Raw genomic sequence first — 85,835 nt, forward strand, 5'->3', positions numbered from 1 at the left:
TTTCGGATGTATAAAACCTAATGTATGGGCGTGGAGACATTGCCCTTCAGTTTTAAACGGATTATTTTTGTCTCCTTTCCCATACAATGGATCTCCCGCCAATGGATGACCAATTTTTTCCATGTGCACCCGAATTTGGTGTGTTCGCCCGGTTTCCAGTTCAAAACGGAGAAGGGTGTACTGGGCATAGCGTTTTATCACTTCAAAATGAGTAATCGCATTCTTCGAATTTTTTTCCACTACCGCCATTTTTATGCGAAGTTGCTCATGTCTGCCTATGGGCATATCCACCGTTCCTCGATCAGGTTTGACATTTCCTTTAACCAGACCATAATATCGTCTGAGAATAGTATGCTCCTTGAGTTGTTCAGATAAATTTCGATGTGTCTCATTATTTTTCGCAATCATCAATAGCCCAGATGTATCTTTGTCAATCCGGTGAACGATTCCCGGACGCATCACCCCGTTAATCTTTGATAAATTTTCAGTATGAAATAACAATCCATTTACTAGCGTACCGCTACTATTGCCAGGGGCTGGGTGAACAACCATCCCCTGGGGCTTATTTACTACCAATACATCCTCATCTTCATAGATAATGGCAAGCGGAATATCTTCTGCTTGCATATGACAGCCAACTGGCTCGGGAATCATCAAGGTGATGATCTCACCTGCTTTAACATGATAGCTGGCTTTCTTTTTTTGCCCATTGACCAAAACATCCCCTGCCGTAATCAATCGTTTAATATATTCTCTTGAATAATCACTGGACAACGTACAACAAAAATAATCCAGTCGCTGATCGGTTTCTTCTGGCACAATATACTCATTATGTTCTTTTGTCATAATACCCTCCACAATTTATATATATCGATCCACTTCTAAACGGATATTACCTTTTTTTGTCCGCTCATCCATACTGATGATTTTAGCCTTTCCTTTACCTCTTAGCGACAGAACATCACCAGATTTTAGCCGAAAATCATTTTTATAGATCTCCACGTAGTTCACACGCAGCTTACCCTGTTTGATTAAAACAAGACTATTCTGTCTGGAAAAACCCCATATTTTATTAATAATCCCATCCATTCGGTTCGATGCAACCACCACAGATATGCGTTTGTAGTTCTTTTCAAAGCTTTCGATTTGCTCACCAGTCTTTATTTTCGTTCGTATCTTACGTCCTTTAATCTGATTGAAATTGATCCACATGAACTCCTGTAGTCGCTGATGCAAAATAATTTGTGTTTTTTTCTCACCAACATCAATATCACCAATACTTTCCCTGGTTATTCCCAAATGCATGAGTTCCCCCAAGACATTGCGGTGATCAATTGGTATCACTTCTTCGAATTCAATGGCGAAGATAGGCCATTCCAGATCCTCTGAAGATAGATAATCCGGATAAATGCATAACATTTTGCGCTCAGCATCCGGGTGTCCTCCAAAAAATAGATAAGGGACACCATTATGCTTAATGGTGTCCGCTATTTTTTGTTGAAACACTTCATCATAAAAATCAAAGAATCGGGGTTCGAAATTTTTACAACACGCATCAGCAATACGTGATAATAAAAAACTTTCTTTTTTTTCTGTCATTAGACGTCCCCTTAACCTTATTACCTGAATATAACTCTAGAATATTAACATGACAATCATTTTATAAAGTGGAAACAATACTATCTGCATTAATAGTATTGCCGCAAAAGCAGATAAATCCAGTGGTCCAATGATTGTAAATCGACGCAATGGTGATAAAATGGGCTCTGTTAAACCATAAATCGTCTTTACAAAAATATTATCTGGATTGGGTCTCACCCAACTAAATATAATGTTGATAAAAATTAATAGTGTGATCAATTCAAATAATAGATTACCGGCTTGAATGAGAATTCCCTGGATCATAACGATCTATTCCATGTCCTCATCCCACTCTAAAATCGGCGCATTGAAATCCAAATCATCATGCTGTGGATTAGTCAACACCGCCACTGCTTTTGGAGCTAAAATAAATACATTGTCTGCAATTTTGTTAATAGAACCATCGAGTGCAAATAATGCACCACTTAAAAAATCAAAAATCTTACGACCATTTTCATAATCAGTGTTTTTTAAATTCAATACTACTGTTTTGTTATTTCTTATTTTATTACAGATACTTGGTGCATCTTTAAAAACTTCAGGTTCCAACACTAAGACTTCTGGACCGTCATCAAGGGATAGTTCACTTCGTCTTGACGTTGTTGTTTTTTTTGCTTTAGGCGCTGAAAAGGCACTTTTTGTATCTTCAACGTCGTCATCATATACATCTTCCTCGTAAATTTCGTCGTAACCATCCTCATTATCTACTTCCATACCAAAAACCTTAATAATTTTATCCTTAAATTTTTCTGCTGCCATTGTATCTCTCCTAACTAAATATTTTGCGTCCAACTCTAATCATATTGGAGCCCTCTTCTATTGCAATGGTATAATCATCAGTCATACCCATGGAAAGATAATTCATTTGAACAACCTCACCCACAGATTCCTCTTTTATTCTATCATAAATTTTTTTTAAATCCACAAAAATCTCACGTATTTTGTCATTATTTTGGGTTAACGGACCAATCGCCATCAAACCTTTAACCCGTACAAACTGATATCCGGCCAACTCATTCATTACCGTTTTCAGATCTTCTTCAAGAATTCCAGATTTACTGTCTTCTCGCGCTAAATTTAACTGGAGTAAAACATCGGTAACTACTCCCTGTTTTTTTCCTTCCTTTTCAATAACGTCCATCAACTCGATTGAATCGACTGAATGAATCAGAAAGGTTTTACCAATTAAGTATTTTACCTTATTCTTTTGTAAATGTCCGATAAAATGCCACCGAGGCTGATCACCCAGAACCTCGTATTTCTTAAGAAAATCCTGAACCTTACTTTCGCCAAGGTCAAAAACGCCAGCTTCTAAGACCGCTTGTGTTGCTTCCAGACTTTGATATTTTGTCACCGCAACAAGCGTAACATCTTCAGGTATTTCTGATTTGATTCGTTTTATATTTTCTGAAATCACTTTGCTTCACATCCTTAAGGATAAATACTAATCCGCATACCACTGCTTAAATTCGGGTTCTCATCTGCTTTTAAAACAGCATCGCCATTATTATATTTTTCCACAACAACCGGAAACGAATCACTAAAATAACCTTTTGTTACGGTGTCGATCAAAGTCTCATCTCCAATTGTGTATACTGCACTTTTAGGTATTTCATAGGCACTGTAGTCCTGAATATAAATGTCAGATTTACCAATAACAACTTTTGCAAAATCATTGACGTAATCTTTGAGCATCAGTACAACTATCTTCTGGCTGCCTTCATCAATTACATCAACAAAATAACCAGAATATACCTGATCATCAAATTTAAATCGCAATTTGGGAAAATAATAAAGCTGATCGACTCGCTTGATTAAAAACTCATAATAATCCTGATTAATCCCACTATCTGCAGTCCCCATTAATTCAGTCTTTAATGCCTCAACCTCAGTTTCGCCCATAATGGCCATGTCACTCGGCAAGGAAAATGCGACATAGATGTGATCATTGTTAACAACCTTTAAAAGCCCTTCGGATTGTTGATCAACTTTACTGGCGGTCTTTAAAAAAGTGGTGTTAATATAGGGAAGCATACTTTCACTCAAAGCTTTTTCAACTGGTTGTATCGATGTATATACATAGCCACTTGAAAGCAGTCCAAGCTCATTTAAGGCAATGTTTCTCGGCTGACCACCAAGCAGGCCAACCAGTGTTTGTCGTTTTTGTTGAAGGGCTGCTAAATCTAGCCCCATGTATTGCACTGATTCAATCAAAAACTTTTTTCGTTCCCGCTCTGTTTCCCCGATCTGGTTGGTAATGCTTGAAATACCTTGATAATTCGTAACCATATCACCCACAATTCGGTTCCAGTTGTTATAATACTCTTCTTTAATGATCGTGTCAATCACAGCAATTTGTTGATTTAAATATTCAGTATTTATAACCTTCGGTGTATTTGTCAACGGTTTGTAACCATTGGCTTTTTCCCCTTCCATCAGCGATAAATCACTGGCCTGGAAATCATCGATCACTCGATAATCAATGTCTTTGAAAAAGTACATTTCAGTTTTATACGATTCAGTATACTCTTTTTTTTCGAGCAGCATGCTCATATTACCCCGGTAACTGGAAATAATAATAATTGCTACAATAAAAAAAAAACGATGCCAACAACAATTTTTCTTAAAGAATTGACTCGTCTATTATTTTTTCTTTTAATTTGACCCATATTTTCACCTTAATAAAAAATGGTCTGAGTGAGAGGATTTGAACCTCCGGCCTCTTGACCCCCAGTCAAGCGCGCTACCAAGCTGCGCTACACCCAGACAGTAAATACATTATAATGAATCACAAGGGATTAATCAAGCTTTTTTTAATTTAATTTGTTTAAACCAACAAAAATCCATCATAATTTAAGGTATCTGCGTTAAAAAACACAGATACCTCATAATAATTAATTGCCCATTCGCTTTTCCATTGGTGTTGATATTTTCTCATCATTATCGACAACCGCAACGATTATCGGTTGATATTTACTGTTGAATCGGCCTCGTCGATCAACGTGACGTATCACCAAATAGGAAATAGCCGTTAAACAGACTCCAACAAAAAACGAAGACAACACCTGATCCCATCCCAATTTTAAGCTACCGATCAAATAATACGTCATACTGCTTCCTAAGATAAAAGCAACGAGAGGTATCCCATACATGATAAATGCAGCAACAAAGACATTCGCAAATTGCATTTCAACTTCTACCGTTTCACCGATTTTGGCTTTGATTGAATTCTTGGCAGTCGTTAGCATTACTGACTGATCTTTGCTGATGTGACAGGCACCACAGTCACCACAAGCTGAATTCCGTTTTATTTCAACTTCTGCATTATTTCCCCGAAGTGATCTAATTGTTCCTATTTCTTTCATTACAATTCATCCACAGAGATACCCAAATCGATGAGTTGATCGAGACTCGCACTTGCTGGTGCATCCATCATCAAACAACCATGATTTTGAGTTTTTGGGAAAGCAATAACATCACGGATATTATCATTGTCAGTCAATAGCATGACCAGACGATCTAAACCAAAGGCCAGCCCGCCATGTGGTGGTGTTCCATATTTAAGGGCTTCCAGCAGAAAGCCAAATTGCTCCCATGCTGATTCCTGAGTAAAGCCCAACGCCGTGAATACTTTTTCCTGAATATCCTGGTTATGAATACGAATGCTACCACCACCTAATTCGACACCGTTAACCACCATATCATAAGCATCTGCTCGAACTTTCGACAGATCTGTTTCCAGATATTGCAAATCCTCTTCTAAAGGCATGGTAAATGGATGGTGTTTTGCTGAATAACGTCCGGCTTCGGTATCATATTCAAGTAATGGAAAATCTGTTACCCACAGAAAATTGTACTGATCCTTTAAATCATATTCTAATTTACGGGCCAACTCCAATCGCAATTGACCTAAAGCATTATACACTATTTCATCACTATCGGCGATAATGAAAACTAAATCACCTGGTTCCGCATCGGTTTTTTTAAAGATCGCTTCTCTTTCTTCTTTTGAAATAAATTTCAGGATTGGCGATTTCATTTCATTTTCTGAAACATCAATCCAGGCAAGCCCCTTCGCTTTGTAAATTTTCGCAAAGTTTTCCAACCCTTTAATCGCTTTTTTGCTTAATTTGTCCTGTGCACCTTTGGCATTAATAGCACGTACACTACCACCTTTTTTAACAGCGCCAGAAAAGACCTTAAATTCTGAGTTTTCGACAATATCAGATAAATCAATCAGTTTCAAATCAAATCGGGTATCTGGTTTGTCCGAACCATATTGATCCATCGCTTCCTGATAGGTCATTCGAACCATTGGTGTTTTTACATCAACACCTTTGACTTCCTTCATGATTTTAGCAATCATGTTTTCATTAATTTTGATGATGTCATCTTTATCAATAAACGACATCTCCATATCGATTTGAGTAAACTCTGGTTGACGATCCTGTCTTAAATCTTCATCTCTGAAACATTTTGCGACTTGATAATAGCGATCAACTCCTGAAATCATTAAAATCTGTTTATACAACTGCGGTGACTGGGGCAGACCAAAAAACTTACCTTTTTGAACCCGGGATGGTACCAGAAAATCTCTGGCACCTTCTGGCGTTGGTTTTGCCAGCATTGGAGTCTCAACTTCCAGAAATCCTTGCTCATTTAAAAAGTTTCTGGCAATAGCCGCCGTTTGATGTCGAATTCTTAAGATCCTTTGATATTTCGGTTTTCTTAAATCCAGATAACGGTATTTTAAGCGCACCGCTTCATTAGTTTGGTCATTATCCTCAATATAAATCGGTGGTGTTTCAGATGAATCCAGAATTTTTAGTTCATCGATCTCAACTTCAATTTCACCGGTGGGAATGTTCGGATTCACATTTTCCAGGCTTCTTAAGACAACTGTTCCTTTAATCGACAAAACATATTCATTTCTCACTTTTTCGGCAATTTCAAATGCTTCCGGGCGTTCTTCATTAACCACAAGTTGGATCTTGCCTGAACGATCTCTTAAATCAATAAAAAGAACTCCGCCAAGGTTTCTCCGATTATCGACCCAGCCTGCCAGTTCAACAACCTGCCCGTCATTTTTTGCTGTCAGTTCCCCACACATGGTATTTCTATAAAAAGTATTCATTCTACCTCCAATGTATCTAGTGATTATTTATCTTCTTAACCTTTATATTATAATGAAGAAGTTGTGAAGATGTCAAGAATTATCATAAAGAGTCTAAACTAACATTTCCACCTAATCTCCAGATTGATATACTATCCTCACCACTTGCATTAATTACGTCAATCCACCCTTTGAGTGTGGTGGCATCAGCAAACCAAATTTGATGTTGAACCTTGTTTAGATCCTCATAACTAAAATATAAACTGCCACTCTTTTCATCACGTTCTGCACTTTTCCCTGATTCTACAAGTAAGGTTAGTGCCTGTTTTTCTGTTAATGCGGTAACTTCATCATCTGAACGCCAATCAAACCCACCGGTAGCCAGTGCATAACTCTTTTTACCGGGTACGTCTTCCATTTTCTTAATTAACTGCTCAAGAAATTGATAATCTGCCTTCGGACCCGGTTCACTATGAGATCCATATAAATTGTAACACATCATTACATATTCCGGACCTTCAGGAAACGCAATTTTTTCAAAGGGTGTTGATGGTTCCAAGACAATTCTCAGTTTGATTTCTTCAACTTCACAAACAGCCCATAGTTCTTCAGTAAAAGTCAAAAACAAATTCCACAACTCATCATTTGATCTAATCCGTTCATAGTCAATTTCTAAACCTTCGTACCCATTAGATTTTGCCAAACTGATCAACTCATCAATATGTTTTTTCCTGACTATCTCGTTTTGAAATAAGGCTTCCAGTAATTCCTGGTCCTTTAATGAAGAACTGCCATTTGAAAATACTTTATCATTGACAATTGTAAGATATTCGGTACGCTCACCATAATTCGCATCTGAAAGCATCTGCTTGTGCAACTCTTCAATTTTCGATGGCATGATGATTTGATTTTCTTCATTAAAGTACGCTGCAAAAAAAGATACTTCATTTAGCTTTTCGATGTTTAACAGTTCTTCCCGTCCACCTTCAGTGTCCCAATACACAGTCCATGCCAATAAAGTGTTATTATTCTGATTATTTTCATTTTCTGTCGTTAACTCTTTCTGTGCTTTAACCGGATTAATTTCCGCCTTATTACACGCTAAAATGAGTATCGGCATTAAAATAATTGTTCCCATTAAGATATAAAATCGACTATTCACTAGTAGCTCCTGTATTTAAAGTGTTTTGATGAACCAGTTTAATGTGTTTTTCCAAATCTCTTTGATCCTGAAAAAAAATAGTTCTCTGCCATGTAGGCAATTATCATAGATGACGGTTCCACTTTCTTCGCTAAAAACCGAATTGTTTTCGGTGATAACAATTTTTTCAAACACACCGTCATAAACATCATCTGTCAAATTTCTCTGGCTGTAACCATATCCTCCCCATGCCGACTCCAGGAATACTGCTCCTTCAGCAGTATTCTTTACCGTTAATCGATCAACGATCAGTTTGTTGTCAACCCTGATAGACAGGCTGTCTTCATATAAAGAAATCTCTAGAAAGCGATTCCCACTTTCACGGATGTCAATCGTAGGTGCATAAAGCTGCGAACCGTCATCAATCGATTTAGCATCTTCCTGAAGCTTTTGGTTTAAGCTATTTGTCAGCATCGAGGCTTCCTCAATACTCTTAGCATATTGAATATTGGTTTTAAGTTCTGCAATTTCGGCATTCTTTTTATCCTGATCAATTGACTTGACTTCGAATCCATCGACTGAGTTGAGATCTGTAACGGATAATACGACCTCAACTCCATTTTCTTTTTCTTTTACGATCACTTGATTATTCGCAACTTCTACAGATAAATTGTTACTCATGTCTGCAGCTGACCTTAGCAAAGCCTTTTGAACACCGTATTTATTCCCTTTCAAGCTCATTGAAAGATCAAAGTTTTTCAAAGATACATGATCTTTTAACTGAACTAAGCCGGTTCCTTCTGGTAAAGAAGTGAGAATAATCTGCTCACCTTTGAATTCACTCTCCCCCGTTATTGTCTCCCATTTAGATTTCTGCTTAGTATTACCTGAAACAAATTTGACGTTCTGGTTGGTATCGGCCTGAATTTTCATCAAAAGATGATTGGCTGACCAGTAAGATTGCGGTTGGAGTCGAGACAGGTCATAGACGGTTGAATTATGATTATTTTCCGCATTACCCTCTCGATTAAAATTAATTTCGAATAAATCTTTAATCCGCTGTTCATTGATTTCACTGACCTTATTATTGGTTGCAAACTGACCAGTATTTGAGTGCATCAGGATATAAAGTTTTGGTAGCTTATTTATTTCTTCTGAATAAATAGCTTTCATTAAATCGTAATCTTCATTAATTCGCACGGTCATCTCGTCGTATGATTCAGTCGGGATTCCGTATTCATCACGAATATAGTCCATCAAATAATGGTTATAGTCTCTGCCAAGATAGCTCGCAACTCCTGCAAATTTCAGTGTATCAATGTGCCCAAGAAAATTCTTATAGCGATCAAAAACATTGATATATTCGAGTCGATAACCGTTTGTTCCCAGTTCCCAAAAGGTGCTCTTTTCTAACTGGATTAAATCTTCCGGTGATAGAAATTTAGGATCGTTTTTATCAAATTTGTCCGCATATGTGAGCATTGTTGCCTTAAAATTATAGCGCTCCATGATTTCCTGTGCAAATATTGCCGTGTCCCGCCGACCATCTTCAAAAATTAGAAACAGCGATTTATCCGGCAAATCTTTAACACCAGCGTAATAATCGACAATGTCCTGTTGCGTAATAGTAACATAACCCGATTCATAAAGAGATCTAAGCTGTTCATTTAGTCGTTCCGTTCCAATTAAGGTATCGTCACCGGTCTGATCGACTCCAAAATATGAAATGGCAATAAAGCCATTATCAACATTTGTTTGTTTGGCCAGATTTTGATTGTATTTTTTTAAATTAAAAGTCGCGTTAACAATCAGTAATAACACAGAGATTAGTACGATTATCTGTACAATACTTCGCAGAATTTTTTTACGATCCTTATTTTGCAAAAATTTATCATTTTTCATTTTGATCCTGACCAATCTTCTTTAAGTTTAACTAATTATCAGAAAATTCTTCTGTAAATTTTTTTGCTTCCCGTTTTTCTCTTTGTTCATCTTTTTTTCGCTGTTCTTCAATATCTTGAGGAGTCATTCGTGTTCCCCAAGTCGATTTCCAGAATGTAACCCAGGCAATTGGCATCTGCCAAAGTAACACAACTTCATAATACAGGCAGAATAACAGGCCAAATATCCACGTCGTACTTTTTCTCATAAACAACTGCATCAGACTCATAAGCATAGCCATCATCAATAGCCCCACAAAAAATGTTGTCGGAAATACCCGTAAGACGATGGGTATATATATCAGGTTATAAATAACAACGATAGGTGCCGCAATGGGTACTATCAGACCCATGTAAAAGAATACCGACATAAACGGCTCTTTTTTCCAGATAAAAGATCCCGCAATCAGTGACTCTCGTAACCACGACCGTTTCCAACGCATCTGTTGTTTGAGAAAAACATTATACTGATTCGGAACAATCGTAGAACAAACAGCACTGTCCTGATAACCAGTCCGATGATGCTGTAATACAAAATTTGTCATGCTTCGGTCATCTCCAAAAGTCGCTTTCTGCCCAAAGAAAGTCTGATTAAGCCATTCATCTTTATTATCTAGGACGATCTTTTTTCGATAACAGGATAAAGGACCCGACAAACATGTAACCGCATCAAAATACGCTTCTGCTGCTTTCATAATTCTGAAAGAAATATAATATCGTACTGCCTGCATTTTTGTCAGCTCATTGGTAAAAGTATTGGCAACATCGGTTCTCCCTGCGACACCACCCATCTTGGGATCTTGAAAGGGCTGTACGATATTCCGTATTGCAAACGGCTCAAGAAAGCTATCTGAATCAACAAAAACCAGCAATTCATGTTGAGCTAGTTCAGCGCCTAAGGCCAACGCATCTCTTTTACCCTTATTCTCTTTTTGTACAACATACTGTAAACGTTCTTTCGTTTTGTAACGATTTGCTTCCTGATATAAAAGTTCAACAATTTCATGTATTTTTTCGACTGATCGATCATTCGAGCAATCATCAACAATAATTACTTCAAGTTTATCAGCTGGATAATCTTGATTAATACAACTCAATATACATCTCTGAATCCACTTCTCTTCATTGAAACAAGGCACAATTATGGTGACTCCGGGTGTAAAATCAGGACTTATAGGGACTTGCTTGTATAATATCCCAAAAAAATATCGACTTAGCAAAAAAACGGCTGCGATGATGCTATAAAGATACAGTGATTTATTAAATTTAAAATAGATCACACTCTCCGCACGCATCAATACAATAATAAGAGTCACGGTCAACAACAATGCACTTGCAACGACTAATGAATAACGATCTTTCTTTTTACTGGCATATTCGGCAAGGGTAATTTCAAATTCCATCCCGCATAGAACAGCATTCTCTTGATCAAGCACACGCTTTCTAACAGTTTTCGCCTTGATATTTACTTTCATTTCGTAGCCTTCGGGCATTGACCCAGGCAAAATCTCAAACTTTAAAGAATAATACTCAGCCTCCTTTATGAGTTTACTCTCTTCTGTTGAAAGTAACACCGACAAGCCTGTTGTTGAAATGTCTTTTACCTGACAGTGAATAGTTTTTTTGAGGTTATTTTTAACGCAAATCAACACCGCTTTAAAATCCACCTGGTAACGAGTACCACCTTTTTTCCCTTCATAAAGCAATTGAATATCCTTGCCGTCGCCAAATATTTTTTCTCCTCGACGATCAACGTTGTTTCGAACTGCTTCAACATCAGGTACATTTGATAGTAATCGTCTATCGCCGTTTTCATGGGTCAAGATATCAACATAGTTACGTTTTTTCTTCTGGTCTTTTTTTTGAAAAATCATTTAAACAATCTCATTTCTGATTATTTTCTAACGCACTTCCGTAAAACATACACCTATTTATTACTCAGGTAATCACTCAATTTAGCAAATGTGTACCGTTCATTCTCAGGCTTCTGTTCATTTTCCGTCAAAAACAAGTCAAGTCCTTCTGCCGTAAAACCACTCTGATCATTTATATGAAGCACCGCAATGCTTCCAGCTTCGATATTATAGGTTCCATTCCCATATACCAGCGTATTATATACTTCTTCAGGACTAGTACAATCATAGTCGTGAACCGAGAAATCGCCGCTAATACTCTTTTGAAAGCCACATTCAAATACTGTTTGCAACCCCGCTTTGGAAACGGCTAGGGTAGGCGGTCTAAAGAATAAATCATCCTTGGTAACATCACCGACTATTCTGGATAAAGCCTGATTACTTTTAACTAACTCCGTCTGAAGCGCTTCCTTTTCGTTGCTATCATCATCAATATCGATCTCCATGTGGAAATAATTGTGGCTGCCAATATCATGTCCACGAAGCGCCATTTCGCGAAGTAGATTGGGATTGGGACTTATTTGTTCATCCTCTGGTAATTGTTCCTGATCAACATCAACATTTTTGGCAATAATAAAGAACGAAGCCTCAACCTGATGTTTTTCCAGGACATCCAGAATGGACATCACCACTGGATCGCCTCCCCAGTCATCAAATGTCAGGAATACAACATTTTTTCCATCGGTATCAACTTTGCCACTGATATCAATGCCAGTTGTATCGGTGAATCCCTTGAGATTTGAACCAGACACACTTGGGTTTCCAATGTAATCAGAATAAATCATTTTTGTTGCAATTTCTTGACTGACCTTGTCTGTTTCAACTTCGTCACTCGGTTCCTGAATCGCATACAAACCAAGTTGTCCGGAGTCAGCATTTTCATATGTATTGATCATCTGCGTTAATGGCAAAATCTTAAAGTCCAGCGGAATCTGAATTGTTTCATAAATTGACTCATCTTCAGTACTTTCGATACAAACCGCAACGTACCCATTAAAGACATATTTTGCTGCAAGCTGATCAACCAGCTGAGGAATCATATCATCATTTTCACCAAAAACGGTTGAATCCATACGAAAATAGGCAATATCACCACGTTTTAGTGATTTATAGACATGAACAGGCAAACATGACTCAAGGATTTCCTGTGAGTTCATTCCCGCAAATGAGTTTCTCACCATCGATACAGAATAAGTAATCAAGTTAAATTCTTTATCACCTTCATTGATCGCGGAAACAGCTTCTCTGATATTACCTTCAGAGTAGCCATAGCCCGGCATATAGTTATTCGTCTCGATACCTATTCTTTTTAATAGTAAGTCACATTTATAAATTTCTTTACATATTTCTTCCGTCGTCAGACTCTGTAAACGTGAATCCTGAGTAACTCCGCCATTGCCGACATCGTGCCCTCTTTCTATTATTTTGCTGACTCGTTCCGGATATTTCTCAATTTCATCAGCAGTAACGAAGAAGGTTGCCTTAACATCGCCCATCATATCTAACTGATCCAGCACTTTTTCTAGCACCAGATCATTACTCAATCCTCTAAAAGTAAAAACAACCCCTCTTTCTGAAGTATACAAGTGATCGACCACGTCGGCCTTTTTTCCATCATTAGCTTCAATCATGGTTTGAAAATCAGGATAATCAATGGGTTCTGTTTCTATTTTACTGCCATTGTCCGAAATGAGAGTGCTTGAACTTTTTACAATTGCTGTTCCGATAAAAGCTGACGCCTGAGTCGTCGAAAATTGATTCTGGGGTTGTCCATTAGCCATAGAAGCCAATCCGAGTTCGTCAACATAGATTGTTTTTACCTTATTCTCGTTTAAAGCTTTTAAAACCCACCCAATGACCTGAAGCAATTTTTGTTCTTCAATTAAAACTTCAGATTGAATGCCAGTATCGGTTGACGTTTTATCGATAGCTGGAGGTTGCGGTTGACTTGCTTCTGAGTATTCATTTTCATCCAATACACCGTCCAGTTTAATGGTCACGATGCTACCTTTTTTAAGGTTCTTTATGTAATTATTTGTCATTTCATATGACGTAAAACTCTGATAATTAAGATATTCATTTGCAGCTACCACCTGATTAAGATTACTGGCATATGCTGATTCTAAAATTGTATCATTATAGTTTGTAGTATTACATTTTAATAGAGTCGGTTTTATTCCCAAAATGGTTTTTAAAATAACATTTGTTCTACACAAATCTTCAATTTGCTCTTCATGACTATCACTAAGAATTTCTTTAGAAGCAGATAAAGTATAGTTGCCAAATTTCTGATGATTTTCAGTAATCAATTTTACGGTATCACTGTCTTCTGCCGCTTCAATACCCGGTACAAAAAAAGTTGCCTTTGAACTACTGTCATTCATTAATTTGAAAATCTCTTTCATTGTCTCGCGATCAGTGAGTCCGTCAAATGTTAATGCGATGATATTTTCATTTGTTTCTACCCCCGAAATAATAGTGGCTTTTTTCTTTTCAGTATTCAATTTGATCAATGCTTCATCAATTTCTTTCGAAGCATTATACTGAATTTTGTTAACAATCATTTCTTCAATCAAATTATTTGAGTTTCTAAACAGTAAATAAAAAATTGTTGTAAACAAAATAATCAATAAAAGCGCTAATCCTACAATTTTGATGCCATTACCCGCAATTCTTAATTTTTTCAAGCCCGATACTCCTATTTTAGAGATTCCAGTACTGAAAACCAAGGTATTCAGCCTCATTTTTATTAAACAAACTTTTTATATCAATAATTACTTTCGGCTTCATTTTAACATGTTGATACATTTTCCCGACATCAACTAACGAGAGCTTTTTAAACTGATCATGGGCGACTGCAAAAATAATACAATCAGCTTCGTGAACTTTTTCAATTTCAACCATTTGCTGATTGAAAGTTTTGTACACTTCTGCTGCATCTGCAATCGGATCACAGATTTGTGGTTTAATGTTATAATCGTTTAATTGATTGACGATATCCATTACTTTTGAATTTCTTAAATCTTTACAATTTTCTTTAAAAGTAATTCCCATAATATAAACACTTGCTGTCTTGATGTTTATATCCGCCCTGATTAATTGTTTTATAATTATATCGACCAGAAATTTACTCATATCATCATTTATCTTACGACCTGCAGATATAATTTGAGAGCTATATCCCAATTTCTCAGCTTCATAAATAAAATAATACGGATCTACTCCGATGCAATGACCGCCTACGAGGCCTGGGTGAAAATTCAATGCATTCCACTTTGTATTCATTGCATTTATGACTTCCTTCGTATTTATGTTCATATGATCAAATATCATTGCCAACTCGTTCATAAAAGCGATGTTAATGTCTCTTTGCGCATTTTCCGCTATCTTCGCTGCTTCTGCAACCTTAATCGAATCTGCCTCAAAAATATCTGCTTCAATGACCAACTTGTATACTTTCGCTATTTCTTGACACGTATATGCATCGATTCCAGAAACAATTTTAGGAATATTTTTGACGCGGTGGGCTTTATCTCCAGGATTAATCCGTTCTGGCGAATAGCCAACAAAAAAATCCTTTCCAATTGTCAGTCCCGATTCCTGGCATAAAATCGGAATGCAAATATCTTCAGTCACGCCTGGATAAACCGTTGATTCGTATACAACTATAGATCCCTTTTTAATGTGTCTGCCTACCATTTTACTTGCTTCAATGACGGGATTCAAATCTGGTCTTTTGTCAAGATAGATGGGCGTAGGAACGGTAATTATGATAAAACTTGCCTCTTCAATGGATTTTTCATCATCGGTAAATATGAGGCTTGTTTTACTTATCGCTTCATTACCAACTTCATCAGTTGAATCAATCCCCCGCTTGTATAATTCAATTTTATTTTTATCAATGTCAAAACCGATTGTCGTTATCTTTTGTGCGAATTCGATTGCTAGTGGTATTCCAACATAACCGAGTCCGATAACGAGCACTTTCTCTTTTTTGCTACACAGATCTTCATATAAGCTCATTTTAAACCTCACTTTGAAATTAGAACATTTTTGGAATAATATATAGTACAAAAAAAAGCTACCAAAACTCTGGTAGCTAGACGATCATAGTATACACAAAAATATGCTTACCTTAGACTCTGTGCTTTGCGTCTCTAACTTTCGTCAAATTTGCCTTTAGTGTCTATATTTAGATGTCTCAAATACATTCAAACTTTAACACAGTTGTATCAGTTTTGTCAACATTATTGTTGCATTTTACGTTGAATTTTATCTTTCTATAGTCATAATCATCGGAAGATTTCAATCTAGTAAAATAGACACATATAATTTTTGTATTCTGAGAGTTTTTTCTCCACAATCTCCTCAAACCGTTCATTATAAGTTTTCACGTCTTTTACCGTGAAAACCTTTGTGATATTATCGGTCACTGGATCATAAAGGTTCCCTGTTGCTCCGGCCCCAATACCTAGCGTAGACTGACATTCAGCCATCATCAGAATGTTATAGATTCCTTCATGTCCCGGCTTGGCATAGCCGATGTTTTCGCTGTTGTCACGGGTATATTTTAGGCGATACAAATAATAGGGATCGAACCCTGTCATAGCTAGGCGTTTTTTTACTGCCTGATAAAAGTCTTCGCCATATCCTTCGTTAACAACAATCCCATTTTTATCTTTTAATCGGGAACCTTTCTTAATCGACAGGCTGTGAATTGTAATGTTTTGAGGATCAAGAGCGATTACGGCTTCCAGGGATTGTAAAAAATCATCTGGTGTTTCGTTTCCCAATCCGACAATCAAGTCCATGTTCAAGGTTTTAAACTCAAGCGACTTAATTAATTTCACCTGTTGTTCAAGAAGTCCCTCTTCCCATGGTCTTCCAATACTAAAAAGTGTTTGCGGGTTCATCGACTGCGGATTTAGACAAATCCGTTCTACTCCATGCGCGCGTGCAACTTCCAACTTTTCCCGATTAATCGTTTCGGGTCGCCCTGCTTCCAGGGTATATTCGCGAAGCTGTGATAAATCAAAACTATCCTCAAGCACTGACATCAGCCGTTCCAATTGATTGGCACTCAGCACAGTTGGCGTACCACCACCAATATACAAGGTGTCAATTCGCAAATTGGAATCCTTTAAAACTTCTCCAGTTTTCTGAATCTCAATAAGTAAATGATCAAAATAGCGCTGTAAATTTTCACCTTTTTTGTCAACAATCGTGGACACAAAGGAACAATAGTCACATTTAGAGGGACAGAGAGGAATTCCTACATATATGCTTATACGACGATTCGCCTCATTAACCTGTTCGCTGTGAATGAAGCTGTCTTGCGTTTTTGCAATCTGAAGCAAAAGATCGGTGCGATCATTGCTGACACGATAATAGTCCCTGAATCTATTTCTAATTTGGGTTGATGTCCAACCCTGTTTGTAATATTTCTGCACCATTTTAACTGGTTTAATGCCGGTTAATGTTCCCCACTGCAGCGTTTTTTCAAAGTATTCAGATAGAAAATCATAAAGAAACCCCTTATAAACGCTATTTTCAAGGGGTTCGACACTGTTATTTAATTGATAGGTTCGAGTTAATGATTTACCACCTTCCCATGTCAAAGTTAGCACGACTTGCATTCCAATGGTTTTCTCAACGAGTACACCATCTGCTTTTCCTGTCAAGACATTTTTCACTCCCGGATCGAAAGCCTGATATAATTCATGAAAATAATATTCTAATTCTGGCCGTTCCAGATCAAAGCGAAGTACTCTCATTGAACCCTCCTAGAAACGCCCCTTTAAAAAAGGATTGTTCATTTTTTCGTACCCAATGGTTGTATTCCCGCCATGTCCTGGTAGAACAATGGTTGCATCGTCAAGGATAAACAGTTTCGTCACAATCATATTGAGTAACTCACTTAAGTCGCCGTCTGCAAAATCAGTTCGCCCGATCGAGGCATAAAAAAGAGTATCTCCGGCAATGAGTTGACCATCTGCAAAAAAACAGACCCCACCCTTTGAGTGACCTGGTGTATGGATTACACGGATAGCAATATCACCCAATGTGATTGTCTGATTTTCTGATAAGTACCCATCGGCTGGAGGCAACACCATGGCCATGCCTGCTAATACAGAGAGGTTTCGTTTTGGATCAAGGAGACAGTCAGCATCATTTTCGTGAATCAGAACCTTTGCTCCAGTTAATTGCTTAATCTGATTAACGCCACCAAGATGATCGAAATGACCATGGGTCAGCAGAATATATCTTACCTTGAGCTTATTGTCATGAATGATATCACCAATCTGTTGATCCTCAAATCCAGGATCAACCACCGCAGCTTCTAGCGTGTTCTCATCCCAAATCACGTAACAATTTGTGCCCATTTGTCCCAAGGATTTTTTGATTATTTCCATATTTGTTTCCTTATCTTTATTAGTCTATTAAAAATTTTTTTCACTATCTAACAACAAAGTAACCGGACCATCGTTGACAATCAATACTTCCATTTCCGCCTGAAAAATACCCGTTTCAATTTTTTTAATTGGCTGACATTTTAATTTATCGACAAAAATGGCATATTTTTTTTCAGCAGCATCCACAGGCCCACTTCGCGTAAAGCCTGGCCTTCTGCCCTTACGACAATCACCGTAAAGGGTAAACTGTGAGATTAATAATAATTCTCCTTCAACATCGAGAATGGAGCGATTCATTTTTCCATCTTCATCTTCAAAAATTCTCAAGTTAACCAATTTATTGATGATATAGTCCATATCAGCTTCGTTGTCGTCATCTTTAATGCCCAGAAGCACATTAAGTCCATGGGCAATTTTCGCCACTGTTTCATTGTTTATCCGCACTTCTGAAGCGGTCACCCGCTGTATTACTGCCCGCATAGCTTCTCCTTATACTCGGTATATATGTGTTATTTCCTTAATTTTATTGAGATTTTTTATCAGCAGATTTAATTCCCGACGGCTTTTAACCTCGAGTGTAGCCGAAAAAAAGTCATATTCATTTTTTTCGTTTTTCGCATTCAGAGCTGTCACTGGAATACCCATATCCAGAAAAGTTTTCGAAATTTGAATAATCGTTCCCGGTGATTCTTTGGCTTTTATGTGTATTTCTGCCGTAAATGATCCAGTACTGTATTTATTCCATTCGACTTCTACAATGCGGTTGGGATCCGTGAGATTAAGAACATTGGAACAATCTGCCCGATGGACTGAGATTCCCCGGCCTTTTGTAATATATCCAACGATTTTGTCACCAGGCACCGGATTGCAGCATTTAGCAAAATGAACATCAATTTCGTTATGGCCGGCAACAATCACTGTGCTACTGGATTTCTTGGGATCCTTGGTCGGTTTCTTTAAGACAATTTCTTCAACTTCTTCGGGAAACTCTTTAGGAAACAGTAGCTTCATTTTTTGAAAAACAGTTCCAATTTTTATCCCATTATAACCAATGGCCGCATAAAAATCGTTGAGGCTCTTATAACTGCACTTTTCCGCCAAAATCTCCAGGTTGTTCAAATTTAACAAATTCGAATGCTGCAAACCCTCACGTTTGATTTCACGCTCCAAAATACTTCGGCCTTTTTGAATGTTTTCATCTTTTTCTTCTTTTTTGAAGTATTGCTTTATTTTGTTGCGTGCATGTGGGCTCTTAACAAAAGTCAGCCAGTCTCTGCTGGGGCCATTCGAATTCTTGGAAGTCATGACTTCCACGATGTCTCCACTCTTTAAGGGACTATTGAGTGGGACAATTTTGTTATTTACCCGAGCCCCGACACAGCTATTTCCGATATCACTATGAATTCGGTAAGCAAAATCCAGGGGACATGATCCTGCCGGTAGCGGAACTACGGCACCTTTTGGAGAAAAAACGTAGACCTCTTCATTAAGAAGATCAACTTTAATGGTTTCCACCAATTCTCCGGCATCTTCAGAATCCCGCTGGAGTTCAAGCATTTGACGAAGCCAGGACATCTGAACCTCATACTTATTGTCCTTGGCATCCATTCGCCCTTCTTTGTATTTCCAGTGGGCAGCAATACCATATTCTGCAGTTTCATGCATTTCTCTGGTACGAATTTGAATTTCGAAGGGCTCGCCTTTGGGTCCCATCACCGTAGTATGAATGGACTGATAGAGATTTGGTTTCGGCATGGCAATATAGTCTTTAAAGCGACCTGGAATGGGTGTCCATTGTGAATGAACGACACCCAATACCCCATAGCAATCTTTCAATGAATCGACAATAACCCGTACGGCAATCAAATCGTAGATTTCGTCAAAGCTGCGATTCTGGCTCTTCATTTTTCGGTAGATACTGTAGAAATGTTTAGAGCGCCCATAAATCTCAGCGTGGGTACCGACCTTTTCGATTTCCTTGGATAACACTTCAATTACATCGGCAATGTAGGCTTCCCGGGCGCTTTTCTTAATTTTTATTTTTTGAACTAAATCGTAGTAACCTTCCGGATCCAAATATTTTAGTGCCAAATCTTCCAATTCCCACTTGATAGTCGAAATTCCCAGTCGATTTGCCAAAGGTGCATAGATATCCAACGTTTCTTTGGCTTTCTCAATCTGTTTAGCTTCCCGCATGTATTCCAATGTACGCATATTGTGAAGTCGGTCAACCAGCTTGATCAAAATGACCCGAATATCTTTGGACATGGCTAAAATCATTTTGCGGAGGTTTTCTGCCTGACTTTCTTCTTTGGACTGAAAACCAATCCGCCCAATTTTTGTAACACCCTCCACCAGATCAGCAATATTCTGATTGAATTCTTCTTTTATATAGTCATATGAATAGATTGTATCTTCAATAACATCGTGCAAAATAGCGGCCACTATCGTTTCCGTATCCATTTGCATTTCAGCCAAAATATAAGCAACAGAAACCGGATGAATTACATAGTCTTCTCCAGAAAGTCGTTTCTGATCTTTATGGGCTTCTCTGGCCAAGTCATAAGCCTTATAGATCATCTCCGTTTGAGCATCTGGATTGTTTGCTTTAACCAGGTTTATTACATTGTCAATTTTTCCTTTTACTGCGTCATTATCCATATCGTTTCTGCCTCTTATTTATGAGTAGTCTTTAGTAGGGGTAGGTCACAATCGAGTGTACAAAATAATTCTTAAGAAGCTCACGCCCCCCCAATTCGGTGAGTTCAATCAAAGTGATAATGCCCGAAATTTCCCCGCCAAGATTTTCGATCAACTTAGTAGCAGCCATCATTGTTCCCCCAGTAGCCAGTAAATCATCCACGATAATAACCCGATCTCCCGGCTTGATGGCGTTTTTTTGGATTTCGACGACATTTGATCCATATTCAAGATCATAAGCTTCAGATGAAACCTCCCCTGGTAATTTTCCAGGCTTTCGAACAGGCACCAAACCAGCGCCAATTAAGTATGCCAATGGCGTACCAAAAATATAACCTCTGGCTTCAGGAATTACGATTATATTTGCATCAAGAGCTTTTGCCACCTTCGTCATTTCGTCAATAACATGCGCAAAAGCCTTTGGGTTTAAAATCAGACTGTTTATATCTTTAAAACTAATACCTTCCTTGGGAAAATCTTCGTAAATACCAATGTTTTCTTTTAAATCCATCTTAATCTCCCTTTTCAATCACAAATCATTTTTTCTAATTTTATCATTAGTTGCGTGTTTTGAATATCCTTTTTTTCCTGTGTTTCTATAATTTTCGAAAAAACCAGCCCGTCCTTTAATCGATATGCAATCAATCCGGCTTCTCGAAGTATTTCGCATGCCATTAAGAAATGAAATGGTGATAAATTTTGGTTATTTGCGATTTGAACGGATACCCCAACTTCACCCGATTTTTTCAACGCCAGATATACGATTTTAACGGTCTCCCGCTGCAAACGCAATTCATCCGGGTCAATTCCATAGGACTGCAACCTGATTTCTTCTTTAGGATTCACTGATTGAACAATGGATTTCACCAAAAACATCGCCATGTTATAATCCCAGATGGGATTTCTCCGGATGTCTTTTAATACCAATTGTAAGGTTTTATTCCCGCGATACTCATTAACATCCAGCCGACAAATAATCTCCACTCCTCGGAAAGCATTTTCTCTTAATTCGGGGTGATTGGTCAAAAACTCGCCAAATCCAAAACCTACACCACCAACATCATTACTCAAACTCAGACTCAAATGATTGTGTTCTTTTCCCATGGTTCTCATTGAAACAATATCCGGACGGTTTAGGACAAATTGCACTCCGGGATTCCCAAGACCACATGGTTCAAAGTGTAAACAGTCATTAAAAAGATTCCAGGTGATTTCCGTTTCTTCAATAATCGCATCGTAGGGAATTTTTTTGATCAAGTGTTTTTGTATTTCTGCAACGTGTCCGTATTCAATAATTTTTTTGGTCATCAGTGCGAGGTTTTCAACTTTGATACTAAAACCGGCTGCCTGATCGTGGCCACCATAACTGCTAAATAACTCACTGCAGGATTGCAAGGCTTCAAAAATATTAAACCCTTCAACACTGCGACAGGATGCTTTCCCCATACCATCAGCCACACTAATGACAATCACAGGATTATAATACTTTTCCTGAATCCGGCTGGCGACAATTCCAATCACTCCCGAGTGCCAGTTTTCCCCAATGACGATTATGATATCATTTTTATATAGCTCCTGAGATTCAACCTGAGCAAGTGCTGCATCCAGAATGGTTGATTCAAGATTCTGACGTTTCCGGTTTTCATCACTTAAAAACCTAGCCAGTTCCATCAGTCTGGCTGGTTCACATCCGCTGAGTAAGTCAACAATGTGATGCGCTTCACCTAATCGCCCTGCTGCATTAATCTTAGGACCCAGCACAAAACCGAAATGCCAAGCTTTCACCTGGATCAACTCACTCACTTCAATCATGGCCTGAATGCCTGGATTTTTAGGGTTTGTGTTAAGATAACGTAGTCCCATAGCAACTAGAATTCGATTCTCATTCTGTAGCGGAACCAGATCGGCTACTGTGGCGACTGCAACGCATTCGATCGCATTTTGCAAATCAAAATCTAATCCAAGCCTCGAACTGATCGCTTGAACAAGTTTAAAAGCTACTCCAGCGCCACATAATTCTTTAAATGGGTAGTTGTCACCAGGAACCTTAGGGTTAATAATTCCAAATGCCGCTGGAAGCGTCCCATGACATTCATGATGATCCGTCACAATTACATCCAGATTGTGCTGGTTGCAAAAATCAATCTGATCATTGGCGGAAATCCCATTATCGACAGTAATCAGAAGCCCCACCGCTTCATCAATTATTTTTTGTAACGGATCAATATGTAGTCCATAACCAGTAATCAGTCGATTAGGAATAAAGTAGGAGACATTGAATTCATGGCGTTTTAAAAAACTGTACAGGATAGATACCCCAATAGTACCGTCTGCATCATAGTCGCCATACAAACATATTTTTTCATTTGCAGCTTTTGCTTTAGCAATTCGATTGACTACTTTTTCCATTTCGTTAAAAAGAAACGGATCATGAAGATCAGCTAGCGAAGGATTAAGATAACGCCGGGTTTCCTCAATTGATCTGATCCCCCGACTAATTAGTATTTCAGCTATTCGTCTTGTTAATTTGAAATCCTTCATGATTTGATTTATTAAACCTTCATTTTCGGACATACTTAAATAACTGTACTTATTCCTTCTTTGTATCCATTGCGTTCTTACTGACATTTCCACCTCAAGATTTAATTACATAATTTACATTAGTCTGTACTTAATGATCGGACACCTAAAACGAAAGCGTCAGGGAGTTATCTCCATGACGCTAAACGCTTTATTACTTGTTCGATTACATATTTACGTTACTAACTTTTGACAACCGCTCTCTTGCTAGCCTGAAATTCTTTAATTTTACACCAGAGAGCACTGGCGACAAAGATGGATGAGTAGGTTCCACTGACAATCCCCACCATTAGCGGCAGAGCAAAATCCTGAACGGCTGGCACCCCAAATGCATATAAGGCTCCGATTGCCAGTAAAGTGGTAAACGAAGTATTAATACTACGACGTAAGGTTTGGCTGACACTGGTATCGACTAAATTGGCAAAATCGAATTTCCCAAATTTAGGACGATTTTCACGAATACGGTCAAAGACTACGATTGTATCATTAATCGAATAACCCAATATCGTTAGTAGTGCTGCTATTAGCGGTGAATTAACTTGAATCTGGAAGATCGAATAGACCCCCAAAACAATAATCAGGTCATGCACTAAGGCGATGACGGCGGCTAAACCAAACATAAACTCGAAGCGGAATGTAATGTATACCAGCATCAGTAATACGGCTACGATTGCTGCTATCATGGCGCTATTGGCCATTTCTGCACCAATTGAAGGACTAACCGTGTCTATGGACAGCAAGTCTGTATCTTCTAAATTATATTTTTCCTGAAATTTTGAAAACAGCGCCTGTCGTTCTTCAGTGGATAAGTCTTTTTTAGTAGAAATAATCACTTGTGTTTTTGCTTCCCCCGCATAGGTCACGTCCGCACTGGAATCATACTCTTCAATCAACGCTTTGGCATCACTGGTTTCAAATGGTGTGTTCAACTCGATGGTAACAATGGTTCCACCGATAAAGTCAATACCAAAATTGAGTCCATTAATAAACAATGACCCAATGCTGATAGCAATTAAAATCAAAGAGAAGGCAAACCATATTTTACTTTTTTCAGCTACTTGAATGTTCTTTTTCATTATGGTCTCCTCTCTATATTCCGTAGAATGAATTGCTTTTAAACAATTCAGTTTTAACGAGCAATATAACCAGTTGCTTAGTAATAACAACTGCCGTAAACATGCTCACAAGAATTCCTAAAATTAATGTCACCGCAAATCCCTGGACGCTTCCACTTCCTAAAAAGAAGAGCACAAAGCCAGCTATCAGCGTTGTAACATTGGAATCGAGGATTGTCGTAAACGCTCTTGAAAAACCATTATCAATAGCTGTAAGTAATGATTTTCCCAGCCGAGCTTCTTCTTTAATACGCTCAAAAATAATAACATTGGCATCAACCGCCATCCCAATGGTGAGAATCAGTCCGGCAATACCTGGCAGCGTGAGCGTAACATTAAGAGCTGTTAAGATAATCATAAAAATAATGATAAAGATTATCAGCGCCAAATCAGCAATAATTCCCAGTCCACGGTAGAAAATCAACATAAAGATGAGAACGAGCGCAATCCCAATCATACCGGCATAGATACTTTTATCCAGTGAGTTTTGTCCGAGTGTCGGGCCAACAGTTCGTACTTCAATTGGCACCAGTTTGACAGGCAGTGCCCCGCCGCGAATAAGTGAAGCAAGATTGCCAGCTTCTTCAATGTCGCCAATTCCTTCAATTACGGCCTCACCGTTAGTGATTGCGACATTGACGGTTGGTGATGAAATAATTTCGTCATCGAGTTTAATCTGAATTGCCTGACCAATATATTTTTGAGTTGCATCTGCAAAAAGTTTGGTACCTTCTTCACTGAATTTTAAGGTAACGACCGCTTTTTCCAACCCAGAGCTGTCAGTCTGCATAACCCCCTTGGAATCCACGACGTCTTTACCCGTCAGAATAACAGTTCCATCAGGCCCTACAAATTCCAACTGAGCTGTTTTACCAATCAGATCCAGGGCTTCTTCCTGATCGCTTACCGAGGGTATGGAAACTCGGATGCGGTTATCACCCTGTTTGGTAATTGTCGGTTCCGAAACACCTAACGTATCAATTCGCTGACGGATCGTCAACATAGCCGATTCAATTTTTTCTGCCGTAACTGCCTCATCATCCGTTGCCTGGGCTTCCAGTACAACATTGACCCCACCGGTTAAATCCAATCCGTAGTTGATGTTTTGGCTGACATTCCCAATGTCATAAACGCCTACTGAAACACCATTAAAGAGTACATATCCTACCAATCCAATAAACAGCGCAATCAGTATCAATAGCATTCCACTTTTTGCCTGACTATTTGTTTTTTGTTTACTCATGTACTTTCCTCCTTGTTGATTTTTTATAATTGCATAATCGATGCCACAGACTTGATGCGGTCAAGAACCTCATCCTTACCCAGAACATCCATAATTAATGCAAGATCCGGACCATGCATTTCACCAGTGATCATGATCCGACTTGGCATAAAAAGCATTTTTCCCTTAATTTTTTCTTCTTTTTGAATCTCCTTAAGGATGGCTTTTCCCCGGGCTGCATCTAAAACTTCCGTCGCTTCGATTTTTTCAATCAGCGCCTCGTATAAACGTTTAGAAGACTCTTCACGCAATAATGTCAATGCTTCCTCATCCTCAATGACATAATCAGTTTTAAATATCATCTCCAATTGCTGAGGTGCCTGGGCAAAATATTCGATACGATCTCTTAGAATCTCGGCAATTTTAGATAACCAGTCCTGCTTTTCTGGAACTTCTTCCTGCTTTATCAACCCGGCATCGACCAAAAATGGTGTCAAATGATTGACCAATTCTTCCAATGGCAATTCTTTGATATAATGGGCATTCATCCAGTTAAGCTTAGCCCGATCAAAAACTGCTCCTGATTTGTTAATTCGAGTAAGGTCAAATGCCTGGATCAGTTCTTCCATTGAAAATATTTCCTGCTCATTCTCCGGACTCCAGCCCAAAAGTGCAAGGAAATTCACTAGTGCCTGCGGTAAATAACCTTTAGCCAGAAAATCACCGACTGAAACATCGCCCTGACGTTTACTGAGCTTTTTACGGTCATCATTTAGTATATTTGGTAAATGGACAAACTTTGGCGATTCCCATCCCAGACATTCATACAGATAGACGTGTTTGGGCGTAGATGGCAGCCATTCTTCTCCACGAATGACGTGTGTAATTGCCATTAGATGATCATCGACAACGACCGCCATGTGGTAAGTCGGAAAGCCATCGGCTTTTAATAATACCTGATCATCCAAATCATTGGTGTTCATCTCGATGACACCCCGCACCAGATCATCAAAAACAATCACATGATTTTCCGGCAATTTCAATCGGATGGTATAAGGCAGCCCCGCCTCAAGATTTGCAGCGATTTCAGGCTGTGTCAATTCTCGGCACTTTCCGTCATATTTCGGCGTTTCACCTTTTTCCTTCTGACGATTTCGAACCTCTTCCAGTCGATCTTTGGTACAGAAACAGTAATAGGCCTGTCCCTGATCGAGCAGCAACGTAATGTATTTTTTATAAATATCAAGACGTTGGGATTGAATATAGGGGCCATGCATGCCTTTTTCAATTACACTATCATTTTCTTTTATTAAGCCTTCATCCGGTATAACGCCGGTCATGTTCAGTGCATCCAGCAGGTTATCCACTGCCCCCTGTTCAAGCCGGGTTTGGTCTGTATCCTCAAGACGGAGTAAAAACTTCCCGTCCATTTTCTTAGCGTATAAGTAATTATACAGTGCTGTCCGCAGACTTCCAACATGAACATTGCCAGTTGGACTCGGTGCAAAGCGATCTCGTACCATTTTCCCTCCATGTTTAATTAAAATAAATGTAAACAGTTCTTTAACTTAATTATTATAGCACTTAATTATCGACTAATCATATATTTTTTTATTTTTTTTGATTAATTGCGCATTTCTGATTAAACTCTTTTTCCCGCGCCAGCCACAAGCAGTTTTCTCATAACGAATTTTGAATTCCTTATTTGTCAGGGCCAATATTTCGTCCAGCGGTGGTGATGCAGTTTCCGCGTCAACCCAAAAGGCTTTTTCCTTTGTTTCTTCAAGATCCTGATTATAGGGGCAGACTTTCTGACAAAGATCACAGCCATAAAGATACGTTGATAACCGCACTTCTTCATCAGTTGACAGGAATTTTTTTTGTGATAGATATGAAATGCATTTTGTTGGTTCCAGACTGAACCCTTCTCCCAGGGCCTGATGAGGACAAGCATCAAGACAGCGCCGACAGGAACCGCAACCATTTTCTGGCAGCAGTGGCGGTTCAAAGCCAATGACGCTGTCAATCAGTATTTGTCCGATAAAGAAAAAAGAACCCAATTGATGATTGATCAGACAGTTGTTTTTGCCGTAAAAGCCCAACCCGGCTCGATATGCAGATCCCCGATCAACCAGTGGACTATTGTCAACAAATAGTCGATACTGTATTGTTACTCCTCCTGTCTGTCGTTGGATGTCATTAATACGCTCCATTAATTGCGTCATTCGTCGCTTCAGTACCCGATGATAATCTTCACCCCAGGAAACCGATGCGATCTGAATCCGATTTTTCGCATCAGACAGTTCTTGAAATGACTGATAGTTATTGATGCCAATAACGATCCCCGTTTTCGCTTCAGGATAAGCTCTTAAATAATTAATACGATCTTCCGGTTCGCCCCCCTCAAAGCCTGTGGAAAATCCTTTCTGATGGCGCCTGATCAGATAAGGTAGACACTCATTCAATGGCTCCACCGAAAAAAAACCAATAAGATCAATACCAGTTTGCTTTGCCAACACGCGAATTATATCTTCAGTCATTCTAACCTCATAAAATCGTCCCAGAGCTCTTTACCGGAACTGGAAAAGCTTCCTGTTGAAAGAAGGTTAAGCCGGGACAAAATCGAAGTTTGTCTTTAAGCTTAAGTCTTCCAAAAGGAAGCTAAAATTTTATATTACACGATGAATACATTCCCACACTTCAGCTTTTCCTAATTTCGTTTCTGCCGAAAATAGGATTAGCTCATCAGATTTCTTCAAATTCAATGATTTGGCTATACGACTTACAGCTTTTTTTTGGTTTGTTTTTGATAGCTTGTCGGCTTTGGTGCCAATTATCACGGGTTTTAAATCATAATAGATCAACCATTCATACATTAACAAATCATCTTCCGAGGGTTCATGTCGGGAGTCTATAAGTTGAAAAATCTGTACCGCATTTTCACGATTCCTAAGATATTTTTCAATCATCTTCCCCCATTTTTCTCGTTCCGTTTTGGAGGCTTTAGCATAGCCATAACCAGGCATATCAACAAAATAGAACCCGTCATTTATTCGATAAAAATTCATAGTCTGGGTTTTTCCCGGTTGGGAACTGGTTCGTGCCAAGCTTCGTCGTTCAATTAAGGTGTTGACAAACGTTGATTTACCAACATTCGAACGCCCAAGTAGCACTATTTCCGGCAGATTATCATCAGGATACTGTGCTTCAGCCACAGCACTGATGACAATTTCCGCTTTTGTTACCTTCATTATTTTCTCCATTTTCTGAAAGTTTGGTCAATTTATTTATTGTAGTTCTTTGAAGACAATTTCTGTGACCTCACTCATTTTTGAAACAGACTGAATATGTAAAGCCTCCAACACAACGTTTGGTACATCATCCAAGTCTTTTTCGTTTTCTTTTGGCAAGATAATTTCTTTGATACCAGCACGATGGGCTGCTGTCAGCTTTTCACGTAATCCACCAATTGGCAAAACGCGTCCGCTGAGGGTTATTTCACCAGTCATTGCCAGATTTTGAGGTACTGGTATATTGGTTAACGATGAAATCAAAGCTGTTGTGACAGCGATCCCAGCCGACGGGCCATCCTTAGGAACAGCACCCTCAGGTACGTGGAGATGGATGTCTTTTTTCGAGTAAAAATCTGATTCGATTTCTAACACCTTCGCCTGTGAGCGAATATAACTAATACCGGCTTTAACCGATTCTTTCATCACATCGCCAAGCTGTCCGGTTATTTCGATTTTTCCGGTACCATCCACCACGATCACTTCTATTTGCAGGGTATCGCCTCCAACCGGTGTCCAAGCCAATCCATTGACCAAGCCCACTTCTTTTTTATCGCCAACGGTATCAAACGAATAACGATGTTTCCCTAAGAATTTTTCAAGATTCTTCTGCGTGATGCTGATGCTTTTTTTCTTGTGTTCCACAATTTCTTTTGCCGCAACCCGACAAATCTGCGCAATTTTTCGTTCAAGTTCCCGAACCCCTGACTCTCTGGTGTAATACTCAATAGTATTCTTTATTACTGCTTCACTGAATTTACAGGTAGATTTTTTTAATCCATGAATTTCGAGTTGTTTGGGAATCAGATAGCGTTGGGCGATTTCCACCTTTTCACTTTCAACATAACCATTCACCTCAATAATTTCCATTCGATCCAGAAGTGGTCTAGGAATTGTTGATAATGAATTGGCGGTTGTTAAAAATAACACTTGTGATAAGTCGAACGGTAGTTCGAGATAGTGATCAGTAAAGGTGTTATTCTGCTCCGGATCCAACACCTCCAGTAATGCAGAAGCGGGATCGCCATTAAAATCTTGTCCCAGCTTATCAATCTCATCCAGTAAAAATAGCGGGTTTCTGGTTCCGCATTTTTTCATATTGTATAGGATTCGTCCTGGAATGGCGCCAACATAAGTACGACGATGACCTCTTATCTCGGCTTCGTCTCGCATCCCACCCAATGACATACGGACATATTTGCGATTTAATGCCCGGGCAATCGATTTGGCTATCGATGTTTTTCCGACTCCTGGAGGTCCTACCAGACAAATAATTGGTGATTTGAGACTTTTAGAAAGTTGGAGTACTGATATATATTCAAGAATTCGTTCTTTGACCTTTTTTAAGGCATAATGATCTTCATCCAGAATTTTTCTGGCAATTGAAACATCAACAGTTTCTTCGGTTAGTGTATTCCATGGAAGATCCAGTATCCACTCCACATAAGTTTGAATTAAACCAGCTTCCGATGAGCCTTGAGGGACTTTGTTCAAACGATTTAGTTCTCCCAAAACCTTGTCTTTTACCTCGTCCGGAACTTCCAGTGCCGCCAGTCGTTCCCGATATGTTTCCAACTCATTTTGAACGTCGCCTTCGCCTAATTCATTTTGGATCACTTTTATCTGTTCTCGTAAATAGTATTCCCGTTGATGTTTATACATTTCACTACGAACTTTTTCGTCGATGTTGTGTTCAATTTTGATCATTTCAACTTCTTCAACCAAAATCTCGTAGGTAAGAACCAAACGTTTATTAACATCGGTTTCTTGAATCAGTCGTTGACTGTCTTCCAAATCCAGGAACAGATTGGCACCAATAATATCAATAAGTTGATCCGGATCATCTAACGAATCCATAGCCAGAATGAGATCCGTTGCCACCTTTCTGGTGACATTCATATAATTGGCAAAAGATTCTCGAATCATGCGGATGAGTGTCCGATTCTCTTTTGTATCATAATAGACGGAACGTACTGGTTTCGTTGTAACCAGAAAATAGGGATTTAAACTTTCGAATTCAACGATTTCTCGTCTTTCCTGGACTTCAACCAGAACCCGAACAAGATTGTCTGGCATCTTTAATAATTGCTTAACTTTTACTCTACAGCCAATATTATAAAAGTCATCTGGATTGATATCCTCTTTAATAACCTCTTTTTGTGTGACTAAAAAAGCCATTTGGTCTCGCTCCATTGCAGCTTCCAATGCTTTAACCGATTTCTCGCGACCCACATCAAAATGAACCACCATACCAGGAAAAACACTCATTCCACGAAGCGGTATCAATGGTAAGGTTTCTTTTTCCTGAACAAATAATTCCGGTTCAGTCATTCCCAAATGGTCAGTCTTTTCTTCTGGAATTTCCTTTTTTTCAATACTCAAATTAATCAACTCCTTACCTCTTTTATTATGAAAAATACCTATTATGTAATAACCTGTATTTAATTTATACCCAAGTTTTTAAAAAAAGCCGTGCAAAATTTCAAATACACGGTATAAAATACCAAAGAGTAGTTGGTCTTTTGAACGGCTATTTAATAAAATCTACGAGACTACATCATTTTTTTTGCTTTTATCGTTGTTTTTCTGTCCTAAAATCATAATCGGCTCGACTTGTTTTTCGACAACTTCTTTGGTTATGATTACTTTCTCAATATTCTCATTCGAAGGTACTTCAAACATGATATCAAGCATTATATTTTCAATGATTCCGCGGAGACCTCTGGCACCAGTTTTGGTATCCATGGCTTTTTTAGCAATGGCGACAAGTGCATCCTGTTGAAATTCCAATTCGACTCCTTCAATCCGAAACATTTTTATGTATTGTTTCACCAACGCATTTCGGGGCTCCGTCAGGATCTGAATCAGGGCGCTTTCATCTAAATGCTCTAAAGAAGCAATTACTGGAATTCGACCAATAAACTCCGGAATCAAACCATACTTAAGAAGATCTTGGGGTTGAACTGAACTTTGCTCATCATCCTTACTTTTTTCTTTGGAACTGCGAATATCTGCACCAAAACCCATTGAACTTTTTTCCATTCGTTGCTCAATTACCTTATCCATGCCATCAAAAGCACCACCACAGATAAATAGGATATTATTCGTGTTAATTTGGATAAAGTCCTGATGGGGATGTTTACGTCCTCCCTGTGGCGGGACATTTGCGATTGTACCTTCAAGAATTTTTAATAACGCCTGTTGAACACCTTCACCACTGACATCCCTGGTAATTGATGGGTTGTCCCCTTTTCTGGCGATTTTATCAATCTCATCGATATAGATAATACCCTTTTCAGCCTTGGCAACATCAAAATTAGCTGCCTGAAGTAGTTTTAATAGAATATTTTCCACATCTTCGCCAACATAGCCAGCTTCTGTTAATGAAGTTGCATCGGCAATCGCAAATGGCACATTTAAAACTCGGGCTAATGTTTGGGCTAAAAGCGTTTTTCCTGAGCCTGTTGGGCCAATTAATAAAATATTACTTTTTTGTAATTCGACTTCGGCATCATTTTCATCCATCGCAGTAATCCGTTTATAATGATTGTAAACGGCCACTGCCAGGGCTCGCTTGGCACGGTTCTGAGCGATGACATATTCACTTAGTTTGAGTTTGATTTCTTTTGGTTTGGGAACATCATCAAACGCAATATCCTCAGGCATGCTCTCCACATCCATTATTTCTTCACAGAGTTCGATACATTCATTGCAAATATAAACGCCTGGCCCAGCCACCATTCGTTTTACCTGAGATTGGCTTTTACCACAAAAGGAACATCGGGCATTTTCGATGTTATCTTCATTTCTTGCCATTTCTAAGCCTCCTATCTCGACACAATGATCTCATCAATCAATCCGTAGGCCTTCGCTTCGTCAGGATCCATAAAATTATCGCGATCAGTATCTTTAGCAATAGTCTCCAGGGGTTGCCCGGTTCGTTCGCTAAGTATTAAATTTAATTTTTCTCGTGTTTTTATCAAACGTTTTGCATAAATTTCCACATCGGTACTTTGCCCCTGAGCGCCACCTAGCGGCTGATGAATCATTATTTCACTGTTTGGAAGAGAAAAGCGTTTTCCCTTTGCTCCGGCAGCCAGCAAAAATGCCCCCATCGACGCAGCAAGTCCTACACAGATGGTAGACACATCACAACGAATGTAATTCATTGTGTCATAGATGGCCAAACCCGCTGTCACTGCTCCACCTGGACTATTAATATAAATCTGAATATCTTTTTCCGCATTATCGGATTCTAAAAAAATCAGTTGTCCGACAATCAACGATGCCAGGCTTTCATTAATTTCCCCATTTAAAAAGATAATTCGTTCTTTTAATAATCGCGAAAATAGGTCATATGAGCGTTCTCCCCGGCCTGTCTGTTCGACAACCATCGGAACCAGGTTATTGCTAATTAACGATTGTGTTGTTTTACTTGTTAGCATGAATACATTTTCCTGCTTTCTTGTTATTACTCTGAAATTTTTGTCGTCGCTGCATCAACCAGCATTTCCACTGTCTTTCGTCTAATAATATTTGCTTTGATATAGTCTAACATTCTTTCCTGAAGGCCTTTTTTATATTCTTCGAAATCATGACCATAGGCATCTGCAAATACTTTAATCTCTTCATCCACTTCTTCTTCAGTTGCTTCCAACGCTTCCATTTCACCGATTTTTGAAAGAATCAGCTCCGTTTTAATATTTCTCTCGGCATCCTCTTTCAGATTATTTCTGAAATCTTCACGATTAACATTCGTATATTTAAAGTAGTCATCCAAAGAAATGCCCTGTTGTTTCATTTGGCTTTCAAAGTTTTGCAGGTTATTGTCAACTTCCTCTTCAATCATTAAATAAGGTACGTCAATTTCAGCGTTTTCCACCGCAAAATTAACAGCTGCAATTTCAGCCGCTTTTCTCAGTTCAGCAGTTTTGGCATCTTTCAACCGTGCTGCGACATCTGCTTTCAGTTCGTCTAATGTATCAAACTCACTGGTATCTTTTGCAAAATCATCATCTAATTCTGGTAATTCTTTTTCTTTAATCCCCTTAACCGCAACTTTGAACACCACCGCTTGTCCCTTAAGGTTCTCAGCATGGTATTCGTCAGGGAAGGTTACGTTAACCGTTACTTCTTCACCAATTTTTGCACCAATTAATTGTTCTTCAAAGCCAGGAATAAAGGTTCCGCTACCAATTACTAAATCATAATCCGTATCTTTGCCGCCAATAAATGGTTCATCGTTTAAAAAGCCTTCGTAATCAATGGTAACCGTCGCACCGTCTTTAACTTCACCAGCTTCTAATGTGACCAGTCGAGCATTCTTGTCCTGCATTGTTGCCAGATCAGCTGCAATCTCCTCATCCGTAATCTCGGCTTCCAGAGAATCGACTTCCGCACCTTTGTACTCACCCAATTTGATTTCTGGTTTCACCCCAACCTTAACGATAAAGGTGGCACCTTCTTCTTCGCTGATTTTTTCAATGTTTTCAAGATCAGGTCGAGTTACTGGTTTGATTTCTGTTTCTTCCAATGCACTGGTGTAAGCAGGAGCAAAGGCAAAATCAATGGCATCTTCCATAAATACATTTTTTCCATAGTAGGATTCAATTACCTGTTTAGGCACTTTTCCTTTTCTGAAGCCTGGAACCGAAAAACGTTTTTTATTTTTATCATAGGACTTTTTTACAGCCTTAGAATATTCCTCCGGACTTATTTCAATTTTTAAGGTTGCAATATTTTTTTCAATACTTTCTACTGTAGCACTCATGTTATCCTCCGTATCTTTCACTATAAATTATATTCACATTCAATTTTAACAGTATATCATAGGTATATTTTCATATCAAGGATGAAAATTAAGGTGTTTAAGAAATATTCCAGGTGTATAGCATCAAATTTTGCAGAGATGCCCCCCATTAAAAAACTGCCTCTAGCGAGACAGTTTTTTAGTCAACCACCTAAATAAGCTTGTTGTACTTCCGGATTCACCAGAAGATCTCTGGCATTACCAGAAAGCTTAATGTATCCAGTTTCCAGCACATAAGCTCGATTGGCAATGTGCAAAGCCTTGTTAGCGTTTTGCTCAACCAGCAAAACGGTTGTTCCGGCATCATTAACTGTTTGGATCATATTAAAAATCTCATCGACCAGAAGCGGCGCCAGACCCATTGACGGTTCATCGAGCAAAATCAGCTTTGGTCGTGTCATTAAAGCTCGTCCCATCGCTAACATTTGTTGTTCGCCACCGCTTAAGGTTCCAGCAATTTGTTTAATTCGTTCTTTAAGACGGGGAAAATTTAAAAATATCTTTTCCATATCCTCTTGGATCTGATCCTTATCATTTCTGATATAGGCTCCCATTTGGAGGTTTTCATAAACGGTCATTTCGGCAAAAATACGTCGCCCTTCTGGAACATGGGCTATTCCCATTACCGGAATCTGATGTGCAGGCACCTTATTAAGGTTTTCGCCTTCAAAAGACACCATCCCTTCACTGGGTTTTAATAGTCCTGAAATCGTTTGGAGAATAGTCGTTTTACCAGCACCGTTGGCACCGATAAGAGTAACAATCTCACCCTCATTGACCTCAAAGCTAATGCCCTTGATCGCATGAATTTTTCCATAATGTACATTTAAATCTTTTACTTTCAGCATTTGCGGCCTCCTAATCTCCTAAATAAGCACGAATAACATCAGGGTTGTTCTTAATTTCATCCGGAGTGCCTTCAGCAATAGTTTTTCCATAATCTACCACGATAATCCGCTCACAAATCCCCATAACCAGTTTCATATCATGTTCGATCAGCAAAACAGTAATGTCAAATTTATTTCTGATAAAGTGAATGGTTTCCATAAGCTCAGCCGTTTCATTCGGGTTCATTCCCGCCGCTGGCTCGTCCAGCATCAGTACTTTTGGATCTGAAGCCAGTGCTCTGGCTATTTCCAATTTACGCTGTTGCCCATAGGGAAGGTTTTTAGCCAGGGTATCTGCATATTCGCCCATATCAAAAATATCCAGAAGTTTCATGCATTCTTCGTGAGCTTTCTTTTCTTCAGTCCAGAATTTCTTTGTTCTAAACATTCCCTGAACCATGTTATAGTCAATAAAATTGTGATAGGCTATTTTTACATTTTCCACCGCAGTCAAATCTTTAAACAGTCGAATATTTTGAAAAGTTCGACTGGCACCCAGTTTGACAATTTCGTGGGGTGTTTTTTTTATGATGCTTTGATCGTTAAGCATAATCTCACCCATCGTTGGAACATAAACTCCGGTGAGCATATTGAAAATCGTCGTTTTGCCTGCGCCATTGGGGCCAATTAAGCCAACCAGCTCGTTAGCACTCAATTCAAGATTAAACTGATCTACTGCAGTTAAACCACCAAATTGCATCGTAATATTTTTAGCTGATAAAACGGTCATGATGCTTCACCTCCGCCAATAGAATTCTTGACGTTTTTTCGTCGAATCAGTGATTCAATAAAAGCTGTCAACGAGAATTCGGATCTTCCGAAAATTCCCTGAGGTCTGAAAATCATCATGATAATCAACACGAGTGAATAAACCAATAATCGGTATTCGGAAAAACTACGCAGCATTTCCGGCAGCACCGTCAAAACGATGGCCGAGATGATTGAGCCGGTTAAGCTTCCCAATCCACCTAATACAACAATAACAAACATTTCAATCGAAAACATAAAACCAAATTTACTCGGCTCCAGAAATGATTGATAGTGAGCGTATAATGAACCGCCAACACCAGCAAAGAATGCCGCTAACGAAAATGCCAATACCTTGTATCGGGTGGTTGGAATCCCTGCAGCCTCAGACGCTATTTCGTCTTCTCTGATGGAAATAATGGCCCGCCCCTGCTTCGATCGGCCTAATGTAAAAATCAGAAATGCAACAATTATCGTAATCCAATAGACATTGTTGAAATTCACCAGTCGGGTAATTCCTTTTAACCCAGCAGCTCCTCCAGTCGGCCCGAAATTAATAAAGAAAATACGAATAATTTCTGAGAACCCAATGGTTACAATCCCCAAATAGTCCCCGCGGAGCCGCAGCGTTGGTGTACCGATGAGAAATCCAAAAATTCCTGCAACAATCCCACCAACAACCATTGCCAGAACAAGTGTGATGATTGGAGGCAACGACAATCCACCATCAATCAATGCCATGGAAAAACTGGCTGATGAGTAAGCACCGATGGCCATAAACCCGGCATGACCCAAGGCCATTTCGCCTAAAAACCCGGCAACGATATTTAAACTCATCGCCATGATAATCATTATGCAGGTCATTATGGCAATTCCCACAAAATAATTGTTCATTGTCTTCGTCTGAATCAGCACAAAAAATACGAGGTAAAGAGCAACGATTGCAATTGCATTAATTAAATATGCTTTTTTCTTATTGTGATCCATATCTATACCTTCTCTCTCGTATTTTTTCCCAAGATGCCCGTAGGTTTAAAAAGCAGTACCACAATTAGAATCGCAAATACAATTGCGTCAGCCCACGTTGTTGAAAGGTACGCTTTTGTCATTGTTTCGACCATACCAATGATAAATCCGCCAAGCATCGCTCCAGGGATAATTCCGATCCCCCCTAATACAGCAGCAATAAATGCTTTTAAGCCAGGCATAACACCCATTGTTGGGTAAACCTGAATATATGCAACACTGTAGAGAACACCGCCTAATGCGCCAAGTGCCGAGCCCACTGCAAAGGTAAGCGAAATCGTTCGATTAACATTAATCCCCATCAGAATCGCAGCATCCTTGTCTTCTGATACGGCACGCATGGCACGACCCTGTTTTGTTTTTCGAATAAATAGATCCAATAGAACCATAAAGAATAATGACAAACCTATAGTAATCAGAGTGGTTGAACTGATTTCGATTTCACCTATTTTATAAATGGTCTCCGGAAATATTTTTGGCATAACCTTGGGATCTGGCTTAAAAATAATCAGCGCCAGATTTTGCAAAAATAAGCTCACCCCAATAGCAGTAATCAGCGCTGACAGTCGGGGGGCATTTCTCAGGGGCCGATAGGCGATAAATTCAATAGCAACTCCAATAATAGCCATAATTACCATCGATGATAAGAGCACCGCCCAAACCGGAAGGTTAAAGCTGGTGGCAGCAATGAATGCAAAATATGCGCCGAACATCATGATTTCACCATGGGCAAAGTTGATTAGTTTAATAATGCCATATACCATGGTATAACCGATTGCGATGAGCGCATAGATACTCCCTACATTGAGCCCGTTGATCAGCTGTTGCAGAAATAAATTCACGATGTATCCTCCTTTATAGAATAACATAAAATGGATATAGAAGAGATTATCTCTCCTATATCCTTTGTACTTCTTGTAATATTGTCGTTTATGAAATACTATTTGTTGACAACGGTTGAGTCGTATTTTAACTGACCGCCATCGATCTTAATAATAGTTACTTCTTTGTCCTTTGGATTTCCTTCTTCGTCAAACTTCAAAGTTCCGGTAACGCCAGGGTGATCAGTCGCATTTAAAGCTGTGATAATATCTGCAGATTCAGTAGAACCCGCTGCAGTGATTGCTTCGACCATGGCATATACGGCATCATAACCTAAAGCTGCAAAAGAATTTGGCACTTTATTATACTCTGCTTTGTAGGCAGTGATAAAATTCTGAACGGTTTCAGATGGTGAATCGGCTGCATAGTGATTGGTGAAGTAATTTCCCTGAGCAGCGTCAGCATATTCTTCTTGCACGCCATCCCAGCCGTCAGCTCCAACAAATTTTGCGGTAATACCCATTTCTTTGGCTTTTTGAAGAATTGGTCCAACTGTTTGAACATAGTCTGGAACAAATACTACATCCGGATTCATTTCTTTGATTTTTGTCAACTGGGCACTGAAATCTTTATCAGCTGTACCGTAGGATTCGCTACCAGCGATTGTACCACCTTTAGCTGTAAATGCCGCTTTAAAGGCTTCTGATACGCCTTCTGAGTAGGGATTACCAGTTCCGATTAACAATGCAGCCGTTTTTGCACCTAAAGTAGTTGCCGCAAAGTTAGCAGCAGCCTGTCCTTGATAGTCGTCAAGGAAGCATGCTCTAAATACATTTGGAGCATCTTGAGTAACTTCTACTGCGGTTGCTGTTGGAGACAATACTGGCATATTATCGGAAACCATGATGTCTTTCATTGCTAAGGTTTCCCCACTTAAGGTTCCACCGATCACTGCAACTACACCATCCTGGTCTCTTAATCGATTATAAGCATTGATTGCTTCAGTTTGATCAGCTTTTGAATCATAAGCAATCAATTCGATGTTTTTTCCATCAATACCGCCAGCAGCATTAATTTCTGCAACGGCTAATTGTGCACCTTCTTCTGCTGAGCTTCCATATATGGCAGCATCGCCAGTCATTGGTCCGATAAACCCAAGTTTGACGACATCTGAACTTCCGCCAGATGTTGAACACCCTGCGAATGCAAAAATAGAAGCGGTGAACATAACAACAAGTAAAACACTAACAACTCTTTTCTTCATTTCTTTTCCTCCTTTTTCTTTTCAATGATTATTTATAGTGCTTATCATAAACCATTCTTAAGAAAAACACAAGAATTAATTGCTTTGGGACGATGCTTCTTTAATATTTTGACGTACAAAATCACAGATGCTGCGTAGCTCGCATCCACTACAATTGGGATTTCTTGCTGTACAACATTTTCTTCCATGCCAAATAAGCCAATGGTGGGCCTGGGACCATTTGTCTTGAGGAATATTTTTCATCAATTCTTTTTCAACTTCCAAAACAGTCTTTCCATGAGCCAAACCGATTCGGCGTGAAACTCGAAAAACATGAGTGTCAACTGCAATTGCCGGGATATCAAAGGCATTACTCATTACCACATTGGCAGTTTTGCGTCCAACCCCCGGAAGCGTAATCAGTTCGTCCATCTGCTCAGGTACCTTGCCGCAATATTCCGTCAATAATCGATGACAGGTCAAAGTAATATTTTTGGCTTTTGTTTTAGCCAATCCACAGGTTTTTATTTTTTCAAGTAGCCCTGCTTCTCCCAATGACAAAATCGATTTTGGAGTATTATATTTTTTAAACAAATCCTTGGTAACAATATTTACTCTCACATCGGTACATTGTGCTGATAGGATGGTAGCGATCAGCAATTCAAAGGGGCTACTAAAATCTAAGCCACATTGTTCTTGCCCGTAAAGGCACTCCAATGTGGCTAAGACTTGTTCAATATTCTTCTTTATCACGCATTTTCATTGAGAATCAGTGCCATAAAGACCAAATCCTCATCACCAGTATTGGTAACGCTGTGGCTGCTTAGATTCGGAGTGACCATCACATCTCCGGGACCAATCTGTGATTGAATGCCATTATCAACTACCATCCCTTTTCCTTTTAAAAAGTAAAATATTTCCTGTTCACCCGTATGTTGATGTTCTCCTATGGAGTCTCCCGGTTTTACAGTGATCTGGGCAAATAATCGGCAATTTTTTCCTAAAATTTCACTGCCAGTGATGTGGGAAATCTCAACGTTTCCGTGACCACCCCGCATATTCTGTTTTATTTCTTGTGTTTTTGATTCATTTTGTATTATCATCTTTATCCTCCATTAGGTTGTCGGAGTTGTGGGATCCGTTGGCGTCGTTGGATCCGTTGGTTCCGTTGGCGTGGTCGGATCCGTTGGATCGGTTGGTTCGGTAGGTGTTGTGGGATCCGTTGGTTCCGTTGGTGTGGTTGGCTCCGTCGGCGTCGTTGGCGTGGTTGGCGTCGTTGGCGTTGTCGGTGTCGTTGGCGTCGTTGGGGTAGTATCCGTTTTAGTATCCTCGTCTTTATTCGTCGTGCTGGTACCAGAATCTATCGATGAAGCTCCCGAAATTTCACCATCATTTGAAGTTCTTTCCATTTCGGTGATGGTCAACAGATCCTGATCAATCACCATGCTGAGATAATTTCCATAGATACCTGCAGCCCGAGAGCTGCCCCCATAAAGCACATCATTTTCCGGCGTACCCAACCAGACCGAAGTGGTAAGATTCCCGGTGATACCTGTGAACCATAAATCTTTGTTGTCATGAGTCGTACCCGTTTTTCCTGCAGTTGTATAAATCTGAGCTGCCGCAGAACCCGTACCATAACTTACTACACCTTCTAATATGCTCATCATATTCGTCGCAGTGGTATCGGCCATTACTTTTTTAGACGTTGCACTTGCATCGCTTTTGGCATAGAGTACCTCGCCATTTACCTGTTCCATCTTTGTTATAAAATAGGGTTTATTATAAACACCGCCATTATTGAATACATTAAAGGCCGCTGCCATTTCTAGAGGTTTGATCCCATAGGTCATCCCACCTAATGCTGTTGCAAGATTGTAGTCTGTATCTTCAAATGTCGAGATGCCCATGGTTTGCATAAAAGCCACTGCAGCTTCAGGCCCAACCTTATCGTATACTTTAACAGCCGGTATATTATACGAGTTAACCAGCGCCGTCCGGACTGTGACAGTACCATGATAGCTGCCATCATAATTTTTAGGTGCATACCCGCCAAAGTCGGTATAAGTATCTGAAATTGTTGTCGAAGGAGTGATCAATCCCTTATCCATGGCTGCCGCATAGTACAATGGTTTAATATTTGAACCGGGTTGTCTTGGCGTATTGGCCATATCAATCTGAGTATTTCCACCATAATAGGCTTTCACCGCACCATCCAGATCCACCGTCACTACAGCGCCGGTTTCATTGGGCATGTCGCCATCTAACGCATCAGTTAAAGACTCAATCGCATCTCCTTGCATGGCCGTGTTGATGGTTGTGTAAATACGATAGCCACCACTAGCAATATTTTCTTTGATATAATCAATCGCCTGGTCTTCCGTGATACCACGCTCCTGCATAACTGCCGAAGCTTTTAACCGCGCATATTCATCGAGTGCTCGACCGACGTAAGCTTCGTAGTTATCGACAATCTGATCGTCATTATTGATAGTCGCTGGATCCCGAATTACCAGTTCAGTTGCATAGGCAGCATCCGCTTCCTCTTGCGTAATGTATTTTTCTTTTACCATCCGAGTCAGCACTTCCAATTGACGTTTTTTGGCTGCTTCAAAATCAGTATTCGGTGCATAAGCACTTGGCGCTTGAGGCAAACCTGCCAGCATTGCCGCTTCGGCCAGATTAACCTGAGAAACAGGTTTATTAAAATAAGTCTGTGCTGCTTCTTCAATCCCATATGCGCCTGAGCCAAAATAATACTCATTGAAGTACATTTCCAAAATTTGTTCTTTGGTATACTTCTCTTCTAATTGGAGTGCTATAGAAATTTCTTTTAGCTTTCGCACCAGAGACTGATTAAAATTCTGTTCCGTTGCAATATCAGGTAGGAACAGAACTCTGGCAAGTTGCTGAGTGATGGTGCTGGCACCTTCACCAATACCATTACTGGCAATATTCGAAAAAAACGCTCGAACAATCCCCAGTAAATCAATTCCAAAATGATCATAAAAACGAGAATCCTCTACTGAAATCAGAGCCTGTTGTAATTGCACCGGAATTTGATCAATCGTCACATTGGTTCTGTTCTTCGTGTATAATTCAGCAATTAGTGCATTATCTGCTGAATAAATCTCGGTTTTATCCTTGGCCTGATACTGATAATCCGAAATATCCATGCGGTTCGCAGCATAGATTGAGTACACGACCCCGACTCCTAGAATCCCCAGGACTAAAAGAACTATTAGCACTTTTACTCCAATATGTTTTTTCTTCTTACGTCTTTTTATCCCCTTGTTTTGCTTTTCACTCATTCCATCACCTTTTCTATATTTTATCTATTAGACGCTTTCGAAGGTCTAACAATTCGTTGTTATACTCAGCCAAAACACACAAATTCTTTTTTCGAGGCAGCGACAACTCCAAACATTGCGCGTGTAGAGCCTGATGAGACATTCCAAAAGAATCGTATTCTTTATCATCGTCATGATACAAGGGATCGCCAATAACGGGATTCCCCAAATATTTCAAATGAACTCTAATTTGGTGGGTTCGTCCGGTTTCCAACACCAACTCAACCAGCGAAGCATCCTTATACTCTTCCAGTACCCGATACCGGGTAACAGATGGCTTTCCAGACTCCATAACGATCCGATGAATACTGTCTTCATAGGGTTGTCCGATTGGAGCATCAATAATTCCCACTTCAGCAGGAAGCCGTCCATGAACAAATGCATGATAAACCTTCTTCACCTTACCAGAATTCATTTCTTTTTGTACATAATGATGCACATATTTATTCTTAGCTATCGCAACAATACCGGTGGTATCTCGATCCAATCGATTGATAAAGCGAATCTTCGCTGTAGTCCCCCGTTCCTGCCAGTAATAACTAATGAAATTTGCCAGTGTATCCAATTGATGGCTCTTCGTGGGATGTGTCACACAAAATGGCGGTTTATTGACGACTAAAAGCTCTTCATCTTCATAAATAACGTTAAGTTTACCCGCTACCGGTTCCCCATCGATATCTTCACGGGGCATTTTAATCTCAATGATATCGCCTGGTTTGATTTGTTGTCCCAGAAAACACTCCTTGTGATTCAAACTGATCTTTCCAATCCGTTTAATTTCTCTGATTAGTCGACTGGAATAACTATAACGACTGATCAGTTCTTCCCTGACCTGCTTTTCATGATTGTCTGATATTTGATAAGTATAGATGAGACTTATAATTCTACCCCCGAATCTGACCTGAATAAAAACTGTTTGTTTCAATCAGTTTCTGATTTGTCCGTAATGACGCATTATGCAATTTAGTATGAAACTATGTAGCAATAAAAACATGCATCCTATTATACCTTAATTTGAACAAAGTCGATAATTTTTTATTTTTAAATTATTATATCGTGTTTTTTGTATAATACACAATTATAACTTTCGGTCAATGATAATGTGATCCGGCACTGAGATCTCAATTCACTTCTATTAAAAATACCCTTTCGAGTCTCGATGCAAATAAAAACTTATAAATCTGCATTGCTTAAGCGTTACGCCATGGAGGATCATTCTCTTCAGGGTTGTTCATCTTCAGGCGGTTTCTTAATTCAACGTTGATCCTCAGATTTATCGTTCACCATATGCCATATTATATCGACAATACCACCATTTTAACAGAAAGCAAGACCATTTTATACATCTTTCCTAAAATTCTCATTAAAAATTTAGACAATCACGAAATTGTCATAAATTCTTCATAAAAAAAGACTCTCCATTTTTCAATGAAGAGTCCTGTGAAAATTGTAGATTATTTGGTTTTATTAGGTCGCATTTCAATGGCATTTTTCTTACATTTATTAAAGCAGATGCCACAGCCGATACATTTTTCATGATCAATAACGTATGGCGGCTTTTTGATTTCACCGGAAATTGCTTCGACTGGACAGTTTTTTGCGCAGGCGCCACAACCAATACAATTTGCATCAATGATATATGCTGTCTTCTTACCTGTTTCAACATCACCAGAAATAGTACGCATTGGACATTTCACAACACATTCATAGCATTGAACACACTTATCATAATCGATTTTTGCAATATTATTCTCAACCTTAACAGCTTCAAACTTACACGCTTTAACGCAAGCCCCGCATCCAATACAAGCTGTTGTACAGACCAGTTTTGCTGTTTTACCTTTGTCTTTGTTATTACATTTAACAATAACATCCTGAGCGGCCGGAACCAGATTCATAATCGCTTTGGGGCAGGCATCAACACATTTGCCACAAGAAGTACATTTATCCGGGTCAATTTTCGGTAACCCGTCTTCTCCCATAACAATCGCATTAAAAGGACACACTGATTTACAGGTTCCTAAGCCCATACAACCGTATCGGCAGCCTTTCGCACCACCGGAAGCAATCATCGCTTCCCGACAATCCATTTCACCATAGTACTCGGCCCGATTTGGAGCGGTTTCACAGGTTCCCTGACAAATGACGGTGGCCACCTTTTTAACTGCACTGCCGGCTTCCATACCCATAATTTCTGCAATAGCAGCGGCGCAATCAGCACCACCAACTGGACAGGCATCAATCCCCGCCGTTCCTTCGACAATATTGGATGCTAAAGCATCACAGCCCGGTAAACCACAACCACCGCAGTTCGCACCAGGAAGAGCTGCACGCACTAATGGCACACGAGGATCTTCGTAAACTTCAAATACCTTCGCTGCAATAGCAAGTCCAATTCCAAATACTAAACCAAACGCGCCGAGGATAACGACTGGTATTAAAATCTCATTCAACATTTCCGTATCCTCCTAACCTAACTTCATTCCGGAGAATCCCAGAAATGCGATCGCCATTAAACCTGCCGTTAACAACGCAATAGGAAATCCTTCCAATGCTTTGGGCACAGCTGACGTTTCAAGTCGCTCACGAATACCAGCAAACAGTACGATCGCCAATGTAAAACCAAGAGCCGCACCAACACCGTTGAAGATGGTTTCGATAAAATTGTATTCATTTTGAATATTAATTAAAGCTACCCCAAGTACTGCACAGTTTGTGGTAATCAATGGCAGATAGACTCCCAGCGCCTGATAGAGTGATGGGCTGGATTTTTTGATAATCATTTCGACTAATTGAACCAATGCAGCAATGATCAAAATAAATGCAATTGTCTGCAGGTAACCAAGACTCAGCGGATCAAGAATCGAATACTGAACCACATAGGTAATGGCAGAAGCAAGCGCCATTACAAAGGTTACCGCAACTCCCATCCCCACAGCGGTTTCAACTTGCTTTGAAACCCCTAAAAACGGACAAATACCTAAAAATCGCGACAGTACAAAGTTATTTACAAAAATTGCACTGATCATTATAAAAATTAAAGTCATCGATATCTCCCCCTATGCCTTTTTCGTTTTCCAGTTAATGAGGCCAATCAAAAGACCAAGGGTTAAAAATGCCCCAGGAGGCAGAATCATTAACAACACTGGTTCATAGGCGGCACCAAATAAAGAAAATCCGAAGATGCTGCCAGCTCCTAAAATTTCGCGGATTGATCCTAAAACTGTTAAGGCTAATGTAAAACCTAGACCCATTCCAACAGCGTCAGCAAAAGAATCCGCAATGCCATTTGAAAAAGCAAATGCTTCTGCACGCGCCAGGATAATACAGTTAACAACAATCAAAGGGATAAAAATACCCAATGCCGCATCAAGTGCCGGCACATAGGCCTTCATCAACATCCCGACAATTGTAACAAAAGAGGCTATTACAACGACAAAGGCCGGAATTCTGATATTATCCGGTATTACTTTTCGCAAAGCTGAGATCGCCACATTCGAACCAATCAATACCAACATGGTTGCCAGTCCCATCCCCATACCGTTGATGGCTGATGTAGTAACCGCAAGGGTTGGACACATCCCCAATACAAGTACAAAGGTGGGATTTTCTCGGATGATTCCTCGAGTCAAATTTTTCATAAAATTCATCTTGCGTTCCCTCCTATTCTGATAAAGTCTGGTAAACCTGGATTGAGACGTTTACCCCAGATGTAACCGCTCTTGAAGTAATTGTTGATCCAGTGATGGCCTGAATTTCATTGCTACCTTCTTTGACAGTACCTTTGACTACCACCAACTCTTCTTCTGCTGATTTTCCAGTAAACTGATCATTCCATTCTCCGGCTGCCAGGGCACCTAAGCCTGGGGTTTCGTTATGCTTAATAATCGTAATACCTGTGATGACACCGTCAGACGAAATACCCGTTAAAACTTGAACTTCTCCTGCATAACCGCTGGTAGGTCCGGTCTTTACCGTATATCCCACCGTTTCGCCATTATTTGTGCCAATATAAACTTCCATCAGTTCTTCCGGTTTTTCCATGCCAATTTCAGTAGCAATTTTTGCTACATCTTCCTCCGGAACTTGTTCGAATTCAGTGGCATCTGGCAGTACTTCCTGCCGTGCTTCCGTATTTGCATCAATATTCATCTGTTCGATGGTAGGAGCTGTTACGTAATTGGTTAAAGCCAAGGCGCAGGCGGCTACAGCAGAAATAACCAACAAAATAAGTCCGAGTTTAAATACGACTTTCCAGTCAATTTGTACTTTCTCTTTTGCTTCCATTATGCCTTTGCCTCCTTTTTGATTTTAGTCACACCATAGATTCGCTCTTTGGTGAAGCGTTCAATTAGAGGTGTTGCAACATTCATCAGTAAGATCGAGTACGAACATCCTTCAGGATATCCACCATAGATACGAATGATCATGGTAATCAGTCCACAACCAACAGCATAGATGATTTGACCTTTTGGAGTAACTGGAGACGAAGCGTAATCAGTTGCCATAAAGAAGGCACCTAAAACGACACCACCTGAAACAATATGGACAATTGGATCTTGCCCTACTAACAAAGCAAAAATACCAATGGTTAATAAGTAGATAACTGGTATTCTCCAGCTAATAATTCCTTTAATAATCAGGTATACTCCACCGATTAATAAAGCCAGTGCAGAAATTTCTCCGATACAGCCATAAACCCCGTTTAATCCGGTAAAAAGATCCAGTGTTGACGGCATACTTGCCAAATCACCAGCTTTTAATAATGCCAGCGGAGTAGCTGTAGTAACCGTGTCCGTAACCGGAATATAAGCCGTACTGGTCATATGTCCTGGCCAGGATGCCAACAAAAAGGCACGTGCTGCCAGAGCTGGATTGATAAAATTCTGTCCTAATCCACCAAAACATTGTTTTACAATGGCAATGGCAAAAACAGAGCCTACAACAGCAATCCACCAGGGTGCATTAATTGGTAAGTTGAACGCTAGAAGCACACCTGTTACAACGGCGCTCCAGTCATTGACTGTGATCGGTTTTTTTAGCAGTTTTTGAATTACTGCTTCTGTAACAACTGACGAGATAATACAAATAGCTACTAGTGCCAATGCCCATACCCCAAAAACATATCCTGCGACAGCCAATGCAGGTAACAAAGCAATAATAACATTTTGCATAATGTTGGCTGTTGAATGTTTTGCCCGGATATGAGGGGATGATGACACTGTAAGATTTAATTCATTCATCAATATTCCTCCTAATTTCCTTTTCTTCGTTGTGCGATAATCTCACGTTTTGCCACGCGAATAGACGATACCAGGGTACGCTTTGCGGGACAGATATAAGAACAGCTTCCACATTCGATACAATCCATGGCATGATTTGCTTCACATTTATCCCATTTATTTCGTTGAGAATACTCCGCAATATAAAGTGGCTGTAAATGAATTGGACAGACACCAACACATTTACCACAATGAATACAATTTGAAGGCGCCGCAATCTTCGCTGACTCTTTCGTTAAACATAAAATTCCGGATGTTCCCTTCATTACTGGAATTTCAGTTTCAAACTGAGTGACACCCATCATTGGTCCCCCAGAGATTACTTTTCCAGGATCAGCTGAAAACCCGCCACATTGATCAATAACAGATTGGAACGGAACGCCCACGCGAATTTCCATCGTCTGTGGATTTTTAATGGCATCCCCTGTACAGGTCAGATAACGCTTATACAACGGCATTCCTGTCGTCATGGATTCAGCGATTTGAGCAGCGGTTCCGACATTCATAACAACCACTCCGGCGTCAGCTGGCAACGCTCCCGAAGGAACTTCTCGACCCGTTATTGCCGCGATCAATTGTTTTTCAGCACCCTGCGGGTATTTCGTATGCAATGAATATACTTCTAATCTGCTATCGTTTCCAATAGCTTTTACCAGGGCTTCAATGGCATCGGTTTTGTTATCTTCTACCCCAATAAATCCTTTTTCAACTCCAACCGCCTTCATTGCTACCTTAAGTCCCATGACAACCTTTTCAGCTTGATTTAACATCAAGTGATGATCGGCCGTTAAATAGGGCTCACATTCAGCACCATTTAAAACAACGCAATCAACTTTTTTGTCTGGTGGAATCGCCAGTTTTACATGCGTTGGGAACGTCGCCCCACCTAAACCGACAATGCCGGAGTCCAATACCATTTTTTTTATGGCTTCTGCATCCATTTCTTCCAAAGTGCCATATGGTTTGATACTGGGATCGATGGTATCCAAACCGTCCGATTCAATAACGACTGCCATGATTCGGTCTCCCGATGCATGTGGACGTTCCTCAACCGCAACAACCGTTCCAGAAACGCTGGCATGTACCGGTGCGGAAACAAACCCATTTGGTTCTCCAACTCTCTGGCCAAGAAACACCTGATCGCCTTTTTTCACAATTGGCGTACAAGGTGCCCCAATGTGCAGAGACATGGGTATGATCACCATTTCCGGCTTTGCGCCAAAACCCAGAGGCACTTCAGCAGTACTTTCCTTTCTATAGGGTGGGTGGATTCCCCCCTTAAAGGTTCCATGTTTTACATTCATCTTAAGTCAAACACCCCTCAAATTAAATTTTTTACACAAGAGAAACTGTATACTTGTATATATAGGCAGTATCATAACATATAAATTATTTTTTTTCCATACGAATTGATAAATTTGTTTAAAATAATACTGTGCCCGCTGGGCCCATAAAAAAAATGATAATTTATAGTTCTAAAAGTGTAAATTCTAGACCATAATTATCATTTTAAGGTGAACATTTATCTGACGAAAATCACAAATGGATTATATAGCATTTGTTACTATATTAACAAATGCATTTTTGAAATCCGTTTTATGCGTTCACGGGTATTATTTTGTCATTTTGTTACGCCAGAAAGTTTTTATAACCCTTATAACACATAAACAGATCAACTTTAGAAGCCAATTCAAAAGGTGAATGCATACTCAACAGTGCTGGACCACAATCCAATACATCCATTCCATACTCTGCCAGAATATGGGCTATGGTTCCTCCGCCACCAAGATCTACCCGGCCAAGCTCGCCCATTTGCCAAGTTACTCCGGCAGCATCCAGCGTTTGTCTCATTTTTCCCATAAACGCCGCATGAGCATCATTGGATCCAGATTTTCCGCGGGCGCCACCATACTTTGATAAAACCATTCCTTTGCCAATATACGGAGCATTACCTTTATCGTGGGTACCAGTAAAATTAGGATCAACGCCAGCCGTAACATCAGCAGAAAGCATTTCAGAATTCATAAAACATCGACGTATAGCCATTTCTGGTTTATTTACTTCCATTAGATCGATCAGTTCAGCTACTGTGTTTTCAAAAAAACGCGAATGCATACCGGTGTTACCAACACTGCCGATTTCTTCCTTATCAGCTAAGATCACACATTGTGTGCGAGTCGGAACCGTCTTTTGATCAACCAAAGCTCGGAGTGCCGTATAGGCACAGATCCGGTCATCCTGGCCATATCCCCCAATCAGACTTTCATCGAAACCAACATTTCGGGCTGCCCCGGCCGGCACTACTTCCAGTTCAGCAGTAGCAAAGTCTTCTTCCAATATCCCATATTTTGTATACAAATGATTCAGTATATTTAGTTTAACGCCCTCTTTAAGATCTTTTTCCGGATAAGGCTGGCTCCCAACAATAATATTAAGTCCTTCCCCAGTAATTCCTTCAGTCATTTTTTTTGTATTTTGTTCTTGAGATAAGTGAGGCAGTAAGTCAGTGATACAAAAAACGGGATCATCTGACACTTCTCCAATAGAAATGTTGACTGTTTCACCATCTTTTTTTACGACTGTTCCGTGCATAGCCAGTGGAATGGTCACCCAATGGTATTTTTTTATACCACCGTAGTAGTGTGTCTTGAAAAAAGCCATATCATCACTTTCATACAAAGGTGATGGTTTTAAATCCAGCCGGGGCGAATCAATATGGGCACCAACAATAGCCATCCCCTTTTCAATCGCTTCGCTACCCGCCACAAAGAAAGCGACGGTTTTATCTTTATGAATCATATAAACTTTATCGCCTGGCTTAATTTTTCCTGCTTTCTGATACGACTCCAAAGGTTTAAAACCCGCTTTTTCAGCTAATCTCACACTGAGTTCAACACATTGCCGTTCGGTTTTTCCAGCTGTCAAAAACCGCATGTAGTCATCACTGAGTTCTTTGACTTTGACAGACTCTTCGTCACTGAGGTCTTTCCAGGCCAGCTCCCATTTTTTGCTCAGCTGTTCCTGAAGCAGAACAGCAGGACTCTTTTCTTTGTCTTTATTTTTCATGTCATTTTCTCCTTAGTTTTTAGATTTACTTACTATTCTACTTGTCAACAATTTCAATATTGTCCAGTTGGGCTCTCAAATTTGTTCTGACAGCTGATAAATATTCAGCTCGAAGTGTCATTTGTTCATCCGATTCATCTTCAGTCAACCCACACTCTTTTTTCTTTCGGGCCAATTCGTTGATTCGATCAATTTTTTCTTTAGTTATCATTTTAATTACCTCAAATTCTTTATCTTAATTTTTATATTTTTACGAGTTGCTTATCCAATAGGCGCTGGAGGCTAAGTTGAACACCCAATTTACCATGAAAATGGGTCAGTCCGCCCTGAAAATAAACATAATAAGGTTCTCGCATCGGCGCATCAGCAGACAGCTCAATCGAAGACCCTTGAATAAAAGCCCCGGCCGCCATAATTATCGGATCTGAATAGCCGGGCATATCCCAGGGTTCAGGAGTCGCCTGACTATCAACCGGGGCTGCCTCCTGGATAGCCCGGCAAAACGTCTTAACACCTTCAGCCGTTTTTAAACAGATGCTCTGAATAATATCGCTGCGATAATCTGTCACGTCCGGGCAAACAGCAAAACCCAGCTTTTTATAGCAGGCCGCCAAAAGTACCGCCGACTTGATTGCCTGGGCAACTACAGTTGGAGCCAGAAACAGGCCTTGCAATAATGTTCGATTAATTCCCAGTGTCGCCCCCGTTTCTCTGGCAACCCCAGGAGCTGCCAGTCGACAGGCGGCCAGATGAACCAGATCTGCCCGTCCAGCTACATATCCACCAGTTGGAGCCAAACCACCACCGGGATTTTTAATCAGGGAACCAGCCATTAAATCAGCCCCGATTGACACTGGCTCAATACGATCCAAAAATTCGCCGTAGCAATTGTCAACAAAAACAATGACATCTGCTTTTACTTCACGAATTTTTTTAATCATCTTTTCCATCTCATCCATTCGAAGCGCAGCACGCCAGCTATAGCCAGTAGAACGCTGTAGATAGACCATTTTTGTAACAGGAGTGATAGCTGCAAGAATGGCTGACTCATCAAAGCAACCATTTGAGAGCAGTTCAATCTGATCGTAGGTTACTCCAAATTCTTTAATCGTTCCCTGACCAAAACCAGTCTCTTCCAGACCAATAACAGTACGTATGGTGTCATATGGCGAACCGGTTATAGCCAATAGATGATCACCAGGGCGCAATACACCATACAGAGCCAAAGATATTGCATGCGTTCCCGATGAAATATGTGGTCGCACCAAAGCGTCTTCTGCTCCAAATACATCAGCATAGATAGCTTCCACTACTTCACGACCCACGTCGTCATAACCATAACCGGTGGAAACGGTGAAGTGGCGATCACCCAAACCAGCCTTTTGCATGGCTTTAATCACCCGATACTGATGCAACTCTGACAAATCATCCAGTTTATTCAACTGCAAAGTAATGTCATTTTCTGTATTTTTTACGAAACTAATAACTTCCTCTGATATTTTAAATTCCTGTTCAAGATAGGTTTTAATGTCTTTTTGTATGTTCAAACAATTTACTCGCTTTCATTTATTGATTCTAACCGTGGTTTAATTAAACGGAGGCATTCCAAAACCTGAATTTCCAAACTACTACTTTCACCCATTTTTAGCCATTGGATGCGCTGATCCTTTCGAAACCATGTCATTTGACGTTTGGCATAGTGACGGGAATCACGTTTCAAAATGTTGACCACTTCTGCCAAAGTGGACTCACCTTCCAGATAAGGCTTCAATTCTTTATAGCCAATTGCCTTCAAAGATGTCAGATTCCAATCATAACCCCTTTCAATCAGCATTTTTGCTTCTTCGATCAGACCATCCTCGATCATCTGATCAACCCGACGATTGATCCGATTATACAGGGTCTCCCGATCCCAATCCAAACCAGTCATTATATAATCGTAGGGTACTTCCTGTTTTCTTGATTCCTCATCAAAATGAGATTTCGGCTTACCTGTTAGTTCATAGATTTCCAGCGCACGGATAATCCGGTTTAGATTATTGGGATGAACGATTTCTGCCGTAGCTGGATCCACCAATTTTAATCGCTCATACAATGCATCTTTGCCCAGAACTTCAGCTTCAGCGGTTAGCCGCCATCGAATTGTCTCATCACTCTCTTTTTTTTGAAAATCCCATGGAAGACTCAGACTATTGATATATAATCCAGTCCCCCCTATTATAATAGGAAGTTTTCCTTTTGAAAGAATTTCTTCGATGGCTTCCAGCGCCGCCGCTTTATACTTGGCCACGCTGAACTCTTCGTCTGGTGGTACACAGTCAATCAGGTAATGAGGCACCCCTTGCATCTCTTCTGCGGTAACCTTGGCCGTGCCGATATTCATATGTTTATAGATTTGCATGGAATCGGCTGAAATGACTTCGCCATTGAGTTTTTTTGCGAGAGCTACGCCCAAAGCCGTTTTTCCGCTGGCTGTTGGTCCAACGATCACCACTATTTTAGGTTTTTTCACTTTCATATTATATTACCCGTTTGAATAATTTCATTAATTCATATTCCTTTAATCTCAATATAATGGGGCGACCATGCGGACAAGTGTAGGGATTGTCAAGATTCATCAAATTTTCGAGCAAGTTTTTAATTTCGACCTGGGTTAAGGCTTGCCCGCCCTTAATGGCAGCTTTACAAGCCATGGAAATGATTTTATTCTGTACTTTTTCAGAAAAAGCGTTATTTGCACAAGACCTGTCATTGTACTCAAATAGATTCTCATTAATCATCAATTTTAGCAAATCCGGACTCTGGGGTTCCCCAAGCAATATTGGCACACTTCGAACCAACAGCGTGTCTTCACCAAAAACATCGCAGTCATAACCCAGGCTTTTATATTGCCCCAGGGTCTGTTCAATTCCGAGTAGATCTTTCGGCCGAATTTTGAGCGGTGTTGGAGTCATCAATCCCTGGTTGGGAAGAACCTCCTTTCGATTAAACAAGTGCATCAGTTCCTGGGTTAAGAACGCCTCGTGGGCAGCATGTTGATCCAGGAGATAAATTTCCTTTTCTCCTTCCAGCAGAATATAGACATTAAACAATTGTCCGACAATTTTCATTTTAGTCAGATCTTTAATGTCCGCTCTATTGTTTGTCAAACTGCCCGATGCCTGAATACCCTTTCCCGGATCGAGCCGACTCGACTCGACGGTACTCAAAGCGTTATCAACCTGTCTGTACTGATCCGATGAAAAATACCCTTCACCATTCTCAGACAATGCCATCTTTTCTGCCTTCAAGCTTTCGGTTAATAGTGCTGCGTTTTGCGCTTTCTCCAAATGTGCTGGTAAAACAGATTTATACTCGTCTGTACCAAACGCCATCCGCTTTTCAATCGATGGTAATTCCGTACCCAAGTAATTTGCAGGAGTAATCGCAGCGCTACTGCTTAGCACTGTTTCAATGGTAGTTTGTTCTTCTGGCTGGTCATTTTGTACTTCCAACACACTTGACTCTTTGACGGAGTTAGCAAAAGTATCTGGGACACGGCTACCTGTCGTTTTTTCAGCTGTGCAGTTATTCGTTTTATTAACCTCTTCAACATTAACCGTGTGTGTTGTCCCCAACTCAACAATCAGACTGGTATTTCTGAGCGTTTCTCTAATCCCCTGTTTGAAAAGCAAACAAACCAGGCTTTCATTTAGAATTTTTATTTCCGTTTTAGCCGGATGGATGTTCACATCCAACATCCGACCAGGCAGTTCAATAAAAATAATACCCAGGGGATGCTGATGTTTCATCCTATATCCATCAAATGCTTCGTCTAAGGCTTTAGACAGTCGGTTGTTTTTGATAAATCGTCCGTTAATAAAAAACATTTGATCTTCCCGATGATTTCTCATGGTTTTAAGGTTCCCCACAAATCCTTCCAGCTTCATCGGTTTATTCTCATACTTAAGTGTAATCAGATTGTCAGCCATTTCACCCCCGTAAAGTTTCTTGACCACATCAATTACCTTACCTGTGCCGGAGGTATCGAGAACCATTCGTCCATTACTACTCAGTTGGAAACGTATCCCCGGGTGCAAAATCGCGATTTTTTCTAACTGATCCCGAAGGATTGATTCTTCCTTTTTGTCCTTTTCTAAATGCTTTCGACGGGCTGGGGTATTATAGAACAAATCTTTCACGGTAATGTCAGTTCCCCGATTATAGGCGCAAACCCGCTGATGAATGAGCTTCCCCCCCTCGAACAAAGCCTGACTGCCAATCTCTTCATTCTCAAATCGAGTCGTAATCTGAACCTTAGCCACCGCCGCCACACTGGACAAGGCTTCGCCTCTAAACCCCAGCGATTCAATCTCTTCCAGCTCTTCAATAGTTGATAGCTTGCTGGTGGCATGACGTTTAAAGGCCAATGGAATCTCGTTAAACGCAATCCCACAACCATTGTCCCGAACCGTAATTCGGTTTTTACCGCCTGCTTCGACAATCACCTCAATCTGATCTGCTCCAGCATCAATGGCATTTTCCACCAGTTCCTTTACTACTGATACCGGCCGGATGATAACTTCACCAGCGGCTATTTTATTGATTGTTTCGTTATTCAACATCTTAATTTTCATGGAAAATATTATATCATAAGAAAATACAACCGTCGACTCAACCTGCCAGAAAAAAAAGGAAGCTGCCATTTCACAGCTTCCTTTCTACTCTACTAAACAGCTTTCATTTATTGTATTTTTTCAAATACTGGAATTTATTCCTCAACCATACTCAGTTGCACATTGGAATCACCTTGTGGTCTATTTAATACCAGTTTAGATTCTGGCAATTCAATCCCCAATGCTTCTTTTAGCACTTCTTCAATGGTTGCAACATGAATAATGGTCAGCGCATTGCGCACTTCTTCAGGAATATCACTGACATCTTTTTCATTATCTTTTGGTAATAATACTTTTGTGATGCCGCTTCGTTGAGCAGCAATAACCTTTTCTTTGATGCCGCCCACCGGTAATACCTGACCACTTAAGGTAATTTCCCCCGTCATGGATAGTTTTGAATCAACCGGTTTCCCCAGGATCAATGAAGCAAGTGCAGTTGTTAGCGTGACACCAGCAGATGGTCCATCTTTAGGTGTTGATCCGGAAGGCACATGAATGTGGGTATCATTTTTAAAGTAATCAAAGCCATTGGCCAGATCACCTAAGCGAGATCGGATCAGACTCATCGCAATCGTAGCACTTTCTTTCATAACATCACCCAATTGACCCGTCAACGTCAGCTTGCCACTTCCCGGCATCAGGCTTGCTTCAGTAAAGAGAATTTCTCCACCAACTGCTGTCCATGCCATTCCTGTTACGACGCCAGGTTTGTTATTTTCACCAGCTTTTTCATGTCGTCTGGTTTTATTACCTAACACGTCGCTCAGGTTTTTCGTTGTCACAACAAACGGAAGCTCCACTTTTTTGGAGACAATTTTTTCCGACACAACTCGGGCAATTTTTGCCAACTGCTTGGTTAAACCTCTAACGCCCGCTTCAGCTGTATAGTTTTCAACAATTGCCTCAATGGCAGAGTCTTCAATCTGAAGCATGTCAGTGGTCAATCCATGGTCTTTCAAAACACTTGGTAGCAGGTGATCAATGGCAATCCGTTTCTTTTCACCATTGGTATAACTCGACAACTGAATTATTTCAGCGCGATCCAACAGTGGTGCTGGAATGGTGCTCAAATCATTGGCTGTTGCGATGAAAAACACCTCCGATAAATCGTAGGGGATTTCCAAATAATGATCGGAGAAGGTGCAATTTTGTTCAGGATCTAACACTTCCAGCAATGCTGAACCAGGATCACCCTGATGTGACATACCCATTTTGTCTATTTCATCCAGGATAAATACTGGATTCTTAGCTTCAGCATTTGCAATACCTTTAATGATACGTCCTGGCATTGCCCCTAGGTATGTTTTACGATGGCCGCGAATCTCAGCTTCATCCCGAACTCCACCCAGACTGGCTCGCACGTATTTGCGATCCAACGCTTCAGCAATGCTCCTTCCCAAGCTGGTTTTTCCGGTTCCCGGAGGTCCCACCAGTAGCAGGATTGAACCTTGTTTATCTTTTTTTAGTTTCATTACAGCCAGATGTTCAATGATTCGTTTTTTTACATCATCGATACCAAAATGATGAGACTCCAATACCGCTCTGGCGTGTTCAATGTCAATTTCTTTTTTCTCACTGGTCCATGGCAGTTCTAAAAGCAAATCCAGATAGTTCATAATCACATTGCTTTCACCCCCATTAGGTGGCGAGTTTTCAAATTTTCTGACTTCTTTTAAGGCGATCTTTTTAACATCAGGGGGCATATCTGAATCCAACACTTTTTTACGATAATCGGCTTCTTCTTCCAACTCTTCATCGAGTTCCCCAAGTTCGGCTTTTATATTTTTCAGCTGTTCCCGAAGCATCGCTTCTCGATAGGTTTTATCCTTTCGCTGGGAATACTTTTTGCTGATTTCCAGTTGTAAGTGAACCGAATCTTTCTCTCGGATAATATAGTCAATAAAACTCAAGGCACGTTCTTTTAATGAATCAATCTCTAAAAGAATCTGTTTGCTTTTTAATGGAATGCCCATCATCGGAATGGTATAACCCATAATTTCTTCTAGAGTAGGCAAGCCTTCCAGGATACTAACAAAATACTCAGCGCCTTTAAAATTATGGCTTAAGTCTTTCATCAATCCTTTAATGTAAACAATCATTTCCTGCTCTTCATCAGCATTAATGTCTAAAATATCCTCTTGAACAGTATACGAAGCCGTAATCTGTTTTTCTTCGAAGGTAAAATCCAGAACTTTTACACGGTTGATGGTAGTAATATCAATAATAAAACCATTATCGGATTTTTGAATATTGTCAAATTTCATTAACACGCCAATCCGATAAAATGAATCAGCAGTCAATTGAACCAATCCTTTATAATCCTTAGTTGACAAGCCAATGGCCAAAGTATTGTTTTTAATGATCAGTTCTTTGATATTATTACCAATATCTTCGTTGACAAAAATACGATTTGAAATCCCCGGATAAATTACAGTTTCTGTAATCGGGATTAATGGTGCGCTTTTAATTTCTAGTGTACTCATTTTTTTTCCTCCTCATCCTCTAAAGATTTGTTTTATTAAAGGATTTTGTTTAGTAAGGTGATCAATTGATCCAGCTCATCATCGTTGAGACTGTTTTTAATACGTTCAATCACTTGAATCTGGGTTCTCTCCTCGGATCTGGCAATCAATTTACCCTTTTGTGTTAGATAAATATAATACACCCTACCATCCTCTGGTGAACGTTCCCGATACACACAGCCCATGGAAATAAATTTACTAATCAATTCAGTAATCGTCGGCTTCGAATTCTGTGTTTCCTGAGCCAATTGACTAAAGGTGACACGATAATTCTTGTCGATGATCTTCAGATAATATTTCTGTTTTGAGGTAACATCTTCCGCCTGACACTGACAGGTTTCGTGCTCGTGCAATGCTGCATCCAGTTTTAGCAGTTTATGATATGCCTCATATAATTCGTTTTTCTTACAAGTCATATTATCACCCAACTTTTTTATTAGTTAGCACTTACCTAACTATATGTCAATAGTATAGCGCTTCATACGATCATTGTCAATCATACAGTCTGATTATTCGGAATCATTAAGCTTTACTTAATTTAAATCTATCTTAACACATACTCCGCTTTCTCAGAGGTTTACTCTCAATGCCATTTTTGATACAAGTATATGCAATATGATTCGTAGCCTATCTTAACTACGTATTGACAAAGATCCATCCACAGGCTATGATCATATAATATAATAAATTTATTTGGACCTTAAGGAGACGATTATGGAAAAAACCCCTTTGGCTACCGTCAATGGTAAAACAATTTACTCTGCGGATCTTGATGCCTTAATAAGACAATTACCCCAAGAACAAGCAAATCAGTTTACTTCGAAAGAAGGTCGACGTCAATTGCTAGAAGAACTCATTGCTCAAGAGCTTTTTTATTTAGAAGGCAAGGCGGCGAAGGTCGACGAAAGTGAAGAGTTTCAAAAAATGCTCATTGATGCTGAAGAAAAGCTGCTTAAAACCCATATGATTGCGAAATTCATGATGGATATCACTGTGCCTGATGAAGAAGTTCAGAAATTTTATGATGAAAACCCGAACCAGTTCATTGCTCCTGACAGCATTCGAGCCAGCCATATATTATTGCCGAATGAAGAACAAGCTGTGACAGTAATTGAAGAAATAAAAAATGGAAAATCCTTTGCTTCTGCTGCAAAAGAGTACTCGATTTGCCCTTCCAATGAAAAAGGTGGGGATCTTAGCTATTTTTCTAAAGGTCAAATGGTTCCTGAGTTTGAATCCGCCGCCTTTGCCCTTGAAATTGATGAGATGACCGAATTACCGGTGCAAACACAATTTGGCTTCCATATTATTAAACTGACCGATCGCAAGATCGCTCAAACAATCCCCTTTGATGCCGTCAAAGAAAACGCTCGTAATTACTTACTGCGCGAAAAGCAGAACAAGGCCTTTATCGGCAAAGTCGAAGACCTTAAGCAAAAATATCCTGTCAAAATGGAAATAAATACCCTATAATTTAAAGACCGAAGCGTTCTTCGCTTCGGTCTTTTTTGTAACTCTTGCCATTCCTTTTTTTATTCTTCATCTTGATTTTTACAACACCCTTTGCCAATAAATCGGTGGCCGATGATGAACCCTGCAATTGTAAAAGCGATTGTAAGTGCAACTAAAGCACATGGTACAATTTTGTCCTTATGAACCGCTACACAGCATTGACTCTCTTCATTAGTTTTACAACACATTTTAGTTCCTCCAACTTTCTTTATTCTATTGTCTGATTCTTACCCAATTTTTTATGCTTTAACCATCTGGCTTGAATAATCCCTGCAACAGAATCTGTCGCAAAATATTAAATTAGCAGCTTTTTATTGTATATTCTATAATAAAAAACCAGCCGGTATTAATCCGGCTGGATCCATTTAAACCGAAATATCCAACAACTGGCCGATATTCGGATCTGGTGCAGGACCAGCTACAGAGGCTGCCGGAGTCGCTGTTTCGATCATTGCCATCATATCTGTCATTTGCTCTGTTCCAGTTTCCATTGCCATTTTCATCACCGACATACTCGCCTGTTGACTGACCTGAATTTGACTCAAACCCATCGATAGTGCCGCAATATCCATATTCATACCACCCTTCTTTTTTTGTGAATCAATGAAGACTTCATGAAACAAGTTCATTCAAATCAGCTATTGCCAAAATAAACATTTTAAACTCATGTATGTTATCGTACTGCGATACCTTTACTTAAGAATAATAATACCATAAAATAAATAACTATGTCTTAATCTTATGATTGACTTTAAGACGACCTGATGAAGACTACCTGCTGCTTTATTATAACACAAATAGCGATAATACAAAAATTGTTATCATCGCTGTTATTCCCATAATCAGAGTCAATAGCGTCTGGGTTCGATAGCCATCCTGGGGTGTCATTGCCCCAAAGTTTGTCACAACCCAAAAATAGCTGTCGTTTGCATGAGACACCGTCATGCCACCGGCCCCGATCGCCAGTACTGCCAGAACTGCTGCCAATGGGGTGGTTAAACCTAAAGCCGTCATCATTGAGCCAGCGTCTGAATAGCTTCCCATAATTCCTGCCGTCGTAGTCATCGCAACAGTTGAAGATCCCTGGGCCGTTTTTAGAATAGCCGCAATCAAAAATGGAAAAAAGATTCCTGTCTGAGATATGAAAACGGCATTTGACTGTATAAACTCAACAAAGCCAGCTGCAACAATGACCTTACCTAAAACCCCGCCAGCAGCTGTTACAAATAGGATGGGGCCAACAATCTTCAAGGTTTCATTGGTCAGTTCATAAAACTCAGCCGTCTTTTTTGTTGAAACCAAGAGCCCCAGCGCACATAGTAACCCTCCCGTTAGTGCAATCATGAGAGTCCCACAAAAAGCAAAAAATTGACACAATATTCCTCCAACTGAGAACAAACTGGTAATTGAACCAAGTGCCATCAGTACCACAGGCACCAGAATAGGCGCAACTGAAACCAGACCACCTGGAATTTCCCCATATTCAGAAAGCAGCTCCACCACATTTTTTTGATCATCATGATCCTCACGTTCATCTTCTGATTTGATTTTTTTACCAATGTATTTTGAGAATATCAGCGCTGATATTAATGTAGGAAGTGACACCAGTGTTCCGATACCAATAACTAACAACAAGTCATTGCCAACCCCAAGCGTTCCTGCTGCTGCAATAGGTCCTGGTGTGGGTGGTATAAATACGTGAGCGGTATAAAGCCCTGCTGCTAAAGCGACTGTCATGGCTACTGAAGAGGTTCTGGTTTTTGCTCGCATTGCTTTACGAATCGGATCTAAAATAACAAACCCACTGTCACAAAAAACCGGCACTGCAACCATCCATCCCATAATTATTAACGCCAATTCAGGATTATTTTGCCCCACTATCTTAACTACTACATCTGCCAGTTTAATTGCCGCACCAGTTTTTTCCAGGATTAATCCAATTAAAGTACCCAGAATAATCACAATTCCAATACTTGTAAATACTCCTGAAAATCCGGATCCTAAAATCCCGGGAATCTCCGAAAGCGGCAATCCGACAACAACAGCAAGGATCAATGAAACACCCATAATTGCTAAAAAGGGGTGGACACCCCATCTTGAAATGGCAATAATCATCACACCAATTGCAATTGAAAATGTACTCATCAAAACCAAACCCGTCATAAAAATACCCCTCTATTTGTTTTAAGCACTCGTTTTGAATTCAGCTAGACTCTAACATTCGTACCATATTTTTCTAAACTCTGGGTAAACTTGCAATGCTCTCACAAATCATTCATACCATTGAGCATTTCATTTGCCATCAAAATGTGTTATGATTAGAATTACTATGATCCACTAGTAAATAACTTAAGGAGAATAATCCGATGCAAAAAAGACTATTTGTTTTATGTGTTCTATTCCTTTTTATTGCAACACTATCTGGCTGTATTCCGACCTCTGAAAAAGAGTCCAATGTCTTGGATCTGGAATCTACAGATCGTTATGAGCTTCTTATTGGTCTTAACGATGTGAAGACCGGTAAACAAATCATGGATACCCAGGAAGCCATTGAAATAATTAAAATGAAACTTTTAAACCATGTGAGCGGCGTAACAATAACTGTTTCTAATGGCTATTATTATATTGGCGCATTAATTGTAGATGAAACCACACTAAATTGTGTAATCTATGGTGCTAATGACGAATCCATTGCCGCCCTTGTTGATGAAATCAACAGTGATCTGAATGTCTCTGTACTGGTATCCAAAACTCCCAGCAAATACCGTTTAATCACACCATAGCAGGTAATTCACGTCGGGTTACTGAAGATTAGCAGAGCCTCTACTAATACGTAAATCCGATTCAACGTTCATTTTTTGTTTTAACAATGTCAATAACTTTCCAGATATTGTCAATCATGAATGTAGGGTTACACTTTTCAAGGGCAAGGGGTGTATTATACCCCCAGTTAACTGCGACTACATCGACCCCAACCTTATGACAGGCTTCAATATCTCGGACTTCATCACCGATATATAACATCTCATCAGGTTTAATATCATGCTTTCGCAGTACCTTCTTGATTTTTTTTGATTTCGACATCAGTGCCGAGCACATGATAAATTCAATCTCATGGCTGATGTCGTAAGTTACCAAAAAATCTGAAACAGTCTTCTTTATATTCGATGTGAGAATTCCAATGTGTTTGGTTTCCTGTCTCAACGCCGTAAAAAACGCATGAATATCTGGGGCAAAAGCATGAATTTCGTTTGATTCCTTACGCATCATTTTTTGCCCATCTCGTAGTGCCCGGGGAAATTGATAAAATGGGATGTCGACAATTTCCTTAATCTCTTTCACATGAAGATTCTTAATATGCTGAAGCTCTTCCATGGTAACAGTGCTGTATTTATATTTTGTTGCCAGTTCGTTGTATATATTAAAAGCTTTCTCTTCGGTATCCGCAAGGGTACCATCAAAATCGAAAACCACACATTTATAGGCCATAGATGACTCCTCAATTTAATTGTTTTTTTGTTCGTATCCAATCACTTTGCTCTTTAGTTTTTTTTCTAATGAATCATGAAAAAAATAGTAATCCAAACCCAATCGCTGGGCCTCATGCATCGCTGCACTACCAAAGCGGATTAAGTCATCCTTGGTATCCGCATGGTCAGGAAATTTTGAAATTCCAATATGGCTTTTTAATGTAAATGTGTTTTCCTCAATAACAAAAGGGACAGCAAACAATTTCGATATCAATTGACAAATCTCCATAACTATTTTAATACCCGTGTCACACGGGTAAAACAAAACAAATTGATCTGTATAACGACGAACGAAAAGCCCATATTTTCCAACACATCCATATAGCCGCTCGCTTAACGACTGCATCAAATGATCTTCAACAGCCTGCCCAAAGGCATCACCGATCAAATGTATTCCGTTAACATGAATAAAAATCAAAGCCAGGTTCTTATCGGGGTTTTTCCCATTCTTGTCAAAGTAATTGTCCAAAACCTGTTCCAACTTATAACGATTGGGTAATTTAGTGACTGGATCCTGCACAAACGCCGCTTCTAAGGCTTTTCGTTTTTCGATGGTTTCCGACACATCGATGCCAAGCAAAATATTAGTGTTTTTTCCATCTCTTCTGGAAAAAGTCGCATGATCCCATTGAATGTAATGGATATTTCCTTTGTAATCTCTAAAGGGTAAGGGTCGTCGAAAATCTAAATTTTCGTTAACAAACTTTCGATGTGCACGATTAAGATTTCCAAAAACATCTCGCAGATTTTTATTTTCGATCTCATCATCCGTAATTCCACTTAACTGTCGAACCACGTGGTTAATGCTTCTAACCTCAAAACTACTATTAAATTCAATGAATAAAAGCCTGCTGTTATTCAGCACCTTATCTGTGAAAATCAGTTGTGCGTTCAGTTCTTCACGTAAATCGACCTGTTTTGTGACATCCTGAAGAATCCCAATGGTTCGAAGATGTTCATTTTCTTTAGTAAAATAATGTCGAATTCGTAAATAGATGTCTCGGATTTCACCCCGATTGTTTTTTATCCGATAATGAGTATCCACCTTTTCCTGGGCCTGAAATGCTCTTAAGAAGGCTTTCCAAACCCGGTTCTGATCATCCTCATAAGCCATCCAGTAAATGATGTCAAGATTCGGTTCTACCTCCCCTTCTTCATAGCCAAGTATACTATAAAGCTCTTTCGACCAGTAGATTTTTTTTGTTTGATAATTCATCTCCCAATAGCCCAGATGGGCAAGGTGCTGAATTTCTAACAGTTCCTCTTTCTGCTGGCTGATATACTCATCCTTTTCATAGGTATTTTTTAAATCTGTGCCGGTTACCACAATATATGTTTTTTCACGACCTATTTTGCTGTTTATCTTCAACGGTTTAAACACCAGATGAATTGGAATGACCTCTCCACTTTTATGATAAAACTTGATGTCCCTTTCATATACACCCTTTTCAGCAATGGCTTGTTTTAATTGATCTATTTCATCTTCAAATACATAGTCCATCGGAATGCGTTGGATGCTTTTTCCAATAATTTTATCGGCTGGTTTTCCCTGATATTTCAAAAATGTTTCGTTTGCTTTATGTATGATTCCCTTTTTATCAACCACAACAATACTGTCCGTCACTTGGTTGAATACTCCCTGAAACATCTTTTCAGCCTGTTCCCACTCTTCCCGCCGATTATTGATCTTAACGAGATGATAGACTATTGCCCCCGCCAAACCCAAAATAACAATGGCTCCCGAAATTACCATCGTTATTATATTCTCTCCTAAAAAAATATTTATCTCATTTAGCATAATGAACACCTTGCTTTCTGATGTTACATGTTATTAGCTATCACCAAGTTATTTATTCAAAGATGATACTTAGGATATTTGCCTTCAATTCACAGATATATTATAATACATACTGTCAACAAAATCCATTACTGTCCATTTTTATTTTAAAAACTGGCATTTCTATTTTGGAACTACATCCATTTTTATCGCCGACATTCAGATAATAATGAGCATATTTCGAATCAATCATAACACCAATGATCTAAATAACCTTGAATGTTACAATCATTCGGCAAAATGAAAATCGATAAATCACTGAAAAAGCTTTGACAAATTGAGAATTCATGCTACAATAGAATTATCACTTTACTAGACTACAGCAATAAAGCAAATATGAACAAGGAGGTTCACATGCTTTTTAATTATACCATCGACGGATTCGAGAACATTCAACATCAGGATTATTTTGCATTGCAGCAAATTAACCATAAGCTCATGTCGCTTTACCGATCCTTTGGATATCATCAGATTTCCACCCCAACCTTTGAAACCTACGACTTATACGTAAACGAAGATTCCATACCAAGCGACGATCTCTTCAAGCTGGTGAATCATCAAGGTAAGGTTCTTGTGCTGAAGCCCGATGCTACGTTGCCCGTCACCCGAATGGCCGCCATGAACCATCCCAATTCCCAAGATGTCATCAAATTCTCTTATGAGACCAACATCTATCGGAATTTTTCATCAGCGGAGATCATCAAAAAAGAAATCTCCCAAATTGGGATCGAATATTTTGGCAACAACAGCCCCGAATGCGACGGCGAAGTGATTGCCCTAGCTATCCGTTCTTTGCTTCAAAATGGCATTCAAGATGTGCATATTGATCTGGGCCATGTCGGATTCATCAATTTTCTTTTTGATGACCTGGCCTTTTCAGATAAAGAAAAAGCAACCCTATTCAAATACATCGAAAACAAGAACATTGGCGATATTGCTGACTTTCTCGAAAAACTGGCTTTACCGGATGATAAAAAAGCGATCATTCTTAAACTGCCACTGCTCTATGGTGAACCTAAAGCCGTTTTAAAACAGATGGAAGCCCTGTGTATCAATAATAAAATGCATCAGGTCGTAGAAAAGATTTCTGAAATCTACGCCCATCTGGAAATCATTGGTCTGGCTGATTATGTTAGTTTCGATCTTGGTTTCACCAATCAGATGAACTATTACAGTGATATTAACTTTAAAGGTTATATCAACAGCTGCGGCGAGCCAGTAATCAGCGGCGGACGTTACAACCACTTATCAGAAAAATTCGGCATTCCCCGTCCTGCCTGTGGTTTTGCCATCGATCTGCTCAAAGTGATTGATTACATGGAACAACACCAGCTACTGCCCCGGGATAACCAGAGGATTCATGTGGTTTTTTATGAAGTTTCACAAAAAGTTGAAGCCTATAAAATAGCCGAGCAATTGCGAGCTCAAGGAGAAATTGCCGAAGTTTTCCTGCTGAATGAAACGAAAGAATCAAAAGTATCATCTTTCCAGGCAAATGCCCTTTATAAAAATGCGGCACTGTACTTCCTGACTGATGACAAACTATTATCCGAACATAATGGAGAATTCTCTGAAATTAAAACGATCAATTCAGAAAGTGAGGTGGTCTAAGTGGTCATTCGATTCGCCCTGGCCAAGGGCCGTGTCGCCAAAAAAGCGATTGAACTGTTAATTGATCTTGGTTATGTTTTTTCAGACTACTCGGAAAAAAGTCGCAAGCTGATCTTTACTGACACTACCGGTACAATTGAGTTTTTTCTGGTAAAATCACCAGACGTTCCTACGTATGTGGAAAAAGGTGCCGCCGATATAGGGATTGTCGGCAAGGATGTGCTACTGGAACACCCCGCCCAGGTTTATGAGATGCTAAACTTAAACATCGGTAAATGCAAAATGTGTGTAGCTGGCTTTGAAAACCACCCCATTCCATACGGAAAAAAAATGGTGGTCGGTACCAAATACCCAGTCATTGCCAAAGATTACTTCCACACCAGAAACCAACTGGTTGACATCATTAAAATTAACGGATCAGTAGAGTTGGCTCCGCTGATTGGTCTGGCCGATTGCATCGTCGATATTGTCGAAAGCGGCAGCACTTTGAAGGAAAACGGATTATCAGTACTGGCAGAAATCTGCGAGATTAGCTCCCGACTGATTGTCAATCAGGTCAGCCTAAAAACCAAACGGGAAATGATTGACCCGATTATCAAGGCATTTGAAAATCAGTTGTAGTTATATGTGATGATCGACGAGAGCTGCTTATTTAATTAAATAGAGAGGACTAAAATGAAAACTATCACTTATCGTCAAGGCATGGATCTTGATGCCATATTAAAGCGCAATGAAGATGAACGGGAAGATATTCGCAACGCCGTTCTGGAAATTATCAAGGGCGTTAAAAAAGATGGAAACGCCGCCCTTTTGTATTATACTCAAGCACTTGATCACTGTGTCCTCACCCACCTGCAGGTGACTGAAGCAGAGATTGATGAAGCTTTTTCTGCGGTTCCTGCTGAGCTTCTTGATATCATTCGGGAAGCAGCCCAAAACATTCGTGATTTTCACGAAAAACAGTTGGAAACAACCTGGACCTATACGCCCAAACCTGGGGTTATTCTGGGTCAACACATCACCCCGATTGAACGGGTGGGCCTCTATGTACCCGGTGGTAAAGCTACCTACCCCTCGACCGTGCTGATGGATGCCATTCCGGCGCTGGTTGCCGGGGTAAAATCCTTGGTGATGGTGACTCCGCCAGGACGGGACGGAAAAATAAACCCCACGATCCTGGCCGCCGCAAAAATCGCCGGCGTCCACGAAATTTATAAAGTTGGCGGTGCTCAGGCGGTTGCCGCCCTAGCCTATGGCACGGAAACCATTAAACCGGTCAATAAAATTGTTGGACCTGGTAATATTTATGTAGCCACCGCTAAAAAAGAAGTTTTTGGCAAGGTTGATATCGATATGATTGCCGGCCCCAGCGAGGTTCTGATCATTGCCGATGAAAATGCCAACCCGGTTTATGCTGCTGCCGATTTACTATCGCAGGCCGAACACGACGAATTGGCGATGCCAATTCTGGTAACGACCTCCGAAGTGCTAGGGACACAAGTCATCGATGAAGTCTACCGACAGATTAGCGAAGACCTCAACCGCAAAGAAATCGCAAAAAAATCAGTAGATGATTATGGGTTTATCTTTATTGTTAAGGATCTCGACGAAGCCTTTGAGCTGTCCAACCAAATTGCTCCCGAGCACCTGGAACTCCTGATTGAACACCCGATGGATTCGCTGGAAAAAGTAAAAAATGCCGGTGCCATCTTTATGGGTGCCTACACTCCAGAACCTCTGGGCGACTATTTTGCCGGCCCTAACCACACTTTACCGACCTCCGGTACAGCCAAATTCTCTTCTCCTCTGGGAGTCTATGACTATCTGAAAAAATCCAGCATTCTTTCCTATGACCAGGCCGCACTGAAAGATGTCTATCCAAAGATTGCCGCCTTTGCCCGTTCCGAAGGATTGGATGCCCATGCCAAAGCAGTTGAAAGGCGGTTTGAAGACTAATGGAATCACTAATAAGAAAAAACATCCAGCAATTAATTGCTTACAAGGTGGACGCCCCACAGTTTGAGATCGTCGTCAACGCCAATGAAAGCCCCTATGACTTTCCCATGCAGCTCAAACGAAAGTTTTGCGATGACATCTGTAACACTGATTTAAACCGTTATCCGGAGGCCTGTTTTCCGGAACTGATTGAAGCCATTACTGACTACACCGGAATTCCGGGGGACGGCATTATCTGTGGATCCGGCTCTGATGAGCTGATTGCGATGATTAACCAGGCCTTTGTTGATCCCGGTGATGTGGTGGTCTCCCACTCGCCTTCTTTTGCCATGTACGATATCTGGGCCACCATTGCCAATGCCAGTCATTTAATGATTCCCGATCTACCGGGGCACATTCCCGATGTCGATGGTATGATTGCCGCTGCCTGCGAGAATCAGGCCAAACTACTCTATATCTGTAACCCCAACAACCCCACCGGCTACATTTTTAGTCGGACAGACATTGTCAGAATATTGGATTCCGTCCCGTCGCTGGTGATCCTGGACGAAGCTTATATCGAGTTCTTTGGCGAATCGGGTGTTGATCTGCTGGATAAGTATCCCCGCTTGCTGGTGCTGCGAACCTTGTCCAAAGCTTTCGGTCTGGCTGGCATCCGCTGTGGCTATGCGCTGGGCAACAAAGCAATTATCGATATTCTTTACAAAGTTAAGGGGCCCTACAACCTCAACGTTCTGACTCAGAAATTAGCCGTTATCGCCTTGAAAAACCGGGATGCTATCCTGCGAAATCTGGAAACTTTAAAGAATGAGCGACATAAAGCGATACGTGTGCTGGAAACCTTTCCCGGTCTGACCCTTTATCCATCTGGTGCCAATTTTGTTTATTTTGAAACCGACCGGGCTGAAGCCATCTATGAAGCGCTCCTGAAACGAAATATCCTGATCAAACGCTTTGTTGAAACGGATGCGACTCCCGGCAGTATTCGTTTTTCCATGGGCAAACCCCAGGAAAACCAAAAGATTCTGGATATTATCAAGGAGGTCGTGTACAATGAAGCGTAAAAGTACATTAACCCGATCCACCACGGAAACCGAAATTTCGCTTTCACTCAATATTGATGGATCTGGCATCGCCAAGATCAATACCGGAGTCGGTTTTTTTGATCACATGCTGACCCTCTTCACCAAGCATGGCAAATTTGATCTGACCATCGACGCCCACGGTGACGAGGCTGACAACCACCATGCTATTGAAGACATTGGCATTCTGCTGGGAAAAGCCTTTTATGATGCGTTGGGTGATAAAGCTGGCATCAATCGCTATGCTTTCGAGTTCACCCCTATGGATGAGGCTTTGTGCCGTACCTGTGTGGACATCAGCGGCCGCAGCACCCTTGTTTTCGATGTCCCCCTGACCCGGGAATTCATTGGTGACTTTGAAACCGAAATGCTGGAAGAGTTCTTTATCGCCTTCACCAGTAACAGCAAAATAACCCTCCATGTGGCTTCCCTCTATGGCAAGAACAACCACCATATCGTGGAAGGAATTTTTAAATCGCTGGGTCGGACACTAAACGCCGCCTGTGCAATTGCAGCCGGTAATACCGAGATTCCATCCACTAAAGGAATAATAGAATAACAGGAGGACAACCATTGATCGCAATTGTCGACTATGATGTCGGAAATTTAAAAAATGTCGCTACTGCCCTGGGTGATGTCGGTCTTTCCGGCACCATCACCCGGGATAAAAAGGTTCTGGATGCAGCTGACGCCATCATTCTGCCAGGAGTTGGAGCTTTCTCTGACGCCATGGATAACCTGAGAAAATTTGACCTCATTGATGCTCTGAATGCCAATGTCAAAAAAGGCAAGATTTTGATGGGTATCTGTTTAGGTATGCAACTGCTTTTTGATAAAAGTTATGAGGACGGTGAATTTTCCGGCCTGTCTTACATCCCCGGCGAAATTGTCAAATTCGACGCACCCGGGATAAAAATTCCCCATATGGGTTGGAACAATCTGGTGATCAACCGGGATAGCCCCTTAGTCAAGAATATCGGCACCGAAGACTATGTCTATTTTGTCCATTCCTACTATGCCAAACCGGACAACTTTGACGATGTTGTAGCTTATGCAGAGTACAGTGTCAAGGTACCGGCGATTGTTAAGAAGGATAACGTCATTGGAATGCAGTTTCATCCGGAAAAAAGCTCCAATGTGGGTTTTAAACTACTAACGAACTTTAAGGAGATGATATCATGATTGTGTTTCCAGCCATCGATTTAAAAAACGGCAAATGCGTCCGCCTGATGCAAGGGCAGAAGGATGCTGAAACCATATACTTTGACAACCCGGTGGATGTCGCCCTGAATTGGCAATCCAAGGGTGCCCAGTATCTACACCTGGTCGATCTGGATGGGGCCTTTGACGGCCAACCGAAAAATCTGGAGCTGGTCAAAGATATTGTCGGCGCTCTGGATATACCCGTGGAATTGGGTGGTGGCATTAGAACGCCGGAAATTGCCAAAGACTACATTGACAGCGGCGTCGCCCGGATCATCATTGGTACTCAGGCGGTAAAAGACTTCGATTTTATAGTCAAACTCTTGGATCTTTATGATGAAAAAGTCTGCGTCTCCATTGATGCCAAAAACGGTTTAGTCTGTACCGAAGGCTGGGTTGAGAGCAGCAACATTGAAGCCCTGGAGCTGGCCAGCAACCTGGAAAAACTGGGCCTGTCGACGCTGGTATATACCGACATATCAAAAGACGGGATGATGACCGGACCCAATTTTGAGATGCTCAAAGTGCTCAATGATAATTTAAAAATTGATATTATCGCTTCGGGCGGTATCTCTCAATCGGCAGATCTGATCCGTCTTCAGGAAATGGGACTTTACGGCGCCATTACCGGAAAGGCCCTGTATGAAGGGGCCATCGATCTGGAAAAACTATTGAAAGAGGAGCTGAAATCATGCTGACCAAACGGATCATCCCCTGTCTGGACGTGGATCACGGTCGGGTGGTGAAAGGTAGAAAATTTCAAAATATTCAGGATGTTGCCGACCCGGTGGAGCTGGGCCGCTACTACTCAGACCAGGGCGCCGACGAGCTGGTTTTCTATGATATCACCGCCAGCTATGAAGATCGGGACATATTTATTCATATTGTAGAAAAAGTAGCTGAAGCGATCCGCATCCCTTTTACCATTGGCGGCGGTATCAGCAAGGTCGAAGATTTCCGAAAAGTATTGATGGCCGGCGCTGATAAGGTCTCCGTTAATTCATCAGCCGTTAAAAACCCCCAGTTGATCCGCGAAGCGGCCCTTCGTTTTGGCGCCCAATGTGTGGTCTTGTCCATCGATGCCAAGCGCAACAATAAAGGTTCCTGGGATGTCTATGTTAAAGGTGGCCGGGAAAACACCGGCATTGATGCCATTGAATGGGCCAAACAGGGTCAGGACCTGGGAGCCGGCGAGATTTGTATCAACTCCATCGATACCGATGGAGTAAAAAAAGGCTATGATCTTGAGCTCAACCAGAAACTCTCCAGTCTTCTAACCATTCCGATTATTGCCTCTGGCGGGGCCGGGAAAATGGAAGACTTTGCCGAAGTATTAAAAGTGGGTGCTGATGCGGCACTGGCGGCATCCGTTTTTCACTACAAAGAAATTCCCATTGTTGATTTGAAGAATTTTCTGCACAATCAACAGATACCTGTCAGACGGGTATAGAAAGGTAAAACATGGATTTAGAGAACATAAAATATAATGAATCAGGATTAGTCCCTGCCATCGTTCAGGATTATGAAACCCGTCAAGTACTAATGATGGCCTGGATGAACGAAGACGCTTTAAAATTGACCCTTGATACTAAAAAAGCCACCTTTTACAGTCGCAGTCGTCAGGCCTTGTGGGTAAAAGGCGAAACATCCGGCAATACACAAACCGTTGTAAAAGTCGATTATGACTGCGACGGCGATACGTTGCTTCTTCAAGTCATTCCAGCTGGCCCTGCCTGCCATACCGGCAATACCTCCTGTTTCTATCGCAGTCTAGCGGTGAATCCAGAAACAAACCTGGGCAACATGGAAGTACTGACGATGCTTTATAACCTCATTGCTGACCGAAAAGCAAACCCCGTAGAAGGTTCCTACACGAATTATCTGTTTGAAAAAGGCGTTGATAAAATCTGCAAAAAAATTGGTGAAGAATCAGCTGAAACAATTATTGCCGCAAAAAACAACGATCCAGACGAACTAATCTATGAAGCTTCGGATCTCATCTATCACTTGCTGGTGTTGCTCAATAACCAGAATGTCGACCTGGAATCATTGTTTCATGAACTGACTAAACGACATAAATAAATCTTCCAAAAGCCGATTAATTAAAGTTAATCGGCTTTTTCCGGAATGTATCCAAATAAAAAAGGGACGTTTGTCACGCCCCCCGTTCCAGTTAACAACAATCACCGCCACAAAAACTACGATTTGCCATTTTGGCTTTCATCAGCATCATAACCAATTCGTCTTGGGTCATTCCTGACCAGGTTGCTAAATCAAGGTTAGATGGATACGAACCTCGACGTTTTATTTCACCATCTACTACTGTAATTGGCAGGGCATCCGAGCCATTTTTTTCAATAATCTGACTGATTTCCCTATTCCTGGCGAATACATCGGGATTTTCAATCAAACCGTATCGCAACACTTTTTTTCCTTCACTCGTTAACGCCCGAAGCATCGTTTTAATCCTTAAGACTTCCCGATCCGCTCCCGATCCACAACCATTTCCACTATTGCATATTACTGAATCATATATCTCAATTGTCTTCATTTTTATCAGCTTAGTTCATCTTTATTTGTCCTGAAATCAATCGGATTTCGCATGAACTACCTTTCCATATTAGTATGATTCTAAAATAATCGAATAGCCGGATTCTGTCAAGTTATATTGCAAACCGCTTAAGCTGTTTTACAGTCAGTTTGAAATTTTTTTTTTAAATATGTCAATGATAACCATATTTTTATTGCATTGTAGTTATTAATCGTGTATAATATAGATACTCCGAAGTTTAAGATTTCTAAGGTTCTCACTATGAACTTAAACCCGTAGGGTATGACCGGAAACGGTTATGTCTCCCATTGTGGAAAAGGGGCTTGACAGAATACATTTCTTGTCATTTTGCATTGTTTAAGTGCAGAAAAAAAAGGCCATTCCAGCAGGAGTGGCCTTTTTTTTCCCTGAACGTCCCTGAATTTTATTTATTTGTAACCGAAATACGTAAATCAGGACACTTTCTTTTAGAAGCCAAAGCCGGACTAACCAACCGGTTTTGGTTTATTTTTTGAAAAAACAATTTATATAAAAGCCAAACCCGGTTATTAAACTTCAGGGCTTGGCTTTTAACATCAACCTCCTGCAACGGGAGGAAAAATTGCCATATATCCATCTTCTTTAATCGGAACGGCAAGCATGGCATCAACCTTCCCGTCAACGCCATCGACAATAAGAGCTGCAATTTCAGGTGCGGTGATACCCAAACTATCGATGACATCCTGTCCTGTCATGCCCGGAGTATAGTCCATTTCAACAATTTTCCCCCGGCCTTCCCGAAAATTTGCAAATAATTTTATTTTGATTGACATAGTTCCTCCTAAACGAAAGGGACGATCAAAGATCGTCCCTTAAATTTATTCTATAATAAACCTAATTTTTCAAGACGTTCTTCCGTAGGAATACCATCTTCATCCCAGCCCCGTTCTTTGTAGTACAGTGGCAGTAATTCATCCAGTTTATGAACCCAACCTTTTGTTGGTCCATCTGGCATTGCTTCTTCCAATAAACGTGGTGGCAAAGTATCTTCTTCTGGTGAAATACCCGCTTCTAAATTAAAGAGTTTTTCCAGATTCCAGATGCGTTCGCCAGCTAACAGAACGTCTTCGGCAGTCCATTCGGTTCCCAGAACTTCATTGAGCATATCGGCGTATTGTTGAGCACCCAGAGCAAATGAGGTAAACAGACATAAACCAGTGGAATCGATAACTGCGGTCAGATCCTGGAATACTTTTGCCCACACTTCTTTGCCAGCTAAATCAAAACGATCCAGTTTTTCGGGTAAACCAAGGATTTCTGGAGAAATCAGGTAACCACGAACATGACATCCGCCGCGGTTTGAGGTTGCATATTGAAGACCCATTCCCTGGATTCCACGGGGATCATAAGCTGGTAAGTCTTGTTTCTTAACCGACATTGAGTATTCAGGAACGCCAAAGAAATCAGCCAGTCGGTAGGAACCCCGAGCCAGCAAGTCGCCAAATCCTTCTCTGTTCCCCATTTTTTTCAGCCAGTGTACAACTGAATCAGCGTTACCAAATTTTAGGATTACATCATCATTGAGCATCTCGTCAGTAATAAATCCGCGTTGATACAATTCCATAGCAGCAGCTAAAGTTGCTCCTGCCGAAATGGTATCTAACCCCAGTTCATTACACCAGTAGTTCGCATCGATAACCACTTCCATATCATCAATACCCAAGTCACCAGCAAATACCCAGAGAGTTTCATATTCTGGACCACCGATACCATCAGCACTTTTATCGCTTTTGACCCAGCGACCACAGCCAATTGGACAATGATGACAAGGATTTCGTTTGATCAGATATTTTTCAGTCATGGTTTCACCACTGACAGCTTCAGCGTCCGGATCGATACCTTCCTGGAAGTTTTTAGTCGGGTAAACTCCATGTTCATTGATAATATTTACCAAGACAGCAGTTCCGTAGGTTGGTAAACCACCACCAGTAACGCCATTCTCTTTTAACATCGCACGGCATTCTTTGGTAACTGCTTTTAATCCTTCTACATTGGCGATTTCCGGTTTTAAATTTCCTTTAACAGTAATAGCTTTTAAGTTTTTTGACCCCATTACTGCCCCAACGCCAGAACGACCTGCAGCTCGATCTTTTTCGTTCATGATCGCCGCCATTTGAGATAGTTTTTCACCAGCCGGACCAATCGTTAATACCTTTGAACCTGGTTGTTTTTCGGCCAGCAAATCACTGGCTTCTGTGGTGTATTTACCCCACAGATCCAAGGCCGGTAAAATCTCCACTTTGTCTTCATCAATATTAATGTAGACTGGGAGACTGGCTTTCCCTTCAACAATAATGGCATCATAGCCAGCATATTTTAGGTAGGCCCCCCATTCTCCACCAGAGTTTGAAGAAGCTATGCACCCTGTTAACGGAGACTTTGTAACGACCATGTACCGACCACCGGTAGGAGTCGCTGTCCCTGACAACGGACCATTAATAAAGACGATCTTATTTTCTGCCGCAAAAGGATCAACCTGTGGATCAACCTCATCCATATACAGCTTTGTTCCTAAACCACGACCACCAATATATTTTTTTGCCAACTCAAAATCCAGATCTTCAGTTGTCACTTCATTGGTCGTCAAATTGACACGTAAAATTTTCCCCATGTAACCAAACATTTCGTACGCCTCCTAAATTTTATTTATTTGTAACCACTATCATTATACCCAAATTTTACCTTTTATTCAATCGATTAAAGGAAAGTAAATGGCAAGCACAAAAATTTATAGCTTTTTTAGGATTCTTTGCGCAATTTTTGATCAGTTTTTGAGTGCAAATTTTATCAGCCCACTAAGCCGATCGTTTTAAGAATGTTATAACCCAGTCTCCGTTCCTGCCCTTCATAAGGATAAGCATGCATGACAATCATCGGATTAAAATTGAGTTCGATAATTCCATAGTTTGAATCGGGATTGCGATAGTCTTCCAGGATAATATCAATTCCACAAAATTTCGCATCGAAAGCCTTGGCGGCCTTTAAGGCAATTTCTGAAAAATAAGGATGCATTTTTTCAGTGAAGTCAATACTATCGCCACCAGTGCTGATATTGGAATTTCCCCGAAGAAATACCATTTCACCTTTTGAGGGTATCGACTGATTAGACAGACCCTGTTTTTTTAGAAACATCCGCGACTGATCATCCAGCTCAATTTTTTTAAGTGGGCTGGTATGACCATCCCCCCGGTAAGGATGTTTATTCTTTTCATCAATAAGTTCCTGGATAGTGGAAGACCCATCGCCAACGACGTTAGCCGGACGACGATGGAGTACCGCTACGACTTCATCTCCCATGGTCAGGAAGCGGTATTCCAGGCCAGGAATGTACGCTTCAACTAAAATTGTAGTGTCGTGTTCAAAAGCAATCCGAGCTCCTTCTAAGAGTTCCTCCAGGGTACCACCCTGATCAAAAATGCAGATTCCCAATCCAAAATTAGTGGATTTGGGCTTGATCACAACTTTTTTCCCGATGTACTTTGCCAGTTTTTGTTTTGCTTCCTGAAAAGAAAAGTATTCTTCCCCATCTGGAACCGGCAAATCATTCTCAAGCAGAATTTTTTTTGTGACAACCTTGTTTTCCATCAGCAGTGGGGTAACATAATTATCAGCACTTGTTTTTGTTGCCTGCTTAACATATTCCCTGCGACCATCTTTTTCCAGACGAACAATATTGTCAGCCGCATCCATTGGGGTTACTTTTATTCCCCGAGTCAGCGCCTCTTTGATTAAAATCTGTGTCGACATTTCCCAATTTTCAAATCCCTTCAGACGATAGTGATCTGCATCAGACTGTTTTTTATACGCTTTGGCCATTTCCAGATTGGCATCCAGACAGCCCTTTTGCTGCATTAATAGTTTCAGTCGATGGGCATAAGTCGTTTCCGGTTGCCTTACCCGGTTCTGCATTTCTTTGATACACCGATCCTGTTTTAAATCAAGATATTCATTAACTTCAGCCACCTTTTCCAGAATATCCTCTGCCCAAGCAGATTTGAGCGTCCAATGTCGATGATCCAGCAATTCCAAATCTGGTTCAAGCCCATGTTCAGCCACCGTCACTTCATTAATAAGTGCTTCCTGCTGCCAGGTATCAAAAAACTCTTCGCCTTCCAAAAATAGAAAAAGCATAAAAATATTCATGAATTCCAGATCTATTTTTGAGATACCGCATTTATCAAAAACATTGAGATCAATAGTTCGAATTTCTAGATATTGAATACCGTCTTTTTCTAAAGAGTCTAATATATTTCGATAATCCTTTGGTTTTAAGCGGATCTGGGCATACAATTCTTTCGCTTCAGAAATGTCTCCCCGTTCAATAAACTCATTGATACTCCGGATATAATCCTTAATTGAACTGTAGTCCGGATAGAGATCTATTTCATTTTTATAACCGCTGCAGCTTCCATTACGGGCAGAGGTTCCGCCGGGGCTGACATAGGTTTCATTACCACAGTCGCCCATACATTGCAGGCATTCCTCAATGTATGAGTTATGGAGCCCGGGTGTACAGCCCATTAGATAAATGATCAGCCAGCGATAACGTAAAAAATTACGTAAGACCTTTAAATAAATTCGATCTTTAAATTCCTTGTAGCTCTCCTGCGTATCGCATTCCTGCCAGCAGGTTGTTAAAAACGCCTCGCTGAAAGAAAAGTTATAGTGGATACCGGAGATCAGTTGTCGCTTGCCCCCATATTTGGCCATTAGTTTTTCCCGATACTCCCGGGCTTTCTTCCCTTCTTCTCCCTGATAATAAGCAATCGGGATCTGGTTGTCATCCGGAATACTACACGGCATAGAGTATGGCCAAAACAGCTCATCGTTCTCGCCAATTTCGCCGATAACAATATCCGTAAGTGCTTCCAGAAAATCATAGGTTTCGTCTACTGAATAAAAAACCGGTGTAACCAGTTCAATTTGACTTTCCGAGAAATCGGTAGTGATATACGGATTTTTAAGTTTATCGCCAAAAATCGGCGGATGTGGCGTCAATGCAAGCCTTCCCTGTTGTGTCACCCGGAGTCCTTCTCGTTCGACTCCAAACCCTGCAGATAAAATACTTTCTGGTGTCATTTTATTTTTTAATATTTCAATCATACTCATAGCCTTTCCGTTGTTGTACAGCTAAACCGGAGTGATCTGTACAAATTTTTTTTATTATACCATAAAAAAGATTAATTCTAACTAACTATTTCCCTTTGATTGCTAGGGAATAATCACTATTCTTGCAAAATCCCAATCATTTTATCCTGATTTTACTACTTATTTGCTTTAAGTATTGACAAACAAAATAAGTGATGTTAGACTCTGCTTATTGAGTTAGTAATTACTAACTCAATTTTATAATAATTTTGTTAGTTATTGCTAACCAATCAGGAGGAAAACCATGTTACTATCAATGGCGACACCCGGAGAAAAAAATTACATCAAAAAAATCACCGGTAAAGATAACACGCATCAGTTTCTGGCGAGCCTTGGTTTTGTCGAAGGCGCTGATGTCACAATCATATCAGAGCTTTCAGGCAATATTATTTTAAACATTAAAGATACCCGGGTTGCCATCGATAAGAGCATGGCCAACCGCATTATCATTTAAGGAGATCAACATGAAAACACTCAGAGCTGTAAAATGTGGGGAATCCACTAAAGTTGTAAAACTCCATGGTACTGGCCCAATCCGACGCCGGATCATGGATATGGGTATCACCAAAGGTGTTGATGTCTTTGTCAGAAAGGTTGCGCCCTTGGGTGACCCCATCGAGATTACCGTGCTTGGTTATGAACTGAGCATTCGTAAAGCCGATGCAGAGCTGATCGAAGTTTCTTAACAACTTGGAAGAAAGAATTTAACAGCCGTGGCTGTTAAATTTTTGCACATAATGTTAGTCAATGCTATCAAATTAACGAGGAGAACTTATATGAACTTAAAAATTGCACTCGTTGGAAATCCCAACTGTGGTAAAACAACCATGTTCAATGCGCTCACCGGCAGTTCCCAGTATGTGGGCAACTGGCCAGGGGTCACAGTTGAAAAAAAATCCGGCAAACTCAAAGGCCACAACAATGTTGAAATCATCGATTTACCTGGTATTTATTCACTGTCCCCCTATACTTTGGAAGAAGTGGTCTCCAGAAACTATTTACTGAACGAAAAACCCGACGTCATGATTAATATCGTCGACAGCACTAATATTGAAAGAAATCTGTATCTCACAACCCAGTTGCTGGAAACTGGTATCCCAATGATTCTGGCCCTTAATATGACCGATATTGTCAAAAAGCGTGGCGACATTATCAATATCAAAGCGCTTGCCAAACGGCTGGGTTGTGAAGTAATGGAAACCTCTGCCGTCAAAAGCGAAGGATGTACAGAACTTGCCGTGAAAGCCATTGCGCTTGGTAAAAGCAAACAGAAACCGAAATCACTATCAATTTTTTCAAGTGATGTCATCGAAATCCTCAGTCAAATTGAATCCATTATTAAAACCAAAAGCACCACCGAACATCCAGATTTTTATGCCGTCAAACTTTTCGAGCGTGATGAAAAAGCCATCGAACAGCTTGGCCTTTCAGACACGGTAATGGCTGAAATCACGGCCCTCACCGAGTCCTTCGAAGAAGCCATGGATGATGACAGTGAAAGCATCATTACCTCGGAACGCTATCAGACCATCAGTCGCATTGTTTCAGATACAATCAAAAAGAAAGCCAGCACCGGCATGACTACCTCGGACAAAATTGACCGAATCGTGACCAATCGCTTTCTGGCCTTACCCATTTTTGCCAGTATTATGTTTTTGATGTATTTTGTCTCTGTTACCACAGTAGGCACCTGGGTGACTGACTGGACCAATGACGTGCTCTTTGGTGAAATTATTCCCCCGGCTGTAGAAGCACTGCTTGTTTCCTGGGGTACCGCAGAATGGCTGAATTCACTGATTCTTGATGGCATCATTGGCGGTGTTGGCGCAGTTCTCGGTTTTGTCCCCCAAATGTTTGTCCTGTTCCTCTTTCTTGCCATGCTTGAGGATTGCGGTTACATGGCCCGGGTTGCCTTTATTATGGATCGGATCTTTCGCAAATTCGGTCTGTCCGGTAAGTCGTTCATCCCCTTACTGATTGGGACCGGCTGTAGTGTACCCGGAATTATGGCATCCCGAACCATTGAAAATGAGCGGGACCGTAAGATGACCATTATGACCACCTCCTTTATTCCCTGTTCAGCCAAGCTGCCCGTGATCGCCCTGATTGCCGGCGCCTTATTCCCCGGATTAGTTTGGGTTGCTCCTTCGGCCTACTTCATCGGGGTAGCGGCTATTATTGTCTCCGGTATCATTTTAAAGAAAACCCGGGGCTTTTCCGGTGATCCGGCCCCCTTTATTATGGAACTGCCCGCTTATCATGTCCCCGGTGCCAAAGGGGTTCTGATCCACATGTGGGAACGGGGCAAATCCTTTATCAAAAAAGCCGGTACGGTTATTTTTGTGGCCAGTATCACCATCTGGTTTTTATCAAGCTTTAACTTTGGGATGGAAATGGTCGACACCAATGATTCGATCCTGGCCGCCCTGGGGATGATCATCGCACCGGTCTTTATTCCCCTCGGTTTTGGTACCTGGGAAGCGACCGTTGCCACCATAACTGGTCTAATCGCCAAGGAAACGGTGGTCAGTACCTTTGGCGTACTCTTTGGTTTTGCCGAAGTGGCCGAAGATGGTGCCGAACTGTGGCCCCAGCTGCAAATGTCCTTTACCCAGATCGCGGCCTTCTCGTTTCTGATATTTAATCTGCTTTGTGCCCCCTGCTTTGCTGCCATCGGTGCGATTCACCGGGAAATGGGCAGTGCCAAATGGACACTGATTGCCGTCGGTTATCAGACCGCATTTGCCTATACCATCGCTCTGATCATTTATCAACTGGGTCTATTTTTCACTGGTGGTGGTTTTGGTGTCGGGACCGTTGCTGCGATTATGATGATTGCTGCCTTACTCTATCTGCTCTTTAGAAAACCGGTCAGCAAAACAAAACAAAAACAATTGACACCGGTCAAAGAAATTTAGCATTAAAACTACCAAAAGGCCAGACGAAAATGGTGATCATTCGCGTCTGACCTTTTTACTTTTTTTTGCTACAACCCCAACTCTTGTTTGAGTTTAGCTAATTCCTCATCCACCGACGCATTTCCGCCGTTACCATACTTTTCTTCCAGCGCTTCGGCGGGGTCAATCGGCTCAATGTTCAGTTCGGCCATGGCGTTAGCTTCGTCCAGCATCCGGTCGGCCTTTTCTTCCATTCGGGTAAAGGCGTCCATGGCATCCTCGGTTTGATTGGCTGAACTGCTGGCTTCATTGATGATTTCCTGGGTTTTGGCAATCGATACCTTGGACTTGATCATGGTTCGGCGGACCTGCAAGGTTTCAATATCCGAAGCCAGTTTGTCATGCATCTGTCGCATTTTCATGGCATTTTCGTGAGCAGCGGCATACATATCCATCAGTTCAGAATCACGATTTTCCAGCTCCTGTTTTTTTGTGAGAAAAACCCGGGCATCGCCTTCATTCCCTGCCACCAGCGCTTTTTTTGCCAGTTCGGCATACTTTTTCACCTCGGCCTTGTTGTTATCGACCAACCGTTTCGTGCGGGTTTCTTCGCCCATTACTTCAGCCGTACTACGCTTCACTTCGGCTAAATCCTCGAGCAGATCAATTAAATACTGATCAATCATGATTGCCGGATCTTCCATCTTATCCAGCATATCGTTGATATTGGCCCGGATAATATCACCAAATCGTTCTAAAATTGCCATTTTTTCCTCCTTTGAATTTTCTAATCAGTCTTTATCCTGATCGGGCGGATTATCCTGATATTTCTTCGCCAGTTCATCAATTTCGACATCGTCAAATTTTTCCAATGGGGTACTCAGTATTTCTTCAGTGCGCTCAGCTTCAAGATTTTTCTGATTCTTGGCATGTCGCCACCAGACAAATAACAAAATGGCAAATATCACTATTGCAAAAGCAATACCAATGGTAGTCATGGCCGAAATCCATGGTGACTTGGTAACGGTCATCATCCGGTCTGCCGCATCCCGAAAGGAATTGCTGAAAAACTCCTCATCCGTGAGGTTACTGTCATAATAATTGCGGTCAATATAGTCAAGCAGAATATCTGCCGCTTCCGTATCAATGACCGTTTTAGCCTGAGTTCCGGCCACATAGCGATCCATATAGAAATCATTGTACTCATAAAAAACAAAGAGCAGATGGGCTTCATCCGTAAACAACTGATCATAAAGCGCATTTGCATAACCGTCCAATTCGCTTTCGGTGGGATGAAACGAACCATTGACATTATCAATGATTACCACATGGGGTTGTACCCCAGTTTTCTGATAAAAGTATTTTAGACCTTCCTCCATTCTGGTCTGGTTATTAATCCACCCCAACTCATCGGTGTAGTATTTCGTTTCGTTAACTGAGCCAGTTGGTAAAGGCTGTCGAGCCACTGTTGATTTTGTGACTTCAGTAAATCCGCCGATTGTCGATGAAATAAAAGCGCCAATGATCAACACCAGAATCAGCACAATCAGTAAAATAATGAAAAATCCGCAACCACAGCCCACCGGACCACCGCCACCACCAACGTTACCACCGCTAGAACTCATTCTAGGCCCACTACCAAAAAAACCGCCCCCGGAACTGCTTCCAAAGCTGCCAAACCCACCACTACCACCGCTCCGGTGGCTGCTTCCAAAGCCGCCGCTGCGACCACCGCTGCTGCGACTGCCACCAAAGGAGCCGCCACTGCTGCGAACACCTGAACCGCCACTTCTTCCCATGATACCCCCTCCATTAGTTTTCACATCGTTACAATGGTTATCTACCCCAAACAAAACCGTTCATTCATTATTGATCGTTGCAAAAAAAGAAGCAAAAACGATCATTTTCTGATAAAATAAACAGATTACAATAGAGCTTTTCTGAGAGGAGAAAACCACCAATGGCTAAACAAAAAGAAGCAAAAACCAATGCCATGCGCATTTTGGATAAATTGAAAATTGATTACACCTACCAAAGCTATGAATGTAATGAATTTGTAGACGGCTTGCAGACTGCCGATCTGCTGAATCTACCTTATGAACAGGTCTATAAGACCCTGGTGACTGAAGGAAAAAGCAAAAATCATTTTGTTTTTGTGATCCCCATCGATAAAGAGCTGGATATGAAGAAAGCAGCCAAAGCGGTTGGCGAAAAAGCGATCGCAATGATTCATCTCAAAGATCTGACTGCGATCACCGGTTATGTCCGGGGGGGCTGCACTGCCATTGGTATGAAAAAACAGTTTGCAACCGTCATCGACGACACCGCCAAAGAGCTGGACACCATCTACATCAGTGCCGGGAAAATTGGTCTACAGCTGGAGTTGCGCCCCGATGATTTCTGCACTGCCACCGCGGCTGTTTATCGGAATATTATCACAGCCGAATCGTGATGACGTTTTAAGAAGTATTTTAGTTTTGTTTCTTTCTTCATCGATTTACCCTTTCATTTATAAATTGTTCCTGTTCATCCGCTAAGTTTTGATAACAATGGAAACGGGAAATTCCATCTTGAACCGATGCCTTGCAGATCATTTCAAGCTCATCCTGGTGATTCAAAATCACTTGCAATACCGCTTCCCCATGCTTTGTTAGAAATTCATCCTGGAGGATTTGAATAATCCGATCCGTCGACATCCCTTTCCGGTAGGGACGATCCTCTGAAAGCGCCGTGAATATATCCGCATAGGCGATGATGTCCATCTCCTGAGAAATGCCATCAGTAACCAGATTCATGGGATAACCTGATCCATCGTGATTTTCATGATGACCGGAAGCCCATTCGACAATCCCCTCTAAACCTGATATATGGCCCAAAATAAGATTCGTAAAATAGGCATGGGTTCTGATGTCAGCCCGTTCTACTTCTGACAGCCGTTCTTTTTTTTCGATAATTTCGGTTGCTACGGCGATTTTACCCAAATCATGCAGCAATCCGGCCACTCTGATTTTTCGGCATTCTTCCTCAGAATAATCCATTCTTTCGGCAATTGCATATGCCACCTGACTCACGCCGAACGAGTGGGCAATGGCAAATTTGCTTCTGGAATCGATAATTTTTGAAAGGGTCAGGGCAAATTCCTCTAATAAATCCAGAGTCAAGTCAATCTCATAGCGCCTGGAAATTCCCAATTTGAGAATTTTTTCCATTTCCCAGTTATCAATATCCAACCAGAAAGAATCCTTATGCGCCTGCGTCAGATAGGCTGCCATCACTTTGGGATGAAAGATAGTGCCATTATAAGACGCCATTTTTGTGATTATTTGTTGTTTTTGTGCCAAAATTGAATAATCCGGCTGCACCAGAATATCCGTCCGATCGGCCACATGCAGAATATAGGCTTCCAGTGGCACCGGCCCCAGTTCCGGAACATAAGCGTTGTCCATTTCATAATGCCAATGATGATAAAAAATGATTTGAGAAATCTTTTTAAAGGGTGTAAATGACGACAGCATGTAACTGCCTAAACTACTATGCGGAAAAGGGTTCTCCACATCCATCTGAACCAGACTGTCTCTTTCACTGATGGTAAGGGCCCCAATATCATGCAGGGATGCTGCAATAATCAGATCGCTCAGGCGATCCGCGGATAAACCCATTTCGACACCAATATGATAGGCAGCGATGGCCGTTCGGCGGTGATGATTCTTAAGCAGATAATTGTACAGATCAATTGATTTCGTAAAGGATGTAATCAGTTCTTTCAAGGTTAAGTTCATAAACAAGTCCCCCATCAGGTTGCGATCTTTTCGATTTATAATTTACGATGATGAAATCCGTTTGCGTATTTCAATTAACACTCAGTCCGGTAACAACAGCCACGCCTATTTCGGTGGATAGTTCCGTTTGGTTTTTTTATGGCTTTTTGCTGTTTATCTATAATGTACACGCTTGTCAAGACACAAAATGAAAAAACGTTAGTTATGACTCCT

At 40.6% G+C, this 85,835-nt stretch carries 77 protein-coding genes, 1 tRNA gene and 2 riboswitches (1 of these 80 only partly in view); of the genes, 15 read left to right on the plus strand and 63 right to left on the minus strand.

Annotation, left to right across the window (positions count from 1 at the left end; all coding sequences use genetic code 11):
* The 51 genes from Q7P33_RS11845 to Q7P33_RS12090 all read right to left on the minus strand — a co-directional run.
* Positions 1-846: the 5' portion of an RluA family pseudouridine synthase gene (locus Q7P33_RS11845; protein WP_303870570.1), read on the minus strand. Its footprint begins 78 nt before the window's first position; the window shows 846 of its 924 coding nt (coding positions 1-846); it begins with the start codon at positions 844-846; the stop codon falls past the left edge of the window.
* Positions 847-861: 15 nt separating this feature from the next.
* Positions 862-1,599: a YlmH/Sll1252 family protein gene (locus Q7P33_RS11850; protein WP_303870572.1), complete on the minus strand. Its 738-nt coding sequence runs from the start codon at positions 1,597-1,599 to the stop codon at positions 862-864.
* A 36-nt stretch (positions 1,600-1,635) separates the two neighbouring features.
* Positions 1,636-1,905 carry a YggT family protein gene (locus Q7P33_RS18050; RefSeq protein ID WP_369693299.1) on the minus strand — a complete coding sequence of 90 codons (270 nt, stop codon included), beginning with the start codon at positions 1,903-1,905 and terminating at the stop codon, positions 1,636-1,638.
* A gap of 6 nt (positions 1,906-1,911) precedes the next feature.
* Entirely contained in the window at positions 1,912-2,400 is a 489-nt protein-coding gene (locus tag Q7P33_RS11855) for a cell division protein SepF (RefSeq protein ID WP_303870574.1), read from the minus strand.
* Between the two features lie 10 nt (positions 2,401-2,410).
* The gene (locus tag Q7P33_RS11860; protein WP_303870575.1) at positions 2,411-3,058 is read right to left on the minus strand and encodes a YggS family pyridoxal phosphate-dependent enzyme; all 648 of its coding nucleotides are present in this window, start codon (positions 3,056-3,058) and stop codon (positions 2,411-2,413) included.
* 14 nt (positions 3,059-3,072) lie between these two features.
* Positions 3,073-4,188, minus strand: a complete 1,116-nt coding sequence (locus Q7P33_RS11865; protein WP_303870576.1) for a hypothetical protein — start codon at positions 4,186-4,188, stop codon at positions 3,073-3,075.
* Between the two features lie 142 nt (positions 4,189-4,330).
* A tRNA-Pro gene (locus Q7P33_RS11870) sits at positions 4,331-4,407 on the minus strand.
* Between the two features lie 128 nt (positions 4,408-4,535).
* Positions 4,536-5,006, minus strand: coding sequence for a SoxR reducing system RseC family protein (locus Q7P33_RS11875; protein ID WP_303870577.1), 471 nt, complete (start codon positions 5,004-5,006; stop codon positions 4,536-4,538).
* The gene (aspS, locus tag Q7P33_RS11880; RefSeq protein WP_303870579.1) at positions 5,006-6,775 is read right to left on the minus strand and encodes an aspartate--tRNA ligase; all 1,770 of its coding nucleotides are present in this window, start codon (positions 6,773-6,775) and stop codon (positions 5,006-5,008) included. The genes Q7P33_RS11875 and aspS overlap by 1 nt, the downstream gene beginning before the upstream one ends.
* An 82-nt stretch (positions 6,776-6,857) precedes the next feature.
* Positions 6,858-7,916, minus strand: coding sequence for a glycosyl hydrolase family 18 protein (locus Q7P33_RS11885; protein ID WP_303870581.1), 1,059 nt, complete (start codon positions 7,914-7,916; stop codon positions 6,858-6,860).
* Positions 7,917-7,931: 15 nt separating this feature from the next.
* A complete protein-coding gene (locus tag Q7P33_RS11890) occupies positions 7,932-9,797 on the minus strand; it encodes a glycoside hydrolase (RefSeq protein ID WP_303870583.1) in 1,866 nt (621 codons plus the stop codon).
* A gap of 31 nt (positions 9,798-9,828) precedes the next feature.
* The gene (locus Q7P33_RS11895; RefSeq protein WP_303870585.1) at positions 9,829-11,709 is read right to left on the minus strand and encodes a glycosyltransferase; all 1,881 of its coding nucleotides are present in this window, start codon (positions 11,707-11,709) and stop codon (positions 9,829-9,831) included.
* Positions 11,710-11,762: 53 nt separating this feature from the next.
* Positions 11,763-14,435, minus strand: a complete 2,673-nt coding sequence (locus tag Q7P33_RS11900; RefSeq protein WP_303870587.1) for a polysaccharide deacetylase family protein — start codon at positions 14,433-14,435, stop codon at positions 11,763-11,765.
* 16 nt (positions 14,436-14,451) lie between these two features.
* Positions 14,452-15,771: a nucleotide sugar dehydrogenase gene (locus tag Q7P33_RS11905; protein WP_303870589.1), complete on the minus strand. Its 1,320-nt coding sequence runs from the start codon at positions 15,769-15,771 to the stop codon at positions 14,452-14,454.
* A gap of 68 nt (positions 15,772-15,839) precedes the next feature.
* Positions 15,840-15,936: riboswitch (cyclic di-GMP riboswitch) on the minus strand.
* 122 nt (positions 15,937-16,058) lie between these two features.
* Positions 16,059-17,522, minus strand: a complete 1,464-nt coding sequence (gene hemZ, locus Q7P33_RS11910) for a coproporphyrinogen dehydrogenase HemZ (protein ID WP_303870590.1) — start codon at positions 17,520-17,522, stop codon at positions 16,059-16,061.
* A gap of 9 nt (positions 17,523-17,531) precedes the next feature.
* Positions 17,532-18,161 (minus strand): MBL fold metallo-hydrolase, encoded by a 630-nt coding sequence (locus Q7P33_RS11915; protein ID WP_303870610.1) that lies wholly within the window; start codon positions 18,159-18,161, stop codon positions 17,532-17,534.
* Between the two features lie 27 nt (positions 18,162-18,188).
* Positions 18,189-18,641 (minus strand): D-aminoacyl-tRNA deacylase, encoded by a 453-nt coding sequence (gene dtd, locus Q7P33_RS11920; RefSeq protein WP_303870612.1) that lies wholly within the window; start codon positions 18,639-18,641, stop codon positions 18,189-18,191.
* 9 nt (positions 18,642-18,650) lie between these two features.
* Positions 18,651-20,822 carry a bifunctional (p)ppGpp synthetase/guanosine-3',5'-bis(diphosphate) 3'-pyrophosphohydrolase gene (locus Q7P33_RS11925; protein WP_303870613.1) on the minus strand — a complete coding sequence of 724 codons (2,172 nt, stop codon included), beginning with the start codon at positions 20,820-20,822 and terminating at the stop codon, positions 18,651-18,653.
* 31 nt (positions 20,823-20,853) lie between these two features.
* Positions 20,854-21,372 carry an adenine phosphoribosyltransferase gene (locus tag Q7P33_RS11930; protein ID WP_303870614.1) on the minus strand — a complete coding sequence of 173 codons (519 nt, stop codon included), beginning with the start codon at positions 21,370-21,372 and terminating at the stop codon, positions 20,854-20,856.
* Between the two features lie 14 nt (positions 21,373-21,386).
* Positions 21,387-23,489, minus strand: a complete 2,103-nt coding sequence (gene recJ / locus Q7P33_RS11935) for a single-stranded-DNA-specific exonuclease RecJ (RefSeq protein ID WP_369693300.1) — start codon at positions 23,487-23,489, stop codon at positions 21,387-21,389.
* A gap of 134 nt (positions 23,490-23,623) precedes the next feature.
* Positions 23,624-24,517: a protein translocase subunit SecF gene (gene secF, locus Q7P33_RS11940; RefSeq protein WP_303870617.1), complete on the minus strand. Its 894-nt coding sequence runs from the start codon at positions 24,515-24,517 to the stop codon at positions 23,624-23,626.
* 13 nt (positions 24,518-24,530) lie between these two features.
* Positions 24,531-25,799, minus strand: a complete 1,269-nt coding sequence (gene secD / locus Q7P33_RS11945) for a protein translocase subunit SecD (RefSeq protein WP_303870618.1) — start codon at positions 25,797-25,799, stop codon at positions 24,531-24,533.
* 23 nt (positions 25,800-25,822) lie between these two features.
* Positions 25,823-27,301, minus strand: coding sequence for a glutamate--tRNA ligase (gltX, locus tag Q7P33_RS11950; protein WP_303870620.1), 1,479 nt, complete (start codon positions 27,299-27,301; stop codon positions 25,823-25,825).
* A gap of 72 nt (positions 27,302-27,373) precedes the next feature.
* Positions 27,374-28,318: a tRNA epoxyqueuosine(34) reductase QueG gene (queG, locus tag Q7P33_RS11955; protein ID WP_303870622.1), complete on the minus strand. Its 945-nt coding sequence runs from the start codon at positions 28,316-28,318 to the stop codon at positions 27,374-27,376.
* Positions 28,319-28,447: 129 nt separating this feature from the next.
* Complete coding sequence (yihA, locus tag Q7P33_RS11960; protein WP_303870623.1) at positions 28,448-29,029, minus strand: ribosome biogenesis GTP-binding protein YihA/YsxC; 582 nt, start codon at positions 29,027-29,029, stop codon at positions 28,448-28,450.
* Positions 29,030-29,065: 36 nt separating this feature from the next.
* Positions 29,066-31,450 carry an endopeptidase La gene (gene lon, locus Q7P33_RS11965; RefSeq protein WP_303870625.1) on the minus strand — a complete coding sequence of 795 codons (2,385 nt, stop codon included), beginning with the start codon at positions 31,448-31,450 and terminating at the stop codon, positions 29,066-29,068.
* 162 nt (positions 31,451-31,612) lie between these two features.
* Complete coding sequence (gene clpX, locus Q7P33_RS11970; RefSeq protein WP_303870626.1) at positions 31,613-32,884, minus strand: ATP-dependent Clp protease ATP-binding subunit ClpX; 1,272 nt, start codon at positions 32,882-32,884, stop codon at positions 31,613-31,615.
* A gap of 11 nt (positions 32,885-32,895) precedes the next feature.
* Positions 32,896-33,513, minus strand: a complete 618-nt coding sequence (clpP, locus tag Q7P33_RS11975; protein ID WP_070371185.1) for an ATP-dependent Clp endopeptidase proteolytic subunit ClpP — start codon at positions 33,511-33,513, stop codon at positions 32,896-32,898.
* A 26-nt stretch (positions 33,514-33,539) separates the two neighbouring features.
* Positions 33,540-34,838: a trigger factor gene (tig, locus tag Q7P33_RS11980; RefSeq protein ID WP_303870628.1), complete on the minus strand. Its 1,299-nt coding sequence runs from the start codon at positions 34,836-34,838 to the stop codon at positions 33,540-33,542.
* Positions 34,839-35,020: 182 nt separating this feature from the next.
* Positions 35,021-35,725 carry an ABC transporter ATP-binding protein gene (locus Q7P33_RS11985; RefSeq protein ID WP_070371183.1) on the minus strand — a complete coding sequence of 235 codons (705 nt, stop codon included), beginning with the start codon at positions 35,723-35,725 and terminating at the stop codon, positions 35,021-35,023.
* A gap of 10 nt (positions 35,726-35,735) precedes the next feature.
* A complete protein-coding gene (locus tag Q7P33_RS11990; RefSeq protein ID WP_070371182.1) occupies positions 35,736-36,494 on the minus strand; it encodes an ABC transporter ATP-binding protein in 759 nt (252 codons plus the stop codon).
* Positions 36,491-37,498 carry a branched-chain amino acid ABC transporter permease gene (locus Q7P33_RS11995; RefSeq protein ID WP_303870629.1) on the minus strand — a complete coding sequence of 336 codons (1,008 nt, stop codon included), beginning with the start codon at positions 37,496-37,498 and terminating at the stop codon, positions 36,491-36,493. The genes Q7P33_RS11990 and Q7P33_RS11995 overlap by 4 nt, the downstream gene beginning before the upstream one ends.
* A gap of 2 nt (positions 37,499-37,500) precedes the next feature.
* A complete protein-coding gene (locus Q7P33_RS12000) occupies positions 37,501-38,406 on the minus strand; it encodes a branched-chain amino acid ABC transporter permease (protein ID WP_303870630.1) in 906 nt (301 codons plus the stop codon).
* Positions 38,407-38,477: 71 nt separating this feature from the next.
* Positions 38,478-39,623, minus strand: a complete 1,146-nt coding sequence (locus Q7P33_RS12005) for an ABC transporter substrate-binding protein (RefSeq protein WP_303870632.1) — start codon at positions 39,621-39,623, stop codon at positions 38,478-38,480.
* A gap of 75 nt (positions 39,624-39,698) precedes the next feature.
* Positions 39,699-40,355: an endonuclease III gene (nth, locus tag Q7P33_RS12010; RefSeq protein ID WP_303870634.1), complete on the minus strand. Its 657-nt coding sequence runs from the start codon at positions 40,353-40,355 to the stop codon at positions 39,699-39,701.
* Entirely contained in the window at positions 40,352-40,705 is a 354-nt protein-coding gene (locus Q7P33_RS12015; protein ID WP_303870636.1) for a cupin domain-containing protein, read from the minus strand. Before Q7P33_RS12015 ends, nth begins: the two co-directional genes overlap by 4 nt.
* 12 nt (positions 40,706-40,717) lie before the next feature.
* Positions 40,718-42,913 carry a transglycosylase domain-containing protein gene (locus tag Q7P33_RS12020; protein WP_303870637.1) on the minus strand — a complete coding sequence of 732 codons (2,196 nt, stop codon included), beginning with the start codon at positions 42,911-42,913 and terminating at the stop codon, positions 40,718-40,720.
* Between the two features lie 13 nt (positions 42,914-42,926).
* Positions 42,927-43,877: an RluA family pseudouridine synthase gene (locus Q7P33_RS12025; protein ID WP_303870639.1), complete on the minus strand. Its 951-nt coding sequence runs from the start codon at positions 43,875-43,877 to the stop codon at positions 42,927-42,929.
* Positions 43,878-44,406: 529 nt separating this feature from the next.
* Entirely contained in the window at positions 44,407-45,408 is a 1,002-nt protein-coding gene (locus Q7P33_RS12030; protein ID WP_303870641.1) for a 4Fe-4S binding protein, read from the minus strand.
* Positions 45,409-45,420: 12 nt separating this feature from the next.
* Complete coding sequence (gene rsxA / locus Q7P33_RS12035) at positions 45,421-45,999, minus strand: electron transport complex subunit RsxA (protein WP_148636420.1); 579 nt, start codon at positions 45,997-45,999, stop codon at positions 45,421-45,423.
* Between the two features lie 12 nt (positions 46,000-46,011).
* Positions 46,012-46,602 (minus strand): RnfABCDGE type electron transport complex subunit E, encoded by a 591-nt coding sequence (locus tag Q7P33_RS12040; protein WP_070371172.1) that lies wholly within the window; start codon positions 46,600-46,602, stop codon positions 46,012-46,014.
* Between the two features lie 13 nt (positions 46,603-46,615).
* Positions 46,616-47,239 carry an RnfABCDGE type electron transport complex subunit G gene (locus Q7P33_RS12045; protein ID WP_303870643.1) on the minus strand — a complete coding sequence of 208 codons (624 nt, stop codon included), beginning with the start codon at positions 47,237-47,239 and terminating at the stop codon, positions 46,616-46,618.
* On the minus strand, positions 47,239-48,195 hold the full coding sequence (locus tag Q7P33_RS12050) for an RnfABCDGE type electron transport complex subunit D (protein ID WP_250932863.1): 957 nt from the start codon (positions 48,193-48,195) through the stop codon (positions 47,239-47,241). Before Q7P33_RS12050 ends, Q7P33_RS12045 begins: the two co-directional genes overlap by 1 nt.
* Positions 48,196-48,206: 11 nt before the next feature.
* Positions 48,207-49,538, minus strand: coding sequence for an electron transport complex subunit RsxC (gene rsxC / locus Q7P33_RS12055; RefSeq protein ID WP_303870644.1), 1,332 nt, complete (start codon positions 49,536-49,538; stop codon positions 48,207-48,209).
* A gap of 325 nt (positions 49,539-49,863) precedes the next feature.
* Positions 49,864-51,300, minus strand: coding sequence for an aminopeptidase (locus Q7P33_RS12060; RefSeq protein WP_303870645.1), 1,437 nt, complete (start codon positions 51,298-51,300; stop codon positions 49,864-49,866).
* Between the two features lie 37 nt (positions 51,301-51,337).
* Entirely contained in the window at positions 51,338-51,511 is a 174-nt protein-coding gene (locus Q7P33_RS12065; protein ID WP_084633607.1) for a DUF896 domain-containing protein, read from the minus strand.
* A 31-nt stretch (positions 51,512-51,542) separates the two neighbouring features.
* On the minus strand, positions 51,543-52,841 hold the full coding sequence (locus Q7P33_RS12070; protein WP_303870686.1) for a methionine gamma-lyase family protein: 1,299 nt from the start codon (positions 52,839-52,841) through the stop codon (positions 51,543-51,545).
* An 11-nt stretch (positions 52,842-52,852) separates the two neighbouring features.
* On the minus strand, positions 52,853-53,818 hold the full coding sequence (miaA, locus tag Q7P33_RS12075; protein ID WP_303870646.1) for a tRNA (adenosine(37)-N6)-dimethylallyltransferase MiaA: 966 nt from the start codon (positions 53,816-53,818) through the stop codon (positions 52,853-52,855).
* A 1-nt stretch (position 53,819) separates the two neighbouring features.
* Positions 53,820-55,904, minus strand: coding sequence for a DNA mismatch repair endonuclease MutL (mutL, locus tag Q7P33_RS12080; RefSeq protein ID WP_303870647.1), 2,085 nt, complete (start codon positions 55,902-55,904; stop codon positions 53,820-53,822).
* A 146-nt stretch (positions 55,905-56,050) separates the two neighbouring features.
* Positions 56,051-58,438, minus strand: a complete 2,388-nt coding sequence (gene lon / locus Q7P33_RS12085) for an endopeptidase La (protein WP_303870648.1) — start codon at positions 58,436-58,438, stop codon at positions 56,051-56,053.
* Positions 58,439-58,473: 35 nt separating this feature from the next.
* Positions 58,474-58,893 carry a MarR family winged helix-turn-helix transcriptional regulator gene (locus tag Q7P33_RS12090; RefSeq protein ID WP_303870650.1) on the minus strand — a complete coding sequence of 140 codons (420 nt, stop codon included), beginning with the start codon at positions 58,891-58,893 and terminating at the stop codon, positions 58,474-58,476.
* A 298-nt stretch (positions 58,894-59,191) separates the two neighbouring features.
* Here Q7P33_RS12090 and Q7P33_RS12095 point away from each other — a divergent pair, with 298 nt between their 5' ends.
* Positions 59,192-59,950 (plus strand): peptidylprolyl isomerase, encoded by a 759-nt coding sequence (locus tag Q7P33_RS12095; protein WP_303870651.1) that lies wholly within the window; start codon positions 59,192-59,194, stop codon positions 59,948-59,950.
* A gap of 404 nt (positions 59,951-60,354) precedes the next feature.
* Here the strand turns inward: Q7P33_RS12095 and Q7P33_RS12100 are convergent, their stop codons facing one another.
* A complete protein-coding gene (locus Q7P33_RS12100; protein ID WP_303870652.1) occupies positions 60,355-60,567 on the minus strand; it encodes a YjfB family protein in 213 nt (70 codons plus the stop codon).
* 208 nt (positions 60,568-60,775) lie between these two features.
* The gene (locus Q7P33_RS12105) at positions 60,776-62,134 is read right to left on the minus strand and encodes a GntP family permease (protein ID WP_369693301.1); all 1,359 of its coding nucleotides are present in this window, start codon (positions 62,132-62,134) and stop codon (positions 60,776-60,778) included.
* Positions 62,135-62,355: 221 nt separating this feature from the next.
* Between Q7P33_RS12105 and Q7P33_RS12110 the strand changes: the two genes are divergently transcribed.
* A complete protein-coding gene (locus Q7P33_RS12110) occupies positions 62,356-62,772 on the plus strand; it encodes a hypothetical protein (RefSeq protein ID WP_303870655.1) in 417 nt (138 codons plus the stop codon).
* Between the two features lie 61 nt (positions 62,773-62,833).
* On the opposite strand, the gene Q7P33_RS12115 is transcribed toward Q7P33_RS12110, so the two are convergent.
* Positions 62,834-63,478 (minus strand): HAD hydrolase-like protein, encoded by a 645-nt coding sequence (locus Q7P33_RS12115; protein WP_303870657.1) that lies wholly within the window; start codon positions 63,476-63,478, stop codon positions 62,834-62,836.
* 15 nt (positions 63,479-63,493) lie between these two features.
* Entirely contained in the window at positions 63,494-65,317 is a 1,824-nt protein-coding gene (locus tag Q7P33_RS12120) for a bifunctional diguanylate cyclase/phosphodiesterase (RefSeq protein ID WP_303870658.1), read from the minus strand.
* Between the two features lie 393 nt (positions 65,318-65,710).
* Here Q7P33_RS12120 and Q7P33_RS12125 point away from each other — a divergent pair, with 393 nt between their 5' ends.
* The 9 genes from Q7P33_RS12125 to hisIE are packed head-to-tail and all read left to right on the plus strand — an operon-like array spanning position 65,711 to position 73,290.
* Complete coding sequence (locus tag Q7P33_RS12125; RefSeq protein WP_303870660.1) at positions 65,711-66,967, plus strand: ATP phosphoribosyltransferase regulatory subunit; 1,257 nt, start codon at positions 65,711-65,713, stop codon at positions 66,965-66,967.
* Positions 66,968-67,588, plus strand: coding sequence for an ATP phosphoribosyltransferase (gene hisG / locus Q7P33_RS12130; RefSeq protein WP_369693302.1), 621 nt, complete (start codon positions 66,968-66,970; stop codon positions 67,586-67,588).
* 54 nt (positions 67,589-67,642) lie between these two features.
* Positions 67,643-68,923 (plus strand): histidinol dehydrogenase, encoded by a 1,281-nt coding sequence (hisD, locus tag Q7P33_RS12135; protein WP_303870661.1) that lies wholly within the window; start codon positions 67,643-67,645, stop codon positions 68,921-68,923.
* Entirely contained in the window at positions 68,923-69,987 is a 1,065-nt protein-coding gene (gene hisC, locus Q7P33_RS12140) for a histidinol-phosphate transaminase (protein WP_303870662.1), read from the plus strand. Before hisD ends, hisC begins: the two co-directional genes overlap by 1 nt.
* Positions 69,977-70,564 (plus strand): imidazoleglycerol-phosphate dehydratase HisB, encoded by a 588-nt coding sequence (gene hisB / locus Q7P33_RS12145; protein WP_303870663.1) that lies wholly within the window; start codon positions 69,977-69,979, stop codon positions 70,562-70,564. The genes hisC and hisB overlap by 11 nt, the downstream gene beginning before the upstream one ends.
* 14 nt (positions 70,565-70,578) lie before the next feature.
* Positions 70,579-71,187 (plus strand): imidazole glycerol phosphate synthase subunit HisH, encoded by a 609-nt coding sequence (gene hisH / locus Q7P33_RS12150; protein WP_303870665.1) that lies wholly within the window; start codon positions 70,579-70,581, stop codon positions 71,185-71,187.
* The gene (hisA, locus tag Q7P33_RS12155; RefSeq protein WP_303870667.1) at positions 71,184-71,906 is read left to right on the plus strand and encodes a 1-(5-phosphoribosyl)-5-[(5-phosphoribosylamino)methylideneamino]imidazole-4-carboxamide isomerase; all 723 of its coding nucleotides are present in this window, start codon (positions 71,184-71,186) and stop codon (positions 71,904-71,906) included. The genes hisH and hisA overlap by 4 nt, the downstream gene beginning before the upstream one ends.
* A complete protein-coding gene (hisF, locus tag Q7P33_RS12160; RefSeq protein ID WP_303870668.1) occupies positions 71,900-72,658 on the plus strand; it encodes an imidazole glycerol phosphate synthase subunit HisF in 759 nt (252 codons plus the stop codon). Before hisA ends, hisF begins: the two co-directional genes overlap by 7 nt.
* Before the next feature lie 11 nt (positions 72,659-72,669).
* A complete protein-coding gene (gene hisIE, locus Q7P33_RS12165; protein ID WP_303870670.1) occupies positions 72,670-73,290 on the plus strand; it encodes a bifunctional phosphoribosyl-AMP cyclohydrolase/phosphoribosyl-ATP diphosphatase HisIE in 621 nt (206 codons plus the stop codon).
* Positions 73,291-73,381: 91 nt separating this feature from the next.
* Here the strand turns inward: hisIE and Q7P33_RS12170 are convergent, their stop codons facing one another.
* The 4 genes from Q7P33_RS12170 to gshAB form a co-directional block, all read right to left on the minus strand.
* Complete coding sequence (locus Q7P33_RS12170; protein WP_303870672.1) at positions 73,382-73,759, minus strand: arsenic metallochaperone ArsD family protein; 378 nt, start codon at positions 73,757-73,759, stop codon at positions 73,382-73,384.
* 218 nt (positions 73,760-73,977) lie between these two features.
* Positions 73,978-74,096: riboswitch (molybdenum cofactor riboswitch) on the plus strand.
* Positions 74,097-74,334: 238 nt separating this feature from the next.
* Positions 74,335-74,571, minus strand: coding sequence for a MoaD/ThiS family protein (locus Q7P33_RS12175; RefSeq protein ID WP_070371147.1), 237 nt, complete (start codon positions 74,569-74,571; stop codon positions 74,335-74,337).
* Between the two features lie 50 nt (positions 74,572-74,621).
* Positions 74,622-76,421, minus strand: coding sequence for an aldehyde ferredoxin oxidoreductase family protein (locus Q7P33_RS12180; protein ID WP_303870675.1), 1,800 nt, complete (start codon positions 76,419-76,421; stop codon positions 74,622-74,624).
* Between the two features lie 164 nt (positions 76,422-76,585).
* Positions 76,586-78,907, minus strand: a complete 2,322-nt coding sequence (gshAB, locus tag Q7P33_RS12185) for a bifunctional glutamate--cysteine ligase GshA/glutathione synthetase GshB (RefSeq protein WP_303870676.1) — start codon at positions 78,905-78,907, stop codon at positions 76,586-76,588.
* A gap of 283 nt (positions 78,908-79,190) precedes the next feature.
* Here gshAB and Q7P33_RS12190 point away from each other — a divergent pair, with 283 nt between their 5' ends.
* The 3 genes from Q7P33_RS12190 to feoB all read left to right on the plus strand — a co-directional run bounded on the left by Q7P33_RS12190 (position 79,191) and on the right by feoB (position 81,864).
* Positions 79,191-79,400 (plus strand): FeoA family protein, encoded by a 210-nt coding sequence (locus tag Q7P33_RS12190; RefSeq protein WP_303870677.1) that lies wholly within the window; start codon positions 79,191-79,193, stop codon positions 79,398-79,400.
* Positions 79,401-79,410: 10 nt separating this feature from the next.
* Positions 79,411-79,632 carry a FeoA domain-containing protein gene (locus Q7P33_RS12195; protein WP_303870678.1) on the plus strand — a complete coding sequence of 74 codons (222 nt, stop codon included), beginning with the start codon at positions 79,411-79,413 and terminating at the stop codon, positions 79,630-79,632.
* 90 nt (positions 79,633-79,722) lie between these two features.
* Positions 79,723-81,864, plus strand: a complete 2,142-nt coding sequence (gene feoB / locus Q7P33_RS12200; RefSeq protein WP_303870679.1) for a ferrous iron transport protein B — start codon at positions 79,723-79,725, stop codon at positions 81,862-81,864.
* 68 nt (positions 81,865-81,932) lie between these two features.
* On the opposite strand, the gene Q7P33_RS12205 is transcribed toward feoB, so the two are convergent.
* Genes Q7P33_RS12205 through Q7P33_RS12215 form a run of 3 tightly spaced genes read right to left on the minus strand, consistent with a single transcriptional unit; the run spans position 81,933 to position 83,656 of the window.
* The gene (locus Q7P33_RS12205) at positions 81,933-82,610 is read right to left on the minus strand and encodes a PspA/IM30 family protein (RefSeq protein ID WP_303870680.1); all 678 of its coding nucleotides are present in this window, start codon (positions 82,608-82,610) and stop codon (positions 81,933-81,935) included.
* Positions 82,611-82,634: 24 nt separating this feature from the next.
* Entirely contained in the window at positions 82,635-83,468 is an 834-nt protein-coding gene (locus tag Q7P33_RS12210; protein ID WP_303870681.1) for a hypothetical protein, read from the minus strand.
* Positions 83,465-83,656: a hypothetical protein gene (locus Q7P33_RS12215; RefSeq protein ID WP_303870682.1), complete on the minus strand. Its 192-nt coding sequence runs from the start codon at positions 83,654-83,656 to the stop codon at positions 83,465-83,467. The genes Q7P33_RS12210 and Q7P33_RS12215 overlap by 4 nt, the downstream gene beginning before the upstream one ends.
* A gap of 147 nt (positions 83,657-83,803) precedes the next feature.
* Between Q7P33_RS12215 and ybaK the strand changes: the two genes are divergently transcribed.
* Entirely contained in the window at positions 83,804-84,295 is a 492-nt protein-coding gene (ybaK, locus tag Q7P33_RS12220) for a Cys-tRNA(Pro) deacylase (protein ID WP_303870683.1), read from the plus strand.
* 37 nt (positions 84,296-84,332) lie between these two features.
* On the opposite strand, the gene Q7P33_RS12225 is transcribed toward ybaK, so the two are convergent.
* Complete coding sequence (locus tag Q7P33_RS12225) at positions 84,333-85,622, minus strand: HD-GYP domain-containing protein (protein ID WP_303870684.1); 1,290 nt, start codon at positions 85,620-85,622, stop codon at positions 84,333-84,335.
* Positions 85,623-85,835: the final 213 nt, after the last annotated feature.

The sequence above is a fragment of the Acetobacterium wieringae genome (genome assembly GCF_026646375.1).
Classification (GTDB): Bacteria; Bacillota; Clostridia; order Eubacteriales; family Eubacteriaceae; genus Acetobacterium; species Acetobacterium wieringae_A.

What these genes read in the sequence shown, in the direction of transcription:
- Q7P33_RS11850 (WP_303870572.1), bottom strand. Translation starts at nt 1,599, where the DNA reads ATGACAGAAAAAAAAGAAAGTTTTTTATTATCACGTATTGCTGATGCG.
- Q7P33_RS18050 (WP_369693299.1), bottom strand. Translation starts at nt 1,905, where the DNA reads ATGATCCAGGGAATTCTCATTCAAGCCGGTAATCTATTATTTGAATTG.
- Q7P33_RS11855 (WP_303870574.1), bottom strand. Translation starts at nt 2,400, where the DNA reads ATGGCAGCAGAAAAATTTAAGGATAAAATTATTAAGGTTTTTGGTATG.
- Q7P33_RS11865 (WP_303870576.1), bottom strand. Translation starts at nt 4,188, where the DNA reads ATGCTGCTCGAAAAAAAAGAGTATACTGAATCGTATAAAACTGAAATG.
- Q7P33_RS11875 (WP_303870577.1), bottom strand. Translation starts at nt 5,006, where the DNA reads ATGAAAGAAATAGGAACAATTAGATCACTTCGGGGAAATAATGCAGAA.
- aspS (WP_303870579.1), bottom strand. Translation starts at nt 6,775, where the DNA reads ATGAATACTTTTTATAGAAATACCATGTGTGGGGAACTGACAGCAAAA.
- Q7P33_RS11890 (WP_303870583.1), bottom strand. Translation starts at nt 9,797, where the DNA reads ATGAAAAATGATAAATTTTTGCAAAATAAGGATCGTAAAAAAATTCTG.
- Q7P33_RS11895 (WP_303870585.1), bottom strand. Translation starts at nt 11,709, where the DNA reads ATGATTTTTCAAAAAAAAGACCAGAAGAAAAAACGTAACTATGTTGAT.
- Q7P33_RS11905 (WP_303870589.1), bottom strand. Translation starts at nt 15,771, where the DNA reads ATGAGCTTATATGAAGATCTGTGTAGCAAAAAAGAGAAAGTGCTCGTT.
- hemZ (WP_303870590.1), bottom strand. Translation starts at nt 17,522, where the DNA reads ATGAGAGTACTTCGCTTTGATCTGGAACGGCCAGAATTAGAATATTAT.
- Q7P33_RS11915 (WP_303870610.1), bottom strand. Translation starts at nt 18,161, where the DNA reads ATGGAAATAATCAAAAAATCCTTGGGACAAATGGGCACAAATTGTTAC.
- dtd (WP_303870612.1), bottom strand. Translation starts at nt 18,641, where the DNA reads ATGCGGGCAGTAATACAGCGGGTGACCGCTTCAGAAGTGCGGATAAAC.
- Q7P33_RS11925 (WP_303870613.1), bottom strand. Translation starts at nt 20,822, where the DNA reads ATGGATAATGACGCAGTAAAAGGAAAAATTGACAATGTAATAAACCTG.
- Q7P33_RS11930 (WP_303870614.1), bottom strand. Translation starts at nt 21,372, where the DNA reads ATGGATTTAAAAGAAAACATTGGTATTTACGAAGATTTTCCCAAGGAA.
- recJ (WP_369693300.1), bottom strand. Translation starts at nt 23,489, where the DNA reads ATGTCAGTAAGAACGCAATGGATACAAAGAAGGAATAAGTACAGTTAT.
- secF (WP_303870617.1), bottom strand. Translation starts at nt 24,517, where the DNA reads ATGAAAAAGAACATTCAAGTAGCTGAAAAAAGTAAAATATGGTTTGCC.
- secD (WP_303870618.1), bottom strand. Translation starts at nt 25,799, where the DNA reads ATGAGTAAACAAAAAACAAATAGTCAGGCAAAAAGTGGAATGCTATTG.
- gltX (WP_303870620.1), bottom strand. Translation starts at nt 27,301, where the DNA reads ATGGTACGAGATCGCTTTGCACCGAGTCCAACTGGCAATGTTCATGTT.
- queG (WP_303870622.1), bottom strand. Translation starts at nt 28,318, where the DNA reads ATGACTGAAGATATAATTCGCGTGTTGGCAAAGCAAACTGGTATTGAT.
- yihA (WP_303870623.1), bottom strand. Translation starts at nt 29,029, where the DNA reads ATGAAGGTAACAAAAGCGGAAATTGTCATCAGTGCTGTGGCTGAAGCA.
- clpX (WP_303870626.1), bottom strand. Translation starts at nt 32,884, where the DNA reads ATGGCAAGAAATGAAGATAACATCGAAAATGCCCGATGTTCCTTTTGT.
- clpP (WP_070371185.1), bottom strand. Translation starts at nt 33,513, where the DNA reads ATGCTAACAAGTAAAACAACACAATCGTTAATTAGCAATAACCTGGTT.
- tig (WP_303870628.1), bottom strand. Translation starts at nt 34,838, where the DNA reads ATGAGTGCTACAGTAGAAAGTATTGAAAAAAATATTGCAACCTTAAAA.
- Q7P33_RS11985 (WP_070371183.1), bottom strand. Translation starts at nt 35,725, where the DNA reads ATGCTGAAAGTAAAAGATTTAAATGTACATTATGGAAAAATTCATGCG.
- Q7P33_RS11990 (WP_070371182.1), bottom strand. Translation starts at nt 36,494, where the DNA reads ATGACCGTTTTATCAGCTAAAAATATTACGATGCAATTTGGTGGTTTA.
- Q7P33_RS11995 (WP_303870629.1), bottom strand. Translation starts at nt 37,498, where the DNA reads ATGGATCACAATAAGAAAAAAGCATATTTAATTAATGCAATTGCAATC.
- Q7P33_RS12000 (WP_303870630.1), bottom strand. Translation starts at nt 38,406, where the DNA reads ATGTTATTCTATAAAGGAGGATACATCGTGAATTTATTTCTGCAACAG.
- Q7P33_RS12005 (WP_303870632.1), bottom strand. Translation starts at nt 39,623, where the DNA reads ATGAAGAAAAGAGTTGTTAGTGTTTTACTTGTTGTTATGTTCACCGCT.
- Q7P33_RS12015 (WP_303870636.1), bottom strand. Translation starts at nt 40,705, where the DNA reads ATGATAATACAAAATGAATCAAAAACACAAGAAATAAAACAGAATATG.
- Q7P33_RS12020 (WP_303870637.1), bottom strand. Translation starts at nt 42,913, where the DNA reads ATGAGTGAAAAGCAAAACAAGGGGATAAAAAGACGTAAGAAGAAAAAA.
- Q7P33_RS12030 (WP_303870641.1), bottom strand. Translation starts at nt 45,408, where the DNA reads ATGTTGAATGAGATTTTAATACCAGTCGTTATCCTCGGCGCGTTTGGT.
- rsxA (WP_148636420.1), bottom strand. Translation starts at nt 45,999, where the DNA reads ATGACTTTAATTTTTATAATGATCAGTGCAATTTTTGTAAATAACTTT.
- Q7P33_RS12040 (WP_070371172.1), bottom strand. Translation starts at nt 46,602, where the DNA reads ATGAATTTTATGAAAAATTTGACTCGAGGAATCATCCGAGAAAATCCC.
- Q7P33_RS12045 (WP_303870643.1), bottom strand. Translation starts at nt 47,239, where the DNA reads ATGGAAGCAAAAGAGAAAGTACAAATTGACTGGAAAGTCGTATTTAAA.
- Q7P33_RS12050 (WP_250932863.1), bottom strand. Translation starts at nt 48,195, where the DNA reads ATGAATGAATTAAATCTTACAGTGTCATCATCCCCTCATATCCGGGCA.
- rsxC (WP_303870644.1), bottom strand. Translation starts at nt 49,538, where the DNA reads ATGAATGTAAAACATGGAACCTTTAAGGGGGGAATCCACCCACCCTAT.
- Q7P33_RS12060 (WP_303870645.1), bottom strand. Translation starts at nt 51,300, where the DNA reads ATGAAAAATAAAGACAAAGAAAAGAGTCCTGCTGTTCTGCTTCAGGAA.
- Q7P33_RS12065 (WP_084633607.1), bottom strand. Translation starts at nt 51,511, where the DNA reads ATGATAACTAAAGAAAAAATTGATCGAATCAACGAATTGGCCCGAAAG.
- miaA (WP_303870646.1), bottom strand. Translation starts at nt 53,818, where the DNA reads ATGAAAGTGAAAAAACCTAAAATAGTGGTGATCGTTGGACCAACAGCC.
- mutL (WP_303870647.1), bottom strand. Translation starts at nt 55,904, where the DNA reads ATGTTGAATAACGAAACAATCAATAAAATAGCCGCTGGTGAAGTTATC.
- lon (WP_303870648.1), bottom strand. Translation starts at nt 58,438, where the DNA reads ATGAGTACACTAGAAATTAAAAGCGCACCATTAATCCCGATTACAGAA.
- Q7P33_RS12090 (WP_303870650.1), bottom strand. Translation starts at nt 58,893, where the DNA reads ATGACTTGTAAGAAAAACGAATTATATGAGGCATATCATAAACTGCTA.
- Q7P33_RS12095 (WP_303870651.1), top strand. Translation starts at nt 59,192, where the DNA reads ATGGAAAAAACCCCTTTGGCTACCGTCAATGGTAAAACAATTTACTCT.
- Q7P33_RS12100 (WP_303870652.1), bottom strand. Translation starts at nt 60,567, where the DNA reads ATGAATATGGATATTGCGGCACTATCGATGGGTTTGAGTCAAATTCAG.
- Q7P33_RS12105 (WP_369693301.1), bottom strand. Translation starts at nt 62,134, where the DNA reads ATGAGTACATTTTCAATTGCAATTGGTGTGATGATTATTGCCATTTCA.
- Q7P33_RS12110 (WP_303870655.1), top strand. Translation starts at nt 62,356, where the DNA reads ATGCAAAAAAGACTATTTGTTTTATGTGTTCTATTCCTTTTTATTGCA.
- Q7P33_RS12115 (WP_303870657.1), bottom strand. Translation starts at nt 63,478, where the DNA reads ATGGCCTATAAATGTGTGGTTTTCGATTTTGATGGTACCCTTGCGGAT.
- Q7P33_RS12120 (WP_303870658.1), bottom strand. Translation starts at nt 65,317, where the DNA reads ATGCTAAATGAGATAAATATTTTTTTAGGAGAGAATATAATAACGATG.
- Q7P33_RS12125 (WP_303870660.1), top strand. Translation starts at nt 65,711, where the DNA reads ATGCTTTTTAATTATACCATCGACGGATTCGAGAACATTCAACATCAG.
- hisD (WP_303870661.1), top strand. Translation starts at nt 67,643, where the DNA reads ATGAAAACTATCACTTATCGTCAAGGCATGGATCTTGATGCCATATTA.
- hisC (WP_303870662.1), top strand. Translation starts at nt 68,923, where the DNA reads ATGGAATCACTAATAAGAAAAAACATCCAGCAATTAATTGCTTACAAG.
- hisB (WP_303870663.1), top strand. Translation starts at nt 69,977, where the DNA reads ATGAAGCGTAAAAGTACATTAACCCGATCCACCACGGAAACCGAAATT.
- hisA (WP_303870667.1), top strand. Translation starts at nt 71,184, where the DNA reads ATGATTGTGTTTCCAGCCATCGATTTAAAAAACGGCAAATGCGTCCGC.
- hisF (WP_303870668.1), top strand. Translation starts at nt 71,900, where the DNA reads ATGCTGACCAAACGGATCATCCCCTGTCTGGACGTGGATCACGGTCGG.
- hisIE (WP_303870670.1), top strand. Translation starts at nt 72,670, where the DNA reads ATGGATTTAGAGAACATAAAATATAATGAATCAGGATTAGTCCCTGCC.
- Q7P33_RS12170 (WP_303870672.1), bottom strand. Translation starts at nt 73,759, where the DNA reads ATGAAGACAATTGAGATATATGATTCAGTAATATGCAATAGTGGAAAT.
- Q7P33_RS12175 (WP_070371147.1), bottom strand. Translation starts at nt 74,571, where the DNA reads ATGTCAATCAAAATAAAATTATTTGCAAATTTTCGGGAAGGCCGGGGG.
- Q7P33_RS12180 (WP_303870675.1), bottom strand. Translation starts at nt 76,421, where the DNA reads ATGTTTGGTTACATGGGGAAAATTTTACGTGTCAATTTGACGACCAAT.
- gshAB (WP_303870676.1), bottom strand. Translation starts at nt 78,907, where the DNA reads ATGAGTATGATTGAAATATTAAAAAATAAAATGACACCAGAAAGTATT.
- Q7P33_RS12190 (WP_303870677.1), top strand. Translation starts at nt 79,191, where the DNA reads ATGTTACTATCAATGGCGACACCCGGAGAAAAAAATTACATCAAAAAA.
- Q7P33_RS12195 (WP_303870678.1), top strand. Translation starts at nt 79,411, where the DNA reads ATGAAAACACTCAGAGCTGTAAAATGTGGGGAATCCACTAAAGTTGTA.
- feoB (WP_303870679.1), top strand. Translation starts at nt 79,723, where the DNA reads ATGAACTTAAAAATTGCACTCGTTGGAAATCCCAACTGTGGTAAAACA.
- Q7P33_RS12205 (WP_303870680.1), bottom strand. Translation starts at nt 82,610, where the DNA reads ATGGCAATTTTAGAACGATTTGGTGATATTATCCGGGCCAATATCAAC.
- Q7P33_RS12210 (WP_303870681.1), bottom strand. Translation starts at nt 83,468, where the DNA reads ATGAGTTCTAGCGGTGGTAACGTTGGTGGTGGCGGTGGTCCGGTGGGC.
- Q7P33_RS12215 (WP_303870682.1), bottom strand. Translation starts at nt 83,656, where the DNA reads ATGGAGGGGGTATCATGGGAAGAAGTGGCGGTTCAGGTGTTCGCAGCA.
- ybaK (WP_303870683.1), top strand. Translation starts at nt 83,804, where the DNA reads ATGGCTAAACAAAAAGAAGCAAAAACCAATGCCATGCGCATTTTGGAT.
- Q7P33_RS12225 (WP_303870684.1), bottom strand. Translation starts at nt 85,622, where the DNA reads ATGAACTTAACCTTGAAAGAACTGATTACATCCTTTACGAAATCAATT.